Consider the following 115,343-nt stretch of genomic DNA (forward strand, 5'->3'; position numbering starts at 1 on the left):
CTGGTGGTAGCCAACGGCGGCATTCGCACCGAAGCCGAAAGCCGCGTGGAGATGAACCTCAACGCCATGGAACCGAGCCTGGTGCTGATGCACCGTGACGGCACGCTGATCAGCAAGGAAACCCTCGGCCAGCAGATGAACAGCGTGCGCCATATGGGCATCGCCAGCGATGGCACCCTTCTCACCGGCCAGCAGTTCATGGGACCGTCCCAGGAGCGCTCCGAGTTGCTGGCGATCAAGCGCCCGGGCCAGCCGTTCGTGGCGTTCCCGGTGGCCGATGAGCAGTTGCAGGCCATGGGGCATTACACCGCCAGCGTCGCCGTGCACAGCGAGTTGCGCCTGGTGGCGTTGACCGCACCCCGTGGTAACCGCTTCTTTATCTGGGACATGGACACCGCCGAGCTGCGCCTGGATGGACCGTTGCCCGATTGCGCAGGCGTCGGCGCAGTGGCGGACGGGTTTGTCGTCACTTCGGGCCAGGGCCGTTGCCGCTACTACGATTGCCGCCAGAAACAGCTGGTCGCCAAACCGTTGGAATTACCGGCGGGGCTCTGGGATAACCACCTGCATCTGATCTGACCTGCGTAGATACCGTCTATCCAACACCGCCCCCCGTAGCAGCTGTCGAGCCTTGGCGAGGCTGCGTCGGCCGCGACTCGAGCCTGAATCGGCAGCGCGCCTGACGCAGCCTCGCTTGCGCTCGGCAGCTGCTACGGATTTGCGCGGTGTTGGATAAGACGGTATCTACGGATTTGCGATAAGACGGTATCTACGGGGGTGAGGCTCTTGTAGCAGCCGCGTTGCGAGTAAGGTTGGAAGGTAAAAAAAAGGGCCTCGCATCGCAAGGCCCTTCTTCGGGGGTTTGAATCGTTTCAACTCTGCGGCCTCATCCCTTGGGACATCCCAAACATGAACAACAGCAACTCATGATCAGGCTTGACCGCCGCACTCGCCTTGGCGACGCGGGGCAACAGGCATTGCCCGCCCCCTTGCACCGCACTGAGCACCTGTGTGCGAGGTTGCTCCCATGCGGCCAGGGCCAGGGCCGCAATGCCCATCGCCCCGACCAGGAACAAACCTCGTGCTATTTCTAGCTTCATTTGGTTAAACCCTTGATAGCGCTGCCAAACGCCGTCTGGTAAAAGTAGCTGAGTTTTTCCCAGTCGGTGCTGTTCCACGACGAATGGCGACGCAACTGCAACATGTCATGGGAGGCTGCCCGATAAGCGGTCAAGCGCTGGCGGCATTTCTCGAAGTCCAGCAGCGCCACTTCCACCTGGGCCGAGTCGCCCTCGCCCGTCACCCGCACGAAAATATGCTTGATGTACAGGCAACCGTGCTGCCAGCGGCCCTTGTGCATGCGGGCCAGGGTGGCAGCCAACTCCTTGAGCAAGCGCTCGTGCACCTGCTCGCCATACTCTTCGCGACCACCGGCGGCGTACCAGTTTTCAATTTCGTCGAAGCCGTCTAGGGCGGCGGTTACCAGCAGCGCCTTCCAGTGGTGCTCGGGGTCACGACGCGCCTCACAAAAGACCATTTCGGGCACGCGAACATCCAGCAGTCGCAGGCCCCTGAGGGCATCACGCTCGCGCAGCACCGTGGGGCGTCCGAACGGGTGCAGCCAACTGCGGTAGATATGGCCCGTTTGGCGCTTGCTGTAGAGCAAACGGCCATTGGCAGTCATTACACGCTGTACACCACTTTCACCGCCACGCCGGCGATTGGGCTCTTCGACCCATTCGCCTTGCTGACGCCAGAAATAATCGAAGCGTTCTTCGGGAGCTACGTGACTGCCTGCTACGCACTCAACTGCCATCCTGTTACCTCTTGCGCAATACATACACCCGCCACATGGCGTACAGCGGTATGAAGTCCAGGGATTCCTGAACACGGAATCCGGCTTGCTCGAACTCTGCTTCAACAGTAGCAGCCGGTAACACAAATCTGTTCTGGTAACCTTCCTGCTCACCTGTCTTGCGACGCTTTCCTTCCAGACGCTTGCGTTTCCAGGCTTTGAAATTGCCATCGACCCACAGCGAAATGATCACGCTGTCACGGGTAACCCGCTGAAACTCCCGCAGAATTGCCTGACGGTGCGCCGGATCACCAATGTGGTGGAGCAGGCGCATACAGAAAATGCTGTCGACTGAGTTATCCGGCAAATCGATATCGAAGGCAGATGTCTGCAAGGGTCGTACCCTTTTCACCACTTCTGCGGGCTGGGCGGCCATCGCGACCTTCAACATGGAGGCCGAATTGTCGGCGCCGATGATCACACGGTTGGGTTTTTCCGCCAGCAGCGGCCAGAAACGCCCGGCGCCACACGGCAGGTCCAGCACCAGGCCAGGCTCGCCGGCCATCGCCAACGCGCCACGGGCCAGTTGCTCGTCGCGTTTGTGGGACAACCGGCGAGCCAGATTGTCCTGATGCTTGAGCAAATATTCGTGGGCGTGCTGATCGTCGTACTTTTCGGAAAATTCGAGCTTGATCGGGGTAGGCATCAACGGATCTCCAGTTGCTGATGCCTACAACCTTAAGCAGCGTCCTGTGATCAACAGGTCAACCCCTTGTGAAAAACTTGTCCTGTCCAATCTCATATATTTCAAGACTTTACAGATACAAGCAATATCATGGGGCCATCTTCGCCGAATTACGGGGATCTCTGGCAGGATAACGGCAGCGGGAACGTTCAGGCGTTGACCTGACTCAACTGGACATGAAAGCGACAGCCATTGGGCTCCACGGTGCTGAGGGTAACGCTCCAGCCCTGGTTCTCGCAGATGCGCTGGACCAGTGACAAACCCAACCCCAGACCCTCGCCGCGCTTCTCACTGCCGCGGACGAACGGCTCGAACATCGCTTCGCGCTTGTCTTCGGGAATGCCGACGCCGCTGTCTTCCACCACAAACCCGGTCGGCTCCAGGGTCAGCCGGATGAAGCCGCTTTCGGTGTAATGCAGGGCATTGCGCAACAGGTTGCCCATCACGGCATGCAGGAAGGTCGCGTTGTAGCGCGTATCCAGCGGGTCGCCCGGCTGGTAGATCAACTCCAGGCCCTTGTGTTCGATGGGCTCGCGCCAGATGCCGAGCAGATCATCAGCGACCTGGGACAGATTGGCCCTAGGCGACATGCTCCCGTCATCATGCTGAGCCCGGGCCAGCATCAGGAAGGTTTGCACCAGTTCGCGCATTTCTTCGCAGGCCCGGGCGATTCGCTCGACCTGGTTACGCCCACGCTGATCGATAGCCGGGTTTTCCAGCAACAGTTCGCAGGAACTGGCCAGCACCATCAAAGGCGTGCGCAGTTCGTGGCTGACATCGCTGGTGAACAACTGCTCGCGGGACAACGCCTGGCGCAGGCGCCCCAGCGTGGCGTCGAAGGCCACCGCCAGCTCACCCACTTCGTCGGCCGCGTAGTCCGGTGCCAGGGGCGGCGCCAGGCCCAGCAACTGGTCGCGGTGCCGCACCTGGCGGGCCAGGCGCACCACCGGCGCCATCACTTTACGGGCCAGCACCCAGCCGAGGAATACCGCCAGCGCCAGGCTGAGCACGAAGCCCACCAGCACCACGGCAAACAGCACGCGCTCGCGCTCTTCGAAATCGCTTTGATCCTGCAGCAGCACATAGCGCCGACCGTCGACCACTTCTACCATGGCGTGGTACGACAACGCCTCACGAAACACCTCATGAAACCCTGGTTCCAGATGCCGCAGGTCCTTGGGCAATTCAAAATCCCCGGGGCCACCGCTGAAGTAAAACAGCTGGTCGGGCTCGGGCCGGTGCCGCCAGTCCTCGACGGTGTCCATCAGCAGCAGGCGCTGCAGGTCACCGCCCAAGCCTGCCGAGATCAACTTCTCTTCCACCAGGTGCACGGTGGCGACGATGCCCATGGCGAAGGCCCCCGCCACCAACGCACTCATCAAGGCAAAGGCGATGATGATCCGCTGGGCAAGGCTTTGCTTAAACTCCATCACGGCCCTCGGCCAAGCGGTAACCCACACCATGCACGGTTTGCAGCAACGGCTTGGCGAACGGCTTATCGATCACCTGGCGCAACTGGTGGACATGGCTGCGCAGGCTGTCGCTGTCCGGGCAGTCATCGCCCCACAGCGCCTCTTCCAGCACTTCCCGACGCAATACGTGGGGACTTTTCTGCATCAAGACCGCGAGCAGCTTCAGGCCGACCGGGTTGAGCTTGAGCAGGCGCCCTTCGCGGGTCACTTCCAGGGTATCGAGGTCGTAATTCAGATCAGCCACTTGCAGGGCGCGGCGACCGCCACCTTGGGCACGGCGCAGCACCGCTTCGATGCGCGCAGCCAGTTCCGACAGGGCAAACGGTTTGAGCAAATAGTCATCGGCGCCGGACTTGAAGCCCTGCAGCCGGTCATCCAACTGGTCGCGAGCGGTGAGCATGATCACCGGCGTGTCACGGCGCGCGTCCTCACGCAGGCGTTTGCACAAGGTGTAGCCATCGATGCCAGGCAGCATGATGTCGAGCACGATCAAGTCGTAATGCTCGGTCGCGGCCAGGTGCAGGCCCGACAAACCGTCCTGCGCACAGTCCACGGTGTAGCCTTTTAGCCCCAGGTAGTCGGCCAGGTTGGCCAGAATATCGCGGTTGTCTTCAACCAGTAGAATTCGCATGGGCAGTGTCTCCGTACGCGGTAACGGCCGTGTTGGCTCGCGCAGCTTAAGGCCAAGTGTGGCTCAGGGATAGAGCGGAAAGGCGTGCCAATATAGGTTTTCAACCGATTCAGCCTACCAACGAGTTTTTCACTATAGCTTCACAAACTGACTACAGTGTCAGGCAGAAGATCGCCCCCCATTGATATAAGGAACATGGACATGGGGTTGCTCAAGACGGCGCCAATGCGCTATTTGCTGTTGGTAACCGGTGCCTGGCTGGTTATTTTCCTGCTCACTCGTGGCGTGCTGCTCATCACCCATTTGGATGAAGTCGGCGGCAACCTGTTGCCGGTGTTTGGCGTGGGCCTGCTGTACGACCTGGGTTTCCTGGCGTATGCGGCACTGCCGCTGGGTCTGTATTTGCTGCTGTGCCCGCCCGTGCTGTGGCGCCGTCGCGGTCACCGCTGGTTCCTGCAGGCCGTGCTCACCGTCAGCCTGTTCGCCATGCTGTTTACCTCGGTGGCCGAGTGGCTGTTCTGGGATGAATTCGGCGTGCGCTTCAACTTCATTGCCGTCGATTACCTGGTGTACTCCGACGAGGTGTTGAACAACCTGCTCGAGTCCTACCCGATCGGCAAACTGCTGAGCCTGCTCGCCATGCTGGCGATTGTCTTGAGCCTGGCCTTGCGCAAGCCGTTCAATGCGGCGATGAGCGCCCCACTGCCGCCGATGCGCGGTCGCCTGGTGAATGCCCTGGCCCTGTTGGTGATTGCTGGCCTCAGCCTGCAGCTGATCAGCCAGGACAGCCCGCGAGCCCTGGGTGGCAACGCCTACAAGAACGAACTGGCCAGCAATGGTCCGTATCAGTTTTTTGCCGCATTCCGTAACAACGAACTGGATTACCCACAGTTCTACAAAACCCTGCCGACTGAGGTTATCGCCACGCAACTGCGTGCAGAGCTGAGCGAACCCAACGCCCGCTTTATCGGCCAGGACCCGCTGGATATCCGCCGCGCCATCACCAATCCGGGCACGCCGCGCAAACCCAATGTCGTGCTGGTGACCATCGAAAGTTTCAGCGCCAAGTACATGGGCAGCAACGGCGACGAGCGCAACCTCACGCCTAACCTGGATGCGCTGCGTAAACAGAGCCTGTATTTCAATAATTTCTATGCCACCGGCACTCGCACCGACCGTGGCCTGGAGGCGATCACCCTGGCGATTCCACCCACGCCCGGGCGCTCGATCGTCAAGCGCATCGGTCGTGAAAGCGGCTTCGCCAGCCTGGGGCAACAGCTCACGGCCGTCGGTTACGACAGCGTGTTTGTGTACGGCGGGCGCGGGTACTTCGATAACATGAACGCGTTTTTCAGCGGCAACGGTTATCGCGTCGTGGACCAGAGCAGCGTGCCCGAGTCAGAAATCTCGTTCAAGAACGCCTGGGGCATGGCTGACGAGGACCTGTATAACCAAACCCTGAAACTGGCCGACATCGACTACGCCAAGCAGCAGCCCTTTTTGCTGCAACTGATGACCACTTCCAACCACCGCCCCTACACCTACCCGGATGGGCGTATCGACATCAAATCCGGGAATGGCCGCGACGGCGCGGTGAAATACACCGACCACGCCATCGGCCAATTCCTGGAAGCCGCCCGCCAAAAACCCTGGTTCGATAACACGATCTTCATCTTCGTCGCCGACCACACCGCCGGCAGCGCAGGCAAGGAAGACCTGCCCATCACCAACTACCAGATTCCGCTGTTCATCTATGCGCCCAAGCTGATCGACGCACGGGAAAGCGCACAACTGGCCAGCCAGATCGACCTGGCGCCCACGCTGCTGGGCCTGCTCAACCTGAGCTACGAATCCACCTTCTTTGGTCGCAACCTACTGCAAGACAACCCACTGCCACCTCGGGTGGTGCTCGGCAACTACCAGCACCTTGGCCTGTTCGACGGCAAGGACCTGGCCATTCTCAGCCCACGCCTGGGCCTGCGCCGCCACGACCAGGCCCTGGGTAAGAGCCAGGAGTTGCGGGTCGGCAGCGATGACCCGTTGATCCAGCGGGCGATCACCTACTACCAGGCCGCCAGCTATGACTTCAAACAACAGTTACTGAGCTGGAGAGCGCCCAAGGAAGAGGCCCCGGCACTGAGCACGCGCTAACCAAAACGCCCCGTACAGGTCAGTACGGGACGTTTTTCACCAGGGTCCACCATGGGAACCACCCCCGCCGTCCCCGTCTCCAAACCTCTCAACCTATGGCTCTGCCTGGGCATCCCCGGCGGCGCTGCGCTCCTGTTGCTGCTGCTGGAGCTGACCTCGCTGGACATGAACCTCGCCAAGCTGTTCTACAACGGCGCGGAGGGCGGCTTCATCGGGCGTTACAGTTTCTTCCTCGAAGACATCCTGCATGATCGTGCCAAACAGTTGGTCATCCTGTTCTCGGTCCTGGCGATCCTGGGATTTGCCGGCACGTTTATTCTCCGACGGCTCAAACCCTATCGTCGTGAACTGGGCTGCCTGGTGCTGTCACTCGGGCTGGCGACCGCGTTTGTCGCTCCGCTGAAAACCATCACCGGCGTCCAGTGCCCGTGGAGCGTCCAGGAATTCGGCGGTCAGGAAACCTACAGCAAACTGCTGAGCCCTCGCCCGCCCACCGATAAACCCGGGCGCTGCTGGCCAGGCGGTCATGCCGCCACCGGGTTCGCCTTGTTCGCCCTGTTTTTTGCACTGCGTGACCGGCAGCCGCGCCTGGCGCGCTACGCATTCATCTTCGCCGTCGGCTTGGGCAGCGTTTTTTCCGTCAGCCGTATGATGCAAGGCGCGCACTTCTTTTCCCATAACGTGTGGACGGCAATTTTCTGCTGGCTGATCTGCCTGGGGCTGTATTGCCTGTTGCTGTACCGGCCATCCAAGCGCGCGGCGCCCACCTGAGCCCAAGCCGCCGCCCACAAAAAAGCCCCGCCTGCATCACTGCAGGCGGGGCTTTTTCAGTACAGGGGTAAGGCTGGCTTACATCATGCCGCCCATGCCACCCATGCCGCCCATGTCTGGCATACCGCCGCCAGCCGAGCCTTCAGCCTTTGGCTTGTCAGCGATTGCAGCTTCGGTGGTCAGGATCAGACCACCGATGGAGGCTGCGGCCTGCAGCGCGGAACGAGTCACCTTGGTAGGGTCCAGGATGCCCATTTCGATCATGTCGCCATAGACGCCAGTCGCAGCGTTGTAACCGTAGTTACCTTTGCCGTTCTTGACTTCGTTGACCACAACACTTGGCTCGTCGCCGGAGTTGGCAGCGATCTGACGCAGCGGTGCTTCAACCGCACGACGCAGCACAGCGATACCGACGTTCTGGTCAGCGTTGTCGCCGGCCAGGTTGGTCAGGGCTTCCAGGGCACGGATCAGCGCGACGCCACCGCCAGGTACCACGCCTTCTTCGACGGCTGCGCGGGTTGCGTGCAGGGCGTCTTCAACGCGGGCTTTCTTCTCTTTCATTTCAACTTCGGAACCCGCGCCAACCTTGATCACTGCAACGCCGCCGGACAGCTTGGCCAGGCGCTCTTGCAGTTTTTCACGGTCGTAGTCCGAAGACGTCTCGGCAACCTGGGCACGGATCTGAGTGATGCGCGATTGGATGTCGCCGTCAACGCCAGCACCGTCAACGATGATGGTGTTTTCCTTGGAGATAGTCACGCGCTTGGCGCTACCCAGGTTTTCCAGGGTGGCGCTTTCCAGGCTCAGGCCGATCTCTTCGGAGATAACGGTACCGCCGGTCAGGACGGCAATGTCCTGCAGCATGGCCTTGCGACGGTCGCCGAAGCCTGGAGCCTTGACGGCTGCGACTTTAACGATGCCACGCATGTTGTTCACAACCAGGGTCGCCAGGGCTTCGCCTTCAACGTCTTCGGAAACGATCAGCAGTGGGCGGCCGGCTTTGGCAACGGCTTCCAGCACTGGCAGCATTTCGCGGATGTTGGAAATCTTCTTGTCGACCAGCAGGATCAGCGGGCTGTCCAGCTCGGCAACCATGGTTTCCGGCTTGTTGACGAAGTACGGGGACAGGTAGCCACGGTCGAACTGCATGCCTTCGACAACCGACAGTTCGTTTTCCAGGCCAGTGCCTTCTTCAACGGTGATCACGCCTTCTTTACCGACTTTTTCCATGGCTTCGGCAATGATGTCGCCGATGGAGCTGTCGGAGTTGGCGGAGATGGTGCCTACCTGGGCGATAGCCTTGGTGTCGGCGCAAGGCTTGGACAGGTTTTTCAGCTCAGCGACGATGGCGATGGTGGCCTTGTCGATGCCGCGCTTGAGGTCCATCGGGTTCATGCCGGCAGCAACGGCCTTGTAGCCTTCGTTGACGATCGCCTGAGCCAGAACGGTGGCGGTGGTAGTACCGTCGCCTGCGTCATCGTTGGCACGGGAGGCAACGTCTTTGACCAGCTGCGCGCCCATGTTTTCGAAACGGTCTTCCAGTTCGATTTCTTTGGCGACGGAAACGCCGTCCTTGGTGATGGTCGGAGCGCCGAAGCTCTTCTCGATGATCACGTTACGGCCTTTCGGGCCCAGGGTCGCTTTTACTGCGTCAGCCAGGATGTTGACACCGGTGAGCATTTTCTTACGGGCGGAATCGCCGAATTTAACTTCTTTAGCAGCCATGATCGATATTCCTTAAATACTTTGTAGTAACGGGAAAATGAGCGGGGAAATCAGTCTTCCAGAACGGCGAGAATCTCGTTCTCAGCCATAACCAGCAGGTCTTCGCCGTCGACTTTCACAGTGTTGCTGCCGGAGTAAGGGCCAAATACAACCTTGTCACCGACTTTAACGGCCAGCGCACGTACGTCACCGTTTTCCAGAGTCTTGCCTGGGCCTGCAGCGACGATCACACCGTGGTTGGCTTTTTCAGCAGCCGAACCTGGCAGAACGATACCGCCAGCGGTTTTCTTTTCTTCTTCGCTGCGACGGATTACGACGCGGTCGTGCAGAGGACGAAGCTTGCTCATTGTCGATCTCTCCTAATTGTGTTTTTCATCGGCCGGTATCGATACCGGCGGGTTGTATTCCGGCAGTGCCGGTCGCGGTTCGCTGGGCGAAACACGGAAGTCTGTCCGGTGTCGCCACCAGAAACCTTGCGGTGACCGTTACATAAGGGCGCATAAGCTTATTACAAGGGGCCGGCGATGATTTTTTTTGCGTCTGCCAGCCTATAAAAGGAACACGGCACCCGAAGGTGCCGTGCCAGTGAAGCGGTTATTTGCTGTCGCGGTGTTCGAACTCGCCTTCGATCACGTCGCCTTCTCGCCCCAACGGTTGGCGCGGAGCCGGGCCGCCACGGGGTTGCAGGTCGTCGGCGAACGCACGTTGGCGAATAGCGGCCTCTTCGGCGCGCTGGCGCATCTTGCCCGCCAGCAATTTGCGGGTGAACGGCAGCAGCATCACCAGGCCCACTACGTCGCTGATAAAGCCCGGCAGGATCAACAGGCCGCCCGCCAACGCCATCATCAGGCCTTCGAGCATGGTCTGGGCCGGCAGTTCGCCGCGGTTCAGGCTCTCACGGGCACGCAGCGCCGTGGCCAGGCCGGCGACGCGCAGCACCAGGACGCCGAGCATCGAGCCGAGAATGATCAGCAACAGGGCCGGGAAAAACCCGATCGCACCGCTGACTTGAACGAATACGAACAGCTCCAACACCGGGAACAGCAGAAAGAGCAATAAAAAAGGGCGCATCAAAAGGTTCCTCAACGCAAGAATGCCTTGCCAGTCCACCTTAGATGACGTCGCCGTTTCGTGAATTCAAGCTTCAGCGGCGGCTTTTTTCGGCCAGACCTCAGCGTGGGCCAATGAAACAAGGGCTTCGCGTACTTGTGTCGGCGTGTTGCAAGACGCCGCAAACGGCAGCCAGTGCAGGGCCTGGCCGATACGCAGGTGCAGGCCTTCGCTGTCGATGCCGGCCAATTGCGCAGGCTCGAACGTCGGCAAGCCGGCCAACTCGACGTAGTGGGCAATGGCCTTGGTGTGGTCGCTGTTCATGTGCTCGATCATGCTGCGCTCGGCCTTGCCCGCGAAGGGATTGGCCAGGGTCAATTGGTCGACCCAGTGAATCGCGCCAAACCCGCCGATATAACGGTGACGCACCGGCTTGAGCACCCAGAAATCGAAATCGTGGGCCTGGTGGTAGTTGGCCGAATCGGGGAAGTAGCGGTAATAGCGCTCGGCCGCTGCTTCGATGGCGACCGGGTCCTCGAGTTTCTCGGCTTCGGCCAGGTAGGTCAGGCGCCCCACGGCCTGCACATCATCCGCTTCACGCTCGCCGACCAGCAGCGAACACTTGGGATCTTTTTGCAGGTTATGGGTGTGCTGGGCGATACGGCTGATCAGAATCAGCGGGCGGCCCTGCTCGTCGAGGCAATACGGCACGACCGAGCCGAACGGAAAGCCGGGCATGGCCTTGGACAGTGTGGAGAGAGCCCCACGGTATTCCTTGAGCAACAGCTCTCGGGCGTTCTTGGCAACCTGCGTGCTCAACGTATGACTCCTCGGGTATTCGGCCGCCCATAGCGTATGGGAATGGATCTCAACACAAGGTAATCAATCTACGCGCCGGTTGCCAGCGGCTCGATTACCAGGCGACGCCGAAGCCTGCGGTATAGCGGGTCTTGCTCAGGCTGCTTTCCGAATCGCCGCTGATCACGTCGCGCTCGGCCTTGAGGTTGAGCGACGCCCACTCGGTGACTTTATAGCGCAGGCCCATTTCCGCATCCAGGGAGTACTCGGCCGGGCCGTCGATAGGCTTGCCCACCTCGCCATTGGTGAAGAACTCAACGGTCTTGCCCACCAGGTAGCGGTTGTAGTTCCACTTCATGGCCAAGGAATAGAAGTTGTCCTTGCCGCCATCGGCGTACTCGTAATCGGTGCGGTTGACCAGCGAGCCGAGGGAGAACGCCCCCAGTTCGTCGTCCCAGAACTGGTAGCCCGGGCCGGTACCGACGGTACGTTGACGCGCCAGGTCTTCAACCTTGTCGCGCTTGTAGGTCAGCCGCCCCTGCCAGAACCAGTGCTCGGTGATGAAGCGGTCCAGGTCATACTCCAGCGCCCAGTTGTCGGTGGTGGTGACGTCGTCCTGGAACTCGCGGTTGTACTCGCCCTGCCCGGTATGGCGCCATTGGCCATGGCGCGCGGTGGTCTTGAAGTCGATGTCGTAGTCATTGGTGTCTTTTTCGGCGCGCTTGTAGTCCAGCGCCATGTCGACATTGCCCTTCCACACCAGGTCTTCGATCACCGGCTTGGGCTTGATGATCTGCTGGATACTTGCCAGCTCGACGGTCTTGGGCGCCTCGCCATTGGCCAGCACCACCTTGCCATCGTCCGCCGCCTGCAGGGACTTGGCCTTCTCGCCGGTGTAGGCGTCCTGCTTGACCAGCAACTCCTGGTCGCTCTCCAGGGTTTTCACCTGCTTCCAGTCCACCGGAATGGCGCCGGCGTAGTCGGTCTGGATCAGCAGCTTGCCACCGTCGAAGACCTTGATCTTGCCGGTCAGGCGATCACCGTTTTTTAACCAGACGGTATCGGCCAGCAGGGGCGTGGAGGCACTGAAGACAGCGAGGCACAGCAGGGTTCTGGACAACATAAGCGGATGGGGAGCTCAAGGTTGGCGAAAAGGGGCGATTATCGTGTTAGATAGCTAGGACTGACTCAAGGATTTGTGTTGAGTTCAATTCTCAACAGCATACTTACAGACGTTTCTTACAAAAGACCGAAGATCCCAACGGATATGCCCACAGTCAATCAGCCTGCCGATGCCCCACAAACCCCCGCCGAAATGCGCCGCACCGCGCTGTACCTGACCCTGGCGCAAGTCCCCGCCGGTTGCGTGGTGAGCTACGGCGAACTGGCGCAACTGGCCGGGCTGGGACGCGCCGCGCGCTGGGTGGGTCGTACCTTGAGCCAACTTCCCGAGGGCACCACATTGCCCTGGCATCGCGTGCTGGGTGCCGGTGGTCGGATAAGTCTGCCGGTGGGCAGCGCCTCAGGCGACGAGCAACGGGCGCGCTTGCGTGATGAGGGCGTCACGGTGCGCAACAATCGCGTGGATATTCAGCGCCATGGCTGGCGCCCGGTAGAGCACAGCGGTTAGAGTGCGCGCTTTGTTTCCGTGAATCTGAGGCAGACTCCAGCCCATGCCCCGTAAAACCTGGCGCGCCGCGCTCGCCGCCTATGCCAGCCCCTCGACGTTAGTGCTGTTGTTGCTCGGCTTTGCCGCCGGCTTGCCTTACATGTTGGTGTTCTCGACGCTTTCGGTGTGGCTGCGTGAGGCCGGTGTGGCCCGCGAGACCATCGGCTATGCGAGCCTGATCGGTTTGGCGTACGCCTTCAAATGGGTCTGGTCGCCGCTGCTCGACCAATGGCGTCTGCCACTGCTCGGTAAACTCGGACGTCGTCGCTCCTGGCTGGTGCTTGCACAGTCGCTGGTGATCCTCGGATTGATCGGCATGGGCTTCTGCGACCCGCAGAAACACCTGTCCTGGCTGATCGCCATTGCCGTCGTGGTGGCCTTCGCTTCCGCCACCCAGGACATCGCGGTCGACGCCTATCGCCTGGAAATCGCCGACGACAGCCGCCAGGCCGCCCTGGCCGCCAGCTATATGTCCGGCTACCGCATCGCCGCCCTGCTGGCCACGGCCGGTGCGTTGTTCTTTGCCGAAGGCTTCGGCTCCACCGGCTTCAACTATAAGCACTCGGCCTGGACCGGCACCTATGTGCTGTTCGGCGTGCTGATGATCCCGGCGCTGCTGACCACGCTGTTCATGCGCGAACCGAATGTACCGCTGCGCACCCAGTTGCAGGCCGGGCGCTACAGCTTCGTGCATCAGTTGGTGTCGGTGTTCGTGCTGATCGTGTTGCTGGTGTCCGTACCGGCGATGTTCACCCAGCTGTTCAACACCGACTTCGCCAGCGTGCTGTTCCAGGGCGTCAGCCTGTGGGACTTGCTGATGGACGACCGCGCGTTCCTGCGCGCCATTCTCTATATCATTCTCACCACACTGTGCCTGTCGGCCACGGGCCGACGGGGCCTGGCGCCGGTGCTCACGCCGGTCAACGACTTTATCCTGCGCTACCGCTGGCAGGCATTGCTGCTGCTGGGGCTGATCGCCACCTATCGCATGTCCGACACAGTGATGGGCGTGATGGCCAACGTGTTCTACATCGACCAGGGCTTTACCAAGGATCAGATCGCCGGGGTCAGCAAGATCTTCGGCCTGATCATGACCCTGCTCGGCGCCGGCATGGGCGGCCTGCTGATCGTGCGCTTCGGCATCCTGCCGATCCTGTTTATCGGCGGCGTGACGTCGGCGGGGACCAACCTGCTGTTCGTGATGCTCGCCGACATGGGCCCCGACCTGCAGATGCTGATCTTCACCATCTCCCTGGATAACTTCAGCTCGGGCCTGGCCACGTCGGCATTCGTGGCCTACCTGTCGAGCCTGACCAACCTCAAGTTTTCCGCCACCCAATATGCGCTGCTCAGCTCGATCATGCTGTTGTTGCCTCGCCTGATCGGCGGGTATTCGGGGGTGATGGTGGAGAAGTTCGGGTACCACAACTTCTTCCTGATCACCTGCATGCTGGGCGTGCCGACATTGCTGCTGATTGCGTTGCACTGGTATCAGGAGAATCGGCGGATGCGGTTGAATCCGCCGGTAGAGGACTGATTCTGGGGGCCCTTTAAAAGCCAGACCGCGGCGCCCCCATCGCGAGCAAGCTCTGCGCCTACAGACAGCCCTGCATTCTGATGCCTGTACGGCGGCAGTTTGCGCCCGTACAATCCCAAGTCATTTCAAGTCCAAGCAACCGACAACGGCCTACCATGCGTACCAGTCAATATTTGCTCGCCACACAGAAAGAAACGCCTTCCGATGCGGTCGTGATCAGCCACCAGCTGATGCTGCGCGCCGGCATGATCCGCAAACTGGCCTCGGGCCTGTACACCTGGCTGCCCATGGGCTTGAAGGTGATGCGCAAGGTCGAAGCCATCGTTCGCGAAGAAATGAACGCCGCCGGCTCTCTCGAAGTGTTGATGCCGAGCACCCAACCGGCCGAGCTGTGGCAGGAATCCGGGCGCTGGGAAGAGTACGGCCCTGAGTTGCTGCGCTTCAAGGACCGTCATGGCCGCGACTTCTGCGCCGGCCCGACCCATGAAGAAGTGATCACCGATCTGATGCGCAACGAGTTGAGCAGCTATAAACAGCTGCCTCTGAACCTGTATCAGATCCAGACCAAATTCCGCGATGAAATCCGCCCACGCTTCGGTTTGATGCGCGGCCGCGAATTCATCATGAAGGACGCCTATTCGTTCCACGCCGACCAGGCATCGCTGCAGGCCACCTACGACCGCATGCACCTGGCCTACTGCAATGTGTTCACGCGCCTGGGCCTGAAGTTCCGGGCGGTTGAAGCGGACAATGGCTCCATCGGCGGTGCCGGCTCCCACGAATTCCACGTGCTGGCCGAGTCCGGCGAAGACGATATCGCGTTCAGCAACGGTTCCGACTACGCGGCGAACATCGAGAAAGCCGAAGCCGTGCCACGGGAAACCTCCCGTCCAGCCCCGGCTGAAGAACTGCGCCTGGTGGATACGCCAGAGACCAAGACCATCGCGGCCCTGGTGGAGAAATTCAATCTGCCGATTGAAAAGACCATCAAGACCCTGATCGTGCACGCCGAAGAAGAAGGCAAGCTGATCGCCCTGGTGATCCGTGGCGACCACGAACTCAACGAAATCAAGGCCGCCCAGCAACCTGGCGTGGCCAGCCCGCTGGTCATGGCCAGCGATGCCGAACTGCGCGACGCCATCGGCGCCGGTGCCGGTTCCCTCGGCCCGCTGAACCTGCCGCTGCCGATCATCATCGACCGCTCGGTCGAGTTGATGAGCGACTTCGGTATCGGCGCGAACATCGACGACAAGCACTACTTCGGCGTGAACTGGGAGCGTGACCTGCCGGTGCCGACCGTGGCCGACCTGCGCAACGTGGTGGCCGGCGACCCAAGCCCGGACGGCAAGGGCACCCTGGAAATCAAGCGCGGCATCGAAGTCGGGCACATCTTCCAGCTGGGCAACAAGTACAGCAAGGCGATGAAGTGCGAAGTGCTGGGCGAGAACGGCAAGCCGATTACCCTCGACATGGGCTGCTACGGCATTGGCGTTTCCCGCGTGGTTGCCGCTGCCATCGAGCAGAACAACGACGAGAAAGGCATTATCTGGAGTGACGCCCTCGCGCCTTTCCAGGTGGCCCTGGTACCACTGCGTTACGAAACCGAGCAAGTACGCGAAGCCACTGACAAACTGTATGCCGAACTGACGGCCGCTGGTTTTGAAGTGCTGCTGGATGACCGCGACAAGAAAACCAGCCCAGGCATCAAGTTCGCCGACATGGAGCTGATTGGCATCCCGCACCGGATCGTGGTCAGTGACCGCGGCCTGGCCGATGGCAATCTGGAATACAAGAGCCGGACCGAAGCCGAAGCCCAACCCTTGCCGGTGGCTGACGTGCTGTCTTTCCTCCAGGCGCGTATTCGTCGCTGAAAACCAGATCAAGAGACGTCATGTTCAAGCGAAACACCAGAGCCCTGGGGGGCGCCGCCTTGTGCGGCGCCCTGCTGGTCAGCGGCTGCGCCAATCAGATGTCGCAACGCAGTGAGCACGAGGAGCGGGTCGAGCGTAAGTTGCTCGACCACAGCCTGCAGATCGATGTAGGCGAACCCAAAGTGCTGGAACTGCCGCAACGCCGGGTTCGCATTCACGAGCAAAAGACCTTTGAGGTCACCGAATTCGAAGTTACCCGTCGTTACGATCGCTACACGCCTTACCAGCCCTGGCGCAAACTCTATGAGATGCCCCTGGGTGCAGTGGCTTTGGTCGCGGGTGCGGGCGCCAACGTGGCGAACATCTTCGCCCTCGGTAACCTGCCGACCAGCATGACCCACGACTGGCTGACCTACGGCGTGGACGGTCTCAACCCGTTCATGAACGTGCAATCCCATGGGCGCGCGCAACAGAACCTGGCGGGTATCGATGAAGTCCAGCGCGACAAACGCGTGGAGTATTCGAGCCTGCCCTGGAGCGAGCGCCCGGTCCAGGTCACCGCCGGCAAACAGACCCATGAGCTGACCACCGACCGCAACGGCGTGCTGCGCCTGAACCTGTTGGACAGCCCGTTTGCCGAGCAGGACCTGAACCGCGTCACGACCTTGAAGATCAGCGTGGAAGATGGCCAGGACGACGTGCACTCGGACTCGACCCTGGCGATCAGCAGCACCCTGCGCGGCAAGTTGCTGGAAGCCCACGGCCTGATCTACGACGACCTGGAAGACGATGAAGTCAGCCAGTGGGTGCACCGGGTCAAGCGCCTGTCGGAGCTGGGCCTGGAGGAAGAAGCCAGCGAACTGGAACAAAGCCTGATCGAACTGACCCGCAATGATCCCGAGTTGCAGCAGGAATTCCTGCAGGCGTTGACCAAGGATGCGGGGCGGTTGGTGGCGGATCCCGGAGCACGCTGAGGCTTCGAAAACGCTGCAGATCCAAATGTGGGGGCTTGCTTCCTCCCACATTTTTTCCCGGCTTCTACCAGGAGAACTCTAACTGTTCGTTCCCGCCACTCAGGTCCAGCAACCGCACCCCAATCCCCAACAACCGCACCGGTTTCCCACCGCGATTGAACGCCTGGGTCATCAACTGTTGATAACTCTCCAGATCCCGCGCCGCGCCCGCCTGCTCCAACGTTGTCTGGGTAAAGTCATGAAACTTCACCTTAACGAACGGCTTGCCCGCCTTGTAGCTGCTGTCGATACGCGCCATGCGCCCTGCCAGGGTCTCCATCAGTTCGGGCAGTTTCGCCAGGCAGCTTGAGAGATCCGGCAGGTCCACATCGTAGGTATTTTCCACACTGATGGACTGCCGCCGGCTGTCGTTCTGCACCACACGTTCATCTATCCCACGGGCCAGGCTCCACAAGCGCTCGCCAAAGCTGCCGAACTCACGTACCAGCGCCAGCTTGTTCCATTCGCGCAATTGCAGGCAGTCTTCGATGCCCAGGCGCGCCAGCTTGTCTGCCGTCACCTTGCCCACGCCGTGCAACTTGCTTACCCGCAGTTGGGAGACAAAGTCCTCGACCTGATCCGGGGTGATGACAAACAGGCCGTTGGGCTTTTTCCAATCGCTGGCGATCTTGGCCAAGAACTTGTTCGGCGCCACGCCGGCGGACACGGTGATGTGCAATTGGTTGGAGACCCGGCGCCGAATGTCCTGGGCGATGCGCGTGGCGCTGCCGCCAAAGTGCGGGCTATCGGAGACATCCAGGTAGGCCTCGTCCAGCGACAGGGGCTCGATCAAGTCGGTGTAGTCGCGAAAGATCGTCTGGATTTCCTTCGACGCCTCCTTATAGGCATCCATGCGCGGCTTGACGATGGTCAGGTCCGGGCAGAGCTTCAGGGCATGTCGCGACGACATGGCGGAACGCACCCCATACGCCCGCGCTTCGTAGTTGCATGTAGCGATCACGCCCCTTCGATCTGCCGACCCACCTACTGCCAGGGGCTTTTGCGCCAGGCTCGGGTCATCGCGCATCTCAATGGCGGCGTAGAAGCAATCACAGTCAACGTGGATGATTTTGCGCTGCGTCATAAGTAGAAAGGCGGGTTTAATCCAACGGGTGGCCAGTATCGCATCCACCCCTGTATATAGCACCAGTAGTTTGAATCTTCCGATTGAGTGGTAGGAAATTTCCTAGATGAATTTATTTTCTCAATCGAAATTAGCCTTCCAATAGAGCTGAAACCCTTGGCCCTACTGGCCCGCACGCCTCAAATGGCCCCGCATGGAGACCTAACCGATTGAACCACAAGCGCTTTTCTTCGATTCACAGGTTGACACACTCGTGATCCTCTGTAGAATGCCGACACACAGACGCGGGATGGAGCAGTCTGGTAGCTCGTCGGGCTCATAACCCGAAGGTCGTCGGTTCAAATCCGGCTCCCGCAACCAAACATCAAAAAAGGCTACTCGAAAGAGTGGCCTTTTTTGTTGTGGCTGTCCCGTCCTGGGCTGCGAAGCAGCCCCACACAAGATAGTGTGCACTTCACCACGGACTGCTCCGCAGCCCGGCGCGGGGCAAGCCCGCTCACTACAAAAAGCGTTTTCAATCGCGAACTTAGGTTACATGTCAGCTATTTCACACTTATTTGACCCATCGGCTCATTAACGGTTGACACCTCGCCATCTGGCTGTAGAATGCCGCCCACAGACGCGGGATGGAGCAGTCTGGTAGCTCGTCGGGCTCATAACCCGAAGGTCGTCGGTTCAAATCCGGCTCCCGCAACCAAACATCAAAAAAGGCTACTCGAAAGAGTGGCCTTTTTTGTATTCGATGAAAAAGTTCTTCTGAAACAATGGCATGGCATCTTTCATGAAACCGTACACGGTTTGTAGAGTCCATCTCATTGCACGCTATGCTTACGCCTCTACGACCAATGGCCGCAGTCGCCGCCCCCGGTGATCCGCGTTAATATTTGTAATTATTTTGTCCATAGGGATTGGTAACTTGGCTGGATACCTCCATCCTGTCGCGCACAATCCACGAGGTGATTGATGCGCGCCAACTCGTCTGAACCACAAGACACCGTCACAGCAGAACAACCTATCGCCCCCACCCGCTTGCGCTGGCTGGATCTGTTGAGCAAATACCGGCAACCCATCGGGCTGGCCGTTACCTTGTTGCTGTTCGCTATCGCCCTGATCGCCTGCCGACACCTGTTGCTGGAACTGGACCTCTACGCCCTCCACGATTCGATCCTGGAAGTCCCCAAACCCGCATTGCTCGGTGCGTTCGCCGCCGCCGTCGCCGGGTTTGTCATTCTGCTGGGCTATGAGTTTTCCGGCGCACGCTATGCCGGGGTGAACCTGCCGGCCAAGACCTTGGCCCTTGGCGGCTTTACTGCCTTTGCGATCGGCAATGCCATTGGCCTGTCGATGCTCTCGGGCGGCTCGGTACGCTACCGTTTATATGCACGCCATGGCATCGGGGCTTCGGAAGTCGCCCACATGACCGTGTTCGCCAGCCTGGCACTGGGCTGCGCCCTGCCCCCGCTGGCTGCATTGGCCACGCTGAGCAACTTGCCGGCAGCGTCGACCTACCTGCATTTGCCACAAACGGTGCTCGGCGGCGTTGCCGGCGCAGTGCTGTTGCTGTCGGCCATGTTGTGCATCGGCATCTATCGCCGCCGCCTGCCGGAACAACCCTACCCGGACAACCTGCTGGTAAAAGCCGGGCGTCGGACCCTGCGTCTGCCCGGTCGCCGCCTGACATTCCTGCAACTGATCATCACCGCACTGGACGTTGCCGCTGCCGCCACCGTCCTTTATATGCTGCTGCCGGAAGCACCGCCTTTCGGCCCGTTCCTGCTCGTGTACCTGCTGGCGCTGGCCGCTGGTGTGCTCAGCCATGTGCCAGGGGGCGTGGGCGTATTTGAAGCCATCCTGCTCGCCGCATTCGCCGACAAGCTCGGTGCCGCGCCATTGGCTGCCGCCCTGCTGCTGTACCGCATGATCTACGTGGTCCTGCCGCTGCTGATCGCCTGCGTATTCCTGCTGGTCAACGAAGCGCAGCGCCTGTTCCAGACTCAGCAAAGCCTGCGGGTAGCCTCGGGTTTGGCGGCGCCGGTGCTGGCCGTACTGGTTTTTTTGTCCGGCGTGGTCCTGCTGTTTTCCGGCGCCACGCCAGAAATCGACTCACGCCTGGAAAACATCGGCTTCCTGATCCCCCACCGCCTGATTGACGCCTCGCACTTCGGTGCCAGCCTGATCGGCGTGCTGTGCCTGTTGCTGGCCCAGGGCCTGCGTCGACGCCTGTCGGCTGCGTGGATGCTGACCATGGTGCTGCTGCTGGTGGGCGCCCTGCTCTCGCTGCTCAAGGGGTTCGATTGGGAAGAAGCCAGCCTGATGACCATGACGGCGATACTGCTGGCGATCTTCCGCCGCTCGTTCTATCGCGCCAGCCGCCTGACCGAGCTGCCTTTCTCACCGCTGTATCTGGTGGCCAGCGTCTGTGTGCTGGGGGCTTCTATCTGGCTGCTGCTGTTCGCGTATCAAGATGTACCGTACAGCCATCAACTGTGGTGGCAGTTCACCCTCGATGCCAATGCCCCGCGCGGCCTGCGCTCGCTGCTGGGCGCCGCCGTGCTGCTGGTCATCGTCTCGCTGACCTGGCTGCTGCGCACCGCACGCCCGGTGATCCACCTGCCGACACCCGAGGAGCTGGAACGCGCCAGCAAGATCCTGATGGCATCGTCGCAACCCGACGGCGGCCTGGCGCTGACCGGCGACAAGGCGCTGCTGTTCCACCCGAATGACGAAGCGTTCCTGATGTATGCCCGTCGCGGCCGCAGCCTGGTGGCCTTGTATGACCCGATCGGTCCGACCCAGCCCCGTGCCGAAATGATCTGGCAGTTCCGCGACCTGTGCGACATCCATCATGCGCGCCCGGTGTTCTATCAGGTACGCGCCGAGAACCTGCCCTATTACATGGACATCGGCCTCACCGCGATCAAGCTGGGCGAGGAAGCCCGCGTCGACCTGAAACGCTTTGACCTGGAAGCCAAGGGCAAAGAGATGAAGGACCTGCGCTACACCTGGAACCGTGGCACCCGGGACGGCCTGTCCCTGGAGATCTTTGAACCCGGCACGGCACCGATGGATGAATTAAAAGTCATCTCGGACGCCTGGCTTACCGGTAAGAATGTGCGGGAAAAAGGCTTTTCCCTCGGACGCTTCAGCGACGACTACCTCAAGCACTTTCGTATCGCGATCATTCGCTTCGAAGGCCGCCCGGTGGCCTTCGCCAACCTGCTCGAGACCTACAACCACGACCTGGCCAGTCTCGACCTGATGCGCGCCCACCCGGATGCGCCCAAGTTGACCATGGAATTCATGATGGTCGGCCTGATTCAACACTATAAGAGTCACGGCTACGCCCGCTTCAGCCTCGGCATGGTGCCATTGTCGGGCCTGCAACCGCGACGCGGCGCGCCGCTGACCCAGCGCCTGGGCTCGATGGTGTTCCGTCGCGGCGAGCAACTGTATAACTTCCAAGGCTTGCGCCGCTTCAAAGACAAGTTCCAGCCTGACTGGGAACCCCGTTACATGGCCGTGCCCGCAGGACTTGACCCGCTGGTGGCACTGGCCGATACCGCCGCCCTGATCGCGGGCGGCTTGACTGGATTGGTGAAACGCTGATGATTCGACGCTCCTGGCGGTATGTATTGGCCTTTGTAGTGCTGCTCGCCCTGGTCCTGGGTGGCGGCTTTTGGTTCTGGAACCGCCCTGCCCCGCAGCCGACCCTGGAGCAACTGCCCCAGGCCGACGGCTCGGTGATGACCCGCGTGACCCCGGCCGGCACCCCGAAAGCCCGCGTCGCGGTGGCGGTGATGGCTGACGAAACACTGACCGATAGCCAGTTGATTACCCTGAGCCAGGGCGGCAAGGCGCAGATCGTCCAGGTGATCCTGCCAAAGGATGACTGCAAGCTCCAGGAACAAGCGCTGCAAAGCGCCCTGGGCCAGCTCAAGGGCCCCGCGACCCTGGTCAGCGGCATCGGCCCTGGCGCCGCCCTCGCCTGGCGCTGGCTGGCCACTCAGAGCGACGACAAGGCCAACGCCATCTCCGTCGGCTTCGCGTTGGTGCAGGAAGGGTGCAAGGACCCACTGCCGAAAACCGCCGCACACGGTAATTGGCTGGTGGCCTGGAACGACAACCCTGACGATGAAAGCGCCAGTTTCGTACGTGACACCCCGCGCGCCACTACCAGTATCAGCGACTACGACATTCACTATCCGCAAGTGCTGAACAACGAACTGCGCAAGCAACTGGTGGGTTCGGACAACGGCGGCCTGGCGATTCCCGTGGTGGAAGTGCCGGCTGGCCAGGCCAAGGACACCGTGACGTTGTTCCTTTCCGGTGATGGCGGCTGGCGTGACCTCGACCGCGACGTGGCCGGCGAAATGGCCAAGATCGGCTACCCGGTGGTCGGCATCGACACCCTGCGCTACTACTGGCAGCACAAGACCCCGGAACAAAGCGCCAAGGACCTCACCGAGCTGATGCAGCACTACCGGCAGAAGTGGGGCACCAAGCGCTTTGTACTGACCGGTTACTCGTTCGGTGCCGACGTACTGCCGGCGATCTACAACCGCCTGCCGGAAAACGAACAACAGCGTGTGGACGTCATCATCCTGCTGGCCTTCGCCCGCACCGGCAGCTTTGAAATCGAAGTGGAAGGCTGGCTGGGCAACGCCGGCAAAGAAGCCGCGACCGGCCCGGAAATGGCCAAGCTGCCGGCTGACAAGGTGGTGTGCATCTACGGTGCCGAAGAAGTCGACGAGAGTGGCTGCACCGACAAGACCGCCGTGGGCGAGGCGGTGAAACTGCCGGGCGGGCATCACTTCGATGAGAACTATCCGGCACTGGCCAAGCGGTTGGTGGATATCATCGTCAAGCACCAGGCCAAGGACAAAGCCGAGTAATCTCAGGCTGTAGGCGATAAAAAATGTGGGAGGGGGCTTGCCCCCGATGACGGTGGGTCAGCTAGAGGTAAGCTGACTGAAACACCGCTATCGGGGCAAGCCCCCTCCCACAGTTGTTTGTGGTGTCAGTGAGATTTAACGCGGTTCGATATGCGCGATCATCAATTGCACGGTTTCATTGCCACGAAACTCGTTCACATCCAGCTTGTAGGCCAACTCCACCCAACGCACGGTCGGGTTCGGCCAGACTTCCCGGTCGACGCCGAAGGCAATGCCATCGAGCTTCACCGACCCGCATTCGCTCTTGAGCACCACTTTCAGGTGCCGCTCCCCTACTACCCGCTGCTCGACCAGTTGGAACACGCCATGGAACAACGGCTCGGGAAAGTGCTGCCCCCACGGCCCGGCGTGGCGCAATGCGCGCGCCAGTTCCAGGTGAAACTCTTCCACCGCCAGGGTGCCATCGGACAGCAGGCGCCCGGTGAGGTCTTCTTCGCGCAGCTGCCGACGCACTTCGGCGTCAAAGGCCTCGGCAAACAGTGGGAAGTTTTCCTCGGGCAAGGTCAACCCCGCCGCCATGGCGTGGCCGCCATATTTGCTGATCAGGTTGGGGTGCTGGCTCGCGACCACCGCCAGGGCATCGCGGATGTGGAAGCCTTGCACAGAGCGCCCTGAGCCCTTGAGCAGCCCATCGCCTGCATCGGCGAAGGCAATGGTGGGGCGGAAGTACCGCTCCTTCATGCGCGACGCAAGAATGCCGATCACACCTTGGTGCCAGTCCGGATCAAACAGGCACAAGCCGTAGGGCATTGAGTCCACCGGCAAGTCCTTGAGCTGAGCCAGGGCTTCGCGCTGCATGCCCTGCTCGATGGATTTGCGGTCCTGGTTCATGCCGTCCAGTTGTGCGGCCATTTCCCGTGCCGCGGCGAAATCCGTGGTGAGCAGGCATTCGATGCCCAGGCTCATATCGTCCAGGCGCCCGGCGGCGTTCAAGCGTGGCCCGAGGATAAAGCCGAGGTCGGTGGAGGTGATGCGCGCTGCATCCCGCTTGGCCACTTCGAGGATCGCCTTGATCCCCGGCCGTGCGCGACCGGCACGAATACGCTCCAGGCCCTGATGCACGAGGATGCGATTATTGGCGTCCAGGGGAACCACGTCGGCGACGCTGCCCAGGGCGACCAGGTCGAGCAGCTCGCCAATGTTGGGTTGAGGCTTGTTTTCATACCAGCCCAAACTGCGCAAACGCGCGCGCAGGGCCATCAGTACGTAGAAGATCACGCCCACGCCGGCCAGGGCCTTGCTCGGGAACTCACAGCCCGGCTGGTTCGGGTTGACGATGGCATCCGCCGCCGGCAGCTCATCACCAGGCAAGTGGTGATCGGTCACCAATACCTGCAACCCCGCCGCTTTCGCCGCCGCCACGCCTTCGACACTGGAGATGCCATTGTCCACGGTGATCAGCAACTGCGGCTCGCGCTGCAGGGCCACAGCGACGATTTCCGGGGTCAGCCCATAGCCGTATTCGAAGCGGTTGGGCACCAGGTAATCGACATGGGCCGCACCGAGCAAACGCAGGCCCAGGGTACCTACGGTGCTGGCGGTGGCACCATCGGCGTCGAAGTCACCGACGATGAGGATGCGCTGGCGCTGCTCCAATGCCGTCACCAGCAAGTCCACCGCCGCGTCGATGCCCTTGAGCTGCTGATAGGGAATCAACCGCGCCAGGCTCTTGTCCAGCTCGGCCTCGGACTGCACGCCACGAGCGGCGTAGAGACGGGTCAATAGCGGTGGCAATTCACCCAGGAAGGGCAAGACGGCGGGCAACGGGCGGGGATCGATACGCATGGGACGTTGGGGAGTTCTCTGTAGGGGGATTTTAGCTACAAGCTTCAAGCTTGTAGCTTGTAGCTTGAGGCTTGCAGCTTGAGGCTTGCAGCTCCAATTCAACCGCGTTCGCCGACCAGCCATTGCAGTTGCACTTCGTGCTGGCCACGGTCGTCGGTGACGAAAATCGTGCCTTCACTGATCATCACGTCCCACTTGATCACGCGGGGCATGTCCTTGGCCAGGACCTCCAGAATCTCCTGGGGCACTGCTGCGATGTGTACATTCTTCAGGTTGTTCGCCACCGGCACCACTTTGCCCTCCCAAACGCGCAAGCTGCCGTATGCCAGCAGGCTGGTGCGCTCGGTGCGGCGCGAGCACCAGGTCAGGCGGTCGGCATCCGGCTGGCCGACTTCGATCCAATGCAAAACCCGATCATCCAGGCTTTTTTCCCACAGGGCTGGCTCGTCTACATCTGACAGGCCACGACCGAACGCCAACTGTTCGTTGTAAAAAAGGGCGTAGGCCAGCAGACGCACGGTCATGCGTTCTTCAGTTTCCGAGGGGTGGCGAGCGATGGTCTGCTTGACGCTCTCGTACACCGAACGGTCGAGGTCGGTGAGGTTGAGTTCGAATTTGTAGGTCGTGGACGGCTGGGCCATGAACGGGCTTCTAGAGACAGGGAAAGGCGGCCAGTCTAACCGATGGCGAGGCCATTCAACGAATCCTGCGCTGCATCATCCTTATCCCTGGCCTGCTCGCCTATGTTAAAAGGCTTCACATCACCGTTCTGCGCAGACAAGGATCCCCATGTCGTTTAATGCCAAACCGCTTGCCGGCCTGAAAGTCATCGAACTCGGCACCCTGATCGCCGGGCCCTTCGCCTCACGCATTTGTGCTGAATTCGGTGCCGAGGTGGTCAAGGTCGAATCCCCGGACGGCGGCGACCCGTTGCGCAAATGGCGCAAGCTGTATGAAGGCACCTCGTTATGGTGGTTTGTGCAGGCGCGCAACAAAAAGTCCCTGACGTTGAACCTCAAGCACCCGGACGGGCTGGCGATTCTCAAGCAACTGCTGGCAGACGCCGACATCCTGATCGAAAACTTCCGTCCCGGCGTACTGGAGAAGCTTGGCCTGAGCTGGGAAACCCTGCATGGGCTGAATCCAAAACTGGTGATGGTGCGCCTCTCGGGTTTTGGCCAGACCGGGCCGATGAAAGACCAGCCCGGGTTTGGCGCAGTGGGCGAGTCCATGGGCGGGCTGCGCTATATCACCGGTTTCGAAGATCGCCCGCCGGTGCGCACCGGAATCTCCATTGGTGACTCCATCGCCGCGCTGTGGGCGGTCATCGGCGCCTTGATGGCGCTGCGTCATCGCGAGGTTAACGGCGGTGTGGGCCAGGTGGTCGATGTGGCGCTGTATGAAGCCATCTTCGCCATGATGGAAAGCATGATCCCCGAGTTCGACGTATTCGGGTTTATTCGCGAACGTACCGGCAACATCATGCCCGGCATCACGCCGTCGTCGATCCACACCAGCGCGGACGGCAAGCACGTACAGATCGGTGCCAACGGCGATGCCATCTTCAAACGCTTCATGAGTGCCATCGGCCGGGAAGACCTGGCGAACGATCCACAACTGGCCAGCAATGACGGGCGCGATAGCCGTCGCGATGAACTCTATGGCGTGATTGATCGCTGGGTGAACTCGCTGCCGCTGGAGCAGGTGGTGGAGCAACTCAACAAGGCTGAAGTGCCCGCCAGCCGTATCTACAGCGCCGAGGACATGCTGGGCGACCCGCAATTCCTCGCGCGCGAGATGTTCCTCAAGGCCCGGCTTCCCGGCGGCAAGGACTTCAAGATGCCGGGCATCGTGCCCAAGCTGTCGGACACACCGGGCAGTTGCGAATGGGTGGGGCCGCAACTGGGTGAACACAACGGCGTGGTGTTGGGCGAGCTGGGATACGACGCCGCTGCCATTGTCCGCCTGCGTGAGCAAGGTGCAATCTGATGCCCCACGGCTGCAAACACTGGCTCATTGCGCTGTACCTGGCCGCCATGCTGGCCGGCGGCTGGCCCGTACCGGCGAGCGCAGAGGGCACGTTGATCTGGTTATTGCGCGACTTGCCGCCGCTGACCATCTTCGAAGGGCCAGGCAAAGGCCAGGGTGCCCTGGACCAGTTGCTGCCGATACTGATCGGACACTTGCCGGAATATCGCCACCAGGTAATGCACGTCAATCGCGCGCGCGGCATGCAGATGCTGCGCGAACCCACGCTCACCTGCGATCCATCCTTGCTGTGGACGGCCGAGCGGGCCAGGTACATCGTATTTTCCAGGCAGGCGTTTGTGGTCGCCAGTAATGGCATCACGATCCGACGCAGCCAGCAGGGCGCCCTGGCGGCGTTTATCGTAGACGGCCAATTTGACCTGCAGGCCTTCTTCGACGCCCCTAAGGCAAGGGTAGGCGCGATCGCGGAACGCAGCTACGGCGCCGTTATCGATGAGCGACTGAAACAGGCCGACACACACAAACTGGCACTGCACTACGGCAACGATGCCCTTGGCAGCTTGCTGCAGATGCAGCGCCTGGGCCGGCTGGAGGCAGTGCTGGGCTATTGGCCGGAAATCCGCTACCACGCGATGCAACAGGGGATCGCAGCCGACGACCTCAGCTTCTACCCCATCAAGGGCACAGCGCCTTACCAGCGCACGCATATCGGCTGCTCGGATACACCTGAGGGGCGCGAAGCCATGGAACGGATCAACCAGGTTCTGCCCAGCCTCCCGCTGGCACAAGTACAACAGTCCTATGCCGCCTGGCTGGACCCTGTCATGCGTGAACATTACCTGCGAGACAACCCGAGCTTTTTCCAGGACTCGCCAGCGCCGTGACAAATCCCAGGCAAAAAGAAACCCCGAAGAGTGGGGAGACACTTCGGGGTTAAACGTGGCCTACAAAGACCAGTACAACAAGGCACAAACACCGGAGCACAATGTTTGCTCTTGCTGTTACGAAATCTGACCGGCCATGACGTGGGAAGTTTCCATCTATAAACAATTCTTCATGCAACGGCAGCGCTGCGGGTCTGGGCGGCGTTGCGCAAGGCCGCGATGACCGAGGGTTCCAGGCGTCCTTCAGCGATCTTGAGATCACGCAGCAGGCAATCCACCACATCCACCAATAGGCGCTTATCGAGCAATTGCGCCCGGTCGACTTCACGCTCGACCATGATCGCACCGGCGGGGTTCTTCACGGTTACCAGGCACTCTTCCTGCACACCTGCGGTGGTCAACGTCACCTGATAAGGGCTCAGTGCCTCTTCGAGCAATAGGCTGATACTTTCCATCTCGATCACCACTCAATAGTTCGCAAACATTCTTGTAAACGGGAGCTGCATCTATCCTAAGTGACTGGTTGTGACGTAGGAAAGTTCGCTTTTTCGTTTATGCGGGGTTGTCGGGGGATGACGTTTCCAGCATGCGCTTGCAACATGACAGGCAAAAAACGGCGGCACATAAATGCTTACGCAATGGGCTGCTGTTTTGGGCTTCCCCTGCCGCGCAGGCCATGGGTGAATCCTATACTCGATGAGCGCTGATCACAGTGCCACGTGGGTAAAGCGTATGCCAAAGGCCCTTATTGCGAAGGAGGAATGCGATGGTGGAAAACGATGAGCGACTGGCGACGATGGAGAAAATGCATGCCGATGTAAGGCGCATTTACGCAGAAATATCACGCATGCAGGCTGAGCAAGACAAGCTCAGATCGGAACCCCTGAAAATAAACTGTGAAACTTTCTGGTACCCCATGGGCGTAGCAATGGCCGTGGTCGCAACGATTGCTTCGATTACTGGAGTAGCGATTAAGTTGCTCTTGTAAACGGCACGCTGTCGGGCCTGCCAGAAACAAAAAACGCCGCTGACCCAAGGAAGGGAAAGCGGCGTTTTTGTCTTGGTGACCTGCCTTACAAAGGCTTGCCACGATTGCCATGCTGGCTGACAAACGCCTGCATCGCCTTCAAGTCATTCGGCAGCACCGTGCAACGCTCTTCACGCTCGAACAGGTCGGTCAGGTGCACCGGCAGTTCCAGCGCCTTGCCGACACCCGCCTTCTCCACCGCTTCCGGGAATTTCACTGGATGGGCGGTGCCGAGGATCACCATCGGGATATCCAGGCTACGACGGCATTCGCGGGCGGCCTTCACCCCAATGGCGGTGTGCGGGTCGAGCAGCTCGCCGGTCTGGGCGTAGACCTCGGCGATGGTTTCACAGGTCTGCGCGTCGTCCACGGCCAGGGAGTCGAACAGCTTGCGGGTTTCGGTCCAGCGCTCTTCATCAACGCTGAAACCGCCGCCGCTCTTGAAGGTGTCCATCAAGCCGGCGATGGCTGCGCCGTTGCGACCGTGCATGTCGAACAGCAGGCGTTCGAAGTTCGACGACACCATGATGTCCATGGACGGCGACAAGGTGGCGTGCAGGGTTTCCTTGACGTATTGGTTGCCGCTCATGAAGCGGTGCAGGATGTCGTTACGGTTGGTGGCGACGATCAACTGGTTGACCGGCAGGCCCATGTTACGGGCCAGGTAGCCGGCGAAGATGTCGCCGAAATTGCCGGTCGGCACCGAGAACGACACCGAGCGCGCCGGGCCACCCAACTGCAGCGAGGCGTGGAAGTAGTAGACGATCTGGGCCATGATCCGCGCCCAGTTGATCGAGTTCACCGCCACCAGGCGTGTGCCTTTGAGGAAGCCCTGGTCGGCGAAGCTGTTCTTGACCATTTCCTGGCAGTCGTCGAAGTTGCCTTCGATGGCGATGTTATGGATGTTCTCGCCGAAGATGGTGGTCATCTGGCGGCGCTGTACTTCCGAGACACGCTTGTGCGGGTGCAGGATGAAGATGTCGACGTTTTCGCAGTGCTTGCAGCCTTCGATCGCCGCCGAGCCGGTATCGCCGGAGGTGGCACCGATGATCACCACGCGCTCGCCACGCTTTTCCAGCACGTAATCCAACAGACGACCGAGCAGTTGCAGGGCGAAGTCCTTGAACGCCAGGGTCGGGCCGTGGAACAGCTCCAGCACCCACTCATTGCCGTTCAGTTGGCGCAACGGTGCGATGGCGTTGTGGGAAAACACGCCGTAGGTTTCTTCCAGGATTTTCTTGAAATCCGCATCCGGAATGCTGCCGGTGACGAATGGGCGCATTACCCGGAACGCCAGCTCGTGATACGGCAGGCCGGCCCAGGAGGCGATTTCTTCCTGGGTGAAGCGTGGCAGGTTTTCCGGCACGTACAGGCCGCCGTCAGTGGCGAGGCCCGCCAGCAGGACGTCTTCGAAATTCAGGGCCGGTGCCTGGCCGCGGGTGCTGATGTAACGCATGACTGGCTCCTCTAAAACATTCTCGAACAGAGGCCGCCGAACGCGCGGGGCCCCCTGGAACAATCGGTTAGTTCAGGTGTTCGACACGAATACGCACGACCGGGCCGACGACGCCTTGCAAGGCTTCCAGCGCGGTGATGGCATCGTTGATGTGCTGCTCGAGCACGCGGTGGGTCAGCAGGATCATCGGCACCTGGCCGTTTTGCTCCTCGACTTCCTTCTGCATGATCGACTCGATGTTGATGCCGCGCTCGGACAAGATGCTGGCAACCTGGGCCAATACGCCCGGATGATCCTTGGCCTGGATGCGCAGGTAGTAGGCGCTTTCGCACGCTTCGATCGGCAGGATCGGGTGGGCCGACAGCGAATCCGGCTGGAAGGCCAGGTGCGGCACGCGGTTTTCCGGGTCGCTGGTCATGGCGCGAACCACGTCCACCAAGTCGGCGATCACCGAGGAAGCGGTCGGCTCCATGCCGGCGCCGGCGCCGTAGAACAGGGTCGAACCGGCAGCGTCGCCATTGACCATCACGGCATTCATCACGCCATTGACGTTGGCGATCAGGCGATCGGCCGGGATCAGCGTCGGGTGCACACGCAACTCGATACCGGCCGGGGTGCTGCGCGCCACACCGAGGTGCTTGATGCGGTAGCCCAAGGCTTCGGCGTAGTTCACGTCGGCAGTGGTCAACTTGGTGATGCCTTCGGTGTAGGCCTTGTCGAACTGCAGCGGGATACCAAAGGCGATGGACGCCAGGATGGTCAGCTTGTGCGCCGCGTCGATGCCTTCTACGTCGAAGGTCGGGTCGGCTTCGGCGTAACCCAGGGCCTGGGCTTCGGCGAGCACGTCTTCGAAGGTACGGCCCTTCTCGCGCATTTCGGTGAGGATGAAGTTACCGGTGCCGTTGATGATGCCGGCCACCCAGTTGATACGGTTGGCGGACAGGCCTTCGCGGATCGCCTTGATCACCGGGATACCACCGGCCACGGCGGCTTCGAACGCCACGATCACGCCCTTCTCGCGGGCCTTGGCGAAGATCTCGTTGCCGTGCACGGCGATCAGCGCCTTGTTGGCCGTGACCACGTGCTTGCCATTCTCGATGGCCTTGAGCACCAGCTCACGGGCCACGGTGTAGCCGCCGACCAATTCGATGACGATATCGATTTCAGGGTTGGTGGCCACGGCGAAGACATCGTTGGTAATCGCAATACCGGTCGTTTCGAACTGAGGCTTTGGCGAACGCGTGGCAATTTGCGCCACTTCAATCCCACGGCCTGCGCGGCGGGAAATTTCTTCAGCATTACGCTGAAGTACGTTGAAGGTGCCGCCACCGACGGTCCCTAACCCACAGATGCCTACTTTGACCGGTTTCACTGAAGAACTCCCCATGAAACGGCCGACGCTAGGTCGGCCGTGGAAAACAGCCGCACGACTGCGGCTTGCAATTAACGACCCTTGGATTTGACCAAGGGCCTTGATCGTCGACGTGTCGACGATGCAGATTTATTTCGCACCCAGCGCCAGTTTGGCAACTTGTGGTGCCGGCTGGTAGCCCGGAATCACCTGGCCGTCAGCCAAAACGATGGCCGGCGTACCGTTCACGCCGATGGACTGGCCCAGGGCGAATTGCTTGGACACCGGGTTGGCGCACTTGGCGGCCTTGATTTCCTTGCCATCGACCATCTTGTCCATGGCCGCTTTCTTGTCGGCCGAGCACCAGACCGCCTGCAATTGCTCATCGCCCGGCGAACCCAGGCCCTGGCGCGGGAACGCTACGTAGCGGACTTCCACACCCAGCTTGTTCAGCGCAGGCACTTCGGCATGCAACTTGTGGCAGTACGGGCAGGTGGTGTCGGTGAACACGGTGATATGGGTCTTGGTCTCGCCGATAGCCGGGTAAACCACGGTTTCAGCCACCGGGATGCCGTTGATCAGCTTGGACACGCCCAGGCGCTCGGCTTTCTCGGTCAGGTTGACCGGCTTGCCGTCCTTGAGCTGGAACAGGTAGCCCTGGACGATGTACTGACCGTCTGCACTGGCGTACAGCACGCGGCTGCCCTTGAGCTTGACTTCATACAGGCCGGCCATGGGGCTGGCACTGATGCTTTCGATCGGGGTGTCGAGTTGCAGGTTGGCCAGGCTCTTGCGGATGGTCTGCTCGGCAGCGTCATCGGCGACGGCAAAGGTGGAAACCAACGCAATGGCTGCGGCGGCAATAATCTGGGTCAAGCGCATGGAAACTCCTGAAGGCAGATGCAGGGACGGGTGCAGGCGCGCCAATACGGAAACACGGGTGCGGGCGGTCCCCTTTGCTAACCGGCAAAGCCTACCACAGTTGGGCCGCAGGGCAGCCCGTGGAGGAATAAATTGGCGCTTTTCAGCCTCGCGGGTGGTGCTTGGCATGCATATCCTGCAAGCGCGCACGCGCCACATGGGTGTAGATCTGGGTGGTGGATAAGTCGCTGTGCCCGAGCAGCATTTGCACCACGCGCAAATCCGCACCGTGGTTGAGCAAATGGGTGGCGAATGCATGGCGCAAAGTGTGGGGCGACAGGCTCTTGCCGATCCCCGCGACCTTGGCCTGGTGTTTGATGCGATGCCAGAACGTCTGGCGGGTCATCTGTTCGCCGCGTTGGCTGGGAAACAGCACATCGCTGGGCCGCCCGCCAAGCAGCTCGCTACGGGCATCGCGCATGTAGCGCTCGACCCACATAATCGCTTCCTCCCCCATCGGCACCAGCCGCTCCTTGCTGCCCTTGCCCATTACCCGCAGCACCCCCTGGCGCAGATTGACTTGCTCCAGAGTCAGGCTGATCAGCTCCGTGACCCGCAGGCCACAGGCATACAACACTTCCAGCATGGCGCGGTCACGCTGGCCGATGGCTTCGCTGAGGTCGGGCGCAGCGAGCAAGGCATCGACGTCGGCTTCCGACAGGGATTTGGGCAAGGGCCTGCCCAGTTGCGGCATATCGATTTGCAGGGTCGGATCGAGGGTAATCAGTTTCTCCCTGAGCAAATAGCGATAAAAGCCACGCACACCGGAGAGAAATCGTGCAGTGGAACGGGGTTTGTAGTTCTGCTCCAGACGCCAGGCCAGGTGATCGAGGATCAGCTCGCGGCCGGCATTGATCAGTTCCAGGTGTTTCTCCTGCAGCCAGCCGTTGAACAGCGCCAGGTCGCTGCGGTAGGCCTGGCGGGTGTTATCTGACAGGCCTTTTTCCAGCCATAGGGCATCGAGGAAACGGTCGATCAGGGGGTGGTCGATGGCGGGCATAGGGACTCGAACAGAAAAATGGCGGAATCAGGTAGATCCTATCCCGGACCTCAAATCGCGGGCACAAAAAAGCAGCCCGTAGGCTGCTTTTTTCTGCATCGGGAAGCTGGACTTAAGCCAGTTTTTCCTTGATGCGAGCTGCTTTACCGGACAGGTCACGCAGGTAGTACAGCTTGGCTTTACGTACGTCACCGCGACGCTTGACGGCCATGCTGTCGATTTGCGGGCTGTAGGTCTGGAAAGTACGCTCTACGCCAACACCGTTGGAGATTTTACGAACAGTGAAAGCACTGTTCACACCACGGTTACGCTTGGCGATTACCACGCCTTCGAACGCTTGCAGACGCGAACGGTCGCCTTCCTTCACTTTCACCTGGACGACAATAGTGTCGCCCGGGGCAAAGGTAGGGATCTCTTTGGTCATCTGCTCTGCTTCGAGTGCAAGGATGATTTTGTTAGTCATGCTGTGCTCCTAAGGTAAGTCAATGGACCTACCATCGATACGTTGTTAACTATCGTCCCGCGCGAGGATGTATTCCTCGAGCAGCTTCTTCTCTTCTCCAGAAAGCGAGCGGCTTTCCAGAAGATCGGCGCGTCGTTCATAGGTCCGACCAAGGGACTGCTGTAAACGCCAACGCCGGATGTGTGCGTGATTGCCACTTAGCAATACGTCGGGAACACGCTGATCCGCATACACCTCCGGTCGGGTGTAGTGCGGGCAATCCAGCAAACCGTCCGTGAAGGAGTCTTCCTCCGCGGAGTCCGCATGCCCTAAAGCTCCAGGCAGCAGTCGTGTAACCGCATCTATCAGGACCATCGCCGGCAGCTCGCCGCCAGACAGGACATAGTCCCCAATCGACCACTCTTCATCGACATGAGCATCAATAAAACGCTCGTCAATGCCTTCATAGCGACCGGCAATCAGGATCAGTGCTTCCTCATTCGCCAGTTCGCGGACCCCAGCCTGTTTCAGCTGGCGGCCTTGAGGGGACAGGTAAATAACCTTCGCCTTCTCCCCGGCAGCAGCCTTGGCCTCAACCAATGCATCTTCCAAGGGCTTGATCTTCATCACCATGCCCGGGCCACCGCCAAATGGGCGATCGTCCACAGTGTGATGTCGATCCGTCGTGTAGTCTCGCGGGTTCCAACAGGTGAGCTGCAAAAGCCCCTGTTTCACCGCCCGACTGGTGATGCCGTACTCGCTGATGGCGGAGAACATCTCGGGAAACAAACTGATCACTTCAATGCGCAAATTAGCCACGCTTAGAAGTCCGCGTCCCATTCCACCTTCATCTCGCCTGCGGCCAGGTCGACAGCCAACACGCATTGCTCCGTATAGGGCAACAGGCGTTCGCGATCATCCAGGCTGCCAGCGCAAGGCTTGACCACCATTACATCATTGGCGCCGGTTTCCAGAAGATGATCGATTTTCCCGAACAATTGCCCGAGTTGATCAATGACCTTCAGACCTTCCAGCTGGTACCAGTAGTACTCGCCGTCGGTCAATTCAGGGAACAGGTTGCGCGGCACGCAGATCTCATAACCGGCCAGAAGACGAGCTTCTTCACGATCATCAAGACCCTTGAGCTTTGCGACCAGGAACTTATCGCTCCCGCGCCCACTGACCAGCTCGACCTGTTTCACACTACCTTCGCGCTTGAGCGTCCAGGTCTTGTACTGCAACAGGTTTTCAGTCGGATCAGTAAAGGAATACACCTTCACTTCGCCGCGAACGCCATGAACAGAATAAATCTTGCCGATAACGATCAAATCATCAGCAACAGTTGGCGTCGCGTTCATATTGCTCAGGCTGCGGCCTTAGCCGAGTCCTTCAACAACTTGGCAACACGCTCAGACGGTTGTGCACCAACGCTCAGCCAGTAGGCTACGCGCTCTTGGTTCACGGACAGGCGGACTTCTTGACCACGAGCGATCGGGTTGAAGAAACCTACTTGTTCCTTGTGAGAGCCGTCACGTGGGTTACGGCTGTCAGTTACGGTCAAGTGGTAAAACGGGCGCTTTTTGGAGCCGCCAAGGGCAAGACGGATTGTTAGCATGTGAACATCGTTCCTGTAGTCGGTGCTGCAAATCTAAATGCACAGCGGGCATAGGTGCCCGAAAGGCCGCATATTCTAAGGAATATCCGGACTTTTGCAAATGTCTTTTTCTGGCGCCTATCAGCGGGCCATTCAGATCTGCTAGAGAGCCGTCGGTTAAAACGGCAGGTCAGCCCCCGCCAACGGCGGGTTTGCTGGAGATCCCACATCCCTGTGGGTCGGAGCAGGAGTGAACTCCCGCTCGAATACTTTACATTTTCGGCATGCCGCCGCCGGGCAACATACCGCCCATGCCGCGCATCATCTTGGCCATTCCGCCCTTGGCGGAGAATTTCTTCATCATCTTCTGCATCTGCTTGTGCTGCTTGATCAAGCGACCGATGTCCTGCACCTGGGTGCCGGAACCCATGGCGATCCGACGCTTGCGCGAACCGCTGATCAGCTCAGGGTCGCGGCGCTCGGCCGGGGTCATGGAGTTGATGATGGCTTCCATCTGCTTGAACTGCTTCTCTGCCGCGCCCTGGGCATTGCCCATTTGCGCCAGGTTCACACCGCCGATGTTCGGCAGCTTGTCCATCAGGCCGCCAAGGCCGCCCATGCTCTTCATTTGTTGCAGTTGGTCGCGGAAGTCTTCGAGGTCGAAGCCCTTGCCCTTCTTCAACTTTTTAGCAAGCTTATCGGCTTTGTCCTTGTCGAGCGTCGCTTCAGCCTGTTCGATCAGGCTGAGCACGTCGCCCATGCCGAGGATACGCGAGGCGATACGCTCAGGGTGGAACGGTTCGAGCGCTTCGCTCTTCTCGCCCATACCGATGAACTTGATCGGCTTGCCGGTGATGGCACGCACCGACAGCGCGGCACCGCCACGGGCGTCGCCGTCGACCTTGGTGAGGATCACGCCGGTCAGCGGCAGCGCGTCGCCGAAGGCCTTGGCGGTATTGGCCGCATCCTGGCCGGTCATGGCGTCGACCACGAACAGCGTCTCGACCGGGTTGATCGCGGCATGCAGCGCCTTGATCTCGCCCATCATCTCTTCATCGATGTGCAGGCGACCGGCGGTATCGACGATGACCACGTCGATGAACTTGAGCCTTGCTTCTTTAATAGCGGCGTTGGCGATGTCGACCGGCTTCTGGCTCAGGTCGGACGGGAAGAAGGTCACGCCCACTTCGCCCGCGAGCATTTCCAGCTGCTTGATGGCCGCCGGACGGTACACGTCGGCCGATACCACCATCACGGACTTCTTCTTGCGCTCTTTAAGGAAGCGCGCCAGCTTGCCGGCGGTGGTGGTCTTGCCGGCACCTTGCAGGCCGGCCATCAACACGACGGCCGGTGGCACGGCACTGAGGTTCAAATCTTCGTTAGCCGCACCCATCAGGCTTTCGAGTTCGGCCTGGACGATCTTCACAAAGGCCTGGCCCGGCGTCAGGCTGCGGGACACTTCAGTGCCCACTGCGCGCTCTTTGACCGAGTTGACGAAGTCCTTCACCACTGGCAAGGCCACGTCGGCTTCCAGCAACGCCATGCGCACTTCGCGCAGGGTGTCTTTAATATTGTCCTCGGTCAGCTTGGCCTTGCCGGTTACATGGCGCAGCGTCTGCGAGAGACGGTCAGTCAAGTTTTCAAACATGCGCGATCCTTTCAGGCCCTAATCATCGAAATGCATTGGTAGACCGAGGTAATGGCAGCCCAGGCTGTGGTAAATCGCTATTAAACACAGCGCTCGGCGAGCCTGCGGCGTGGGCAGATCGCGGATTATAGCGAAGACTGCGTCCATGCACACCCGCTGTCTGGTCCGGGAGTCTTTCGTGGAACGCAGGTGTATGCCAAACTCAGCGCCTTTCGGGCTTGTCTATCAGGATTTATGGTCCCCTTGTCACCCAGTTTGCTACCCAGCCTCGCCGCCGCACTCCTTTATGCCGCTGCGACCCTCTATCAGGGCACTCGTCTTGCCCAAGGCACCAAGGCGGACAAACGCCTGCTGGTCGGCCTGGGCGTCCTCGCCCTGCTGGCCCACGCCGCGAGCCTGTTCACCCACCTGATGACCCCGGTTGGCCTGGGCCTGGACTTTTTCAGCGCCGCCAGCCTGATCGCTGCAGCAGTCATCGCGCTGACATTGCTGGCCTGCTACCGGATCCCCGTCGAGAACCTGCTGGTCCTGCTCTTTCCCCTGGGCGTGCTGACGGTGCTGCTGGCGCAGTTCGCCCCCACCGGCACCGTACAGGTGATTGACGAAGAGCCCGGCATCCTCGCGCATATCCTGTTGTCGATCCTGGCCTATGGCATGTTCACCATCGCGGTGTTCCAGGCCCTGCTCCTGCTGTTGCAGGACCACCAACTCAAGCACAAGCACCCTTCCGGCCTGATCAAGAACTTCCCACCGCTGCAAACCATGGAAAGCCTGCTGTTCGGTTTCCTGTGGGCCGGCTGGACCCTGCTTTCGCTGTCGCTGATCTCCGGCTGGCTGTTCGTCGAAAACCTGTTTGCCCAGCACCTGGTGCACAAGACCCTGCTGGCCTGCCTGGCCTGGATCGTGTTCAGCGTGCTGCTGTGGGGCCGCAACCGCCTCGGCTGGCGCGGGCATAAAGCGATCCGCTGGACCCTGGCCGGTTTCTGCCTGCTGATGCTGGCCTATTTCGGCAGCAAGCTGGTTCGCGAATACATCCTGCATATCTGACGGGCAGCAATCATGGACAACTTGCCCCTGGGGCCGATGCTCGCGGTAATCGCCTTGCTGGTGTTATGGGCCGGGCTGTTTACCGCCATCGAAGCCGCACAACAGCACCTGCTGGCCCTGCGCCCCGGCACTCGCCAGGGAGACAAAGCGGCCGCCCGCCTGAATTTCCCGCGTCACAGCCTGATCCTGTGCAACAGCCTGTGTCGCGCCGCCGTGGTGATTCTCTGCACCCTGCTGGCGATCTATGCTTGGGCACAGAACGGCCCTTGGCTCGGCTGGCTGATGTCCTGTGCACTCCTGCTGGTGCTGGCCGACTACCTGCCGCGCGCCCTGGCCACCCGTTATCCGCAAGCGATCCTGGGCTTTGGCAATACGCTGCTGGGCGTACCGCTGAAAATCCTCTATCCCCTGGCCTGGCTGCTCAACGGCATCAGCCTGCTGTTATTGCGCCCGTTTGCGCGCAAATCCGGGGTGGTTAAAAAGAGCGATGAACCGCTACCCGACCACGATGACGAACCCGAGCCTGATGCCGACGCCGACCGCACCCCCGGCATGCCTGGCATCCACGCGCTGGACAACATCACGGTCAATGACATCCTGGTGCCACGCAGTGAAGTGGACGGCATCAACCTCGACGACTCGATTGAAGACATCATCGAACAACTGCGCACCTCCCCGCGCACCCGCCTGCCGGTGTTCCACAGTGATATCAACCAGGTCCAGGCCGTGCTCAATACCCGCCAGGTCCAGCACCTGCTGCCCGATGCCAGCCTGACCAAGGACGCATTGCTCGCCGCCTGCCACGAACCCTACTTCGTCCCGGAAAGCACCCCACTGCAACTGCAACTGCTGAACTTCCACAAACAGCAGCGGCGCCTGGGCATGGTCGTGGATGAGTACGGCGAAGTGCTGGGCATCGTCACCCTGGAAGACATCCTCGAAGAAATCGTCGGTGAATTCGAAAGTGAGCAAAGCACCGACAACCCGCACATCGAAGCCCAGACCGACGGCCGCTACATCATTGATGGCGCCGCCTCGATCCGCGAACTGAACAAGAGCCTGGGCTGGCACCTGCCCAGCGACGGCCCAAAGACCCTCAACGGCCTGGTGACCGAAGCGCTGGAAACCATTCCGGATTGCGCGGTGTGCCTTAAGATCGGGCGCTATCGCCTGGAAATCCTCGAGACCGAAGACAACCGCGTAGCGAAAGTGCTGATCTGGCACACCAGCCGAGTGCCTGTCGCCGCGTAGCTCTCCTGACAAACCAAAATCCAATGTGGGAGGGGGCTTGCTCCCGATAGCGGTGTGCCATTCACTGCATTCGGGGACTGACCCACTGCCATCGGGAGCAAGCCCCCTCCCACATTTGGATTTGCAGCGTGTCAGCCCCTTGTTGGATCCACACACCCCTTCCTATAATCCCTGCGGCTTACCCAAGCCCCGCCCGACCGCGTGCTACCCGCACTCCGCGCGTCCAGGCTCCGCTGCATCGTGTCTGACCGGTGTTCGCTCCCATCCCGAGCCGCCCCGCGCACTACCCTGATCCAAGGGGGTTCGACCCAATAATAATCCGCGTCCAAACGCGCAACGACTGTCAGGGATAACTCAATGAGCACCACCTATAACGAGGCTGCGACCGCCGCCCCGACCAACTCGACTGCACGAGTCGCCACCGCGAGCATCGTCGGCACCGCCATCGAGTTCTACGACTTCTATATTTACGCCACCGCCGCAGCCCTGGTGATCGGCCCGGTGTTCTTCCCGCAGACCTCCGGCACTGCGCAGATGCTGGCGTCATTCCTGACCTTTGGCATCGCCTTTATCGCGCGTCCGCTGGGCTCGGCATTGTTTGGCCACTTTGGCGACCGTATCGGCCGAAAATCCACGCTGGTGGCCTCGTTGCTGCTAATGGGCGTGTGCACCACGCTGATCGGTTTGCTGCCCGGCTATGACAGCATCGGGGCCTGGGCGCCGATCCTGTTGTGCGTGCTGCGTTTCGGCCAGGGCCTTGGGTTGGGCGGGGAATGGGGCGGCGCCGCCTTGCTGGCCACCGAGAACGCGCCCAAAGGCAAACGCGCCTGGTTCGGCATGTTTCCGCAACTGGGCCCCTCCATCGGGTTCCTGGCCGCCAACGGCCTGTTCCTGATCCTGGCCATGAGCCTCAACGACGAGCAGTTCCGCAGTTGGGGCTGGCGTATTCCGTTCATCCTCAGCGCGGCGCTGGTGATGGTCGGCCTGTATGCACGCTTGAAACTGCACGAAACTCCGGTGTTCGCCAACGCCGTGGCCAAGGAAAAGCCGGTGAAAGTGCCGCTGGTGGAGTTATTCAGCCAGCATTGGCTGCCGGTGCTGCTGGGCGCCGCGTCGATGGTGGTGTGCTACGCGCTGTTTTACATCACCACTGCGTTTTCCCTGAGCTACGGCGTGTCGACCTTGGGCTACAGCCGCGAGACATTCCTTGGGCTGCTGTGCTTTGCCGTATTGTTCATGGGCCTTGCCACGCCTTTGGCCGCCTTGGCCAGTGATCGCTACGGACGCAGGCCGGTGCTGATCGTCGGCGCAATCCTGGCGATCCTGTCCGGCTTCACCATGGAGCCCCTGCTGACCCACGGTTCGACCTGGGCCGTGGCATTGTTCCTGGCGCTGGAGCTGTTCCTGATGGGCGTAACCTTCGCGCCGATGGGCGCCATGCTGCCGGAATTGTTCCCGACCCGCGTGCGTTATACCGGGGCTTCGGCGGCGTATAACCTGGGTGGGATCGTGGGCGCTTCGGCCGCACCGTTCTTCGCGACCAAGCTGGTGGCGATGGGTGGGCTGAGTTATGTCGGTGGGTATGTGTCGGCGGCAGCGTTGCTCAGCTTGATTGCTGTGCTGTGCCTGAAAGAGACGCGGGATAACGATTTGAACAAGGTCGTCTGATAAACAGCTATCGGGAGCAAGCCCCCTCCCACATTTTGACCGCATTTCTACTGGAACAATGCGATCAAAATGTGGAAGGGGGCTTGCTCCCGATGCTTTACAGCTCTACCACAACCGCCTGGGAAGCACGGGTCGCCTTGGCCCGAGCCGCTTCAATCGATTCATCCCGCGCCAACGCCACGCCCATGCGGCGCTGGCCATTCACTTCTGGCTTACCAAACAGACGCAACGCCGTGTCCGGCTCGCTCAGTGCAGCGCCGAGGTTGGCAAACGCGGTCTGGGTCGACTGCCCTTCCACCAGAATCACCGCCGACGCCGAAGGCCCGAACTGACGGATCAACGGGATTGGCAAGCCCAGGATGGCACGCGCATGCAGGGCAAACTGCGACAGGTCCTGGGAAATCAACGTCACCAAACCCGTGTCGTGCGGGCGTGGCGACACTTCGCTGAACCACACCTGATCACCCTTGATGAACAGTTCCACGCCAAACAGACCACGGCCACCCAAGGCTTCGGTCACGGCTTTGGCGACGCGCTCGGACTCTGCCAGCGCAACCGGGCTCATGGCCTGTGGCTGCCAGGATTCCTGATAGTCGCCTTTCTCCTGACGGTGGCCGACCGGCGCGCAGAAGGTGGTGCCGCCGATGTGGCGCACGGTCAGCAGGGTGATTTCGTAGTCGAAGTCGATAAAACCTTCGATGATCACTCGGCCCTTGCCTGCACGTCCGCCTTCCTGGGCGTAATCCCAGGCTTTGCGCACGTCGTCAGCGCTGCGCAGCAGGCTCTGGCCCTTGCCCGACGAACTCATCACCGGCTTGACCACGCAGGGGAAACCCAGGTCCTGGACGGCCTTGCTGTAGTCCTCGAAGGTGTCGGCGAAATGGTACGGCGAGGTCGGCAGGTCCAGTTCTTCGGCGGCCAGGCGACGGATGCCTTCACGGTTCATGGTCAGCGACGTGGCGCGCGCAGTCGGGATCACGGTGAAGCCTTCGGCTTCCAGCTCAACCAGCGTCGCGGTGGCGATGGCTTCGATTTCCGGCACGATGAAGTGCGGTTTTTCCGCTTCGATCACCGCACGCAGGGCGGCGCCGTCGAGCATGTTGATCACATGGCTGCGATGGGCAACCTGCATGGCCGGCGCATTGGCGTAGCGATCCACGGCAATCACTTCAACGCCCAGGCGTTGCAGTTCAATCACCACTTCCTTGCCCAGCTCACCGCAGCCACACAGCAAAACGCGGGTCGCGGTTGGCGACAATGGAGTTCCGATTCGGGTCATCTCAGGTCCTCAGGGGAGCGGATCATGGGGAGAAAGGCCGGCATTTTACATGAACTGTAAAAATTGGCCTCAGTTGGCGACGGCCCGCTTGCGGATGCGCCAGGCCATGATCAGCCACACCGCCGTGACCCCGGCGAACTTCGACGCCAAGGCGGTGCCCACCACGGCAGGGGTGAGCGCACCGATCAGGCCGAAGAAGATAAAGGTATCAAGGGGAATGCTGAGCGCCGAACTTATCCACAGGCGGTCGTGGAGCGGGCGCTTGGTGATGCTGAACACCAGCCAGTCAATGCATTCCGACACCGCGAATGCCGTGGCGCTGGCCAGGGCGATGGACGGGTCCGAAGTGATATACGACAACACCAGCGCCGCCAGCATGGCGATGATCGCCCCGTGGCCGAAGCGGGTTTGCACCATGTCGCGCAGAATAAACACCAGGCCGCCCCAGGCCGACCAGATGACGTCCAGGTGCGGGGCAGTGGAGAAGGCGAAGTTGATCAGCACGACGCTGCTGATGTAGGCGATCAGGAAGAGCATGGGGCGAGGGACCTGTGAACAAGGGGCACAGGGTACTTCACATTTTGAAATATGTCGTCTGGGAGGGCCTCATCGGGGGCTTGCCCCCGATGGCGATCCATCAGGCGCCGGATTTCCCAGAAACCATAAACACCAACCCACTCGCCACCGCCCGCTCATGGCACAACCCCAACACCACCCGGCGCTCGGCGTTGTCCATGCGGCTCCAACGCGTAATCTCATCCACGGTGCGCTGGCAGCCGGTGCAGATATCGTCATCGTCCAGCGCACAAATGCTCACGCACGGCGAGGCGACGGGGCGTTCAATCGGGTTCATTCTTCCTGCTCAACCAGGTCCCGCGCGTAACGCTGGGCGTTATGCACATAGTGCGCGGCGCTGGCTTCCAGCATCCGCTTCTGTGCGTCGGTCAACTCACGCACGACTTTGCCCGGCGAGCCCATCACCAGGGAGCCATCGGGGATTTCCTTGCCTTCGCCGATCAACGCGTTGGCGCCGATGATGCAGTGCTTGCCGATCTTGGCGCCGTTGAGGATCACCGCGTTGATACCGATCAGGCTGTAATCGTCGACCGTGCAGCCATGCAGCATGGCGTTATGGCCGATGGTCACGCCGGTGCCCAGGGTCAGCGGGTAGCCCATATCGGTGTGCATCACGCTGCCGTCCTGGACGTTGCTGTTCTTGCCGATCAGGATCAGCTCGTTGTCGCCACGCAGCACCGCGTTGAACCAGACGTTGGCGCCCTCCTCCAGCTTGACCTTGCCCACCAGCGTGGCATTCGGCGCCACCCAGCTGTGTGGATGGGTCTCGACGCGGGCATCGCCCAGGCGGTATTTCATGCTGTTCCCTCACGGCTGGCCGTTCAAACGACGGCTTAGGTATTGATGAAGCTCTTGGGCGGCTGGTGCAGGCTTATCTGGGCGTCGTCATAAAGCAGATTGATCAACTCGACGATCATGATTGCCGTCAGGCCCCAGATCTTGTATTCGCCGAAGCGATAACTGGGCACGTACCAACTGCGACCCTGGTAATCGATTCGGTGGGTATGTTCGCGTGGATCCTGTCGGAAAAAGTCCAGGGGAACGCTGAAGACGGCAGCGATTTCAGCATCGTTAGCCAGGTACTCGACGTAGTCGGGGATCACCCCCACATAGGGCGTGACCCGGATGCCGTGCAGGGAGATCAGCGGGCTCAGTGGGCCGATGACTTCCACCAGGCCGGGGGGCAGGCCGATTTCTTCTTCGGCTTCACGCAGGGCGGTGAAGATCAGGTCCGGGTCTTCGGGGTCGCGGCGCCCGCCGGGAAAGGCCACTTCGCCACCATGGGTCGACAGGCCGCTGGCGCGCAGGGTCAGGATCAGCTCAGGTTCGTCACTGCGGGTAATCGGCACCAGCACCGCGGCCTCGGGGAAACGCCCGTCGGTTTCCAGCGTGTGGGGGGTGTGATTGCTTACCCGGCGAAGTAGCTCGTCCAGCATGAGTCATCTCGGTCTGTTGGCTACCTTGCATCATGCACCAAAGCGTGCGGGTGCCCAACCCCAAAACCCGGCAGGTGTCGCTAAACGACAACTTGCAGGCCCCCGCCCGCCACGCCAAGATAGGCGCACTTTCCAGGAACCCCAGCATGAATTTCTGTAGCCAGTGCGGTAAACCGGTGACCCAACGCATTCCCGAAGGCGACGGGCGCCTGCGTTTTGTGTGTGATCACTGCTCCACCATCCACTATCAGAACCCCAATATCGTCGCCGGTACCGTGCCAGTGTGGGGCGATAAAGTGCTGCTGTGCCGTCGTGCCATCGAGCCGCGCCTGGGTTACTGGACCCTGCCCGCCGGTTTTATGGAAAACGGCGAGACCGTCGAACAGGCCGCCACGCGCGAAACCCTGGAGGAAGCCTGCGCCCGCGTGCGCAACCTGGCGATCTATACGCTGATCGACGTGCCGCATATCAGCCAGGTGCATATCTTCTACCGCGCCGAACTGGTCGACCTGGACTTCGCCGCCGGCCCCGAAAGCCTCGAAGTGCAGCTGTTCGACGAGGCGGACATCCCTTGGTCCGAGCTGGCTTTCCGCACGGTCGGGCGTACCCTAGAATACTTTTTCGCCGACCGCCGCCAGCAGTCCTTCCCGGTGCGCAGCGAAGCCGTGCCACCTCTTTCTTCAAAGCCCGCCCAATAACCATTCGGCAGCTCGTCGCCACAGGGATACCGTTTTAATGCGTTGGTTGCTTGCTCTGATCTGCCTGTCGTTCGCCACGCTTTCGCCGGCCTCTACCGTGGAAACCCTGGGCGGCAAGACGGTCGAAAAAGTCCTGGTGCTCAAGTCCGCCCACCAATTGCAGTTGATCAACGACGGCAAGCCCCTCAAGACCTATCGGATTTCCCTGGGCAAAAACCCCAAGGGCCACAAGCTGATCGAGGGCGACCGCCGCACCCCGGAAGGCCTGTACTGGATCGACTGGCGCAAGACCAGCGACCGCTACTACCTGTCCATGCACATCTCCTACCCGAATATCAGCGATGCCGCCCGCGCCCGCCGCGAAGGGGTGAAGCCCGGCAGCATGATCATGATCCACGGCACGCCCGACACCGAAGAGTACCCGGAGCAGTGGTTCCACACCCTGGACTGGACCGACGGCTGCATCGGCATGCGCAACGTCGACATGCGCGAAGTCTGGAACCTGGTCAAGGACGGCACGCTGATCGAGATCCGCCCGTAAATCTTCGACCGTTCGTAATTTAATTAAAAATATTTCCCTCCCCCTCCCACGCCTGCCGGTGAATACCAGTTCACCGCGCGGGCTGCGCACTTCTGCGCGCGATAAAGACCTCTCTAATACCACTTGATACCGGGCACCATTAAGGCGCCCTGAAACCGGTACTCGCACCGTTTTGGCAGCATTGACATGGTATTTAAGTGGTATTAGCTTCCGGCCAATACCGGGCGACAACACTCCAATAACCGCATCGGAAACCTCATAGATGAACCCCATCCTGACGCTGCGTCCCGACGACAAACAATCCACGCCGCTGTACCTGCAATTGGCCCGCAACCTGGAAGCGGCGATCCATGCCGGCCAGTGGAAATCCGAACAGGCCCTGCCCTCGGAGCGCGCCCTCAGCGAACAGCTGAGCATTTCGCGGGTGACCGCCCGTAAAGCGCTGGAAGTGTTGTTCGCCCAAGGCCTGATCCGCCGCAGCCAGGGTTCCGGCACCTTTATCACGCCACGCCTGGAGCAGCCGCTGTCACGCCTGTCGGGCTTCAGCGAAATGTTGCGCCTCAAAGGCTTCGTGCCCAGCTCCCAATGGCTGGAGCGCGACATCACGCCGCCGACCCACGAAGAGCTGATCCGCCTGTGCCTGTCGCCCACCGACAAAGTGGCGCGCCTCAAACGCCTGCGCAAAGCCGATGACACAGTGATGGCCATCGAGATGACCGCCATGCCCGCCTCGGTGCTGCCGCAGCCGCAAGCCATCGGCAATTCGTTGTACGAATACCTCGAAAGCATCGGCAAGCCCATCGTGCGCGCCCTGCAACACATCCAGGCGATCAATGCCTCGGACGAGTTCGCCAGACTGGTGGGCATCGCCCCCGGCACCGCCATGCTGTTGATGACTCGCGTGGGCTACACCGCCGACAACACGCCGATCGAAATCACCGACACCTACTGCCGCAACGACTACTACGACTTCGTCGCAGAACTGCGCCGCTACGACTTTGCCGCCGAGTTGCGGCCTTAGAGAACTGCCCATGTCCGAAGACAATATCCTCACGCCCCACGGCTGGATGCGCGGCCGCCTGGTGCACCAGCACGGCAAGGTCATCGCCATCGAGGGCGAACCTTGCGACCCGGCTGAAAACGACTTGCCCTACCTGCTGCCGGGTTTTATCGACCTGCACGTCCACGGCGGCGGCGGTAAAGACATCATGGAAGGCGCCGACGCTTTCGAGACCATCACCCGCACCCATGTGCGTTTTGGTACGACGTCGCTGTTGGCCACCACCATGACCGCGCCGGTGGATGAAATCTCCAGCGTGCTCGGCCAACTCGGGCGCTTCTGCGAGCAGCGTCCTACGGGCAGCGCCCGGGTACTCGGCGTGCACCTGGAAGGCCCCTACATCAACCCGGGAAAACTCGGCGCGCAGCCCAACTTCGCCCACACCGCCTTGATGGCGGAAGTGGAAACCTACCTGCGCCTGGCGCCGATCCGCGTGATCACCATCGCGCCGGAAATCGCCGGCCACGATGCGTTGATCCGCACCCTCAGCGAACGCGGCGTGCGCATGCAGATCGGCCACACCCTGGGCAGCTATGAAGAAGGCGTCGCCGCCCTCGCCGCCGGCGCCACCAGCTTTACCCATTTGTACAACGCCATGAGCCCGTTGCATCACCGTGAGCCGGGCATCGTCGGCGCCGCGCTGGCCCACGCCAAGTACGCAGAATTGATTCCGGACCTGCTGCATGTGCACCCCGGTGCCATGCGCGTAGCCCTGCGGGCGATCCCGTGCCTGTATTGCGTCACCGATTCCACCGCCGCCGCCGGCATGCCCGACGGCGAATACAAGCTGGGTAGCCACACCGTGACCAAATGCCTGGGCGGTGTACGCCTGGCCGACGGCACCCTGGCCGGCAGTACGCTGACCATGGACCAGGCGCTGCGCAACCTGGTGAAGATCGGCCTGCCGATCAGCGAAGCCTCACAACGCCTGTCGCAATTTCCGGCGGATTACCTGGGCCTGGAAGAACGCGGCCGCCTGCAACCGGGCAGCTTTGCCGACTGCGTACGCCTGGACCGCTCCCTGCACCTCACCGACGTCATGGTCGAAGGAGAAACCATTGTCTTCAAAAATGCTTGAAGAGGCCTTGGCCTCCTGTGACGCCGTCGCGGCACAACTGCAACGCCTGGACCCACTGCTGGAGGAAGTCGCCGGTCGCCTGCGCCGCCAGCCGCCGCAGGTGGCGATGACCATTGCGCGGGGCAGCTCGGACCACGCCGCCAGCTACTTCGCCTACCTGGCCATGCAGCATGTCGGCATCCCGGTGGCGTCGTTGCCGATGTCGGTGGTGACCTTGTTGCAAGCACCCATGAAAGTCAGCGGCCAGGTAGCGTTCGGTTTCTCCCAGTCGGGGCAAAGCCCGGACCTGGTCAACAGCTTGCGCCTGCTGCGCAAGCGTGGCGCCTTGAGCATCTCGCTGGTCAACGCCGAAGACTCGCCGCTGGAAGCCGCCTGCGAATTCCATGTACCCCTGTGCGCCGGGCCGGAACTCAGCGTGGCCGCGACCAAGAGCTTTATCGCCACCCTCAGCGCCAGCGCGCAGTTGATCGGCCACTGGAACCAGGAGCCCGACTTGCTGCAAGCCTGCCAGGCCCTGCCCGAAGGCCTGCGTGAAGCCGCCGGGCAGGACTGGACGCCCGCCATCGAGGCGCTGCGCGGCTGCCAGCAACTGATGGTGATCGGCCGTGGCGCCGGGTTTGCCATCGCCCAGGAAGCGGCGCTCAAGCTCAAGGAAACCTCGGCGATCCAGGCCGAAGCCTTCAGCAGCGCCGAGGTACGCCACGGGCCGATGGCCTTGATCGGCGCGGACTACCCGCTGCTGGTCTTCGCACCACGGGGTGCCGAGCAAGCCGGCCTGTTGAGCCTGGCCGCCGATATGCGCCAACGCGGTGCCCGCGTGCTGCTCGCAGCACCGGACGATATCGCCGAACGCGACTTGACCCTGAGCCGCGCCGAACACCCGAGCCTGGACCCGATCCTGGCGATCCAGAGTTTCTATGTCATGGCGGCCGGCCTGTCCGTCGCCCGAGGCATGGACCCGGACCAGCCGCGCCACCTGAGCAAAGTTACCCGCACTCACTGAGTCGCGCTTTCCTGATGAGTACCGTGCCCATGCCCAACAACAATAATGAACTGACCCTCAACGCCCCCCTCAGCGGGCCGTTACTGGCCCTGGGCAACGTGCCTGACGACGTGTTCGCCAGCGGCGCCCTGGGCGACGGCATGGCGATCGACCCGCTCAACGATTGCCTGCATGCGCCGTGCGATGGCGTGGTCATCCACGTCGCCCGCACCGGCCACGCCTTGACGATACGCGCCGACAACGGCGCCGAAGTGTTGCTGCACATCGGCATCGACACGGTCGAATTGAACGGCGAAGGGTTTGCCCTGCTGGTCAAGGAAGGCGCCCGGGTCAGCAATGGCCAGGCGCTGGTGCGCTTTGACCTGGACCGTATCGCCCGCCAGTGCAAAAGCCTGGTCAGCCTGATCATCCTCACCAATGGCGAACATTTTGAACTGCGCCCGCTGGCCGCGAAAACCGTCAAGCAGGGCGACCCCTTGGTGCAGGTTGTGCCGCGTGCGAACGCAGCGCAGCAAACGGCTGTGGATTACGCCGTCGCCGAAGCCAGCGCCAGCGTGCACGTGATGCACCGTGGCGGCCTGCACGCACGACCGGCGGCGTTGATTCGCAAGACCGCCCAGGGTTTCAGCAGCCAGGCGCAGGTGCACTTCGGCGCAAGGTCGGCCGCCTGCGACAGCCTGATCGGTCTGATGGGGCTGGGCATTGGCGAAGGCGACGAGGTGCGCGTGACCTGTCGCGGCAAGGACGCCGAAGCCGCGCTGCAGGCGCTGGTCGCGGCCTTGTCCGCCGCCGTCAAGGCTGAACCCCACGCACCGGTCGTCGCCATGCCGCGCCGGGCAACCACGGAAGTTGATGTGTTGCAGGGCGTGTGCGCGGCACCGGGACTGGTCTGCGGGCCGTTGTTTCGGCTGGCGGGTATCGAGTTGCCGTCGGACCCCGGCCATCACGTCACTGACGAACAACTGCAACGCCTGGACGCAGCCCTGGAGCAGGTGCGCGGTGAAATCCGCAGCACCCTGGACCAGGCTCGCCAACGCAAGGCCGTCGAAGAAGAAGAGATCTTCGCCGCCCACCTGGCCCTGCTCGAAGACCCCGCCCTGCTGGACGCCGCCACCGAAGCTATCGAACACGGCAGCGCCGCCACCCATGCCTGGCGTGATGCGATCCAGGCGCAGTGCGCGGTATTGCTGGCCCTGGGCAAGCCGCTGTTCGCCGAACGCGCCAACGACCTGCGCGACCTGCAACAACGGGTCCTGCGCGCACTGTTGGGTGAAGCCTGGCATTTCGAATTGCCTGCGGGAGCGATTGTCAGCGCCCATGAACTGACCCCTTCGGATTTGCTGCAACTGAGCGCGCAACAGGCTGCCGGGATCTGCATGGCCGAAGGTGGCGCCACGTCCCATGTCGCCATCCTGGCGCGGGGCAAAGGCTTGCCATGTGTCGTCGCGTTGGGCACTGAGGTGCTCGATGTGCCGCACGGCCAGCGCGTGGTGCTCGACGCCGGCAACGGCCGCCTGGAACTGGCCCCCAGCGAGGCGCGTCATGCCGAAGTCCACCGGATCCGCGACGCGCAGATACTGCGTCGCCGGCAGCAACAGGCCCAGGCCCAACAACCGGCGCAAACCCGCGATGGCGTGAACATCGAAGTGGCCGCCAATGTCGCCTCCAGCGCCGAGGCCCAGGTGGCCTTTGAAAATGGCGCTGACGGTGTCGGCCTGCTGCGCACCGAATTCCTCTTCGTCGACCGCCGCACGGCGCCGGATGAACAGGAGCAGCGCCAAGCCTATCAAGCTGTGATGGATGCTATGGGCGACAAGTCGGTGATCATCCGCACCATCGATGTGGGCGGCGACAAACAACTCGACTACCTGCCGCTGCCCGTCGAGGCCAACCCGGTCTTGGGCCTGCGCGGTATTCGCCTGGCGCAGGTACGCCCGCAGCTGCTGGATCAGCAACTGCGTGCGCTGCTGCAAGTGTGCCCCTTGGAGCGCTGCCGCATCCTGCTGCCGATGGTCAGCGAAGTCGACGAACTGCTGCACATTCGCCAACGCCTGGATCAATTGTGCGCCGAGCTGGAACTGACCCAGCGCCCGGAGCTGGGGGTGATGATCGAAGTGCCCGCCGCCGCGCTGATGGCCGAGCAGTTGGCCGAGCACGCGGACTTCTTATCCATCGGCACCAATGACCTGTCCCAGTACACCCTGGCGATGGACCGCGACCACGCCGGCCTGGCTGCGCGGGTCGATGCGCTGCATCCGGCATTGCTGCGGCTGATCGCCCAGACCTGCGCCGGCGCGGCCAGGCATGGCCGCTGGGTCGGTGTCTGCGGGGCCTTGGCCAGCGACCCGCTGGCCACGCCGGTGCTGGTCGGCCTGGGGGTCAGCGAGCTGTCGGTCAGCCCGCCGCAGATCGGCGAAATCAAGGACCGCGTCCGCCACCTGGACGCGGCGCAATGCCGGCAACTGAGCCTCGGCCTGCTCGACCTGAGCAGCGCCAGGGCGGTTCGCCAAGCCTGTCAACACCACTGGCCGCTGAGCTGACAACAACAAGAAAAAAGGAGACACGCCATGTACCAACACTTTATTGAAGGCCTGCAACGCCTGGGCCGTGCGCTGATGCTGCCGATCGCGATCTTGCCGATCGCCGGTCTCTTGCTGCGCCTGGGCGACACCGACTTGCTCAACATCGCGGTGATGCACGATGCCGGGCAGGCGATCTTCGCCAACCTGGCGCTGATCTTCGCCATCGGTATTGCCGTGGGTTTTGCCCGTGACAATAACGGCACCGCTGGCCTGGCCGGGGCAATTGGTTACCTGGTGATGATCTCCACGCTCAAGGTGATGGACACTACCATCAACATGGGCATGCTCGCCGGTATCGCCAGCGGCTTGATGGCCGGTGCGCTGTATAACCGCTTCAAGGACATCAAGCTGCCGGAGTACCTGGCGTTTTTCGGCGGGCGGCGGTTTGTGCCGATTGTCACCGGGTTTTCAGCGGTGGCGCTGGGGGTGATTTTTGGCTTGATCTGGCCGCCGATCCAGCACGGGATCAACAGCTTCGGCGTATTGCTGATGGAAAGCGGCAGCCTCGGCGCGTTCGTGTTTGGCGTGTTCAACCGCCTGCTGATCGTCACCGGCCTGCACCATATCCTCAACAACATGGCGTGGTTTGTGTTCGGCAGTTTCACCGACCCGCTGACCGGTGCGGTGGTCACTGGCGACCTGACCCGCTACTTCGCCGGCGACCCCAAGGGCGGCCAGTTCATGACGGGGATGTTCCCGGTGATGCTGTTCGGCCTGCCCGCTGCCTGCCTGGCGATGTACCGCAACGCCCTGCCGGAGCGGCGCAAAGTCATGGGCGGGATCTTCCTGTCGATGGCGCTGACCTCCTTCCTGACCGGCGTGACCGAACCCATCGAATTCGCGTTCATGTTCCTCGCGCCGTTCCTTTACCTGCTGCACGCGCTGCTCACAGGCCTGTCGATGGCCGTCACCAATTTGCTGAACATCCACCTGGGCTTTACCTTCTCCGGTGGGTTTATCGACATGGTGCTGGGCTGGGGCAAGTCCACCAATGGCTGGCTGATGGTGCCGGTGGGCCTGGCCTATGCCGTGATCTACTACAGCGTGTTCAGCTACTGCATCCGTCGCTTCAACCTCAAGACACCGGGCCGGGAAGATATCCAGGCCGCCCCGACCGAAGTCATGACCGACCACCAACGGGCCAGCGCCTACATCCGTGCGCTGGGCGGCGCTGACAACCTGCTGAGTGTCGGCGCGTGCACCACACGCCTGCGCCTGGACATGGTCGATCGCAACAAGGCCGTGGATGCAGAGCTCAAAGCCCTGGGCGCGATGGCCGTGGTGCGCCCCGGTAACGGCGGCAGCTTGCAGGTGGTGGTGGGCCCGCTGGCGGACAGCATTGCCGACGAGATTCGCTTGGCCATGCCCACGTCCGGCCAGCCATCGTCGCCCTCGGCCCCCGCTCAACCCGAGGCCGGCGCTGTCACCCCGCCACACGCCGAACAATGGCTGAATGCACTGGGCGGTGCGCGTAATGTGTTGCAGTTGGAGTGCGTGGCCATGAGCCGCATTCGCTTGAAGCTGGCTGATGACCAAGCGCTGTCCGAGCAGCAGCTCACAGCCCTGGGTTGCCAGGGAATCCGCCAGCTCGACGACGGCATCTGGCACTTGCTGGTGGGTGAATCGGCCCAGGGCTTGAGCAGCGCGCTCAAGGCCCTGGCCAACCGTGATCCGGTGCACACCAGCGCCTGACATCGCTACTTATCTACCGCCTTGCCAACGGTGCAGCGCTCCATGCTGAGGTTCCTATCATCAGCATGGAGAGCGCGCCTGTGAACACACCATCCCAGGTCTTTGAAGGCATCGAAAGCAACCTCAATCAGATCGGTCATCACCTGCTCAATGTCGAAGCACCGCTGTTGCCAGAACACAAACCCTCAGCCGAACAGGCCTATCTGGAAAAAACCAACGCAATCCTGGCGAGCTACCGGCAACAGTTCCTGCACAAGAGCCGAACGCTTTACCAATCGCTGAAACAGGCTGACCTGCCCCAACAACTGGTCACGCTCAAGGCCACACTCAACACCCATCTGGAACACCTCGACCGCTACGAGCAGATCGACGGAAAACCGCGTAAATCCTTCATGACCTTTGAAGCGGGTTTCACTGCACTTGCCAACGAAACCGCCCTGAGCGCCCAGGACCGTCTGCTGCACCCGCAACAACAGGCCATGCTGGAGCGTGTGCCGCTGGGCAGCACACTGCGGCCTGGTTTCTATGCGTTGACCCTGGACTATCAAGCACAAACCATCGAACTGGCCGGGGCCTTTGTCCTGACCGAACGCACCAGCCCGGTCGTCACCGACCTTTCCTCCATGCCGGCCGTGGGCGAAGTGATGCTGTTCACCCCCACGCGCGGGATTGAAACCTTTGGCTCCCTGCCTCAACTGAACGCGCATTTGCTGCGCGGCATGGACGACGCCGCGCAACGCCGCGACTTCATGCACCTGCTGCCGGTGCGCTACCACCACATCAGCCCCGGCGCGATCTGGCCGCTGGCACTGACGCCCATCAATGACCGGCCGCTGTTCGAACACACCTACAACGCCCTGATCGATAAGCGCAACGCAGACATTGACCATGCCCTGAGCCTGGTGAACAACCCCGAGCAGGCCGTGGACACGCTGATCAGCGCACTGGACCACGCCATCGTCGCGTCCCTGCCCGACCTGGCCGCACGCCTGGCATGGCGTGCCCAGCGCGTGCTGGAGCGCTACCTGCGCCAGAGCGCCCCGGACTGGTACCGGAGCGCCAGCGAAACCCGCCGGGCCGAATTGGCCAGGCACCTGGCAGACTACAACACCGCCCGCCAACACCTGCTTGAACTGCTGGGCCCGGTCACCACGCCTGCAACACTGGCCCGCTATCAACTGCTGGAGCGGCTGAGCGAAGACCTGGATATCCACGACCTGGAACCGGAACGCCTGGTGATCAATACCCGTCGCTACGTCTCCCCCATCGGCGAGTACGAACACGACCGCAACCTGATCGACCTGACCCTGCGCGGACTGCACGAAGGTGACGAGCAGACGGGCTCGGACTTCCTGAAAAAAACCACGCTCACCTATCAAGAGGCGCCACTGCCAGAGGCATACAAGGACCTCACCGTGACCTGGCTGGTACAGACGCTTAGCACCCTGCAACCGCGCCTCGACTTCGCCGCTGCGCAACAACAGATGCATGCAAAACCCGAAACCAGCCTCGCGATCGAACAGATGCTCGACCAAAGGATCAACGCGCTGGCCTATACCGCCGTGCTCGAGGGCCATCTCAGTGAAGACGACTTCCAATTGGTGCAGACCCTGCGCCAAGGCACCGACGCCCGCCTGAGCGCCGCAACTCTGTCTCTGCATGAGGCCCAGTTGCAGGATATGTGGGTGCTGCGCCAGAGCGACGGCAACGGCAAGGTCATACGCCTGCTGCTGTGTACCCCTGAGGCACCTGGGCGGCAGCAATTCCAGGCATTCGACGATGAGGTTGCCTGCCAGCAGCACATCCTTGGCTGGAGCCTGGACAACGGTTCGAAACAACCGCCCGGCACCCTCACCGATTACCTGATCACGCGGGTCGCCTTGCGCTTTCGTGCAGCGATGAAGCAGGTCTTGACTGGCCTGAGTTTCAAGCCTCATGCCGAGGAATACAAAGAGGTCCGCTTTGGCAACATCGGCAACCATGCTCATTGCCTCAAGGCCATGTCGGCCCATGTGCTGGCGACACGGGTCGACGACTATGCCTTCAGCACACCGGACTGGTACCGCTCCACCAGTAACGCCAACCGCCAGAAGCTTTTGAAACTGGCTGACGACGCCGAGGGTGCACTGCATGCCTACAACGTCTTTGCGCTGTCCGATGCGCACTTCCCCAGCTTCCCCGACTTTCTGCATGAGCAGGCAAAAAAGCGCCTGAACGAGCTGCTGGGACGTCACCAGAACGATGTCGACCCCGATACCGTCTGGGCCTTCTCGCCGCCGGCACTGCTCGGCGCCTGGACGCCGAAACCGCTGACCTACACCCAGCTGTACCGTGACGGCTACGCGGACGGCGTGGGTTTTCTCGACGAAAAGTTTTCGCGGGCGGCCCGCTTCAAAGGTCCCAACGGCATTGACCTGAGCCCGCTGACCGCAGAAAAGGTCGCCCGCTCGGTCACCGGTGTGTGGATCGGCCAGCGCTACATCAACGAGGTCAGGGCCCGCCTATTGAATGTCGGCAGCGCGGATTACGAGTTGCGGCGCAATGCAACCCTGAGCATCACCCAACGCCAGATGCAGAACGCTGCCTTGGAGTGCCGCCTGCAAGGGCATATCGCCGGGGTCGATTGGGAGTGGCTTGAACGCAGTATCGCCAGCATGGGCAGTACCGCCACCGACCAGCGCGGCACCTATGCCATCCATCGACTGCTGGTCGACGGGGAGTGGGTCATCGACACCTTCCTGTTCAGCCACAGCGGCTTCCCGACGTTGCTCTACACCCCCAACGCACCGGATGGCATCAGCTTTCGCGAGGCCCGGCAGTTCAATTACCTGCTGAAAAAAATTCCCGGCATGGTCGGCTATTTGACCCTGCGGGTAGGGGCCCAGTCGCAGACGCGGGTACGGACTTTCCTGGAAAACGCCAAGGCGCAGTTACCCGAGGACCTGAACAAGACCTCCGTCAGCCTTGCGCGCTACGACGCCACTCGCGTGCCCCTGCCGGACCTGCGCCAAGCGCTTTACAACATGAAGCTGCAGCGCAAGATCGACGATGTTGAAGGCACCACGGTCAATCGACTCAAGATGATCACCGGTATTCTGTGGACCTGCGTGGAGTGGGTCACTGCGATTGCCACCGCGCCCTTCCCCGTCCTCAGCCTGAGCCTGGGCATGCTGCTGGCGTTCAAGGACGGCATGCTGGCCTTGCACGCTTACCAGCAGGGCGATACCGGCGCCGCCCTGGAGCACTTGATCGGCTACATGCTCAACAGTGCCGGCGCCGCATTCACCGATCTGCGCCCGGCCCTAGTGTCCCTCAGGCAGCTTGCCCGACCCGCCGTGAGCCCGATCGCCAGGCGCACTGCCGTCCCCAGCGAAGCCTTGAAACTTGTCCAGCCTCTGCAACCCAAGCCCTTGGCCCTGGAAGACATGCAAGCGGTACTCTTCGATGGCCAAGCGCTGTGGGCGAAGAAAACCCCGGACCCCATCGGCCGCTACCTGCTCTACCGACTGGACCCGGCCAGTGGCAAACTGGTCTCCACCACACGCGTGGCAGCCCCGGATGCGCAAGGCGTCTGGAGCCGCACCGGGATCACCGGCGGCGCACCTAAATATGAAAAACTGCCCGACACACCGGAGCCGCTCAAGCCCTATGAAATACCGGTGAAGTACGCGAGCAAACTGGAACTGGCGATCAATCCGGATGTGCGGGCCAGCATCGTGCAGCGGACTGAATGGGAGTTCGGCTCGCGGGAGGGGGCGCTGGGGCACGTCGCCAGCGAGTTGCACTCCCTGCGCACCACTTATTTGCAACAGGCCGAACGCTTGACGAGTGACGCCGAAGCGTTCTTCAAACACCTTGATCCGTTGCCGGCCCGCGCCGACGTCCCGGCCATCGACGCCGACGCCTCATTTACGCAACTACTGGCCAGCGATGCCTTGGCCGCAAACCGGCACTTGGTCATCGGCGCGGCACCAGGCTCCATCGCCAGTAAAGAACTCCTGATAACGCAAATGGACAGCTTGCTGAGCAAAGGCTTCAAGTACCTGTACATCGAGCACCTGCCTGCCGATTTATTCCGCATAAAACTGCAGAAGCTCAACACCGGTAAATCCTGGCAGCACATCGAACGCCACCTGAAGACGATTGACCAGGCGTTTGGCTTCGCAGAAGACGCCGAGTATTCGTTTGTCGCCCTGGTGCGCCAGGCGCAAAAAAAGGGCTTGAAACTCAGAGCCCTCGACGCCTCGACCTCGTATCAACTGGAGGATGCCCTGCAAATGGGCGACACACCGGCGACGACGCCGCGGGATAACGCGGCCAGGAACTTCTATTCCCACAAGACCATCGAGACCGACGCCATCGACGAGCCCGACGCTCGCTGGATCGCGTTAGTGGATTCCTCGCGCCTGCGTACCTTCGATAAAACGCCGGGCCTGGCCGACTTGCACGACGCGGTGGCCTTGCGGGTGGACGATGTCGGCCCAGGCCAGCCGGTGGGCATCTGGATCGACGAGCCGGGCGCCATCGTCGGCGATCCACTGGCCCACGCTGACTACCGGCTGACCCTTCACACAGCCTATGCGGCGCCCGAGCCGGTAACGCCATCCGGTGCTGCGTCAGTCGCTGTCGCCAACCACTTCAGCGACTACGACATCGCGCCGCCGTTGCGCGCCAGCATCGCTCAACAGGCTACTACGCGATATGGGCTCAATACACGTTACTACTCGACGGCCCCCGATCATCGCGAAGCACTCCAGGCGTTCCAGAACACCAGGGAACGCCTGAGCACCGAGGCACAAACCTATATGGCCAGCCACGTGCCGCCCACCAGGCCCGACCCTTCGGTTCTGGGCTCGCCGAAAACCCCAGAGGCGCTGCTGGAAAGCATCCGTCACAGCGAGTTCACCGGACTGGTGATCGGTGAAGGGCACCGGGCGGAGTCCAGCAAACGGTTGTTGCGCGAGCACATGGGGCACCTCAAGGCGCAGGGGTTCAATACCCTGTACGTAGAACACCTGATGACCGATTTGCATCAGGCAGAGCTGGATGCCTTCCTGCGCACCCAACACCTGCCGGACACCCTCAAGCGCTACCTGAACTATCTGGACCAGGGGCAAATGCGCGGCTACAAAGGCCGCGATACGTACACGGAAGTCGTCCAGGCAGCCGGCAAGCACGGCTTGCGCGTCCGCGCCCTGGACTGCGCCGCCAGTTATCACCTCAAAGGGCTGGGTGGGGACATGTCTGTAACGCGCAATCAAATATTCAGCTACTTCGCCTCCAATGTGATCAAGGCCGACCAGGCGGCGCATGGGCCACACAAGTGGGTCGCGTTCATCGGCAGCACTCACACCAACAACAACCTGGGGGTGCCCGGACTGGCGGAACTGCAAGGTGCCGTCAGCCTGCATGTCAGGGACACGCCCCCCGCGTTGGCGCGAAACATTCGCCCCGGCACCTGGGAGACATTTTCCGAAGGCATAGACCTCGATGCCAGGGCCTTGCGTAGCGACTTAGTTCTGGAGGCCGGTGTGGAAGGCTTAACGGCACCAGCGCCGTTCGTTCCGGTCGACCGGTCTCGGCTGAAAAGACCCGGCCATTTCCTGATCGAACGCCCAACACCGGCGCAGAACAATGTGCTGCACCGTTCGCGCACCGGGGAAATTGTGTCGACGCCCATCAAGGTCAATGCTGACGGCCTGTATTACGTCGACCGCTGGGAACCGATGCAGGGCAAGCGCTTCAGCTACGAAAGCACCTTGATCAGTGCACTGCGGGTGGAAGTCGGGCTGACCCCCGCGCCCTGAGTCGTTGAAGGCCTGGCCCTGATTGCATGACAGCCAACAAAAAACCCGCTGGCCAAACTGGCCCAGCGGGTTTCTTGTTTTAACAGCCAGCCGATCAGAAATCTGCCAACTGCCACACTTCATACGCCGGTGTCTCGTAGGGGTGGCTGAGCTTCAAGGCCGCGACAACCGCCTTGACCCACTCATCGGCCACCACCAACTCGACCTTCCACTCTTCAACCACTTCAACCTGGCCAACCTGCCCGATAAACGGCTGGCTGCCGTCCAACGCGCGAAACTGGCCCTGGCCCAGCACTTGCCAGGCGCAGCGGTCGTAGTCGCCGATGCGTCCGCCGCCAGCAGCGAAGACGGCGGTTTTCACCGTCTCCACATGGCTGTCGGGCACGAAGAAGGCGAGCTTGTACACGGTCTTAGTTCACCCACACGCGGGCGTTGCGGAACATGCGCATCCAGGCACCGTCTTCGTTCCATTCTTCCGGGCGCCAGGAGTTCTGCACGGCGCGGAACACGCGCTCCGGGTGCGGCATCATGATGGTCACGCGACCGTCGCGGCTGGTGAGGCCGGTGATCCCGCGCGGCGAGCCGTTCGGGTTGGCCGGGTAGCTTTCGGTGACCTTGCCGTGGTTGTCGACGAAACGCATGGCCACGCAGCCGGACAGATCGGCCTCGAGCAACGCCTCTTCGCTTTCGAACTCGGCATGGCCTTCACCGTGGGCGATGGCGATTGGCATGCGCGAACCGGCCATGCCCTGCAGGAAGATCGAGTTGGATTCCTGCACCTGCACCATGGCGACGCGGGCTTCGAACTGCTCGGAACGGTTACGCACGAAGTGCGGCCAGAACTCGCTGCCCGGGATCAGCTCGTGGAGGTTGGACATCATCTGGCAACCGTTGCACACACCCAGGGTGAAGCTGTCGTTGCGCTCGAAGAAACCTTGGAACGCGTCGCGGGCACGGCTGTTGAACAGCGCCGACTTGGCCCAGCCTTCACCGGCACCCAGTACGTCGCCGTAGGAGAAACCACCGCAGGCCACCAGGCCCTTGAACTCATTGAGGTCAACGCGACCGGCGAGGATGTCGCTCATGTGCACGTCGATCGCATTGAAGCCGGCGCGGTCGAATGCAGCCGCCATTTCCACCTGGCCGTTGACGCCCTGCTCACGCAGCACGGCAACCTGTGGGCGGATGCCTTTCTTGATGTACGGCGCGGCGATGTCCTGGTTGACGTCGAAGCTGAGCTTGGTGCTCAGGCCCGGGTTGTCTTCTTCCAGGATCACGTCGAATTCCTGCTCGGCGCAGTCGGCGTTGTCACGCAGGCGTTGGATCTGGTAGCTGGTCTCGGCCCACTGGCGTTGCAGCAAGCGGCGCTGGCCGGCAAACACGGTGTCGCCGTTGAACGAGATGTTGATTTCACCGTTGTTGATCGGCTGGCCGATCACCGCCACGCAGTCGTCCAGGCCAGCTGCGCTGAATTGTGCGAGGACGTCCGGCGTGGCGTCCTGGCGCACCTGGATCACCGCGCCCAACTCTTCGTTGAAGAGGATGCCGTTGATTTCAGAGGCGTCCTCGGCAACGCTGTCGAGCACGATGTTCAGGCCGCAGTGACCGGCGAAGGCCATCTCGACCACGCTGGTCAGCAGACCACCGTCGGAACGGTCGTGGTAGGCCAGCAGGTGGCCGTCGGCATTGAGGCCCTGGATCACGGCGAAGAAGGCTTTCAGGTCTTCGGCGTCGTCCACGTCCGGCGCCTGTTTGCCGAGCTTGCCGTGGGTTTGCGCGAGGATCGAGGCGCCCATGCGGTTCTGGCCACGGCCCAGGTCGATCAGGATCAGGTCGGTGGTGCCCTTGTCCATGCGCAGTTGCGGGGTCAGGGTCTGGCGGATGTCGGTGACCGGCGCAAAGCCGGTGACGATCAGCGACAGCGGCGAGGTGACGCTCTTGTCCACGCCTTCATCGTTCCAACGGGTGGCCATGGACATGGAGTCCTTGCCCACCGGAATGGTGATGCCCAGCTCCGGGCACAGCTCCATGCCGACCGCTTTCACGGTGTCGTACAGACGCGCGTCTTCACCTGGGTGACCGGCAGCGGACATCCAGTTGGCCGACAATTTGATGTCGGACAGCTTGCCGATGCGCGACGCGGCGATGTTGGTGAGGGTTTCACCAATGGCCATGCGGCCCGACGCCGGGGCGTCCAGCAGGGCCAGCGGCGTACGCTCGCCCATGGCCATGGCTTCACCGGTGTAGACGTCGAAGCTGGTAGCGGTGACGGCAACGTCGGCCACCGGCACCTGCCATGGGCCGACCATCTGGTCACGGGCCACCAGGCCGGTGATGGTGCGGTCGCCGATGGTGATCAGGAAGCTTTTGCTCGCCACGGCCGGGTGGTGCAGCACACGTTCGATGCTGTCGGCCAGGTCCAGGGCGCTTGGGTCGAAATCATCGCCCAGCTCGGCTTCACGCACCGCCGAACGGTGCATGCGCGGGGCTTTGCCCAGCAGCACTTCGAGTGGCATGTCCACTGGGTTGTTGCCGAAGTGGCTGTCGGTCACCGTCAACTGCGGCTCGGCAGTGGCTTCGCCGACCACGGCAAACGGGCAACGCTCGCGTTCGCAGATGGCCTGGAAGCGCGCGAAGTCTTCAGGGCCGACCGCCAGTACGTAACGTTCCTGGGATTCGTTGCTCCAGATTTCGTGCGGGGCCATGCCCGGCTCGTCGTTTGGAATGTTGCGCAGTTCGAAACGGCCACCACGGTCACCATCGTTGACCAGTTCCGGGAAGGCGTTGGACAAACCACCGGCGCCGACGTCGTGGATGAAGCTGATCGGGTTCTTGTCACCCAACTGCCAGCAACGGTCGATGACTTCCTGGCAGCGACGTTCCATCTCTGGGTTTTCGCGCTGTACGGAAGCGAAGTCCAGGTCGGCCGAGCTGGTGCCGGTGGCCATGGAGGAAGCCGCGCCGCCGCCCAGGCCGATCAACATCGCCGGGCCGCCGAGCACGATCAGCTTGGAGCCGACCAGGATCTCGCCTTTCTTGACGTGTTCTTCACGGATGTTGCCCATGCCGCCGGCCAACATGATCGGCTTGTGGTAACCGCGCACTTCATCACCACGGGGGGTGGTGATGGACTGTTCGAAGGTACGGAAGTAGCCGGTCAGCGCCGGGCGCCCGAATTCGTTGTTGAACGCGGCGCCGCCCAGCGGGCCTTCGATCATGATGTCGAGTGCGGTGACGATGCGCTCAGGCTTGCCGTACGGCACTTCCCACGGCTGCTCGAAGCCTGGGATCTGCAGGTTGGACACGGTGAAACCGGTGAGGCCGGCCTTTGGCTTGGCGCCACGGCCGGTGGCACCTTCGTCGCGGATCTCGCCGCCGGAACCGGTGGCCGCGCCCGGGAACGGGGCAATCGCGGTCGGGTGGTTGTGGGTCTCGACCTTCATCAGGATGTGCACCGGCTCCTGCACCGCGCCGTACTGGCGGGTTTCAGGGTCCGGGAAGAAGCGGCCGGCAACCGAGCCGACGATGACCGAGGCGTTGTCCTTATAAGCCGACAGAACGCCTTCGCTGTGCATCACGTAGGTGTTCTTGATCATGCCGAACAGGCTTTTTTCCTGGCTTTCGCCGTCGATGTCCCAACTGGCGTTGAAGATCTTGTGACGGCAGTGCTCGGAGTTGGCCTGGGCGAACATCATCAGTTCGATGTCGTGGGGGTTGCGCTTGAGACCGGTGAAGGCGTTGACCAGGTAGTCGATCTCGTCTTCGGCCAGGGCCAGGCCCAGCTCGGTGTTGGCCTTCTCCAGCGCAGCGCGGCCACCGCCCAGCACGTCAATCGCGGTCAGCGGCTTGGGCTCGGCGTGGCTGAACAGGCCGGCAGCCTGTTCCAGCTGGCTGACGATGATCTGGGTCATGCGGTCGTGCAGGCTGCTGGCGATCAGCTCGGCCTCGGCGTCGCTGAACTGGCCGGCAACGTAGAAGGCAATACCGCGCTCCAGGCGCTGGATGCTCGCCAGGCCGCAGTTGCGGGCGATATCGCTGGCCTTGCTCGACCAGGGCGAGATGGTGCCGAACCGTGGCAGAACCAGGAACAAGCGGCCGGTCGGCTCTTGAACGGGAACGCTTGGGCCGTACTTCAGAAGGCGTGCGAGCACTTGCTGTTCGTCGGCGGTCAAGACGCCGGTAACGTCGGCGAAGTGAGCAAATTCAGCATACAGGCCTGTAACCGCTGGAACCTTCTGGCTCAGTTGTTCAAGGAGTTTGCTGTGGCGAAAGGCAGAAAGGGCAGGAGCGCCGCGCAGGATCAACATCTTCGGGACAGCCTCGGGAAGGGGTGTGCTTTGAGGCCGTGCATTCTAGCGTAAACCATCGCCAACGGCACCCGAAACGGCACCGCTGGCGGCTGCCGAACGTCAGTTGGCACGGTTTGCACGCTATCGGGGCGTTATCCAAGGCATTCCGCGCAGTTATTTTAACCGTCACAATCGGGCGCCAAGCCACGTTTCTGCGGGTTGCAGCACAGTTTTGGCGGCGCTAGCAGACAAGTCCGCCGCTGTCGAGATATGGCGCCGTGGGCCGTTTGCGTATACTGCGCAGATGTTCTCCCCAACTGCTTTGCGCCCGCGATGCGCCAGATGGCTCATCGTCACCGGACTCTTCCTGATGCTCAGCGCCTGTGTTGATAAACCCAGCACGCTCGAGCGAATCAAGGAGGATGGCGTATTGCGGGTGATTACCCGAAACAGCCCGGCGACTTACTTCCAGGACCGCAACGGTGAAACCGGTTTCGAATACGAACTGGTCAAGCGTTTTGCCGATGACCTGGGCGTGAAGCTGGAAATAGAGACCGCCGACAACCTCGATGACCTGTTCGGCCAGTTGGGCAAACCCAACGGCCCGGTGCTCGCCGCCGCCGGCCTGGTCAGCAGCGAGCAGCGCCAGCAACAGGTGCGTTTCTCCCATCCTTACCTGGAAGTCACCCCGCAGATCATCTACCGCAACGGCCAGTCACGCCCGACGAACGCGGCGGACCTGGTGGGCAAGAAGATCATGGTGCTCAAGGGCAGCACCCACGCCGAACAGCTGGCGGCGCTTAAAAAGCAGAACCCGGCCATCGAATACGAAGAATCCGATGCTGTCGAGGTGGTCGACCTGCTGCGCATGGTGGACGAGGGGCAAATCGACCTGACCCTGGTGGACTCCAACGAAGTGGCGATGAACCAAGTGTACTTCCCCAACGTACGGGTGGCGTTCGACCTCGGCAATGCCAGCAACCAGAGCTGGGCCGTGGCGGCCGGCGACGACAACAGCCTGCTCAACGAGATCAACAGCTACCTGGACAAGGTGGAAAAGAACGGCACCCTGCAACGCCTTAAAGACCGCTATTACGGGCACGTCGATGTACTCGGCTATGTCGGCGCCTACACCTTCGCCCAGCATTTGCAGCAGCGGCTGCCCAAATACGAGAAACACTTTCGCGCCTACGCCAAGGAAGAAAAAGTCGATTGGCGCCTGCTTGCGGCTATCGGTTATCAGGAATCGCTGTGGCAACCGGCGGTCACCTCAAAGACCGGCGTGCGCGGCCTGATGATGCTGACCCAGAACACCGCCCAGGCCATGGGCGTGTCCAACCGCCTGGATGCCAGGCAAAGCATCATGGGCGGCGCCAAGTACCTGGCCAAGATCAAGGACGAGCTGGACGACAAGATCGCCGAGCCCGACCGCACCTGGTTCGCCCTCGCTGCTTATAACGTCGGCACCGGCCATCTGGACGACGCGCGCATCCTGGCGAAGAAGGAAGGCCTGAACCCGAACAAGTGGCTGGATGTGAAGAAGATGCTGCCGCGCCTGTCGCAGAAGCAGTGGTACAGCAAGACCCGCTACGGCTACGCCCGAGGCGGCGAACCGGTGCACTTCGTGGCGAACATCCGGCGCTACTACGACATCCTGACCTGGGTGACCCAGCCCCAGCTGGAGGGTAACCAGGTGGTGGAAGGTAATCTGCATGTGCCGGGTGTGGACAAGACCAAACCGCCGGAAGACAACCCGAAGCTCTAGGTACCCGTGTGGGAGAGCGCTTTGTGGTAAGCGGGCCGGTGATCGGGCCTTTGTAGTGAAGGGGCTTTTGTGGTGAGCGGGCTTTTTGTGGTGAGCGGGCTTGCCCCGCGCTGGGTGGCGAAGCCGCCCCAAAACCAGGCGCTACGGTTTTCCTGAAAAATCGCGGCGGCCCTATTGGGGCCGCTTCGCAGCCCAGCGCGGGGCAAGCCCGCTCACCACAAAAAGCCTGCTCACCAGAGAGGCCCGCTCACCACACACGAACTGCAGCTCATTCAAATGGCTCAACGTTGATCGACGTCGTCTTATAAACCGGTGATCAGGTGCACAACACCGCCCGGCAACACCATCACCGCCGGCACACTCGCTGCTTTCAACGCCGCCTCATCCAATCGTCCCACATCCTGCAACTGCACCCTCACCCGCGTCAGCGCCACCCGCTGTTGCGACTTGAGGTTATCCGCACCCCCCAACGCACTCAGCACTTCGGGCGACAACAGATTCTGCGTCGGTGCCTCGACCGTCTCGGCGATCAAATCCGGGGTCAGGGCCTTCCAGAACGCCTGCTTCAATTTATCCAACATGCTCAGTTCTCCAGCACAACGGTGGCTGTTTGATAGTCGCGCAGGGCCTCGCGCACTTGGGCGGCTTTTTCCAGGCCCAGCACCTGGCGGGCGATGCTCTGGCAGTCGACCAGGTCCAACTCGCGCACGGTGGCCTTGATGGTCGGGATCAACGGCACGCTGACCGACAACTCATCGACCCCCAACCCGATCAACAACGGCACGGCCAGCGCTTCCGACGCCAACGCGCCGCAGACGCCCACCCATTTGCCGTGGGCATGAGCGGCCTTGACGGTGGTGGCAATCAGGCGCAATACCGCCGGGTGAAAGCTGTCGGCCTGGCTGGCCAGCCGTGGATGGTCACGGTCCATGGCCAGGGTGTATTGGGTCAGGTCGTTGGTGCCGATGGAGAAAAAATCCACATGGGGCGCAAACACGTCGGCCATCAAGGCGGCGGACGGCACTTCGATCATGATGCCCAGCTTCGGCAGCTCGACAAGCCCCAGCGCCAGCGCCTCTTCTTCAAGGATCTTGCGCGCCAGGTGCAGCTCCGACAACAGGCTGACCATCGGCAACATGATATGCAGGCGTGCCAGCCCGGCACTGGCGAGGATCGCGCGCAACTGTTCACGCAACAGCTCCGGGCGCTCCAGGCACAGGCGTATGCCGCGCAGGCCCAGGAACGGGTTGGTTTCAGTGTCCATCGGCACATACGCCAGGGGTTTATCGCCGCCGACGTCCAGGGTGCGCACCACCAGATTGCGCTCGGTACCCAGGGCTCGGGCGATGGCGCTGTAGGTGGCGGCCTGCTCATCCACGCTTGGGGCGCGATTGCGATCCAGGTACAAAAACTCCGAGCGCAGCAGGCCGACGCCTTCGCCCCCGAGGGCCAGGGCTTGCTCCACCTCCTGCAACGAAGCGACGTTGGCGGTCACCTCGACGTGATGGCCGTCGCGGGTAATCGCAGGCACTGACGCCTGCGCCACGTCACGCTGGCGTCGCAGCACGTGCTGCTTACGCGCAGCTTCCAGCTGTTCGATCTCGACCAGGTTGGGGTTCAGGTGCAACTCGCCTTTGTCGGCATCGAGCAGGACCTGTTTGCCATTGGCCAGCGCCAGCACTTCAAGCCCGACCCCGCATATGGCAGGCAGGCCCAGGGCCCGCGCCAGTATCGCGACATGGCTGGTCGCCCCGCCGCCGACGGTGACAAACCCCAGCACCTTTTGGGGATCGAGGCTGGCGGTTTGCGAAGGCGTCAGTTGCTCGGCGACCAGGATCGCGCGGTCGGGCAGGTCCCAGGCGCGGTCTTGAATTCCGAGGATCAGCTTCAGCACACGCTGGCCGACATCCGCGAGGTCCGCCGCACGTTCGGCCAACAGGGCATTGCCCAGGTTCTGGAACAGCTGGGCAGTGGCGACCGTGGCGCTGTTCCAGGCAAATGCGGCGCTCTTGCCTTCGGCCAGCAGGCCGTGGGCTTGTTCCAGCAGCGTCGGGTCTTCGAGCAATTCCTGATGGGCGCGGAAAATCTCCGCCTGGGCACTGCCTGCCGCCTGGGTTTGCAGGGCTTGCAGCGCTTCGGTTGCGGCCAGCAAGCCACGGTCCAAAGCGCCGCGCTCGAACGCCTCGCCAGCGCCCTGTTCAGTCACCTTCAGCTCGGGCTCAGCAATCTGGACCACCTGGCCAAACGCCGATCCCGGCGATGCGCAAACGCCTCGCAGCAGCGTCGCCGACGATACCGGCACGGGCGCTTCAAGCTGTGCAGCCGGCGCCGCAATGGCCTCGCCGCAGCCTTCAAGCAACAGCGCGACCAAAGCTTGGATCGCCGCCTCGGCATCGTCACCGGCCGCACTCACTTGCAAGGTATCGCCCTGCACGGTTTGCAGTGCCATGATCGCCACCAGCGACTTGGCGTTGGCACTCTGGGTTTGCTTGTGCAGGTAAATGCTCGCGTTAAAACCTTTCGCGGCTTGTGCAAACACGGCGGCCGGGCGCGCGTGTAAACCGTTGGCGTTGGGTAAGGTCAACGGCTTTGAGAAGCGTGCATCGCCCTCCTCCTCATCGGCCTCCTCTACCCGGTTGCCGGGCGCTACCTGCAACACCGGCTGGCCCCGTTCCACCAGGCCGCTTGCCAACGGCGTGAACGGCTCGCCGCTGACCACCAGCATCAAGGTCAGCAAACTGCGTGCGTGGAGTGCCACATAGTCGGCATCGAATTCGATCAAGGCTTGCCCGGCTTCTACCCGCTGGCCTTCCTCGACCAGGCGGGTGAAGCCCTTGCCGGCCAGGCTCACGGTGTCCAGGCCGATATGCATCAGCACCTGCACGCCGTTGTCGTCGGTGACGCTGACCGCATGCCCACTGTCCTGGATATTGCTGATCACCCCGGCCAGGGGGGCGCACAGGGTCTGCGAGGTGGGATCGATGCACAGGCCGTCGCCGATCATGCGGCTGGCGAACACCGGGTCAGGCACCTTGTCCAGTGCCAGCAGCACGCCGGACAAGGGCGCCAGCAGTTCCAGGGGTTGAGTTGCGGTCATGACGTCACCTGCTGTTTTGTTCTGTAAAGATCCTTGGGTGGATGCCTATCCCATGGATGACTTATTTCCACCAGTATTCAACCTGCACGCCAACGTTCGACCCATGCCGCGCGGTGCCATAGGCGCCGGTGTCGGACAACGCCGAGCCCGCCGCCAGTTCATTCGCTGCACGCTTGGCCGCTTCGTTCCAGGTCGCATAGGTGTAGTACAAACGCACTTCCGGCCGCGCCCAGAAATCCGGGCCGTTGGGCGACCAGGTCGGGGCAAAGGTAAATTTGCTCAGCTTGCGCGTGCCGCCGGTGGCATCGACCTGATCATGCCCAAGCTCGGTGACCAACTTGAATTGTTCGCTGATCGCATACGCAGGGCGCACGCCGATGGACATCCAGGTCTGGTCCTGGCTGCCGGGGCGAATATCCTTCTGGTACACCGCCTCGATCTGCCCACCAAAACGCGGGGTCACCTGCCAGTCGAAGAACTCCACGGCGCGATAACTTTTGCTGCTGTTATCCAGGAAGGTATTGCCGGTGTAGCCCAGGCCGGTGCCGGGGCCTTCGCCGTACTGCAAAGCGAATTTGTTCTTGCCGCCCAGGAAGTTTTTTTGCACATGCTGCGCGGTGAGCGCCCAGCCGCTGTGGGTGTCGCGCCCGCCGGCCTTTTCGATATGGCTCAAGCCCAGCTCCAGCTCGCCGCCGGGGTTGGTCTTGAAGCCCGCGACGTTGAAGTCGTGACGGGTGGCGTATTCCTTCTGGTACAGGTTGTCCTTGCGCGAAATGGCGTAGCTGTACTTGAGGTCGCCGATCAGCACGTCCTCGATTCCGCCGCCGGTGGCGCTCTGGTTCCAGTAGTAGAAGTCGGAAATATGGATGTCATTGCGTTTGTAGTAACGCCGACCGGCCCACAGCGAACCGCCATTGAGGGCAGGCAGGTTCGACCACTGCGCATACATCTGCGGCATGCGCGCCGAGCCGTTGTCTTCGCCCTGGAATTTAAGGGCGCGGTCGTATTGGTTGTACAGCGACGCCATGGCGTCGACGCTGAGCACCGAGCCATCGTCGAGGGTCAGCAGGTCCTGACGCAGTTCCAGTTCGGCGTACTGCTCGCATTCGTTGCCCAGTCGATATTTGGTTTGCGCCCCCGGCAACTGGAAACATTGCTGCTTGCCACTGCCTGTCGACGTCCCCGCGCCGCTGCGCAAGTAACCGGCAAATTCCAGGGCCTGCGCGCCGAATGGCAGGCTCAGGCAGGATGCAACGAGGCCCAGCTTTATTGTTGTTTTCATGAATGCTCCTTCTATTTTTATTGTTTTATTACTGTCCTTGCACGACACGATTCCCTGTAGGAGCGAGCTTGCTCGCGAAGAACGCCAACGATTACGCAGCGATACTGGTTTAACGCGGCGCTCTCAGGTTTTTCGCGAGCAAGCTCGCTCCTACAGGGGGCGTATCAATCAATCAGGTGCAGCACGAACGATTCGTAGGGACGCAAGACGACCGTGGCCGAGCGTCGCGGGCAGTCGGGGTAGTTGCTGATCAGCAGGCGTTGCTCGGTCGCGGCCTCGATCACGTCGCCAGGCAGCTGGACCTCACAGGGCTGGCCGTAGAAGTTGTTCAGCACCAGCAGGCGCTCGCCGTGGCCTTCGCGCAGGTACGCCCAGACCTGCAAATGGTCTTGCAGCAGTTGGCGGTAAACCCCCTCTTGAATCAGCGGTTCGTGACGGCGCAGGGCGATCAGTGCGCGGTAGTGATGCAGCACGGAGTCGGGATCGTCGCGCTGGTGTTCAACGTTGATCTGCGCGGCATTCGCCGGGAGGCTGATCCAGGGCTCGCCGCTACTGAAACCCGCATTCGGCTGCGCGCTCCACTGCATCGGCGTACGGCCGTTGTCGCGGGACTTCTGCATGATCGCCGCCATGCTCGCCGCTTCGGATTCACCGGCATCGCGCTTGAGGCGGAAGATGTTCAGGGTCTCCACATCGCGGTACTGATCGATGCTGTCGAAGCCCGGATTGGTCATGCCCAGTTCTTCGCCCTGGTACACGAACGGCGTGCCCTGGAGGAAGTGCAGCGCGGTGGCGAGCATCTTGGCCGAGACCACGCGATGCTCACCGTCGTCACCAAACCGCGAGACCACCCGGGGTTGATCGTGGTTACACCAGAACAGCGCGTTCCAGCCGCCACCGGCCTGCATGCCCAGTTGCCAGTCGGAGAGGATCTGCTTGAGTTGCAGGAAGTCGAAGTCAGCCTTCACCCACTTCTGCAGGTTCGGGTAATCGACTTTCAGGTGATGAAAGTTGAAGGTCATCGACAGCTCTTTCGACTCTGGCCGCGAGTAGCGAATGCAATGCTCAAGGCTGGTGGACGACATCTCGCCGACGTTGATCAGGTCATGGCCTTCAAAGACTTCGCGGTGCATCTCCTGCAGGTATTCATGCACGTTCGGGCCGTCGGTGTAGAAGCGGCGCCCGTCGCTGCTGTCTTCGGGGAAGTCGGCGGGCTTGGAGATCAGGTTGATCACATCCAGGCGGAAACCGCCCACGCCCTTGTCGCGCCAGAAGCGCATCAACTTGAACACCTCGGCACGCACCTGGGGGTTGTCCCAATTGAGGTCGGCCTGGGTGTGGTCGAACAGGTGCAGGAAGTACTGGCCGGTTTGCGCCTCGTATTCCCAGGCCGAACCGCCGAACTTGGACTCCCAGTTGTTCGGCTGGTCGCGCCAGATGTAGAAGTCGCGGTAGGGGTTGTCGAGGCTGCTGCGCGCCTGCTGGAACCACTCATGCTCGATGGAGGTGTGGTTGACCACAATGTCGAGCATCAGCTTGATGCCACGCTTGGCCGCTTCGCTGATCAGCAGGTCGCAGTCGGCCATGGTCCCGTAGCTGGGGTCGATGGCGTAGTAGTCGCTGATGTCGTAGCCGTTGTCCCGTTGCGGCGAGCGCAGGAACGGGGTGATCCACAGGCAATCCACGCCCAGCCATTTGAGGTAGTCGAGTTTGTCCACGATGCCCAGCAGGTCACCGGTGGCGTTACCCGCGTGGCTGTGGAAGCTCTTGGGGTAGATCTGGTAGATCACCGAGTGTTGCCAGTCTTGCATGGTGGGTTCCTTCAGTAGAGTTTTGTGCTGGCCTCTCGGGCCTCGATGGCGATTGATCAGGCGACGCGATAACCCGGCCGAACAATCTTCAGGCTCAACGCACAGGTCAGTACAAACGGCACGACCATCGCGATGACCATCCCGATCACAAACATCGCGATGGATTGCGGCACGATCGAGATAAACCCAGGTAAACCACCGACGCCGATGGCCGAGGCCTGCACCTTGTTCAGCGACAGGAAAATGCTGCCCAGCGCCGAGCCCACCAGGGCCGCGTAAAACGGAAACTTGAAGCGCAGGTTCACCCCGAACATCGCCGGTTCCGTGATGCCGAAGTACGCGGAAATCGCTGAGGTCGAGGCCATGCTTTTATCCCGCGCATTGCGGGTGGTGTAGAACACCGCGAGCGCGGCGCTGCCCTGGGCCAGGTTGGACATCACGATCATCGGCCAGATAAACGTGCCGCCCTGGGTGGAGATCAGTTGCAGGTCCACGGCGAGGAACATGTGGTGCATGCCGGTGATCACCAGCGGCGCGTACAGCAGCCCGAAAATCGCTCCGCCAACCATCGGCGCCAGGTCAAACAGGGTGACCACGCCTTCGGTGATCAGGATGCCGAGGTGACGGGTCACCGGGCCGATGATCGCCAACGCGAGCACGCCGGTGACGACGATGGTGGTGATTGGCACGACCAGCAATTGAATGGCGTTGGGCACGCGAGCGCGCAGCCATTTCTCGATGACGCTCATGACATACGCCGCCATCAGGATCGGCAGGATCTGCCCCTGGTAGCCGACTTTCTCGATCTTGAACCAACCGAAAATATCGAAGTACGGCAGGCTCTGGCCGTCGAGCCCGGCGACCGCCTTGCCGTAGTTCCAGGCATTGAGCAGATCGGGATGCACCAGCATCAGGCCGAGCACGATGCCGAGGATTTCACTGCCGCCAAAGCGCTTGGCCGCCGACCAACCCACCAACGCCGGCAGGAACACGAACGAGGTGTTGGCCATCAGGTTGATCAGGCTCCACAGGCCATCCAGGTTCGGATACGCCTCCAGCAGCGTCTGGCCCTCGATGAACATGCCCTTGGCGCCCATCAGGTTGTTCACGCCCATCAGCAGGCCGGCGATGATCAACGCGGGCAGGATCGGCATGAACACATCGGAGAACACCCGTACCAGGCGCTGCATGGCGTTGGTCTTGTCGGCGCCCTTCTTCTTCACATCGGCGATGGTGGCGGCGGCGAGGCCGGTCTGTTCGCGCAGGGCGGCGTAGACCTTTTCCACTTCGCCGGGGCCGATCACCACCTGGAACAAACCGCCGGTGAAGAACGAGCCCTTGACCAGATCGACCTGGTTCAACGCGCTGTTGTTGACCAGGCTCGGATCCTTGAGCGCCAGGCGCAGGCGGGTCACGCAGTGGGCAGCTTGCTCAAGGTTGTCGCTGCCCCCGAGGTGCTCGAGGATCTCGCGGGCAATGTTGGAATAGTCGTGGCTCATGCTTGGTTTCCACTTTGATTTTTTTTATTGGGGGCAGTCATTGGCAGCACGCCGAAGGCAAAAGTACTCGTACAGACGAGTTAAAGCAACAACTCGTCTGTACGAGTTTGATTTTGCTTATTCCCTGCAGGACACCGCTGCGCTGCAAGCCGCAGAAATCCATGGGTCTAATGGACAAACTCCCGCTCTGCCTCTAAGGTTCCTGCCTTGAACGCCAACGCGGCACAGAGCCCTATCCATGAGCAAATACAACCAGATCTATACCGATCTGCTTGCCAGCATCACCACCGAACGCCTGCAACGCGGCACGCGCCTGCCCTCCGAAACCGAATTGATGGACAGCTACCAGGCCAGCCGAGGCACCGTGCGTCGCGCCATCGAGCAACTGCAGGAACGTGGGTTTGCGCAAAAGATCCACGGCAAGGGCACCTTCGTGCTCTCGCCCAACCCGATTGAGTTCCAACTCGGCGGCATCGTCAGCTTTCACGAAACCCACGCCGACCTGGGCGATGACGTACGCACCGAAGTGGTCGAATTCACCCAGCTCCCCCTGGAAGGCCCATTGTTGCAACACATCGAGGCCGAACCCGGCAGCCTCATCACACGCATCAAACGGGTACGGCGCATCGGCGGCAAACGGGTGATCCTCGACATCAACCACTTCGTCGCCGACCTGATCCCAGGCCTGGACCAGGCGATCGCCGAACAGTCGATCTACGCCTTCATCGAGCAGACCTTGCAACTGCAGATCAGCTACGCCCAGCGCACCATCGAAGCCCTGCCCCGCAGCAAGGACGACCAGACGCACCTGGACCTCGAAGGGCAAAGCCATGTGATCGTGGTGAGCAACCAGACGTTTTTGCAGGACGGGAGACAGTTCGAGTACACCGAGTCGCGGCATACGTTGGATAAGTTTTACTTCTCCGATATCGCCAGGCGCTAACTATCTACCCATCGCCCGTCTAAACGGCTTGGCATGCTCGGCTCTTCCCCCTTAAGGAGAGCAGCATGCCGCTTGCCGACACCTCCCCCGCCGCTCAGCAACAACTCAGGGCCCTGGCGCCCATCGTGCTGGATGCGTGCCCGAACATGCAGAGGATGGCCATCGAGGCCGCCCGCGAGATTCTCGCAAAACACGGTCTGGCGACCCTGGATCCCGATCACGTGCACTGGCACCGCTTCACCGGCGGTGTCGGTGACCCGGCGACGTTTACGGGCTGGAGCCACAACGAAAAACCCCAGGCGTCGATGACGCTGACGCAGCTGGTCATTCACCGCTTCGAGGTACATGACCAGGACAATGCCGACCTGCTCGACGGTGATGGTGGCTTTTATCGCGAGGGTGCCGAGGCGCGGTTATTCGATCAGCATAACGAAGTGCGGCTGTCCGCCAGCGCGGTGCTCAAGGACTTCTGGGCGATCAATTTCAGCGATCGCTACACCACGCGCATGGATGCATTCTGGAGCGCTCACTTCGATGATTTTCGCACCCTGGCCAAGGTCAACTGCCTGGCCGAGGCCCTGCAAGCACGACAGGCCGGGGATCTCACCACGTCACAGTTGCAGACGGTGATTCGGGCCCTGGCCAGCAATCTGTGCTGGCCCCCAACCCTGTCCAACCTGCAGGCCAAGGCCACTTCAGCCGGCGGGCTGCGTGTGGCGGCGCTGGATATCGGTGGACATACCGCCACGGATATCCTGCGCATCGTCGACGGCGATGGGCGGCAAATCCTTTATGTACCGGGCGAGTCACAGGCCTTCCACTGTTTCGAGACCCCTGCCGACCTGCATTTCTGGCTGCTGAACCAGACCAGCCACCCGGATAACCGCGCCCGCTTCATGGCCCATTTCCCGCTGTCGGCGCAGATCCAGCAGGACGACACCGCTGCCGTGACGTGGAAACAGATGCTGCTCACCCCCGTGCTGATCTATCGCACCGCCCAGGCCCTGGCGGGTACCCTGCCGCCGGACTGGGTGGACAAGGGCCTGTCCCACCAACTCGACCAGTTGTTTGTCGACTGGGGCACCTGGGACCACCGCCTGATCAATCAAGCCGACCAGGCCATCGAGGACGATGCCTTTACCTGGCTGGCGCAATCGAGTCAGACGCGCATGCGCAATGACGCGGATTTTTCCCTGCGCAGCAATGGCGACCTGCGCAAGAAACTCTGGATCGGCTACCTGAACGCCTTTGGCAAAACCTTTGGCCCGATGGCCGTGGTCGGCTGGCCGGTGGCGTTGGTGGTCGTGGGGGCCAGTGCGGCAAATCTTGGCCTGAACATCGACCAGGCCATCAACGGCAAGACCCCGGCCGAACGCCACGCCGGGGAGCTGGGCGCGGTATTCAGTGCCATCGATACGCTATTTAACCTGGCACTGTTGAAAGCCGACGGGGTCATGCCCGATATCGCCGAAGCGGCCGACACCCTCGCAGTGGAGCCCATTGAGTTGACGCCGCCCACAGCGCCCGCCAGCGCACCGCCGGTGCCTGAGCCTGCGGTACCTGCCACCTACCAGGCCAACCTGATACTGGAAGGAGAACACCTGGATACCGCCCCCGGAAAATTCCAGCAGGTCTATAGCCTGCGGACCTCCGACGGCATGCCTCAGCAAGCCATCCTGATGAACGATCAAGCCTATTACGTGCGCTACGAAGCCGCCCCCAACGGTCGTGGGCATTGGGCGATTGTCGACCCGAACAACCCCCATGGCTTTTCCGGCGCGCTGCCGGTGCGCCTGAACGAACTCAACGAATGGGAACCTGTGCCCCACAGCAACGGCTTGAAAGGCGGCGGGGGAAACTCCAGCAAAAGCGCCCGGGGGCCGGCCCCCTCGCGGGTCCCGCCACCGCCACAAGCGATGACCACGCCACCCCACTCGCTGCGCAGGGTGACCAGCCCCTTCGATACCCCGCCATCCACCCGCCCGGAAGTGAAACGCTGGGCAATGGGCCTCACTGAAACCCATGTTCACAGCCGCTTCGGCCGTATTGACCGCTTCACCTACTACTTCGGCGAAACGCACCGCAAACTGCTGCAATCGGCGCAAGACTTCTACAAGGAACTGTCCTGGACCCGCCTGCCACCTCGTCCGGACATCCCCGCCTTTGAACCGACAACGGCCTTCGAAGAAGTCCTCGAACGCCTGCCCGAAGACCTACCGGGCTACGTCATCGGCGAAACCCTGGACCGTATCAGCAGCACCCGCCTGCTGATCAACAACATGCCGCTCTTCGCGCGCAAGGGCGTGAAAACCCTGTATATGCGGCGCCTGCTCAACGACTTCGCCCAGGATGATCTGAACCACTACTTCCAGACCGGCAAGATGCCGGAGGACCTGGAAAGCTACCTTGGCAAGCTGGGCACCGATCCATCCGGGCAGTTCAATGAACTGGAACTGGTCAAGACCGCCAGGGCCAATGGCATACGCGTGCAGGCTATCGATTGCGCAGCCCATTACAAATACCCCACCCCTATCGCCGATCTTTCAGAGCAGGTGATGAGCAATTACCTCGCCCACCTCCTTATCCAAGCCGACATAGCGCTGAACGGCGGCGGTAAATGGCTGGTACTGACCGGGGCCAGAAACATCAATACCTTTAATGGATTCGCCGGTCTCAGTGAACTGGAAGGAGGTATCGGGCTGCGTATAGAAGAGGTCTTTCCGGGGCAAGGTAACGAGGTGCGTATCGACCCCGGCATCGCCATTGATCGCGACAACGCCCCCAGTCATGAAAGCGTCGGCGACAGCTTCGACACCTTGAATGCCGACCTACGCGTACAAGTGGAAGCCCCGCCGGTGCACAGGACGCTGGAGCAACAGCAGCGACTGCTGTTTCGCAAGGGCATGTACCTGATCGACAAAAACCAGGGCAACTACACCCTGCGGCACCACAGCAGAGACAGGGGCATCGTTGCGACCCCCATCAATCGACTGGCCGACGGCAGCTTTTACATCGACCGCCCGGCCTGGGCAGGCGTGCATGACATACGGTTCCCCACGCTGGAACAGCTGTCCAGCGCCCTTACCAATATGGGCATGAGCCTGCAAAGTCGGCTTCCTGCCTGACAGGCAATAAAAAACCTGGCCGAGGCCAGGTTTTTTACTCACTCAACGCAGGCCATTCAGGCTCGCCTTGCTTATTCCCACTCGAACATAAACAACATTAAAAAACTCATATAAATCAAATGCTTATTTTGATGGCGTCAGTTGATACAACGAAAAACACCATTAACGAAAACCTGTTTTTGCACGGACTGCATTACTCATGGGTGTGGTCATCGGATACCTGGGCATTAGGATAGGGTGTCAGGTAGACACGTTGCGGTAGCGCCCTCTCCCAGAAGAGTAACGGATTTCTACTTTCTCAACCCCCTGCTCAGTAAGCATGCTCTGAACATCCTCGGGAGAATAAGAGCAATTAGGGCCGATGATGACCTCTTTGATTGCGCTGAGATTTTGATAAGACGTTAGGAGCTTGTGGAAGCGCGCTTCCTCCTTGTATGCATTCACTCTTATATCAATAGCGTACCCTTCATCCCGGCTAGGCTCAATTTCCACCACAGCCCTGATTTCACGTTCATCTTTGAAATATTGATCTTTATATAGAACCGCAAAGCGGCGCAGAACAAGTGCGGTTAGCTGATGTTTTATCGGGGATTCACTCTGCTCCATTCTATCAATGAAGCTTCTAACTTTTCCCACGAACTCATCTTTGCTGTAATGAACTTTGCACAGTTTCACGTGCGAAATTATCGGCTGGTAGCCGTTCGCCGTAAAACGGTTGAACAAATTAAATTGATCGATTTCGTTCTCATCAAAACCTATCGATAGCCCTTTGGAGTCATCTGCATACAATCCCCATTGACTGCCAGCGTCACCTTCCAAGGAAAAACATCCAATTAGAATCTGAAATTTTTCGTTTAGCTTATCCACTTGAATATTTAGGAAGTCTGGCTTCTCGGCGAGCCCCTTCTCCTGCAACAACTCAAGTATCAGATCGAACCCAGATTTATACTCAGTTAGGTCGTTTAACTTGGTTATATCAGTAAGCCAAACCTCTTTAGTCGAAATAATCCCCTTAAAAGCGGTCGCGTTGCAGTAGTGATAAATCATTAGAGATCCTTTCAAGATGTATCGGGTACGCCTAAGCGAGTAAGTTACTCAATGAGTATGCAGCGGTGTGTAACTCGGAGCAAGGGTCGCGAGAGGAATGGCAGTCACCTGCCTGCTCCGCATGTGCGAGGCTTAGTGCGCACCTGGTGCGACTTTTCAGAGGCTATAAACAGCGATTCTGCGTAGGGGATTGTCTTTTGATACACGGTCGTCCCCCTAGAAGGCGTAACGCCCAATTCATACATCTTGCTCAGCAGTGTCACCGACTTCATCGGCGCACCGTTCTCCGAGCGCAGCATCAGTTCACGTGGACCGTCCCGCAAGAACAGTATCTTTCCGCGCCCTGTCTAGAAAATGCTAGGGCCATGAGCCAATTATCAGACCTTCTGCTAATATCTGGCTTTCTGCCATCGCAGGTTACTCGGATAGCGGACGCAGCTTCACAAGGACGAATAAACATGAAGATGCTCGTATCTGACCCAGCAATTTTGGGTAATCTCTTGTATGCAAAAGGATTTCCGCTACGGCGGAGACGCTCGTCAGATAATCCTGCTACGGTTTCATTGCATAATCTAGCCGCCCTCGATTCCCAATCGCACCCATCTTTTTCAATTCTAAATAGGACCAAAATCGCCCGTCTGTCTCCTCCCCTTGGACGGGTGCACAGTTTGCGGCCCTCCAATACCCTAAGACAGCAGCCAAGAAATATCGAGAGGTGGTGCAGCCTAAATCTAGGCAAGCATGAAATTTCTGTTGCCATGTACGGATATTGCATACCAACAGCAAGGCGAGCACCGCGTTGCTGTTTGACAAGCCTAACTATTAAAAAACGCGAAGTACCGAAACATCCGAATTCTGATATTCAGATGTCACTCGCGCGCTCAAAAAACGCACACGCCAGTAAGCACTTTTCAAATCCACGCACACCAACCCCACTAGTCCGAGAAATAAAATGGAAGAAATAAGTGTAACAAAAGAAATTTCGGAACTAAAAAGCCAGCTATCGTACACTAAAAATATCGGCTTTTTTATGGGTGCTGGAACATCGTGCGCACTAGGCCTACCCAACATATCTCAATTAACCGAGCAGGTAGAACTATTACTAAAACCAGAAGCACTAGCGCATTTCAATATTATAAAGAATGATTTAAAGTCGAAAAACCCTGACGCAACAACGAGCATTGAAGACATACTCAATCAGTTCCGTAGAATCCGGGAAATCACAGGTGAACGTGCAGATAGCAACTTTCTCGACGTAGATGGATTAAGCGCGAAAAATATAGACATTGAAATATGCAAACACATTTACAACATAATAAATAACAAAGAATCAGCAGCTTCTTTAAAAACACCAAAAAAGTTCTTTGCTTGGTTCAACATGCAGAATAGAGATTATTCTAAAGAAATATTCACAACAAATTACGATTTAATTATAGAAAAGTCTTTGGAATCAATAAGAGCGCCGTACTTTGATGGATTCGTTGGCTCATACGAACCTTTTTTCTGGCAGGAGAGTGTAGAGCGACACATCAAAAAAAATGACCTTACACAAAACTGGATAAGACTCTGGAAGATACACGGCTCTCTTAGCTGGTTTTGGAAAGGCAACGTAAATACAAAGTCACATAAGGTAGTCAGGCTTGGAAGAGTAGAAAAAATTGGGGAGGAGAGAAATGAAATTGTCATATATCCATCTAAAGAAAAATATGATTCATCCCGTCGCCAGCCTTTCCTAGTATACTTTGATCGTCTTAAAGATTATTTACTGGGCGGAGAGCTACTTTTTATATTTAGCGGATACTCATTCCTCGATCAGCACATAAACGAAATTATATTCAACTGCTTACGACAAAACAACAGACTGAGTGTTGTAGTTTTTTTCTATAGCGATTTAGAAGTGGAGAGATTAGAGCCACTATCTGCAGGATATTTAAATCTAACCGTGTTCGGCCCGAAAAAAGCAATTGTAAACGGCGTTTTCGGCGTTTGGAAATTTGAACAATTTGAGCTGAACATGAAGGCTACTAACAACAGATTCTGGTGTGAAAAAACAAACTCACTTCTACTTGGTGATTTCAACTATCTTGTTGATTTTTTGGTTGCTAACTCTGGTCGCCAACACGAAATTGAGATCACCACAAATGAAGAGTGATTCTACTTATTTAGGGCAAGTAATCCGAGTAGACTCAAACGCAGTGGAGGTCGAGGTTTCTGCAGAAATCCCGTCTGCAGCACCGATAATTAATGGTCGACTTTATAAAATAGGCCAGATTGGTACTTTCGTCAAAATGCCCATGGGCAATATCACTATCTATGCAATCGTTTCCGCTGTAAGCGACCGTCCATTTGGCACTGATGATGACGGAGAGACAAGATCAAGCTCTAAGTTTTTGTCGATACAGTTAATTGGCGAAAAAATCGGTGATGGTGAGTTTGAAAAGGGTATAGGAACTTATCCAACTATAGGTGATGAGGTTCATCTTGTCATAGAAAAGGATCTCTTTGAAATTTATGGAGAACAAGACTCAGGATCTATAGAGCTTGGTAAGCATTCTTCGTCCGAGAACCTTAGCGTCCATGTAGACACTCACAATCTAATTCTTCGCCATTGCGGCATAATGGGATCTACCGGCAGCGGAAAATCGAATACGACAGTTACTCTCCTCAAATCGATATTAGGTAGCTACGCAGGTTCAAGAATAATACTTATTGACCCCCACGGCGAATATGCATCAGCTTTCCCGGAAGCAAAAATACTAAGAATTGGAGATGCGCAAGCCCCCCTATATATACCTTTTTGGTTGATGACATTCGAGGAGCTTGCTTTTTTCTTAGTCGGGGCAGATCAACGTGACGAACAAAGAATGGAGTATAGACAACTTCGAGACTTAGTCACTTTAATGAAGAAAAAGAATTTCAATTTAAAGTCGGGAATAGTAAACCAGGACTTAATTACCGCCGACTCCCCCATACCATTTAGCGCACGAGAACTCTGGTACGAGATGAATTGGCTACTGAATGCTTCGTTTTCGACATCCCCCAAGGATGATCAAACCAGAGCTAATGCCTGTGAAATTTCGGTAGGTGACCCCGAAAAATTAAGTCCCGCTATCTTTAGCCCTTATGCTATGGGTACCAGTGCGCCATTTAAGTCAAAACACACAGAGTATTTTTCATACGAGAAAAAAATACTATCTCGACTGAAAGACTCGCGCTATGACTTTCTCTTCAATCCAGGAGAATACAAAACAGCGGACTCTCCTAAAGACTTACACGATCTACTTGCCGAATGGATCGGAAACTCTCAGAAGCTAACCATATTAGATTTGAGCGGAGTGCCTTTCGAGGTTCTTGACATAACTGTAGGTCTAATAACTCGCTTTGTCTACGACAGTATGTTCTGGGGAAGAAAGGAAGCATATACTGGAAAACAACGACCTCTCCTACTTGCCTTTGAAGAAGCCCATACTTATCTTGGCAAAAATGATAGGAGCAGTTACTCAAAAACTGCGGTAGAGCGCGTATTCAAGGAGGGAAGGAAATTCGGAATAGGTGCTCTCGTAATATCTCAACGTCCGTCTGAAATATCAGAAACCATACTATCTCAAATTGGCACGCTAATAGCCTTGAGACTTACAAATTCAGCTGACAAGTCCATAATTAAATCATCAGCTCCAGACAACATGAATAGTTTAATTGATTTATTGCCATCTTTACGCATAGGAGAGGCAATAGTCACCGGAGAAGCGATAAAAATCCCTTCTCGCATCCGATTGAAACTTAACTATCCACGCCCTACAAGTGAAGACCCGAAGCTTGTCGAGTGCTGGAGTAAAGAGCATGTGCATGAAGAGGAAAATTACAAACTGGTCGTAACTAAAATACGCGAACAAAAAATATAAAAGGAATAAATATGGACCGCAAAAATATATCCTCCACTATGATAAGAAGTATTGGCTACGACGTGGATACGTCAACGCTAGAAATAGAATTTAACTCGGGAGCTGTCTGGCAATACTATGACTTTCCTGAGTCAGACTGGTATCAGTTCGATGGCTCTGCCTCGCAGGGCAAGTACTTCCATACATCAATAAAGGGGCATTTTAGAGAAGCCCAAGTAGGATAAATTCATTATAACGCATCTATGTATAGAGGATTAAGTAATTTTCTATGCATAGATTTTTCATAAATCTGAGACTTCGAAAATGATTGACACCATAAACGACTGGAATAAAAGATTAACCGTTGCTCAGACAGGGCATTACATCACATCCGAGAGATACATACTAATTAATAGATTCGTTGGTATCCCCCTCGTAATATCTTCAACTTTCGTAAGTGCATTTTTATTCTTCGATAGCACCGGGTTTTCAGATCGCCTTTCAATACTTATGAAGCTACTGAGCATTTTGGTTGCACTTCTTGCATCCCTACAAACACTAATGCGCCCCACAGAAAAAGCTGAAGCCCATAGATCGTGTGCTGCAAGATATGGAAATTTGAAGCGAAAGATAGAACAGTTCTCTGCAGCAGGCAGCGCAATAGATGATTGGAAAAACTTCTCTAAAGAAATAACAATTGAATGGGCAGGAATCTCGGAGAATGCTCCTACCACTCCCCAAAGAATCAGAAAAAAAGCCAATTCCATAATTAACAATAAGGTTTAGCAACCCAGTATTACGACTCCGAGAGGGCCCGGTTCACCAGGCCCTAAACTTCTTTAAAATGCAGGTGTACTCCAGGAACGATTCGTATATAACTGAACAAAAAAACAGCTTCGCAGGTCTCCCGTCTCGTGCCACTGCGGTCAATAATTCTACGCAGACCACTTAAGGCCTTATGAAACAAGGGCTTCAGAAGCAACATGATCGACTAATTATGAAAAATGCCATGCGCAGTGAAATCGTCAAAAAGTCTGATTCGCCTCTCTAATGGCAAAGGCTGCCGATAGCTGCCTCTCCAAAATGGCCAACTCATCCGCATTACAAGGCACTTCTCAATCCAGTCTGAGTTATAACCCGCTTCATGCAACAGCGTGCTCGCTGTCCGCCTCAAATCATGCGGTCCGAACTTGCTCAACGGCTTCCCCTCTTTCTGCGCGAGCCGATAGGTCAGCGTCAGCACCTGATTGATCGTCGCGGTGCTCATTGGCAAATCGGAATCGTACCGAGAGGGAAAGACGTAATCCGAACCACCGGCAAACGTCTTCAGAGCAATGAAAAAATCCAGCGCCTGCTGAGATAAGAACACCAAATGGGGATTGCGCCGCTTCATCCGCTCTTTCGGAATGGTCCACAGGGCTTCGCTGAAATTGATTTCGTTCCAGGTAGCGTTGGTCAATTCACTTTTGCGAACCATGGTCAGCAACAGCAGCTTAGCGGCGACTCTCACGGATGAGGCAGTGCCGATGCGGTCCAGGTACTGATACATCAACGCGATTTCTTCAGGCCCTAGAGCGCGATCGCGTGGCTCGAATTTAGCGATGCTTGCAGGACGCACCAGATCAGCCGGATTCTCAACCTTCTGCCCACGCTCTATCGCCCATCGGAACACCTGCATCACAATCTCGCGGGAGTGCACGGCCGTGGCTGGAGCTCCCCGCTCCACAATTGCATCTGTCAGGGTACGCAGATCCTCATGATTGATTTCCACCAGTTTCTGATTACCGAAGTGCGGCTTTAGCTCGCGCTCGTAAACCGATCGGCGCATGTCACGCGTCGAGTCAGCCATCTGATACCCACGCAGCCATTTCTCCGCCCACGCATCAAACGTCTCTGCCCCTTTGGTGCGTGCCTTGGCACGGGCTTTCTCTTTGGCAGGTGACTTACCTGCCGAAACCATCTTTTAGCCTCGCCCAAGCGCTCTCTGGCTTCCGCAAGTGTGATGCCACCCACGCCATAACGACCGAACGTGATGGTCTCCTGACGGCCATTGATTGAGTAGTTGTAACGAAAGGAGATGGAACCGGCAGCAGTGACGGCCACGTACAGCCCGTCACGGTCGTTCACCTTGTAGAGTTTTTCTTGCGGTTTGAGGTTACGCAGCTTGGTATCGGTCAGCATGGCAGTTACGGATTCCATTGAAAAAATACCATGCTCAGAAAAGCACTCATGCACCACGATAAAACCCAATGAAACCGGGCTGATGATGAGATTTGATACCATGCCCTGCCCTACTAGGGCGACATGGTATCGAGCACCGAACATGGCATTTGGCTCAGTCAATGCCCCGTACCATGCCATACAAACACGATGCTTGGCGATGCACAAAGCTGCCAGAATTTGCCAGACCCAAAAAGCCAAAAGCCCGCAATTACGCGGGCTCCAGGGCATTTCTTGCTAGTTGGTGCCGGACAATGCCGGACGTCCAATCATTCCCACTCAATCGTCGCCGGCGGCTTGCTCGACACGTCATAAGTAACGCGCGAAATACCTTCGATCTCATTGATGATACGGCCGCTGACGGTTTCCAGCAGTTCGTACGGCAGGTGTGCCCAACGGGCGGTCATGAAGTCGATGGTTTCCACGGCACGCAGGGCCACGACCCAGGCGTAACGACGGCCATCGCCTACAACGCCTACGGACTTAACCGGCTGGAACACCACGAACGCCTGGCTGACCTTGTGGTACCAGTCGGCCTTGCGCAGTTCTTCGATGAAGATGTGGTCGGCACGGCGCAGCAGGTCGGCGTATTCCTTTTTCACTTCACCGAGGATGCGCACGCCCAGGCCCGGGCCGGGGAATGGGTGGCGGTAGACCATGTCGTACGGCAGGCCGAGTTCCAGGCCCAGACGGCGGACTTCGTCCTTGAACAGTTCGCGCAGCGGTTCTACCAGCTTGAGGTTCATTTCCTCAGGCAGGCCACCCACGTTGTGGTGGGACTTGATCACGTGGGCCTTGCCGCTCTTGGCACCGGCCGACTCGATCACGTCGGGGTAGATGGTGCCCTGGGCGAGGTACTTGATGTTGTCCAGCTTGTTGGACTGGGCATCGAATACGTCGATGAAAGTGCGGCCGATGATCTTGCGCTTCTTCTCCGGGTCGGATTCGCCGGCCAGGTTGTTCAAGAACTGCTCTTCGGCGTTGGCGCGGATCACCTTGACGCCCATGTTCTCGGCGAACATGGCCATTACCTGCTCGCCTTCATGCAGGCGCAGCAGGCCGTTGTCGACGAACACGCAGGTCAGTTGGTCGCCGATGGCCTTGTGCAGCAGCGCAGCGACCACGGAGGAGTCAACGCCGCCGGACAGGCCGAGCAGCACGTTGTCGGTGCCGACCTGGGCGCGTACGTTGGCGATCGCGTCTTCAGCGATTTTCGACGGGGTCCACAGGGCTTCACACTCGCAGATGTCGAGAATGAAGCGCGACAGGATGCGCCCGCCTTGCTTGGTGTGGGTCACTTCCGGGTGGAACTGCACGCCGTAGTAACGACGCTCGTCGCTGAACATGCCAGCGATCGGGCAGCTCGGGGTGCTGGCCAGGATGTGGAAGTCTTCCGGCATCCTGGTGACCTTGTCACCGTGGCTCATCCATACGTCGAGGCCGAACAGGCCATCGGCGTCGATGTGGTCTTCGATGCCGTCCAGCAGGCGGCTCTTGCCGACCACGTCGACACGGGCATAACCGAATTCACGCAGCTCGGAACCTTCAACCTTGCCGCCCAGTTGCTCGGCCATGGTCTGCATGCCGTAGCAGATACCAAAGACAGGAACGCCCAGGTCGAACACGGCTTGCGGGCAACGCGGGCTGTTGGCTTCGTGCACGGACTCGGGGCCACCGGCGAGGATGACGCCTTTCGGTGCGAATTCGCGGATCGCTTCGTCATCCATGTCGAACGGATGCAGTTCGCAGTACACACCGATTTCACGCACGCGGCGGGCAATCAGTTGGGTGTACTGGGAACCGAAGTCGAGGATCAGGATGCGGTGGGCGTGAATGTCGAGGGCCATGAAGTCAGTCTCGTCTAATGAATCAGAAACAACTCGGGGCTGAAGAACAGCCCCGGTTACTTAACATTTTGCTGGAAGCCTCAACCTACGCGGTAGTTTGGCGCTTCCTTGGTGATCTGCACGTCGTGGACATGGGATTCAGCCATGCCTGCGCCGGTGATCCGTACGAACTCTGGCTTGGTGCGCATTTCTTCGATGTCGGCGCTGCCGGTGTAGCCCATCGAGGAACGCAGGCCGCCCATCAGTTGATGGATGATGGCGCTCAGGGTGCCCTTGTACGGCACACGGCCTTCGATGCCTTCCGGCACGAGCTTCTCGGCGCCTGCCGAGGAGTCCTGGAAGTAACGGTCGGAAGAGCCTTGCGCCTGGGACATGGCGCCCAGCGAACCCATGCCGCGGTAAGCCTTGTAGGAACGGCCCTGGAACAGTTCGATCTCGCCCGGCGCTTCTTCGGTACCGGCGAACATCGAGCCCATCATCACGCAGGAAGCACCGGCAACGATGGCCTTGGACAGGTCACCGGAGAAACGGATGCCGCCGTCGGCGATCAACGGTACGCCAGTGCCTTCAAGGGCCGCGGCGACGTTGGCGATGGCGCTGATTTGCGGCACGCCCACACCGGCAACGATACGCGTGGTGCAGATCGAGCCAGGGCCGATACCGACCTTGACCGCATCGGCACCGGCTTCGGCCAGGGCCTTGGCGGCCGCGCCGGTAGCAATGTTGCCGCCGATCACCTGCACGTCAGGGAAGTTCTGCTTGACCCAGCGAACGCGGTCGATCACGCCTTTGGAGTGACCGTGGGCAGTGTCGACCACTACCACGTCAACGCCGGCAGCGACCAGGGCCGCTACGCGGTCGCCAGTGTCTTTGCCGGTACCGACCGCAGCGCCGACGCGCAGACGACCTTGGTCATCCTTGCTGGCCAGCGGGTAAGCTTTGGCTTTTTCGATGTCGTTGACGGTCATCATCCCTTTGAGGGCGAATTTGTCGTCGACGATCAGCACGCGCTCGATGCGGTGCTTGTGCAGCAGTTCGCGCACGTCGTTCTTGTCGGCGCCTTCCTTGACAGTCACGAGGCGCTCTTTAGGCGTCATCACTTCGCGGACGGTGACTTCAAGACGGTTCTCGAAACGCACGTCACGGGAAGTGACGATGCCGACCAGGTCGCCATCGTGCAGTACCGGAACGCCGGAGATGTTGTGCAGGCGAGTCAGGTCGAACAGGTCACGCACGGTAGCGTCGGCTTCGATGGTGATCGGATCCTTCACCACACCGGCTTCGTAACGCTTGACCTTGCGCACTTCGGCAGCTTGCTGCTCGATGGTCATGTTCTTGTGAATGATGCCGATGCCGCCTTCCTGGGCCATGGCAATGGCCAGACGGGCTTCGGTGACGGTGTCCATGGCAGCGGAAACCAGGGGAATATTCAGCTCGATGCCACGGGTTAGGCGGGTCTTGAGACTGACTTCGTTAGGAAGCACCTCGGAATAACCGGGCACTAGGAGAATGTCGTCGAATGTCAGAGCTTCTTGGCTGATACGCAGCATCGCGGGGGCTCCCGAGCGGGAAAATGGAAGCGCGCCATTATACTCAGACACCCCCCAGGTCTCAATGTAAAACTCTGACATATTTGGGAATAGTGATAGAAGGACTACAGCTCGACTTTGACCCAACTGATCTTCTGGTCCAGCCAATCGGCGAATTCGTCGATAAAGCTCTGCTTGAACCCCGCCTCCGCCCAGTTGTTGAAGATGAACCCCAGGTTGGAAAACCCGCACGCCTGCAGGAACAGGAAGCCGTTGATGTCATCTTCATGCCCACACAGCGGGCAGGTGAAGTTGTCGGTGTGGCCGGGCATCCAGTCTTCCAGGCTTTCGAACAGCGCCTCGCCGACTTCCTTGAGGCATTCCGGGCAGCCGGCTTCTTCGAGAAAGCCCTTGGCCGGGGTATAGATGCAGCGCTTGTAGATGATCTCCAGGCCGTTGACCGGCTCGTTGAACGGCAACGCCTCGGGGTGCAGCACCACGGCGCGGGCGCCGTCGGCCAGGGCATAGGCCATGCGGTTGCCGGTGCGGCCACAGGTGGTCAGTTCTTCCTTGATGATGTTCTTGCGCACCAGCCACCGCACGATCGCCCGGGCGCGGGGTTCGTGGACGGGCAAGGTGGAGATTTTCGGGACAAGGATGCTTTGGGAATTCATGGGAGACCTGCGGCGTGGCTTCTGGCCTCATCGCGGACAAGCCCGCGATGAGGCCCGGGAGGACGGCAGCTTAATCCCTGAAGAAATCAGGTCAAGTGCTCAAGTACCGCCCAATCAACGCAATGCCACTGGCCAGCACCAACCACGTCACCAGCCGGACGAAGGCCTCACGGGACATGCGCATGGTCAGCCTGCGCCCACACCACAGCCCCAGGGCCATCGCCGGCAGCAGGCACAGCGCCAACATCAACAGCGGCCAGTCAGCATACACCCCGGCGATCAGGAACAGGCTCAGGCGCACCACCGTGCTGCAACTGATCAGCGCGCTTTGGGTGGCGCGCGCCGCGTCCTTGGGCAAGCGGCTGTTGAGGTAGATTGCATATAAAAAGCCACCACTGCCGAACAACGCACCGAACAACCCGCCTACGGTGCCCATGGGGATCGACCAGCCAGCGGCCAGCTGCGTTGGCCGGGTTTTCACCGCCAGGCTGTAGATCGCATAGGCGCTGATAAACAGCCCCATCAGCAGCAGCAACAGGTCCGAATGCAGGTTGAGCAGAAACACCACGCCCAGGGTGCAGCCAATCGCCATGCACGGCAGCAATCGCAGCAGCTCCGGCTTGTTCACGTCCCGGCGCGTTTGCAGCAGGCCGCCGAAGGCCGCGACGAAATCCAGCAGCACCAGCAGCGGGATGATCTTCGACAGCGGCATAAACACAATCAGGATCGGCCCCGCCACCAGCGCCGTGCCAAAACCGGCGATGCCGAACACGATATAGGCCACCACCACGCCCAGGCCGATCACCAGCCAATCCATACCACCAAACGACCACTGACTCATCAGCTCAACCGGGCTCATGGGTAATTCCTTATTGGAGATGACCATCACTTTAGCCATCGGTAAGGGATCCGACTAATATCTTCAAGGCCCTCCACCTATCTCGAAAAGGCATGACGTGTGATCTCCACCCGCCAACTGCGTTACTTCGTCGAAATCGCCGACAGCGGCAGCTTCAGTGCCGCCGCCGAACGTTTGTTCGTGGCGCAATCGGCCCTGAGCCGGCAGATCAAGGAGCTGGAAAACCAACTGCGAACCCCGCTGTTCGAACGCACCGCGCGCCAGCCGCGGCTGACTGCCGCCGGTGAAGCCTTCTATCCACGGGCGCGCAACCTGCTGGGCGAATTGCTCAAGGCCAGCCAGATGGCGACCCAAGTGGGCAACGGCGAATTGGGCACACTGCGCCTCAGCCATTCGAGCACCGTGCCGATGAGCGGGCCTTTACTGCAAGGCATCGGCACCTGGCTGGAGCGCTGCCCTGGGGTGTCGATGGATATCGGCAAACTGTCCTCCGAAGCGCAGCTGGAAGAAATCGCCGACGGTCGCCTGGAAGTCGGGGTGCTGCGTTTACCCGTGCTGCGCCAGCGCGAAGGTGTACGGGTCATGCCTTTATACAGCGAACCCCTGCTGCTGGCCGTGCCTGCGAGTCATGCGCTGGCACGCAGCCAGGCGCCCATCGAACTGGAGCAACTGAAAGACCAGGCGTTTATCTCGATCCCCCATCCCCAGCGTGGCGGCCTGAGTTATCTGTCGGCCGAACTGTGCATGCGTGCGGGATTTTTCCCCAAGGCCGCGCGAGTGATGTCACGCAAAACCACCCAGTTGCAGTTGATCCAGGCCGGTTTCGGTATAGCCTTGCTGCCAAAGTCCATGCAGGACATCGCCCCCGCCAACGTGCACTTTTTGCCCCTGGCCGACCCGGACTGCCTGAGCACCGTCGCCCTGGCCTGCCAGCAGTCACCGAGCGCGTTGGTGGAGCAGTTCTGTCAAACCCTGCACGAATGCCTATAAACTGCCGCCCATGATTAAAGATCCCTTTGCCCGCTTGGGCCTGGACCGCGAAGTCCTGACTGTCAGCCAGCTCAACGGCCGCGCGCGGGTGTTGCTGGAAGACGTGTTCACCAATATCTGGGTCGAAGGCGAGATCTCCAACCTCGCCCGCCCGGCCTCCGGCCATGTGTACTTCACCCTCAAGGACAGTGGCGCCCAGGTGCGTTGTGCGCTGTTTCGCAATAACGCCGCGCGGGTCCGCCAGGCGTTGAAGGATGGCCTGGCGGTGAAGATACGCGGCAAGGTCTCGCTGTTCGAGGGCCGTGGCGACTACCAGTTGATCCTCGATACCGTCGAACCCGCCGGGGATGGCGCGCTGCGCCTGGCCTTCGATGCCCTGAAGGAAAAACTCAGCGCCGAGGGCCTGTTCAGTGCCGAACGCAAGGTGCCGCTGCCCGCGCACCCGCGCCGCATCGGCATTATCAGTTCGCCCACCGGTGCGGTGATCCGCGACATCATCAGCGTGTTCCGTCGTCGCGCGCCCCAGGTGCAATTGACGTTGATCCCCACCGCCGTACAAGGCCGCGAAGCGATCCCGCAGATTGTGCGCGCGCTGAAGCTGGCGGATGCCCGTGGCTTTGACGCGCTGATCCTGGCCCGTGGCGGCGGTTCGCTGGAAGACCTCTGGTGCTTCAACGAAGAAGCCGTGGCGCGGGCAGTGGATGCTTGCGTGACGCCAATCGTCAGTGCCGTCGGCCATGAAACCGATGTGTCCATCAGCGATTTCGTTGCCGACGTACGCGCGCCCACACCTTCGGCGGCCGCTGAGTTGCTGGCCCCCGACGCCGGCAACCTGGTGCGCCAGGTCGAAAGCCTGCACCGCCGCTTGGTGATGCTGATGCGCAATCGCCTGACCCACGACCGCCTGCGCCTGGAAGGCATGGCCCGGCGCCTGCGGCACCCCGGCGAACGTCTGCGCCAGCAGGCCCAGCGCCTGGATGACCTGGATATGCGCCTGCGCCGCGCCTTCGAGCGCAGCCTCAATACCCGCCGCGAACGCCTGATCCGCCTGGAAACCCGTCTCGCCGGCCAGCATCCGGGGCGCCAGTTGGCCCTGCTGCGCCAGCGCCTGGACAGCCTTGCCGAACGCCTGCCCCGCGCCATGCGCGAAGGCCTCAAGGCGCGTCGCCTGCAACTGCAAAGCCAGGTGCAGACGTTGCACGTAGTCAGCCCGCTGGCAACCTTGGGCCGTGGCTACAGCATTTTGCTCGACGAGCGTGGCCAGGCCATCCGCAACGCCGCGCAGACCCACACCGGCCAGCGCCTCACCGCGCGCCTCGGTGAAGGCCAATTGCAGGTGCGAGTGGAAGATAACCACCTGACCCCCGTCACCCTTTCGTTATTGGATTGATTGATGCCACGTTTCTTTAGTGTGTTGTTGCTGCTATGCCTCGCCGTTAACGCTCATGCCGACAGCTATATCAGCCGTACCTTGAACAAGCCGGTGCCCGGCGGCGTTGCGGTGGTTGAACTCGGCCCTTCGGCTACCGCGCCGAAAGCCACGTACCAGGGCAAACCCGTGCTGGTGGTGAAGGAGCAGGACAACTGGCTGGCGATTGTCGGCATCCCGCTGACGGTCAAGCCGGGCAACGAGCGCATCAGCAGCGGCGGGCGCAGCCTGCCGTTTATCGTCGGCTACAAGAAATACCCGGAACAGCGCATCACCCTGAAGAACAAAAGCCAGGTCAACCCCAACCCGGCGCAGCTCAAGCGCATCGAGGGCGAGTTGGCCGTGCAGCTCAAGGCCTATCGCAGTTTCAGCCCGAACCTGCCGAGCAACCTGGTGCTGGACAAACCGGTGAACGGGCCGCTGTCGAGCAAGTTTGGCGTACGCCGTTTCTTCAACGATGAAGAGCGCAATCCTCATTCGGGCCTGGACTTTGCCGTGCCGGCCGGTACACCGATCAAGACGCCGGCGAACGGTAAGGTGATTCTGACCGGCAACTACTTCTTCAATGGCAATACCGTGTTTGTCGACCACGGCCAGGGCTTTATCAGCATGTTCTGCCATATGTCGAAGATCGATGTAAAAGTCGGCGATCAACTGGTGCGCGGTACGGTGGTGGGCAAGGTCGGCTCGACGGGCCGTGCGACCGGGCCGCATATGCATTGGAATATCAGCCTCAATGACGCACGGGTCGATCCTGCGATATTTATCGGCGCCTTCCAGCCCTGATACGCGGCAGCGCATTCAGCCCGGTCTGGACGTTCAAACCCCACGTATAGACCGGTCACTGACGACCGCCCTCTTTCAACAACCATGGCGCCGATCTCGACACAGTGCGTCGCCATTCCCGCCTATTTTCGAAGGAACCGTCATCGCTTGACTTGCCACCCACACATCGAATCCCAGGGAGGACAATTCGCTCACAAGGACACATAAAGCAAGTCTTGTGGAGTTTCCTTAATGCATATCTCTGACTTCAGGCCCGCGCAACCCCAAACCGTTATTCCACCTTCTCGCCCTGCATCATCTACGCCAACAGCCCAGAACGACAGCCCAGGCCCACAACCCGCCCCCGCCAAGTCTCGTTCGTCCATACGGGGACTCGCCAGCCTCTCCGCCCCTTACTCATCGGGCATAAACCCCGCCACTGCCATCCGCAGCCCTCTCTCGAATCACTTCAAGATCGGCGATCTGCAGCTACTGAATGAACAGTACTCCAGCCTCATGGACGAGATGGCCTCAGAGCAACGCCAGCGTCCTGATTTCAAAAACTTTTTGCAGACACGGCTGGCACAGGCGTTTCCTCAACTGAATCCCCTCGACCCGGACAAGGTTTCGTTCAATAGCTATACGTCAAACAACGGCGTAGAACAGTTGAAATCCTCCGAGCCGATAATGACTGCCTTGAGCCGTGCGATTCGGGAAATCTATGCCAACCCGAGCAAACAGCTATTCGAGACACCGGGGGTCAGGACCGAATTTGTGACCCGGCCAGCGCCCGATGAGGCAGTCAATGTCCTCCAGCCCACCGCCTCGCTGCACACCATCGCCAGGAGCATTGCCACCGAGTACGCTCAGACGCTTCGGGAATACTGGACCACGCCCCAGCTTTCAGCGAACTCGCCCTCGCCACAGGACCAACTGTTATGGGTCCACAAACAGCAACTGTCGACCTTGGCAGCCATCCGCAAGATGGACGGCACGCTGAGCCCGGCCAGTAAAGAGTTGATCGACAACGCGCTGCGCTACCCGTCTCTAGAGGAACGGGAAAGTAAACTGCCTGACGGATCAAGGCCCGGTGTGTACCCCATCACCATTGATGACGGCACAGTACAGGGTGCAGCCTTCGCCGGTGCGTTCATGATCACCAGCAAGGATGGCTCTTCAGCGTCCACCCCGACCTGGCCTGCCACCGGTCGGGAGATTAAGCTCAACGACCAGAATGGCCCCGTGGTGCTCTATACCCCCAGCGAAGGTTTCGAGGAATTCGCAACCCCGGCACTGTTACGCGAAGCATTGGCGCAACGGCTCGACAGCGGCGGGCCGGCCGCCGAGCTGTTGAGGCAAAGCCTGCCGCTTTCGCTGCAAAACCGCGCGTCGCCGCCTACGGGGGATGACTTGATGCTAGGCGTGGCCCCCCTGGCCGGGGATGTGCAGGCAGAGGGGATAAATTTGCTGCTCCAGCGCCAGGGCGCGGAAGTCGATGCGTTGATGGCCAGGACATTCACCCCGCAGCGGCCATCAAGCCCCACATCAACGCTGGGGCCGACGCTCATGACGGCCCTGGATGATGCCGCTGACTGGTCGGCACAAGTCGACGGCAGCAACGCCATGCTTGCGCGTAACGAGAAATTGGCCGAGAAAGGCCAGCCGGGCTGGTTGAAAAACCTCAGCCCCGCTCAAGAATTGCTCTACAGCCACTTGGAAGGGAAAGCGACAAAGAGCGCTGAACAACTCGCCCCCCTGCTGGAAAACATTCCGTCCTTATCCAGCTTTGCCACGTCGCAAATGAATGAGGCGCTGAAACAGGCTTACCCCCAGGCCAATGTGGACGCCGATCAACTGATGGTTAAAGTAGTCACCAAGACGCGTTTCCACCTCGGTCGCTCCGGCATTCCACAACCCCCCTCCACTACCATCACCTATCTGTCACTGTCCGACCTGGCCCTGAAAAACCCAAGCCACTGGGAAATGGGCGAAAGCCACAAGCACACCGAAACCACCATGACCCTGGCGCTGCAAGACACCAAGGGCTCACCGGTTCCAGATGATCAGAGGCGGCCGATCACCCTCGATACACAACAACTCAAGCACCTGGTCTACACCGCAGATGTGGGTGGCGAATACACCAAGCTGCTGGAGACGCGCATGGCGCCGGATGCCGCATCGGGGCCGGCTGCTGATTTACACAAGGCGTGGAAAGCCAGCAATGCCGACTTGATGGTGAAAGAAGCCTTCCTGGCACAACTCAACCCCGGTGGGTTCCAAGCCGATGCCAGCACCGACAAGACCTTGAAGCGGGGCGTACAGTGGATCAACGCGGTTCTGGATCATCCGGATCCGGCCCAGCGTGCGAAGGTGGATGGACAAACGATTGTTGCCAACACCCTGCTCCAGCTGGGCCTACCGGTTCGCGGCGTGATGGTCATCGGCAATCAAACCGACGCTTCTGTGGTGCTCTACAGCCCCGGAGCCCCCGACGGACTGGCGTTCAGGGAACTGCCCAACCTGGACGCATTGACGACGCTGCTGGAGAAGAAAGAATGGCAGGCCTATACCCAGAGCAGAAAATCGCCAACGGAAAAGGACGATTTTCAGCAATCCGTGGACGCTGCGCGCCGAGTCGTCACCAGTGGGGGCACCGACCTTCTTGCAGCCGCCGAGGTTCTTGACAAAGGAAGAAAAAGCCTCGCTGGTTCCATAACCCTAAAGCCGATGGAAACAGACATCCACGATGAATTGTTCACTCAACAGACGCGCTTGCTAATCGATAAAGCCGACTTCCAGTCAACCAGCAGCGCAGAAGTGAACGCCGAATCGACGCGTAACAAGATCATGTTTGGCGTGGAGGTGGGCAGCCTGTTTCTGGACTTCATACCAGTCATCGGCAAGGGCATTTCTACCGGGGTAAAGGTGGGCAGTCGGCTCGGCCGAGCGGCACTGAAAACCATCCAGGGCAATGCCCGGCACTTGCCAGGTGGACTGCTCACACGCGGCGGCCGTGTCAACCTTTTCGCCGACTTCACCGCGCTTGCATCAGGCCTGCCCCATGTGCCGAGCACGCCTTTGCGTCCGGTGTTTCGCGCGGCGGGAACGCCCGTCCCCGCCGCTCCCGTCGCAAGGTCGCTGCTCACCCAGGGAACGCCCCCGCCCGGCGCGCCTGTCCCGCCTGCCGTCCCTTCGACCAGCGCGGGCATCAGGGCGTCCCAGGCAATCCCCAGCCCCGTCGCGCAATCCGTTACGCCACCGCGAGACCTGAGCGCCTATTCCGTCCCTGAAGACACGCTTAGAGGCGTCAGACCAGACGCCAATGGCATTTATCAAGTGGGAGAAAACTGTTACATCCGCTATACCGACAGCACCGGAATCAACCGCCCCTACCAGATTTATTCTGTGTTCAACGCCAGGCATGGGCGGGTCAGTATTATCGATCCCAAAGTGCCGTCGGATGCCCCCAGCATCTACAAGAATGTGGCGTTCATGGAATCAACCGGGACAGGGGAATGGCGCCTGAGTGAGTTGCCCGGCGCCAAGAGGCACAGAGGACGAACTTCACCACCGGGCGACGAATATATGGATCGCGTGCTCAGTGGCCAAGCGGCCAGAGACTTCGACGGGAACGCGGCCACCACCGGGCAACTGAGGCGTTGGTTCAGGCGTGACGTGCAGGACTTCTTTGCCCGCATGAGTGCGGGGCAACTGCCGGCACGGCCTGCCATTCCAGCCATCCCTGACAATGCGACGTCGGCCCAGCTGATTAAATCGACCTTGGCGCCAGCCGATGTAAATGGCCTGGTCATAGGCGAACTTCACGACGAGCCAGGGGGCTACAAGTTCATCATTGAAAACATGGCGAACTTAAAAGCAAACGGAGTCACAACGATTTATCTCGAAAATGCCCCGTACTTCGAGGGCTCTCCAGTGTTCGGCGCCGGCGCCTATCAACCTCAGGATGCGAGATATGCCTATCCCCGCCCTTACGATTACTCAACCTATGCACCAAACAGTCCGACCCCGTATGACCTCATTCAGGAAGCCGACAAACACGGCATTAAGGTCATAGGGCTCGAGCATCCTTACCTCACAGCCCATAGCGATAACTTCGCGGCCAGGGCTGGTAACCAAGGCTACGTCCAAGAGCGCTTGTCAGACTTCAATTACTACGCGACAAAAATCATTGGGAAGACACCACCGGGGGAGAAATGGGTGGCGTTGGTTGGCAACGTGCACATGAATACGGCCGCCGGTGTTCCAGGGGTTGCCGAGTTGAACAAAGGGGTCGGAATCTCGATTATCGAGGCTCCCCAGGGCGCAAAAAGCTTGGCGATCCCCCCAGCCGCGAAAGACACTACCTCCCCAAGTTTCGCCGATTTACAACCGGATATTGAATTCAAGCAAAACGTTGATGATCTACGACTACCGTAGCAGGCAACCCAGGATGCCGTACCGGCGCTAACGTCGCCGTACGGCAACCGCCCATTGCGCACCCACGAAGATGAGCAAAATAAAAACCACAAAAAACCACAAAACAAACAATAAAAAACTACAAAAATGCGAAACCGTAGATTTTCTATCAATTTTTCTTGAGCGCTTGCCATCTCCTATCCCCCCCGGGTAGGGTTAAATCCATGAAAACCTCTCACACCCTCATCCAGCTTCGCCAGCACCGCAGCCTGTGCCTCGTCAGCGCACGACTGCCAGGCTGAATCGATCTGCCTCGTCTTTACGTTTTATCCCTAAAAACAGTTCTACGGCAGGCCGCCTTTTCTCGGCCCCTACAACAAAGGATTTCCCGATGAGCATGCTCAAAGACCCGTCTTCGAAGTACCGCGCGTTTCCGACCATCGATATCCCGGACCGCACCTGGCCTTCCAAAACCATCACCACCGCGCCGATCTGGTGCAGTTCCGACCTGCGTGATGGCAACCAGTCGCTGATCGAGCCGATGGACGCGGTGAAAAAGCTGCGCTTCTGGAAGACCCTGGTCGCGGTCGGCGTGAAGGAAATCGAGGCGTCGTTCCCTGCCGCATCGCAAACCGACTTCGACTTCGTGCGTACCCTGATCGAAGACAACCACATCCCCGAGGACACCACCATCCAGGTGCTGACCCAGGGCCGTGAAGACTTGATCGCACGCACCTTCGAATCCCTGCGCGGCGCCAAAAAGGCCATCGTGCACCTGTACAACGCCACATCGCCGTCGTTCCGCCGCATCGTGTTCAACCAGGACAAGGACGGCATCAAGGCCATCGCGGTCAACGCGGCCAAGCTGTTCGTCAAGTACGCCGCCCAGCAGCCGGAAACCCAGTGGACCTTCGAGTACTCGCCGGAGACTTTCAGCGCTACCGAACTGGAGTTCGCCAAGGAAGTCTGCGATGCCGTGATCGAGGTCTGGAACCCGACGCCTGAGCACAAGATGATCCTCAACCTGCCAGCCACCGTCGAGTGCGCGACGCCGAACATCTATGCCGACCAGATCGAGTGGTTCGGTCGCCATATCAACCGTCGCGACAGCGTGATCATCAGCCTGCACACCCACAACGACCGCGGCACCGGCGTAGCCGCCACCGAGCTGGGCCTGATGGCCGGCGCGGACCGTGTCGAGGGTTGCCTGTTCGGTAACGGCGAGCGTACCGGTAACGTCGACCTCGTCACCGTGGCCTTGAACATGTACACCCAGGGCCTCGACCCGCAGCTGGACTTCTCCGACATCGACGGCGTGCGTAAAGTCGTCGAGGAGTGCAACCAGATCCAGGTACACCCACGTCATCCGTACGTCGGCGATCTGGTGCACACCGCCTTCTCCGGTTCTCACCAGGACGCGATCCGCAAAGGCTTCTCCCAGCAGAAAGAGGATGCGCTGTGGGAAGTGCCGTACTTGCCGATCGATCCGGCCGATATCGGTCGCAGCTACGAGGCGGTGATTCGGGTGAACAGCCAGTCGGGCAAAGGCGGCATCGCCTACCTGCTGGAGCAGGAATACGACATCAGCTTGCCGCGCCGCATGCAGATCGAATTCAGCCAGGTGGTCCAGGCCGAAACCGACCGTGTGGGCCTGGAGATGACCGCACCGCAGATCTACGCGTTGCTGCAGCGTGAATACCTGCAAGCCAACACTCCGTACGCGCTGGTCAGCCATCGCCTGCAGGAAGAAAACGGCAACAGCTTTGTCGAAGTGGAAGTCTCGGGCAAGGGCCAGGGCGAAACCAACCTGCACTGGAAAGGCAAAGGCAACGGCGCACTGGAAGCCCTGGTAGCCGGCCTGCCGATTGGGGTGGAGATCATGGACTACAACGAACATGCCATCGGCGCGGGCACCAACGCCAAGGCCGCGGCCTATATCGAGCTGCGTGTGAACGGTGAACGCCCGGTGCATGGCGTGGGTATTGATGAAAACATCACCACGGCGAGCTTCAAGGCACTGTTCAGTGCGCTGAACCGCTCGTTGAGCCAGCAGGAAGCGAAAGCGGCGTAACCTTCGCCGTCATACAGAAGGCCCCTGGGTGAGAACCCAGGGGCCTTTTTTATTGAGTTTCAGATTTGGGTTGCCCCCGATAACGGCCTGTCAGACAAACTGAAAGCTATCGGCATCCAGGTTCGCCGGAAACCTGGTGCGGTACGCCGCCAGTTCAGCCGCGTCCAGGCACACCTGGAACACCCCGTCCGCCTCCCCCGCACTCAGCAGGCTCTCACCCTGGAAATCCAGCACCTGGCTATCACCGGTGTAGGCAAAGCCCTTGCCGTCGGTGCCCACTCGATTCACCGCCGCTACGTAGCACAGGTTCTCGATAGCCCGCGCCGGCAACAAGCGGTTCCAATGCTGGCGCCGCGCCCCCGGCCAATTGGCGGTGTACAGCAGCAAGTCAGTGTCCTGGGCATCCCGACTCCACACCGGGAAGCGCAGGTCGTAGCAAATCAGCGGCCGAACACGCCAGCCTTTTAATTCGAACTGCACCTGGCGCTCGCCGGGGGTGTAGTGATTGTGTTCACCGGCCATACGAAACAGATGACGCTTGTCGTAGTGCAACACCTCGCCATCCGGCCGCGCCCACAACAGGCGGTTGCGGTGGCTGCCATCAGCGGCCTGGATGATCACGCTGCCGGTGATCACGGCGTTGTACTTCGCAGCCTGGGCCTGGAGCCACTGATGGGTCGGGCCGTTTTCCGGCTCGGCGAGGGTTTGCGACGCCATGGAGAAACCGGTGGTGAACATTTCCGGCAGCACGATCAGGTCGGCACCGCGGGCCTGCTCCAGCAGCCCCTCGAAATGCTCGAGGTTGGCCTGGCGGTCGTGCCAGGCCAGGGTGGTCTGGACCAGGGCGATATTCAAGTCAGGCAATGCCGTCAGATCACGCATAGTTTTTCAGCCGCTTGTCGCAGCGTCTCCTCGCGCTTGGCAAAACACAGGCGCACCAGGCGCTGGCCTTGCGGTGGGCTCTGGTAGAACACCGAGACCGGGATGGTCGCCACGCCATGCTCGCGGGTCATCCACAGGGACATGGCGACGTCATCCAGGTCCGGGCGTATTTGTGAGTAATCGACCAACTGGAAGTAGGTACCGGCCACCCGGCTAAAGCTGAAACGCGACGGTGCCAGCAGGTCGCAGAACAGGTCGCGCTTGGCCTGGTAGAACCCCGGCAGTTCATCGACGTGCTCCGGGTGTTCGGCCATGAAATCGGCCAACGCGAACTGCAACGGGGTCACGCCACAGAAATTGACGTATTGATGCACCTTGCGCAGTTCGGCCGTCAGGGCCGGTGGCGCGACCACGTAGCCGGTTTTCCAGCCGGTGACGTGGTAGGTCTTGCCGAAGGAGCTGACCACGAACGCTCGCGGGTACAGCTCTTCATGGGCCAGCACGCTGACGTGGGGCACGCCGTCGAATACCAGGTGTTCGTAGACCTCGTCGCTGACCAGGTAGATATCGCGGTCGCGGATCAGTTCGGCCAACTGGTCCAGCTCGGCGCGGCTGATCAGCGCGCCGGTTGGGTTGTGCGGAGTATTGAGGATGATCATGCGCGTACGTGGCGACAGCGCGGCCTTGATCCTCTCGAAGTCCAATGCAAAGCCTTGCAGGCTCAGTTGCACATGCACGCAGCGGCCACCGGCCAGTTCGACTGAGGGCTCATAGCTGTCGTAGCAGGGGTCGAACACAATGACCTCATCGCCAGTGCGAATCACCGCCTGGATCGCGCAGAAGATCGCGGCGGTGGCGCCAGGGGTGATGGTCACTTCACTGTCGGCATTCACCGTGGCGCCATAGCTGCGGGCGATCTTGGCCGCCACTTGCTGGCGCAAGGCCGGCAGGCCGGTCATCGGTGAATATTGGTTGTGCCCGCTGGCGACATGTTTGCCCACGGCATCGAGCAAAGCCTGAGGCCCATTGAAGTCGGGAAACCCCTGGGACAGGTTGAGCGCGCCGGTTTCGGCAGCGAGTTGCGACATGGTAGTGAAAATAGTCGTGCCGACATTTGGCAGCTTGCTGGTGATCATGGGAGCCCCCTTCGGGTGAGCTGCAAGTTTTAAGCTGCAAGCTGCAAGCAGGTCAAGGGGCAAACCGCCAGGCACAAAAAAGGGCTCATTCAGAGCCCTTTTTTGTGCCTGGCGGTTTGAGCTACAAGCTGTAAGCTTCAAGCCGCAAGCAAACCCGCTTTAGCTTGCAGCTTGTAGCTTACAACTTGCAGCTGCTACTTTTTATCCCTGCGCTTCTTGTCAGCCTTCTTGTGGTGAGTCATCAAACGACGCTTCTTGTTCACCTGCCGGTCAGTCAATGTGTTCTTGTTGCCTTCGTACGGGTTCTCGCCACCCTTGAACTCGATACGGATCGGCGTACCGACCAGTTTCAGGACACGGCGGTAGGTGTTTTCCAGGTAACGCACGTAGGACTTGGGCACCTTCTCGATCTGGTTACCGTGGATCACGATAATCGGCGGGTTGGCACCACCCAAGTGGGCGTAACGCAGTTTGATCCGGCGGTTGTTGACCATCGGCGGTGCGTGCTCGCCAACGGCGTCTTCGAGGATCTGGGTCAGACGGTTGGTCGGCCAACGGGTAACGGCGGACTTGAACGAGTTCTGTACGGAAGCGTAGAGGTTACCCACACCCGTGCCGTGCAGGGCCGAGATAAAGTGGATATCGGCGAACTCGACGAAGAACAGGCGGCGCTGCAGCTCGATCTTGACGAAATCGCGCTCGCTCGGCGTCATGCCGTCCCACTTGTTGATCGCGATGACCAGGGCACGACCGGCTTCGAGGGCAAAACCCAGCAGGTTGAGGTCGTGGTCCACCACGCCTTCGCGGGCGTCCATCACGAAGATCACCACGTTGGCGTCTTTGATCGCCTGCAGGGTTTTCACCACGGAGAACTTTTCAACTTCCTCGTGGATCTTGCCGCGTTTGCGCACACCGGCGGTGTCGATCAGCGTGTACTTCTCGTCGTTACGCTCGAACGGGATGTAGATGCTGTCGCGGGTGGTGCCGGGCTGGTCGTAGACGATTACCCGGTCTTCACCGAGCATGCGGTTGACCAGGGTCGACTTGCCCACGTTCGGGCGACCGATGATCGCAATCTTGATACCGTCTTTTTCGCTTGGGCCAGGAATGCGCTTGGCTTCCTCGCCTTCGGCAACGATCTCTTCTTCGCCTTCTTCTTCCTCGGCGTCATCCTTAGGGAAGTCGCGCAGGGCGACTTCCAGCATCTGGGTGATGCCGCGACCGTGGGCACCGGCGACCGGGATCGCGTCGCCAAGCCCCATCGGGCTGAATTCGGCACGGGCCGCCTCAGGATCGATGTTGTCGATCTTGTTGGCGACCAGATAGGAACGCTTGTTGCGCTTGCGCAGGTGCTCGCCAATCATCTGGTCGGCAGCGGTGTAGCCCGCGCGGGCGTCCACCAGGAACAACACGACATCGGCTTCTTCAATGGCCAGCAGGGACTGCTCGGCCATCTTTTCGTCCATGCCATGCTCATCACCGGAGATACCACCGGTGTCGACAATAATGTAGGAGCGCCCTTGCCACTTTGCCTCACCGTATTGGCGATCACGGGTCAGACCGGACAAGTCGCCGACAATGGCGTCACGAGTCCTGGTCAGGCGGTTGAACAAGGTGGACTTGCCGACGTTAGGTCGGCCCACCAGGGCGATTACGGGAACCATGCGGCTCTCCACTTCGTTATTTCAGAAAATACAAAAGCCGCTGCAAGGCAGCGGCTGGTGCTCGACTGTAGGAGCGAGCTTGCTCGCGAAAAACGCAATGGCACCGCGTTTATTCAGACAGCACGCGTTATCGTTAACGATTTTCGCGAGCAAGCTCGCTCCTACAGGTGAAGCTGCTTGAGGGGTTACCCCCAAGCATAGTTCTTACTTGATGGTCAGGGCTTCCAGCTTGCCGCTGTTGCCAAACACATAAAGCATGTTGCCCACCACCAGCGGACGAGCACGCAGGCCGTCGCTGTCGATACGCTCACGACCTACAAAACGACCATCCACCTGGCTCAGCAGGTGCAGGTAGCCTTCGAAGTCGCCGACCGCTACATAGCTGGAGAACACTTCCGGAGCCGACAGTTGACGACGGGCCAGGGAGTCATTGCTCCACAGTGCAGTGGTGGAACGCTCGTCGACACTTTCAACGGTGCCGGACGCCAGGCTTACGTAGACGCTGCCAAACCCTTGGGCGACACCCGCATAACTGGAAGCATCGCGCTGCCAGTTGACACGGCCGCTCTGCAGGTCCAGCGCGGCAACGCGGCCTTGGTAAGTGGCGACGTAGAGGGTTTCGCCCGACAGCAGCAAGCCACCGTCGATGTCCACTACGCGATCCAGCTCGGAACGACCTTGGGGGATGGCCACACGGGTTTCCCAGGCAGGCACGCCGTTCCTGGTGTCCAGGGCGACTACTTTACCGGTCGACAGGCCTGCAACGGCCAGATTGTTGGTCACAACCGGACCACTGGTACCGCGCAAGGTCAGCACCGCCGGGGTGCTGTCGTACAACCAACGCTGTTCGCCGGTGCTGGCGTCCAGGCCGATCACACGGTCATCCTGGGTTTGCACCACGACGATATCGCCGTTGGTGGCAGGCGGTGCGAGGACTTCACTGGTCACGCGAGCGCGCCATTTCTCTTCACCGGTGCTGGAGTCCAGCGCCACGACTTCGCCCTTGAGCGTGCCGAGCATGACCATGCCGTAACCCACGCCTACGGCGCCGGACACCGGCAATTCAAGGTCTTTCTTCCACTTCACGTCGCCGTTCATGCGATCCATGGAGATCACCACGCCGGTTACGTCAGCGGCCACAATGTTGTCACCGTCGATTGCCGGCACCAGCATATTGTAGGTCTCGCCCTGGCCGTCACCGATGGAGCGGCTCCATTGCTTTTGCAGGACGACTTCTTCCTTGAAGCTGGTCAGCTCGGCCGGAGGCAGTTCTTTTTTACTGTTGCTGCTGCAACCCGCGGCCAGAACGGCCAGAGCCAGCAATGCTGCATGTTTCCAACGGATCACGTCATGCATCCCCTTTGGCCAGGTCGTCCAGCTTGATTTGTAAGCCACCGACTGCCGCTTCATCAGACAGCGCCGCCTTGGCTTTCTTGTACGCAGCATTGGCTTCGTCGGTACGACCCAATTGGACCAACAGGTCGCCCTTGAGCTCTTCGCGAGTGGCTACAAATGCCTTGTCCGCATCGCCGTCGAGCAGTTTGAGTGCTTCGTCAGCCTTGTTCTGTGCCGCCAATACCTGGGCCAGGCGCTGACGCGCGATTTCACCCAGGGTCGGGTTGGTCGGCTTGTCGGCGATGGCCTTGAGTTCTGCGGCGGCGTCATCCAGCTTGCCGGTATCGACCGCGACTTTCGCGACGAACAGGCTGCCGTATTGGGCGTAGGTGCTGCCGCCGAATTCGTTCTTCAGCTTGCCGGCCAGGTCTGCAACCTGCGCGGGGTCGGGCTTGCCGTCCGGGGTCAGTGTAGTTTCCAGCAATTGCTGATAAACGATCGAGGCGCCCTGGGACTGGTTGGCCTGATACTTTGTCCAGGCTTGCCAGCCGAACACCACCACTAAAGCCAGCAGACCGCCAGTAACCAGGGGCTTGCCGTTACGCTGCCACCAGTCCTTGAACTCGGCCAACTGCTCATCATCAGTACTCGACACCCCAATACTCCTTAATCGCTAAATTCGGCTGTTCGACAGCTTCAACCCTGCACGACGCAGGTGGCCAAGTGCGCAGCGAGCGCATCAAAGGCAATGTTCTGTTGCTCGCCCTGGCCACGCAGGGGTTTGAAACCTATCACTTGCTGGGCCAGCTCGTCATCGCCCAGGATCAGTGCGTACAGTGCACCGCTCTTGTCGGCCTTCTTGAACTGGCTCTTGAAGCTGCCTGCGCCGGCATTGACCTGAAGGCGCAGGTTTGGCAACTGGTCACGTACTTTTTCGCTCAGGGCCAGGGCGGCCAGTTCGGCGGCCTCGCCAAAGGCACACAGGTACACGTCCACCTGACGGGAGATTTCTTCCGGAACCTTCTCCAGGGTTTCCAGCAGCAGGATCAGCCGCTCGATCCCCATGGCGAAGCCCACGCCGGTGGTCGGCTTGCCGCCCATCTGCTCGACCAGCCCGTCGTAACGGCCACCCGCACACACGGTGCCCTGGGCGCCGAGCTTGTCGGTGACCCACTCGAACACGGTCTTGCTGTAGTAATCGAGGCCACGCACCAGCTTGGTATTGATCACGAACGGAATGCCGGCCGCGTCCAGACGAGCCTTGAGGCCTTCGAAGTGAATGCGGGATTCGTCGTCCAGGTAATCGGCCATTTTCGGCGCATTGACCAGCACGGCCTGGGTGTCGGCGTTCTTGGTATCGAGGACGCGCAACGGGTTGGTCTTCAGACGACGCTGGCTGTCTTCATCCAACTTGTCCAGGTGGGCGGACAGGTACTCGACCAGGGCCACTTTATAGCGGCCGCGGGATTCACTGGTGCCCAGGCTGTTGAGCTCAAGCTTGACCGCGTCGCGGATGCCCAGCAGGCCCCATAGGCGCCACGTCAGCACGATCAGCTCCGCGTCGATGTCCGGGCCGTCGATGTTGAATACTTCCAGGCCGATCTGATGAAACTGGCGATAACGGCCTTTCTGTGGACGTTCGTGACGGAACATCGGGCCGATGTACCACAGTTTCTGCGGCTGGCCAGCACCGGTGAGGCCATGCTCAAGCACGGCGCGCACGCACGCGGCAGTACCTTCCGGACGCAAGGTCAGGGAGTCGCCGTTACGGTCTTCAAAGGTGTACATCTCTTTTTCGACGATGTCGGTCACTTCACCGATGGAGCGTTTGAACAGCTCGGTGAACTCGACGATCGGCATGCGGATCTGCTTGTAACCGTAGTTATCCAGCAGGCGCGCGACAGTACCCTCGAGGTAGCGCCACAACGGCGTTTGCTCCGGCAGGATGTCGTTCATGCCACGAATGGCTTGCAGAGACTTGCTCACATCAAATCCTTAAATTCGTTCAATCAGCCGCGAGCGATCAGCGCTGCGTCAGCCGCGACCTTTTCGGCCGCTTTCTCGCGGATCAGCTTTTCCAGCTCATCCACCAGATTGTCATTCGTTAACTTCTGCGACGGCTTACCGTCGATGTAAATCAGGTTCGGTGTACCGCCGGTCAAGCCCACATGGGCTTCCTTGGCTTCACCCGGGCCGTTGACCACACAACCGATCACTGCAACATCCAGCGGCACCAGCAGGTCTTCGAGGCGCAACTCCAGGTCGTTCATGGTTTTCACCACGTCGAAGTTCTGCCGCGAGCAACTCGGGCAGGCAATGAAGTTGATGCCGCGTGAACGCAAACGCAGGGATTTGAGAATGTCGTAGCCGACTTTCACTTCCTCTACCGGGTCTGCCGCCAACGAGATGCGGATAGTATCGCCAATCCCTTCGGCGAGCAGCATACCGAGACCCACCGCAGATTTCACTGTGCCTGAGCGCAAACCGCCGGCTTCGGTGATGCCCAAGTGCAGCGGCTGCACGATTTCCTTGGCCAGCAGGCGGTAGGCTTCCACCGCCATGAACACGTCGGAGGCCTTTACGCTGACCTTGAAGTCCTGGAAGTTCAGGCGTTCGAGGTGTTCAACATGACGCAGTGCAGACTCGACCAGCGCTGCCGGGGTCGGCTCGCCGTACTTCTTTTGCAGGTCTTTTTCCAGGGAACCGGCGTTGACGCCGATGCGGATCGGGATCCCGCGATCACGGGCAGCGTCCACCACAGCGCGCACACGGTCTTCACGACCGATGTTGCCCGGGTTGATGCGCAGGCAATCGACACCCAACTCGGCCACGCGCAAGGCGATCTTGTAGTCGAAGTGAATGTCGGCAACCAGCGGCACCTTGACCAGCTGCTTGATGCGACCGAAAGCCTCGGCAGCGTCCATGTCCGGGACGGATACCCGAACGATGTCTACACCGGCCGCTTCCAGGCGATTGATCTGGGCAACGGTAGCGGCAACGTCATTGGTGTCGCTGTTGGTCATGCTCTGTACCGCGATGGGGGCGTCGCCACCCACCGGCACCGAGCCGACCCAGATCTTGCGCGATACGCGACGTTTGATTGGAGATTCGCCGTGCATGACTATTGTCCCAACTTCAGGCGAGCGGTCTCGCCAGTGGTGAACGGCGCTACGTCTACAGGCTGGCCGTTGTAGGCCACTTGCGCGCCACGGGCGAAGCCCAGACGCAGCGTCAAAGGAGGCTTGCCGCCCAGGTCGAGCGTATCGCCCTTACGCTTGAGACCACTGACCAGCACTTTGCCGTTGCCATCGGTGACTTGCGTCCAGCAGTCAGCGACGAAGGTAATTTGTACACGCCCGTCACCGGCGATCAACGCAGGGGTGGTGGGTGGTGAAATCGCCGGGGCTGCCGGAGCGGTTGGCGCCGTAGTCGCTGGCGCCGGGACCGGAGCAGCCGGTGTATGAGCCTGGGCAACCGGAGCCGCGGGGGTATGGGCTGGCGTGGCCGGTGTCACTGGGGCCGGTACGGCAGCGGTCGGGGCACTTTCCGGTTCGGACGGCTCAGCGGTGGCCGGGGTTTCGGGGGCAGCCTGGCCTTGGGCAACGGCCTGGTCTTCCGGCTCATCCAGCGGATGAATCTGGGTGGTGCCGTCGGCGCTCTCGACTTCGACGTGCTCCATGGCGTTGCTGGTCAGGTCTTTACTGCGCTGGGACGTCTGGTCTTGCCACCAGACGAAACCGCCGCCGATCACGGCGATCAGCAACAACAGGCTGACAATCCGCAGGATTGTGTGGGAAACCCGCACCGGCTCTTCGATGCGACCCAGGCCATGCACATTGCTGCCCTGGGAGTCGGTGCCGGTGAACTGGTCGAATTCCTGGACCAACACGGCCTGGTCGATGCCCAGCAACTTGGCGTAGGCGCGGATATAACCACGGGCGAAGGTATGCCCAGGCAGCTTGTCGAATGCGCCGGCCTCAAGGTTGCCCAGGGAGGTGGTGGTCAAATTGAGCTTGAGGGCCACTTCCGCCAGCGACCAACCATTGCTTTCGCGGGCCTGACGCAAGGTGTCGCCTGGGTTTACGCGATTAGCTGCTACAACTTCCGGGTGCGCCGCTTTCATCATTGCTCCGACAGGTATTGCTGATATTCCGGCGTACCGGGATAGAGTCGTTCGAGTTGCTGGCCAAAACGTGCGGCCGTGTCGTGTTCTTCATGAACCGTCGCCAGGCGCACGCCGAGCAATAGACTACGTGCATTTTGCCCGCTGAGCAGGCTAAAACGCTCGTAATAGTCACGTGCCGGCACATAATGCCTGTCTTCGTAGGACAACTCAGCCATTTCGAGCAGCGCTCGTGGCTGATGGCCATTCAAGTGCAGGGCTTTTTCCAGCTGCTGGCGTGCGCTGTCGCGCTGGCCGAGGCGCATCGAGGTCACCCCAAGGTTCTCGAACACCCGCGCGCGCTCAGGATAGAGGGTATCGGTACTGGCTTGCTGGAAATAAAGGGCGGCCTGGCCAAAACGCTTTTGCTTGAACAGGAAACTGCCGTAATTGTTCAGCAATTTCGGATCGGCAGGCCGTGCGGCCAGGGCTTTGTTGAAATACCGGTCAGCCAGTTCAGGCTCGGCCTGGGCCTGGAACACCAGGGCCAGCGCAGCGTTGGCGTCGGCATCGTCGCTGTCCAGTTCAAGGGCTTTTTTCAACGGCACCTTGGCCTGCTCGCTCATGCCTTGGCGCAGGTAACCCAACCCCAGTTGCACATAGGCAACCCGCGCCTCGTCACGGCCCTTGCCGGTTTGCAAAGGGCTGTCATGGCCCGATGAAACACAACCGGCGGCGAGGCCGGTAACAAGCAAAAGCAGCGCAAGGCGCAAGGGCATAGAGATCCTCTCTCAGATTCGATTCACAGCAATTTGCGGCAGATCGTCGGCGGCGTTCAATTCACGCACGGCGATATAGCGCTCGCTGCGGCGGGTGCGGTCCATCACCTGCCCGACCAATTGACCACAGGCGGCGTCGATGTCTTCACCACGGGTGGTGCGCACGGTGACGTTGTAGCCGGCCTGGTGCAGTTGATCCTGGAAACGGCGAATGGCGTTGTTGCTTGGCCGCTCGTAACCAGAATGTGGAAACGGGTTAAACGGAATCAGGTTGATCTTGCACGGGGTGTTCTTGAGCAGTTCAATCATCTCGACCGCGTGTTCGACCTTGTCGTTAACATCCTTGAGCATGGTGTACTCAATGGTCAGCACACGTTTTTCGCCCAAGGTCGCCATATAACGCTGGCAGGATTCGAGCAGCATCTTAAGCGGATACTTCTTGTTGATCGGCACCAATTGGTTACGCAATGCGTCATTGGGTGCGTGCAGCGACAACGCCAGGGAGACGTCGATGTGCTTGGCCAGCTCATCGATCATCGGGACCACGCCGGAGGTCGACAGGGTCACACGGCGCTTGGAGATGCCGTAGCCCAGGTCGTCCATCATCAGGTGCATGGCTGCGATGACGTTATCGAAGTTCAGCAGCGGCTCACCCATGCCCATCATCACCACGTTGGTGATGGCACGGTCGACGGTCGCCGGGACGCTGCCAAAGGATTTGTTGGCAATCCACACCTGGCCGATCACTTCGGCGGCAGTGAGGTTGCTATTGAAGCCTTGCTTGCCGGTGGAGCAGAAACTGCAGTCCAGGGCACAGCCTGCCTGGGACGAAACGCACAAGGTACCGCGCTTGCCCTGGGGAATGTACACGGTCTCGACGCAGCTGCCGGACGCTACGCGCACCACCCACTTACGGGTGCCGTCGCTGGAGATGTCCTCGCTGACCACTTCGGGGCCACGTACTTCAGCAATAGCCTTGAGCTTGTCGCGCAGGGCCTTGCTGACGTTCGTCATGGCGTCGAAATCGTCGACGCCAAAGTGGTGAATCCATTTCATTACCTGACCGGCACGGAAACGCTTCTCCCCGATTGAGTCGAAGAATTTTTCCATTTCCTGTTGAGTCAGACCCAGCAGGTTGGTTTTTACAGTCGATGTCGTCATGGATTCACCCTCACTCTTTAAGCCGATGCTTAGCGAGTGGTTACTTCGGTAGCTGCGAAGAAGTACGAGATTTCGCGAGCAGCAGCGGCTTCGGAGTCCGAACCGTGAACAGCGTTGGCGTCGATGGAGTCAGCGAAGTCAGCACGAATGGTGCCGGCAGCGGCTTCTTTAGGGTTGGTAGCGCCCATCAGCTCACGGTTCAGAGCGATGGCGTTTTCGCCTTCCAGAACCTGAACAACAACAGGACCGGAGATCATGAAGGCAACCAGGTCGCCGAAGAAGCCACGAGCGCTGTGCTCAGCGTAGAAGCCTTCAGCTTCAGCCTTGGACAGTTGCTTGAGTTTCGAAGCTACAACCTTCAGGCCGGCTTTTTCGAAACGAGTGGTGATCTCGCCGATGACGTTTTTTGCAACAGCGTCAGGCTTGATGATGGAGAAAGTACGTTGAACAGCCATGGTGTAACTCCAGAAACGGTAATTTACGAAAAATTAAACCCGCGAATTATACGCGGGTTCTTGGGTATTGCCTAACTGCGTAAGGGAGGCGTCAGTCCTGCTCTTCTTTCCAGGCAGTCTGGATAGCTTCCAGGACCTTTTCGCCACCGCGATCGCGCTCATCATCAAAGCCTGGCAAGGCCATGACCATGTCACGCAAAGCAACAAAATTCAGGGAATAGGGATCCGTATCCGGGTTGCCGTCGGCCAACAGGATAGCGATCTCTTGCACATCAACCCATTTAAGACTCATGACACTTCCTTGAATCAGTGCGGCGCTTCGGCCGCATGGTTGAGCGAATATTTCGGAATTTCGACGGTGATGTCTTCAGTCCCGACCTTTGCCTGACAGCTTAGGCGAGAAGTGGCTTCCAGGCCCCAGGCGCGATCAAGAAAATCCTCTTCCAGCTCATCGGCCTCTTCCAGGCTACTGAAGCCTTCGCGAATGATGCAGTGGCAGGTGGTGCAGGCGCACACACCACCACAGGCACTTTCGATCTCGATGTGGTTGTCATGGGCAACTTCGAGGATGGACTTGCCGGTCTCAGCCTCAACAACCATACCGTCCGGGCAATGCTCGGCGTGTGGCAGAAAAATGACCTGCGGCATTAATTATTCCTCGATTTCATTCAGGTTGCGCCCGGCCAGTGCGGCTTTTACCGTCTGATCCATGCGGCGGGCAGCAAAGGCGTCAGTGACCTGCGACAAGCGCTTGGTCTGCTGCTCGATGGCGTAACCATCGTTGCCTTTCATCAGTTCGGCCAGCTCCTGCATCTGCAGGTCGATGACCATGCGCTCTTCGGCATCCAGCAAACGCTCGCCGTCGGCATCCAGGGCGCCCTGCACCGCTTCAAGCAGGCGCTGGGCATCCACTTGTTGCTCGCGCAGTACACGCGCGACCTTGTCGTCACCGGCGTATTGGAACGAATCCTTGAGCATCTTGGCGATTTCACCGTCAGTCAGGCCGTAGGACGGCTTGACCTGGATGCTGGCCTCCACGCCGGACGCCAGCTCGCGCGCGGCGACGCTGAGCAGGCCGTCGGCGTCGACCTGGAAGGTCACGCGAATCTTCGCCGCACCCGCGACCATGGCCGGGATGCCGCGCAATTCAAAGCGCGCCAGGGAGCGGCAGTCACTGATCAGCTCGCGCTCGCCTTGCAGCACATGAATCATCATCGCCGTCTGACCATCTTTATAGGTCGTGAAGTCCTGGGCGCGAGCGACGGGGATGGTGGTGTTCCGTGGAATCACCTTCTCCATCAGCCCGCCCATGGTCTCCAGCCCCAGGGACAGCGGGATCACGTCAAGCAGCAGCAGTTCGCCGCCATCGCGCTTATTGCCGGCCAGGGTATCGGCCTGGATGGCGGCGCCGATGGCGACCACCTGGTCCGGGTCGATTTCCGTCAGCGGCTGGCGACCAAAGGCTTCGGCCACGGCTTCGCGAACCCTTGGCACACGGGTTGAACCGCCGACCATGACCACGGCACCGACGTCTTCCAACTCGATACCGGAGTCACGCACGGCACGACGGCAGGCTTTCAGGCTGCGGGCGATCATCGGTTCGATCAGCGAATCAAAGGCTTCGCGAGTCAGCTTGGCGCACCAACTGCCGTAGGAAACGTCAATAGAAGTAGCGTCAGTCAGCGCCTCCTTGGCGGCACAGGCCGTTTGCAGCAAGTTACGCTGCTCGCCCGGATCCAGGTCAGCGGACAAGCCGGCGCTGCTGATGATCCAACCCGCGATGGCGTGGTCGAAGTCATCGCCACCCAGCGCTGTATCGCCACCGGTAGCCAGTACTTCGAACACGCCGCCAGTCAGGCGCAGGATCGAAATATCAAAAGTGCCACCACCCAGGTCGTAAATAGCGACCAGGCCTTCGGCATGCTGGTCCAGGCCATAGGCCACGGCCGCAGCAGTCGGCTCGTTGAGCAGGCGCAACACGCTCAGGCCGGCGAGTTTCGCCGCGTCCTTTGTGGCCTGGCGCTGGGCATCATCGAAATACGCCGGGACGGTGATCACCGCACCGACCAGTTCGCCACCCAGCGTGGTTTCCGCGCGCTGGCGCAGCACCTTGAGGATATCCGCCGACACTTCCACCGGGCTTTTCGGGCCCTGGACCGTGTCGATGAACGGCATATGGGATTCACCACCGACAAAGCGGTACGGCAGCTGGTCGCCCAATTGCTTGACGTCGGACAGGCCACGACCCATCAAGCGCTTGACCGACAGCACGGTGTTCAAAGGATCGGTAGACGCCGCCAACTTGGCCGACTCACCGACTTCGGTGCGATCAGCGTGATAGCGCACGGCGGACGGCAGGATCACCTGGCCGTCAGCGTCGGGCAGCGGCTCGGACAGGCCGCTGCGCAAGGCAGCAACCAGGGAATTGGTGGTACCCAGGTCAATCCCCACCGCCAAGCGACGCTGGTGCGGTTGAGGGCTTTGGCCGGGTTCGGCGATTTGCAGTAGAGCCATGGTAATCAGGTCTTATCTGTCTATCAGGCGCGCATCACGGGCAGCACACTGGGTTAATCGTCGAGGCGCTCTTCCAGCTGGCGCACTTCGTAGGTGAGCTTGTCGAGGAACTGCATGCGCCGCATCAGGCGCTCGGCCTGTTCACGTTGCGCTGCATCGTCCCAACAGGCTGCGAAGCTTTCGTTGAGCTCATCCTGGGCAACTTTCAGACGACGCTTGAAGACCGCGACACCCGCCACATCGGCTTCGTCCTGCAGGTCTTCGAGCTCTTCACGCCACTGCATCTGCTGCATCAGGAAGTCCGGGTCGTGCACGGTCACTTCCAGGGGCAACTCGCCACCGTTCATCGCGAGCAGGTAACGCGCGCGCTTCGGTGGGCTTTTGAGCGTCTGATAGGCTTCGTTGAGGCTGGCCGATTGCTCCAGCGCCAAGCGCTGCTCACGCTCGGAAGCGTCAGCGAAGCGGTCCGGATGCACCCCACGCGCCAATTCTCGGTAGCGCGTGGCAAGCTGCTCGAGGTCCAGCCGAAAACTCGGCTGCAGCTCGAATAAAGCGAAATGACAAGGAGTACCCACGAATAGCCTCAGATGTTGAAGCTTTCGCCGCAGCCACATTCACCGCGTACGTTGGGGTTGTTGAACTTGAAGCCTTCGTTCAACCCTTCCTTGACGAAATCGAGTTCGGTGCCGTCCAGGTAAGTCAGGCTTTTAGGGTCGATGATCACTTTCTCGCCGTGACTTTCGAACACCTGGTCCTCATCAACCACCTCGTCGACGAACTCCAGCACATAGGCAAGGCCGGAGCAGCCCGTGGTGCGAACACCCAGACGAATCCCCTCACCTTTACCGCGCCCATCCAGGGAGCGTCGCACGTGCCGCGCAGCCGCTTCTGTCATGCTGATAGCCATCGTTGACTCCTTACTCGTCGCCAAATGCTTAGATCAAGCCTTTCTTCTGCTTGTAGTCGCGAACGGCCGCCTTGATGGCGTCTTCTGCGAGCACGGAGCAGTGGATTTTCACTGGAGGCAGGGCCAGTTCTTCGGCCAGCTGGGTATTGCTGATAGTCACAGCCTCATCCAGGGTCTTGCCTTTCATCCATTCGGTCGCCAGGGAGCTGGAGGCGATGGCCGAACCGCAACCGTAAGTCTTGAACTTGGCGTCTTCGATAACGCCAGCGTCGTTGACCTTGATCTGCAGGCGCATCACATCGCCGCACGCCGGAGCGCCGACCATGCCGGTGCCGACATCAGGGTCTTCCGCGTCCATCTTGCCGACGTTGCGCGGGTTTTCGTAGTGGTCGATGACCTTTTCGCTATAAGCCATGGTACTGAATCCTCACTCATCAGGGCCGCTCTGGAACCCTGTAGAAACGCCTGCGTTTTCCGCCACGTTCCTACAGAGCTTGGGTGGCGGCTTCTATAGTTAGTGTGCCGCCCACTCGATCTTGGAAATATCGACACCGTCTTTGTACATGTCCCACAGCGGCGACAGGACGCGCAGCTTGTTGACGGCTTCGCAAACCTTCTGCGCGGCGTAGTCGACTTGCTCTTCGGTGGTGAAGCGGCCGAACGTAAAGCGGATCGAGCTGTGTGCCAGTTCGTCGTTGCGGCCCAGGGCGCGCAGTACGTACGAAGGCTCAAGCGAAGCCGAGGTACAGGCCGAGCCGGACGAAACCGCCAGGTCCTTGAGCGCCATGATCAGCGACTCGCCTTCGACATAGTTGAAGCTCAAATTCAGGTTGTGCGGTACACGGGCAGTCATGCTGCCGTTGATGTACAGCTCTTCAAGGTTCTCGACCTGCTTGTAGAAGCGATCGCTCAGGGCCTTGATACGTACGTTTTCGGCAGCCATGTCTTCCTTGGCTACGCGGAAGGCTTCGCCCATGCCGACGATCTGGTGGGTCGCCAGGGTGCCCGAACGCATGCCGCGCTCGTGACCGCCGCCGTGCATGGTGGCTTCGATGCGCACGCGTGGCTTGCGGCTCACGTACAGTGCGCCGATGCCTTTGGGGCCATAGGTCTTGTGGGCCGAGAACGACATCAGGTCGACTTTCAGCTTGGACAGGTCGATATCGACCTTGCCGGTGGACTGAGCAGCGTCGACGTGCAGCAGGATGCCTTTGGAGCGAGTCAGCTCGCCGATGGCCGCGATGTCGTTGATGGTACCGATTTCGTTATTCACGTGGATCACGGAAACCAGGATGGTGTCTTCACGCAGCGCGGCTTCGATCATGGCCGGGGTGACGATACCGTCGGTGGTTGGCTCAAGGTAAGTGACCTCGAAACCTTCACGCTCCAGTTGGCGCATGGTGTCGAGGACAGCCTTGTGCTCAATCTTGGTGGTGATCAGGTGCTTGCCTTTGGTCGCGTAGAAATGCGCCGCGCCCTTGATAGCCAGGTTGTCGGACTCGGTGGCACCGGAGGTCCAGACGATTTCACGCGGATCTGCGCCAACCAGGTCGGCAACCTGGCGACGAGCGTTCTCGACCGCTTCCTCGGCTTTCCAGCCGAAAACGTGGGAACGGGAGGCCGGGTTGCCGAAGTTTCCGTCGACCAGCAGGCACTCGCTCATCTTCTGCGCGACACGCGGATCAACCGGGGTGGTCGCTGAGTAATCAAGGTAAATCGGCAATTTCATGGACTTTCTCCTAAATCAGGCTGGCTGGCGTGCCGTTAGCTCTTCGGCTGTCACTCGACGG

General features: G+C 60.1%; 94 protein-coding genes, 2 tRNA genes and 1 pseudogene (2 of these 97 cut by a window edge). 37 read left to right on the forward strand and 60 right to left on the reverse strand.

All coding sequences use genetic code 11. The features are described 5' to 3' along the window. Window positions 1–579, forward strand: the 3' portion of a protein-coding gene (locus tag F6S08_RS25600) for a DUF1513 domain-containing protein (RefSeq protein WP_315872532.1). 519 nt of this gene lie to the left of the window's left edge; only the last 579 of its 1,098 coding nucleotides appear in the window; the start codon falls outside the window, past its left edge; it ends in the stop codon at window positions 577–579. Between the two features lie 293 nt (window positions 580–872). On the opposite strand, the gene F6S08_RS25605 is transcribed toward F6S08_RS25600, so the two are convergent. The 5 genes from F6S08_RS25605 to colR all read right to left on the reverse strand — a co-directional run bounded on the left by F6S08_RS25605 (window position 873) and on the right by colR (window position 4,643). Then, window positions 873–1,100: a hypothetical protein gene (locus tag F6S08_RS25605; protein ID WP_027605486.1), complete on the reverse strand. Its 228-nt coding sequence runs from the start codon at window positions 1,098–1,100 to the stop codon at window positions 873–875. Further along, window positions 1,097–1,816: a lipopolysaccharide kinase InaA family protein gene (locus F6S08_RS25610; RefSeq protein ID WP_065925020.1), complete on the reverse strand. Its 720-nt coding sequence runs from the start codon at window positions 1,814–1,816 to the stop codon at window positions 1,097–1,099. Before F6S08_RS25610 ends, F6S08_RS25605 begins: the two co-directional genes overlap by 4 nt. 4 nt (window positions 1,817–1,820) lie before the next feature. Continuing rightward, window positions 1,821–2,501: a class I SAM-dependent methyltransferase gene (locus F6S08_RS25615; RefSeq protein WP_065925019.1), complete on the reverse strand. Its 681-nt coding sequence runs from the start codon at window positions 2,499–2,501 to the stop codon at window positions 1,821–1,823. A 188-nt stretch (window positions 2,502–2,689) separates the two neighbouring features. Then, window positions 2,690–3,970: a sensor histidine kinase gene (locus tag F6S08_RS25620; protein WP_065925018.1), complete on the reverse strand. Its 1,281-nt coding sequence runs from the start codon at window positions 3,968–3,970 to the stop codon at window positions 2,690–2,692. Beyond that, the gene (gene colR / locus F6S08_RS25625; protein WP_027605482.1) at window positions 3,960–4,643 is read right to left on the reverse strand and encodes a two-component system response regulator ColR; all 684 of its coding nucleotides are present in this window, start codon (window positions 4,641–4,643) and stop codon (window positions 3,960–3,962) included. Before colR ends, F6S08_RS25620 begins: the two co-directional genes overlap by 11 nt. Window positions 4,644–4,844: 201 nt before the next feature. Between colR and F6S08_RS25630 the strand changes: the two genes are divergently transcribed. Both F6S08_RS25630 and F6S08_RS25635 read left to right on the forward strand, forming a co-directional pair. Beyond that, window positions 4,845–6,794 (forward strand): LTA synthase family protein, encoded by a 1,950-nt coding sequence (locus F6S08_RS25630; RefSeq protein ID WP_315872507.1) that lies wholly within the window; start codon window positions 4,845–4,847, stop codon window positions 6,792–6,794. 51 nt (window positions 6,795–6,845) lie between these two features. Continuing rightward, window positions 6,846–7,565 carry a phosphatase PAP2 family protein gene (locus F6S08_RS25635; RefSeq protein ID WP_065925016.1) on the forward strand — a complete coding sequence of 240 codons (720 nt, stop codon included), beginning with the start codon at window positions 6,846–6,848 and terminating at the stop codon, window positions 7,563–7,565. A gap of 78 nt (window positions 7,566–7,643) precedes the next feature. Here the strand turns inward: F6S08_RS25635 and groL are convergent, their stop codons facing one another. The 5 genes from groL to F6S08_RS25660 form a co-directional block, all read right to left on the reverse strand. Continuing rightward, window positions 7,644–9,290, reverse strand: a complete 1,647-nt coding sequence (gene groL / locus F6S08_RS25640; protein ID WP_065925015.1) for a chaperonin GroEL — start codon at window positions 9,288–9,290, stop codon at window positions 7,644–7,646. Window positions 9,291–9,340: 50 nt separating this feature from the next. Beyond that, entirely contained in the window at window positions 9,341–9,637 is a 297-nt protein-coding gene (gene groES / locus F6S08_RS25645) for a co-chaperone GroES (protein WP_003175874.1), read from the reverse strand. A gap of 247 nt (window positions 9,638–9,884) precedes the next feature. Further along, complete coding sequence (locus F6S08_RS25650) at window positions 9,885–10,361, reverse strand: FxsA family protein (RefSeq protein ID WP_024077215.1); 477 nt, start codon at window positions 10,359–10,361, stop codon at window positions 9,885–9,887. A gap of 66 nt (window positions 10,362–10,427) precedes the next feature. Continuing rightward, a complete protein-coding gene (locus F6S08_RS25655) occupies window positions 10,428–11,159 on the reverse strand; it encodes a HugZ family protein (RefSeq protein ID WP_315872508.1) in 732 nt (243 codons plus the stop codon). Window positions 11,160–11,253: 94 nt separating this feature from the next. Beyond that, complete coding sequence (locus F6S08_RS25660) at window positions 11,254–12,261, reverse strand: DUF481 domain-containing protein (RefSeq protein WP_027605476.1); 1,008 nt, start codon at window positions 12,259–12,261, stop codon at window positions 11,254–11,256. Between the two features lie 144 nt (window positions 12,262–12,405). On the opposite strand from F6S08_RS25660, the gene F6S08_RS25665 reads away from it, so the two are divergent. The 4 genes from F6S08_RS25665 (at window position 12,406) to F6S08_RS25680 (ending at window position 17,189) form a co-directional block, all read left to right on the forward strand. Then, window positions 12,406–12,768, forward strand: coding sequence for an MGMT family protein (locus F6S08_RS25665; RefSeq protein ID WP_043293512.1), 363 nt, complete (start codon window positions 12,406–12,408; stop codon window positions 12,766–12,768). Window positions 12,769–12,811: 43 nt separating this feature from the next. Then, window positions 12,812–14,344 carry an AmpG family muropeptide MFS transporter gene (locus F6S08_RS25670; RefSeq protein WP_315872509.1) on the forward strand — a complete coding sequence of 511 codons (1,533 nt, stop codon included), beginning with the start codon at window positions 12,812–12,814 and terminating at the stop codon, window positions 14,342–14,344. A 155-nt stretch (window positions 14,345–14,499) separates the two neighbouring features. After that, on the forward strand, window positions 14,500–16,215 hold the full coding sequence (locus tag F6S08_RS25675) for a proline--tRNA ligase (protein ID WP_137212816.1): 1,716 nt from the start codon (window positions 14,500–14,502) through the stop codon (window positions 16,213–16,215). A gap of 20 nt (window positions 16,216–16,235) precedes the next feature. After that, window positions 16,236–17,189, forward strand: coding sequence for a hypothetical protein (locus tag F6S08_RS25680; RefSeq protein WP_065925011.1), 954 nt, complete (start codon window positions 16,236–16,238; stop codon window positions 17,187–17,189). Between the two features lie 64 nt (window positions 17,190–17,253). Here the strand turns inward: F6S08_RS25680 and dinB are convergent, their stop codons facing one another. Further along, the gene (gene dinB / locus F6S08_RS25685; RefSeq protein WP_027605471.1) at window positions 17,254–18,312 is read right to left on the reverse strand and encodes a DNA polymerase IV; all 1,059 of its coding nucleotides are present in this window, start codon (window positions 18,310–18,312) and stop codon (window positions 17,254–17,256) included. Window positions 18,313–18,595: 283 nt separating this feature from the next. Between dinB and F6S08_RS25690 the strand changes: the two genes are divergently transcribed. The 4 genes from F6S08_RS25690 to F6S08_RS25705 all read left to right on the forward strand — a co-directional run bounded on the left by F6S08_RS25690 (window position 18,596) and on the right by F6S08_RS25705 (window position 23,204). Then, window positions 18,596–18,672 (forward strand) — tRNA-Met (locus F6S08_RS25690). Between the two features lie 260 nt (window positions 18,673–18,932). Further along, window positions 18,933–19,009: transfer RNA gene (locus F6S08_RS25695), tRNA-Met, on the forward strand. A gap of 266 nt (window positions 19,010–19,275) precedes the next feature. Further along, a complete protein-coding gene (mprF, locus tag F6S08_RS25700; protein WP_065925010.1) occupies window positions 19,276–21,918 on the forward strand; it encodes a bifunctional lysylphosphatidylglycerol flippase/synthetase MprF in 2,643 nt (880 codons plus the stop codon). Then, window positions 21,918–23,204, forward strand: a complete 1,287-nt coding sequence (locus tag F6S08_RS25705) for a virulence factor family protein (protein ID WP_065947905.1) — start codon at window positions 21,918–21,920, stop codon at window positions 23,202–23,204. The genes mprF and F6S08_RS25705 overlap by 1 nt, the downstream gene beginning before the upstream one ends. 135 nt (window positions 23,205–23,339) lie before the next feature. On the opposite strand, the gene recJ is transcribed toward F6S08_RS25705, so the two are convergent. Both recJ and F6S08_RS25715 read right to left on the reverse strand, forming a co-directional pair. After that, window positions 23,340–25,049 carry a single-stranded-DNA-specific exonuclease RecJ gene (gene recJ / locus F6S08_RS25710; RefSeq protein ID WP_065924825.1) on the reverse strand — a complete coding sequence of 570 codons (1,710 nt, stop codon included), beginning with the start codon at window positions 25,047–25,049 and terminating at the stop codon, window positions 23,340–23,342. 98 nt (window positions 25,050–25,147) lie between these two features. Next, window positions 25,148–25,690, reverse strand: a complete 543-nt coding sequence (locus F6S08_RS25715; RefSeq protein ID WP_032890801.1) for a YaeQ family protein — start codon at window positions 25,688–25,690, stop codon at window positions 25,148–25,150. A gap of 148 nt (window positions 25,691–25,838) precedes the next feature. Here F6S08_RS25715 and F6S08_RS25720 point away from each other — a divergent pair, with 148 nt between their 5' ends. Continuing rightward, complete coding sequence (locus F6S08_RS25720; protein WP_027605466.1) at window positions 25,839–27,038, forward strand: CaiB/BaiF CoA transferase family protein; 1,200 nt, start codon at window positions 25,839–25,841, stop codon at window positions 27,036–27,038. Further along, window positions 27,038–27,922 (forward strand): TIGR02285 family protein, encoded by an 885-nt coding sequence (locus F6S08_RS25725; RefSeq protein ID WP_137212814.1) that lies wholly within the window; start codon window positions 27,038–27,040, stop codon window positions 27,920–27,922. The genes F6S08_RS25720 and F6S08_RS25725 overlap by 1 nt, the downstream gene beginning before the upstream one ends. Window positions 27,923–28,092: 170 nt before the next feature. Here F6S08_RS25725 and F6S08_RS25730 read toward each other — a convergent pair whose 3' ends face one another. Then, window positions 28,093–28,377 (reverse strand): DUF3509 domain-containing protein, encoded by a 285-nt coding sequence (locus tag F6S08_RS25730; protein WP_065924827.1) that lies wholly within the window; start codon window positions 28,375–28,377, stop codon window positions 28,093–28,095. A 311-nt stretch (window positions 28,378–28,688) separates the two neighbouring features. Between F6S08_RS25730 and F6S08_RS25735 the strand changes: the two genes are divergently transcribed. After that, a complete protein-coding gene (locus F6S08_RS25735) occupies window positions 28,689–28,910 on the forward strand; it encodes a hypothetical protein (RefSeq protein ID WP_315872510.1) in 222 nt (73 codons plus the stop codon). Between the two features lie 85 nt (window positions 28,911–28,995). On the opposite strand, the gene thrC is transcribed toward F6S08_RS25735, so the two are convergent. The 9 genes from thrC to ffh form a co-directional block, all read right to left on the reverse strand. After that, window positions 28,996–30,405: a threonine synthase gene (thrC, locus tag F6S08_RS25740; RefSeq protein WP_315872511.1), complete on the reverse strand. Its 1,410-nt coding sequence runs from the start codon at window positions 30,403–30,405 to the stop codon at window positions 28,996–28,998. A 67-nt stretch (window positions 30,406–30,472) separates the two neighbouring features. After that, window positions 30,473–31,777, reverse strand: a complete 1,305-nt coding sequence (locus tag F6S08_RS25745) for a homoserine dehydrogenase (RefSeq protein ID WP_032890791.1) — start codon at window positions 31,775–31,777, stop codon at window positions 30,473–30,475. 129 nt (window positions 31,778–31,906) lie between these two features. Then, complete coding sequence (locus tag F6S08_RS25750) at window positions 31,907–32,638, reverse strand: thioredoxin fold domain-containing protein (RefSeq protein WP_027605460.1); 732 nt, start codon at window positions 32,636–32,638, stop codon at window positions 31,907–31,909. Between the two features lie 142 nt (window positions 32,639–32,780). Next, a complete protein-coding gene (gene xerD, locus F6S08_RS25755; RefSeq protein ID WP_074847566.1) occupies window positions 32,781–33,677 on the reverse strand; it encodes a site-specific tyrosine recombinase XerD in 897 nt (298 codons plus the stop codon). A 112-nt stretch (window positions 33,678–33,789) separates the two neighbouring features. Next, window positions 33,790–34,140: a 50S ribosomal protein L19 gene (gene rplS / locus F6S08_RS25760; RefSeq protein WP_003175895.1), complete on the reverse strand. Its 351-nt coding sequence runs from the start codon at window positions 34,138–34,140 to the stop codon at window positions 33,790–33,792. A gap of 45 nt (window positions 34,141–34,185) precedes the next feature. Further along, on the reverse strand, window positions 34,186–34,959 hold the full coding sequence (gene trmD, locus F6S08_RS25765) for a tRNA (guanosine(37)-N1)-methyltransferase TrmD (RefSeq protein ID WP_315872512.1): 774 nt from the start codon (window positions 34,957–34,959) through the stop codon (window positions 34,186–34,188). Continuing rightward, a complete protein-coding gene (rimM, locus tag F6S08_RS25770; RefSeq protein WP_027605457.1) occupies window positions 34,941–35,477 on the reverse strand; it encodes a ribosome maturation factor RimM in 537 nt (178 codons plus the stop codon). Before rimM ends, trmD begins: the two co-directional genes overlap by 19 nt. A gap of 5 nt (window positions 35,478–35,482) precedes the next feature. Then, complete coding sequence (gene rpsP / locus F6S08_RS25775) at window positions 35,483–35,734, reverse strand: 30S ribosomal protein S16 (protein ID WP_003238923.1); 252 nt, start codon at window positions 35,732–35,734, stop codon at window positions 35,483–35,485. Between the two features lie 250 nt (window positions 35,735–35,984). After that, window positions 35,985–37,361 (reverse strand): signal recognition particle protein, encoded by a 1,377-nt coding sequence (gene ffh, locus F6S08_RS25780; protein WP_065924831.1) that lies wholly within the window; start codon window positions 37,359–37,361, stop codon window positions 35,985–35,987. 234 nt (window positions 37,362–37,595) lie between these two features. On the opposite strand from ffh, the gene F6S08_RS25785 reads away from it, so the two are divergent. From F6S08_RS25785 to F6S08_RS25795, 3 genes are all read left to right on the forward strand, one after another. Then, window positions 37,596–38,408 (forward strand): inner membrane protein YpjD, encoded by an 813-nt coding sequence (locus F6S08_RS25785; RefSeq protein WP_065924832.1) that lies wholly within the window; start codon window positions 37,596–37,598, stop codon window positions 38,406–38,408. Window positions 38,409–38,420: 12 nt separating this feature from the next. Beyond that, window positions 38,421–39,659 carry a transporter associated domain-containing protein gene (locus tag F6S08_RS25790; protein WP_065924833.1) on the forward strand — a complete coding sequence of 413 codons (1,239 nt, stop codon included), beginning with the start codon at window positions 38,421–38,423 and terminating at the stop codon, window positions 39,657–39,659. A 357-nt stretch (window positions 39,660–40,016) separates the two neighbouring features. Beyond that, window positions 40,017–41,327 (forward strand): MFS transporter, encoded by a 1,311-nt coding sequence (locus tag F6S08_RS25795; protein WP_065924834.1) that lies wholly within the window; start codon window positions 40,017–40,019, stop codon window positions 41,325–41,327. A 97-nt stretch (window positions 41,328–41,424) separates the two neighbouring features. Here F6S08_RS25795 and purT read toward each other — a convergent pair whose 3' ends face one another. From purT to F6S08_RS25820, 5 genes are all read right to left on the reverse strand, one after another. Continuing rightward, window positions 41,425–42,606 carry a formate-dependent phosphoribosylglycinamide formyltransferase gene (gene purT, locus F6S08_RS25800; RefSeq protein WP_065924835.1) on the reverse strand — a complete coding sequence of 394 codons (1,182 nt, stop codon included), beginning with the start codon at window positions 42,604–42,606 and terminating at the stop codon, window positions 41,425–41,427. A 69-nt stretch (window positions 42,607–42,675) separates the two neighbouring features. Beyond that, a complete protein-coding gene (locus F6S08_RS25805) occupies window positions 42,676–43,143 on the reverse strand; it encodes a VUT family protein (protein WP_065924836.1) in 468 nt (155 codons plus the stop codon). A gap of 100 nt (window positions 43,144–43,243) precedes the next feature. After that, window positions 43,244–43,459: a DUF1289 domain-containing protein gene (locus tag F6S08_RS25810; RefSeq protein ID WP_065924837.1), complete on the reverse strand. Its 216-nt coding sequence runs from the start codon at window positions 43,457–43,459 to the stop codon at window positions 43,244–43,246. Continuing rightward, window positions 43,456–43,980, reverse strand: coding sequence for a gamma carbonic anhydrase family protein (locus F6S08_RS25815; RefSeq protein ID WP_065924838.1), 525 nt, complete (start codon window positions 43,978–43,980; stop codon window positions 43,456–43,458). Before F6S08_RS25815 ends, F6S08_RS25810 begins: the two co-directional genes overlap by 4 nt. 35 nt (window positions 43,981–44,015) lie before the next feature. Next, on the reverse strand, window positions 44,016–44,618 hold the full coding sequence (locus F6S08_RS25820; RefSeq protein WP_015885706.1) for a CoA pyrophosphatase: 603 nt from the start codon (window positions 44,616–44,618) through the stop codon (window positions 44,016–44,018). Between the two features lie 146 nt (window positions 44,619–44,764). Between F6S08_RS25820 and F6S08_RS25825 the strand changes: the two genes are divergently transcribed. From F6S08_RS25825 to F6S08_RS25860, 8 genes are all read left to right on the forward strand, one after another. Further along, entirely contained in the window at window positions 44,765–45,316 is a 552-nt protein-coding gene (locus F6S08_RS25825) for an NUDIX hydrolase (protein ID WP_065924840.1), read from the forward strand. A gap of 37 nt (window positions 45,317–45,353) precedes the next feature. Further along, the gene (locus tag F6S08_RS25830; RefSeq protein WP_027605448.1) at window positions 45,354–45,857 is read left to right on the forward strand and encodes a murein L,D-transpeptidase family protein; all 504 of its coding nucleotides are present in this window, start codon (window positions 45,354–45,356) and stop codon (window positions 45,855–45,857) included. 262 nt (window positions 45,858–46,119) lie between these two features. Then, entirely contained in the window at window positions 46,120–46,878 is a 759-nt protein-coding gene (locus F6S08_RS25835; protein WP_065947911.1) for a GntR family transcriptional regulator, read from the forward strand. 10 nt (window positions 46,879–46,888) lie between these two features. Continuing rightward, window positions 46,889–47,995 carry an N-acetylglucosamine-6-phosphate deacetylase gene (gene nagA / locus F6S08_RS25840; protein ID WP_315872513.1) on the forward strand — a complete coding sequence of 369 codons (1,107 nt, stop codon included), beginning with the start codon at window positions 46,889–46,891 and terminating at the stop codon, window positions 47,993–47,995. Continuing rightward, on the forward strand, window positions 47,976–48,998 hold the full coding sequence (locus F6S08_RS25845; protein ID WP_315872514.1) for an SIS domain-containing protein: 1,023 nt from the start codon (window positions 47,976–47,978) through the stop codon (window positions 48,996–48,998). The genes nagA and F6S08_RS25845 overlap by 20 nt, the downstream gene beginning before the upstream one ends. A gap of 29 nt (window positions 48,999–49,027) precedes the next feature. Next, complete coding sequence (ptsP, locus tag F6S08_RS25850; protein WP_315872515.1) at window positions 49,028–51,538, forward strand: phosphoenolpyruvate--protein phosphotransferase; 2,511 nt, start codon at window positions 49,028–49,030, stop codon at window positions 51,536–51,538. A 27-nt stretch (window positions 51,539–51,565) separates the two neighbouring features. Further along, window positions 51,566–53,272: an N-acetylglucosamine-specific PTS transporter subunit IIBC gene (nagE, locus tag F6S08_RS25855; RefSeq protein ID WP_065924845.1), complete on the forward strand. Its 1,707-nt coding sequence runs from the start codon at window positions 51,566–51,568 to the stop codon at window positions 53,270–53,272. Window positions 53,273–53,352: 80 nt separating this feature from the next. Next, window positions 53,353–59,079, forward strand: a complete 5,727-nt coding sequence (locus F6S08_RS25860; protein ID WP_315872516.1) for a membrane-targeted effector domain-containing toxin — start codon at window positions 53,353–53,355, stop codon at window positions 59,077–59,079. A gap of 94 nt (window positions 59,080–59,173) precedes the next feature. Here F6S08_RS25860 and F6S08_RS25865 read toward each other — a convergent pair whose 3' ends face one another. Further along, a complete protein-coding gene (locus tag F6S08_RS25865) occupies window positions 59,174–59,485 on the reverse strand; it encodes an NGG1p interacting factor NIF3 (RefSeq protein WP_065924847.1) in 312 nt (103 codons plus the stop codon). Between the two features lie 4 nt (window positions 59,486–59,489). Beyond that, a complete protein-coding gene (gene purL / locus F6S08_RS25870; RefSeq protein ID WP_065924848.1) occupies window positions 59,490–63,386 on the reverse strand; it encodes a phosphoribosylformylglycinamidine synthase in 3,897 nt (1,298 codons plus the stop codon). Window positions 63,387–63,672: 286 nt separating this feature from the next. Between purL and mltF the strand changes: the two genes are divergently transcribed. Then, window positions 63,673–65,133, forward strand: a complete 1,461-nt coding sequence (gene mltF / locus F6S08_RS25875; RefSeq protein ID WP_137212806.1) for a membrane-bound lytic murein transglycosylase MltF — start codon at window positions 63,673–63,675, stop codon at window positions 65,131–65,133. A 302-nt stretch (window positions 65,134–65,435) separates the two neighbouring features. Here mltF and F6S08_RS25880 read toward each other — a convergent pair whose 3' ends face one another. The 5 genes from F6S08_RS25880 to treP all read right to left on the reverse strand — a co-directional run bounded on the left by F6S08_RS25880 (window position 65,436) and on the right by treP (window position 72,822). After that, complete coding sequence (locus F6S08_RS25880) at window positions 65,436–65,714, reverse strand: PTS transporter subunit EIIB (protein ID WP_065947917.1); 279 nt, start codon at window positions 65,712–65,714, stop codon at window positions 65,436–65,438. Window positions 65,715–65,716: 2 nt separating this feature from the next. Then, complete coding sequence (gene ptsP, locus F6S08_RS25885) at window positions 65,717–68,230, reverse strand: phosphoenolpyruvate--protein phosphotransferase (RefSeq protein ID WP_315872517.1); 2,514 nt, start codon at window positions 68,228–68,230, stop codon at window positions 65,717–65,719. Window positions 68,231–68,291: 61 nt separating this feature from the next. Further along, a complete protein-coding gene (locus F6S08_RS25890) occupies window positions 68,292–69,512 on the reverse strand; it encodes a maltoporin (RefSeq protein ID WP_065947919.1) in 1,221 nt (406 codons plus the stop codon). Between the two features lie 164 nt (window positions 69,513–69,676). Further along, window positions 69,677–71,323 carry an alpha,alpha-phosphotrehalase gene (gene treC / locus F6S08_RS25895; protein WP_315872518.1) on the reverse strand — a complete coding sequence of 549 codons (1,647 nt, stop codon included), beginning with the start codon at window positions 71,321–71,323 and terminating at the stop codon, window positions 69,677–69,679. Window positions 71,324–71,379: 56 nt separating this feature from the next. Beyond that, the gene (treP, locus tag F6S08_RS25900) at window positions 71,380–72,822 is read right to left on the reverse strand and encodes a PTS system trehalose-specific EIIBC component (RefSeq protein ID WP_315872519.1); all 1,443 of its coding nucleotides are present in this window, start codon (window positions 72,820–72,822) and stop codon (window positions 71,380–71,382) included. A gap of 238 nt (window positions 72,823–73,060) precedes the next feature. Between treP and treR the strand changes: the two genes are divergently transcribed. Continuing rightward, window positions 73,061–73,765: a trehalose operon repressor gene (gene treR / locus F6S08_RS25905; RefSeq protein WP_027605432.1), complete on the forward strand. Its 705-nt coding sequence runs from the start codon at window positions 73,061–73,063 to the stop codon at window positions 73,763–73,765. Between the two features lie 65 nt (window positions 73,766–73,830). Beyond that, complete coding sequence (locus F6S08_RS25910; RefSeq protein WP_315872520.1) at window positions 73,831–76,890, forward strand: membrane-targeted effector domain-containing toxin; 3,060 nt, start codon at window positions 73,831–73,833, stop codon at window positions 76,888–76,890. 240 nt (window positions 76,891–77,130) lie between these two features. Here the strand turns inward: F6S08_RS25910 and F6S08_RS25915 are convergent, their stop codons facing one another. Further along, window positions 77,131–77,937, reverse strand: coding sequence for a DUF2971 domain-containing protein (locus F6S08_RS25915; RefSeq protein WP_315872521.1), 807 nt, complete (start codon window positions 77,935–77,937; stop codon window positions 77,131–77,133). Window positions 77,938–78,889: 952 nt separating this feature from the next. Between F6S08_RS25915 and F6S08_RS25920 the strand changes: the two genes are divergently transcribed. The 4 genes from F6S08_RS25920 (at window position 78,890) to F6S08_RS25930 (ending at window position 82,604) form a co-directional block, all read left to right on the forward strand. Next, a complete protein-coding gene (locus F6S08_RS25920; RefSeq protein WP_315872522.1) occupies window positions 78,890–80,089 on the forward strand; it encodes an SIR2 family protein in 1,200 nt (399 codons plus the stop codon). Beyond that, window positions 80,079–81,839 (forward strand): ATP-binding protein, encoded by a 1,761-nt coding sequence (locus tag F6S08_RS25925; RefSeq protein ID WP_315872523.1) that lies wholly within the window; start codon window positions 80,079–80,081, stop codon window positions 81,837–81,839. The genes F6S08_RS25920 and F6S08_RS25925 overlap by 11 nt, the downstream gene beginning before the upstream one ends. A 38-nt stretch (window positions 81,840–81,877) precedes the next feature. Further along, on the forward strand, window positions 81,878–82,063 hold the full coding sequence (locus tag F6S08_RS31610; RefSeq protein WP_409999779.1) for a KTSC domain-containing protein: 186 nt from the start codon (window positions 81,878–81,880) through the stop codon (window positions 82,061–82,063). Between the two features lie 79 nt (window positions 82,064–82,142). Continuing rightward, window positions 82,143–82,604: an SLATT domain-containing protein gene (locus F6S08_RS25930; RefSeq protein ID WP_315872524.1), complete on the forward strand. Its 462-nt coding sequence runs from the start codon at window positions 82,143–82,145 to the stop codon at window positions 82,602–82,604. 319 nt (window positions 82,605–82,923) lie between these two features. Here F6S08_RS25930 and F6S08_RS25935 read toward each other — a convergent pair. From F6S08_RS25935 to F6S08_RS25955, 5 genes and pseudogenes are all read right to left on the reverse strand, one after another. Next, window positions 82,924–83,999, reverse strand: a pseudogene (locus tag F6S08_RS25935) (tyrosine-type recombinase/integrase); the annotation flags it as partial. Window positions 84,000–84,307: 308 nt separating this feature from the next. Beyond that, complete coding sequence (gene guaA / locus F6S08_RS25940) at window positions 84,308–85,885, reverse strand: glutamine-hydrolyzing GMP synthase (protein WP_027605430.1); 1,578 nt, start codon at window positions 85,883–85,885, stop codon at window positions 84,308–84,310. A gap of 80 nt (window positions 85,886–85,965) precedes the next feature. Then, window positions 85,966–87,435: an IMP dehydrogenase gene (gene guaB / locus F6S08_RS25945; protein WP_003209646.1), complete on the reverse strand. Its 1,470-nt coding sequence runs from the start codon at window positions 87,433–87,435 to the stop codon at window positions 85,966–85,968. A 104-nt stretch (window positions 87,436–87,539) separates the two neighbouring features. Next, complete coding sequence (locus tag F6S08_RS25950; RefSeq protein ID WP_065924854.1) at window positions 87,540–88,088, reverse strand: sugar ABC transporter ATPase; 549 nt, start codon at window positions 88,086–88,088, stop codon at window positions 87,540–87,542. 91 nt (window positions 88,089–88,179) lie between these two features. After that, window positions 88,180–88,947 (reverse strand): sulfite exporter TauE/SafE family protein, encoded by a 768-nt coding sequence (locus F6S08_RS25955; protein ID WP_065947923.1) that lies wholly within the window; start codon window positions 88,945–88,947, stop codon window positions 88,180–88,182. 99 nt (window positions 88,948–89,046) lie between these two features. Between F6S08_RS25955 and F6S08_RS25960 the strand changes: the two genes are divergently transcribed. From F6S08_RS25960 to leuA, 5 genes are all read left to right on the forward strand, one after another. Continuing rightward, entirely contained in the window at window positions 89,047–89,937 is an 891-nt protein-coding gene (locus F6S08_RS25960) for a LysR family transcriptional regulator (protein ID WP_065924856.1), read from the forward strand. A gap of 10 nt (window positions 89,938–89,947) precedes the next feature. Beyond that, window positions 89,948–91,327, forward strand: coding sequence for an exodeoxyribonuclease VII large subunit (xseA, locus tag F6S08_RS25965; RefSeq protein WP_315872525.1), 1,380 nt, complete (start codon window positions 89,948–89,950; stop codon window positions 91,325–91,327). Between the two features lie 3 nt (window positions 91,328–91,330). Beyond that, window positions 91,331–92,152, forward strand: coding sequence for a M23 family metallopeptidase (locus tag F6S08_RS25970; RefSeq protein ID WP_074847583.1), 822 nt, complete (start codon window positions 91,331–91,333; stop codon window positions 92,150–92,152). A gap of 231 nt (window positions 92,153–92,383) precedes the next feature. Further along, window positions 92,384–96,568: a membrane-targeted effector domain-containing toxin gene (locus F6S08_RS25975; RefSeq protein WP_315872526.1), complete on the forward strand. Its 4,185-nt coding sequence runs from the start codon at window positions 92,384–92,386 to the stop codon at window positions 96,566–96,568. Window positions 96,569–96,938: 370 nt separating this feature from the next. Beyond that, window positions 96,939–98,618, forward strand: a complete 1,680-nt coding sequence (leuA, locus tag F6S08_RS25980) for a 2-isopropylmalate synthase (protein ID WP_027605424.1) — start codon at window positions 96,939–96,941, stop codon at window positions 98,616–98,618. 90 nt (window positions 98,619–98,708) lie between these two features. Here the strand turns inward: leuA and F6S08_RS25985 are convergent, their stop codons facing one another. The 19 genes from F6S08_RS25985 to iscR all read right to left on the reverse strand — a co-directional run. Continuing rightward, on the reverse strand, window positions 98,709–99,500 hold the full coding sequence (locus tag F6S08_RS25985; RefSeq protein ID WP_315872527.1) for an amidohydrolase: 792 nt from the start codon (window positions 99,498–99,500) through the stop codon (window positions 98,709–98,711). After that, entirely contained in the window at window positions 99,488–100,636 is a 1,149-nt protein-coding gene (locus F6S08_RS25990; protein ID WP_065924862.1) for a pyridoxal phosphate-dependent aminotransferase, read from the reverse strand. Before F6S08_RS25990 ends, F6S08_RS25985 begins: the two co-directional genes overlap by 13 nt. Before the next feature lie 194 nt (window positions 100,637–100,830). Beyond that, on the reverse strand, window positions 100,831–102,300 hold the full coding sequence (gene der / locus F6S08_RS25995) for a ribosome biogenesis GTPase Der (RefSeq protein WP_065924863.1): 1,470 nt from the start codon (window positions 102,298–102,300) through the stop codon (window positions 100,831–100,833). 204 nt (window positions 102,301–102,504) lie between these two features. Beyond that, the gene (bamB, locus tag F6S08_RS26000; protein WP_065924864.1) at window positions 102,505–103,656 is read right to left on the reverse strand and encodes an outer membrane protein assembly factor BamB; all 1,152 of its coding nucleotides are present in this window, start codon (window positions 103,654–103,656) and stop codon (window positions 102,505–102,507) included. Continuing rightward, on the reverse strand, window positions 103,649–104,290 hold the full coding sequence (locus tag F6S08_RS26005; RefSeq protein ID WP_027605420.1) for a YfgM family protein: 642 nt from the start codon (window positions 104,288–104,290) through the stop codon (window positions 103,649–103,651). The genes bamB and F6S08_RS26005 overlap by 8 nt, the downstream gene beginning before the upstream one ends. Window positions 104,291–104,331: 41 nt before the next feature. Continuing rightward, entirely contained in the window at window positions 104,332–105,621 is a 1,290-nt protein-coding gene (hisS, locus tag F6S08_RS26010; RefSeq protein WP_065924865.1) for a histidine--tRNA ligase, read from the reverse strand. A 23-nt stretch (window positions 105,622–105,644) separates the two neighbouring features. Continuing rightward, entirely contained in the window at window positions 105,645–106,754 is a 1,110-nt protein-coding gene (ispG, locus tag F6S08_RS26015) for a flavodoxin-dependent (E)-4-hydroxy-3-methylbut-2-enyl-diphosphate synthase (RefSeq protein WP_003175952.1), read from the reverse strand. Between the two features lie 2 nt (window positions 106,755–106,756). Further along, window positions 106,757–107,758, reverse strand: a complete 1,002-nt coding sequence (locus F6S08_RS26020; protein WP_065924866.1) for a helix-turn-helix domain-containing protein — start codon at window positions 107,756–107,758, stop codon at window positions 106,757–106,759. Continuing rightward, window positions 107,758–108,516, reverse strand: a complete 759-nt coding sequence (gene pilW / locus F6S08_RS26025; protein ID WP_065947926.1) for a type IV pilus biogenesis/stability protein PilW — start codon at window positions 108,514–108,516, stop codon at window positions 107,758–107,760. The genes F6S08_RS26020 and pilW overlap by 1 nt, the downstream gene beginning before the upstream one ends. A 12-nt stretch (window positions 108,517–108,528) precedes the next feature. Beyond that, window positions 108,529–109,677, reverse strand: coding sequence for a 23S rRNA (adenine(2503)-C(2))-methyltransferase RlmN (gene rlmN, locus F6S08_RS26030; protein ID WP_027605416.1), 1,149 nt, complete (start codon window positions 109,675–109,677; stop codon window positions 108,529–108,531). Window positions 109,678–109,706: 29 nt separating this feature from the next. After that, a complete protein-coding gene (ndk, locus tag F6S08_RS26035) occupies window positions 109,707–110,132 on the reverse strand; it encodes a nucleoside-diphosphate kinase (protein WP_017846179.1) in 426 nt (141 codons plus the stop codon). A 91-nt stretch (window positions 110,133–110,223) separates the two neighbouring features. Continuing rightward, window positions 110,224–110,424: a Fe-S cluster assembly protein IscX gene (iscX, locus tag F6S08_RS26040; RefSeq protein WP_065924868.1), complete on the reverse strand. Its 201-nt coding sequence runs from the start codon at window positions 110,422–110,424 to the stop codon at window positions 110,224–110,226. Window positions 110,425–110,438: 14 nt separating this feature from the next. Next, window positions 110,439–110,780 (reverse strand): ISC system 2Fe-2S type ferredoxin, encoded by a 342-nt coding sequence (fdx, locus tag F6S08_RS26045; protein ID WP_065924869.1) that lies wholly within the window; start codon window positions 110,778–110,780, stop codon window positions 110,439–110,441. Between the two features lie 3 nt (window positions 110,781–110,783). Continuing rightward, a complete protein-coding gene (hscA, locus tag F6S08_RS26050; RefSeq protein WP_065924870.1) occupies window positions 110,784–112,646 on the reverse strand; it encodes a Fe-S protein assembly chaperone HscA in 1,863 nt (620 codons plus the stop codon). 53 nt (window positions 112,647–112,699) lie between these two features. Then, entirely contained in the window at window positions 112,700–113,221 is a 522-nt protein-coding gene (hscB, locus tag F6S08_RS26055) for a co-chaperone HscB (RefSeq protein WP_027605413.1), read from the reverse strand. Window positions 113,222–113,229: 8 nt separating this feature from the next. Beyond that, a complete protein-coding gene (gene iscA / locus F6S08_RS26060; protein ID WP_024077295.1) occupies window positions 113,230–113,553 on the reverse strand; it encodes an iron-sulfur cluster assembly protein IscA in 324 nt (107 codons plus the stop codon). A 28-nt stretch (window positions 113,554–113,581) separates the two neighbouring features. Next, a complete protein-coding gene (iscU, locus tag F6S08_RS26065) occupies window positions 113,582–113,968 on the reverse strand; it encodes a Fe-S cluster assembly scaffold IscU (protein WP_028617851.1) in 387 nt (128 codons plus the stop codon). Window positions 113,969–114,067: 99 nt separating this feature from the next. After that, window positions 114,068–115,282 carry an IscS subfamily cysteine desulfurase gene (locus F6S08_RS26070; protein ID WP_017530022.1) on the reverse strand — a complete coding sequence of 405 codons (1,215 nt, stop codon included), beginning with the start codon at window positions 115,280–115,282 and terminating at the stop codon, window positions 114,068–114,070. A gap of 50 nt (window positions 115,283–115,332) precedes the next feature. Then, on the reverse strand, window positions 115,333–115,343 hold the final stretch of the coding sequence (gene iscR / locus F6S08_RS26075; RefSeq protein ID WP_003194020.1) for a Fe-S cluster assembly transcriptional regulator IscR. The gene runs 481 nt beyond the window's last position; only the last 11 of its 492 coding nucleotides appear in the window; its start codon lies off the right edge, out of view — the gene reads right to left on this strand; its stop codon occupies window positions 115,333–115,335.

Source organism: Pseudomonas sp. JV449 (genome assembly GCF_032424295.1).
Taxonomy (GTDB): domain Bacteria; phylum Pseudomonadota; class Gammaproteobacteria; order Pseudomonadales; family Pseudomonadaceae; genus Aquipseudomonas; species Aquipseudomonas marginalis.

Excerpts from the sequence above, each read along its gene's own strand:
- F6S08_RS25920 (WP_315872522.1), top strand. The coding sequence starts at position 78,890 with ATGGAAGAAATAAGTGTAACAAAAGAAATTTCGGAACTAAAAAGCCAG.
- F6S08_RS25970 (WP_074847583.1), top strand. The coding sequence starts at position 91,331 with ATGCCACGTTTCTTTAGTGTGTTGTTGCTGCTATGCCTCGCCGTTAAC.
- F6S08_RS25950 (WP_065924854.1), bottom strand. The coding sequence starts at position 88,088 with ATGAATTCCCAAAGCATCCTTGTCCCGAAAATCTCCACCTTGCCCGTC.
- dinB (WP_027605471.1), bottom strand. The coding sequence starts at position 18,312 with ATGACGCAGCGCAAAATCATCCACGTTGACTGTGATTGCTTCTACGCC.
- groL (WP_065925015.1), bottom strand. The coding sequence starts at position 9,290 with ATGGCTGCTAAAGAAGTTAAATTCGGCGATTCCGCCCGTAAGAAAATG.
- treP (WP_315872519.1), bottom strand. The coding sequence starts at position 72,822 with ATGAGCCACGACTATTCCAACATTGCCCGCGAGATCCTCGAGCACCTC.
- F6S08_RS25815 (WP_065924838.1), bottom strand. The coding sequence starts at position 43,980 with ATGAAATACCGCCTGGGCGATGCCCGCGTCGAGACCCATCCACACAGC.
- treR (WP_027605432.1), top strand. The coding sequence starts at position 73,061 with ATGAGCAAATACAACCAGATCTATACCGATCTGCTTGCCAGCATCACC.
- treC (WP_315872518.1), bottom strand. The coding sequence starts at position 71,323 with ATGCAAGACTGGCAACACTCGGTGATCTACCAGATCTACCCCAAGAGC.
- F6S08_RS25720 (WP_027605466.1), top strand. The coding sequence starts at position 25,839 with ATGTCGTTTAATGCCAAACCGCTTGCCGGCCTGAAAGTCATCGAACTC.
- F6S08_RS25680 (WP_065925011.1), top strand. The coding sequence starts at position 16,236 with ATGTTCAAGCGAAACACCAGAGCCCTGGGGGGCGCCGCCTTGTGCGGC.
- F6S08_RS26020 (WP_065924866.1), bottom strand. The coding sequence starts at position 107,758 with ATGAAAGCGGCGCACCCGGAAGTTGTAGCAGCTAATCGCGTAAACCCA.
- F6S08_RS25825 (WP_065924840.1), top strand. The coding sequence starts at position 44,765 with ATGAATTTCTGTAGCCAGTGCGGTAAACCGGTGACCCAACGCATTCCC.
- trmD (WP_315872512.1), bottom strand. The coding sequence starts at position 34,959 with ATGGGACGCGGACTTCTAAGCGTGGCTAATTTGCGCATTGAAGTGATC.
- mprF (WP_065925010.1), top strand. The coding sequence starts at position 19,276 with ATGCGCGCCAACTCGTCTGAACCACAAGACACCGTCACAGCAGAACAA.
- F6S08_RS25610 (WP_065925020.1), bottom strand. The coding sequence starts at position 1,816 with ATGGCAGTTGAGTGCGTAGCAGGCAGTCACGTAGCTCCCGAAGAACGC.
- leuA (WP_027605424.1), top strand. The coding sequence starts at position 96,939 with ATGAGCATGCTCAAAGACCCGTCTTCGAAGTACCGCGCGTTTCCGACC.
- ffh (WP_065924831.1), bottom strand. The coding sequence starts at position 37,361 with ATGTTTGAAAACTTGACTGACCGTCTCTCGCAGACGCTGCGCCATGTA.
- guaA (WP_027605430.1), bottom strand. The coding sequence starts at position 85,885 with ATGGCCCTCGACATTCACGCCCACCGCATCCTGATCCTCGACTTCGGT.
- F6S08_RS25675 (WP_137212816.1), top strand. The coding sequence starts at position 14,500 with ATGCGTACCAGTCAATATTTGCTCGCCACACAGAAAGAAACGCCTTCC.
- F6S08_RS25835 (WP_065947911.1), top strand. The coding sequence starts at position 46,120 with ATGAACCCCATCCTGACGCTGCGTCCCGACGACAAACAATCCACGCCG.
- nagE (WP_065924845.1), top strand. The coding sequence starts at position 51,566 with ATGTACCAACACTTTATTGAAGGCCTGCAACGCCTGGGCCGTGCGCTG.
- F6S08_RS25670 (WP_315872509.1), top strand. The coding sequence starts at position 12,812 with ATGCCCCGTAAAACCTGGCGCGCCGCGCTCGCCGCCTATGCCAGCCCC.
- groES (WP_003175874.1), bottom strand. The coding sequence starts at position 9,637 with ATGAGCAAGCTTCGTCCTCTGCACGACCGCGTCGTAATCCGTCGCAGC.
- rlmN (WP_027605416.1), bottom strand. The coding sequence starts at position 109,677 with ATGACGACATCGACTGTAAAAACCAACCTGCTGGGTCTGACTCAACAG.
- iscA (WP_024077295.1), bottom strand. The coding sequence starts at position 113,553 with ATGGCTATCAGCATGACAGAAGCGGCTGCGCGGCACGTGCGACGCTCC.
- F6S08_RS25605 (WP_027605486.1), bottom strand. The coding sequence starts at position 1,100 with ATGAAGCTAGAAATAGCACGAGGTTTGTTCCTGGTCGGGGCGATGGGC.
- bamB (WP_065924864.1), bottom strand. The coding sequence starts at position 103,656 with ATGCATGACGTGATCCGTTGGAAACATGCAGCATTGCTGGCTCTGGCC.
- F6S08_RS25750 (WP_027605460.1), bottom strand. The coding sequence starts at position 32,638 with ATGCGCTTGACCCAGATTATTGCCGCCGCAGCCATTGCGTTGGTTTCC.
- F6S08_RS25820 (WP_015885706.1), bottom strand. The coding sequence starts at position 44,618 with ATGCTGGACGAGCTACTTCGCCGGGTAAGCAATCACACCCCCCACACG.
- F6S08_RS25925 (WP_315872523.1), top strand. The coding sequence starts at position 80,079 with ATGAAGAGTGATTCTACTTATTTAGGGCAAGTAATCCGAGTAGACTCA.
- fdx (WP_065924869.1), bottom strand. The coding sequence starts at position 110,780 with ATGCCGCAGGTCATTTTTCTGCCACACGCCGAGCATTGCCCGGACGGT.
- xerD (WP_074847566.1), bottom strand. The coding sequence starts at position 33,677 with ATGCCCGCCATCGACCACCCCCTGATCGACCGTTTCCTCGATGCCCTA.
- F6S08_RS25635 (WP_065925016.1), top strand. The coding sequence starts at position 6,846 with ATGGGAACCACCCCCGCCGTCCCCGTCTCCAAACCTCTCAACCTATGG.
- F6S08_RS25735 (WP_315872510.1), top strand. The coding sequence starts at position 28,689 with ATGGTGGAAAACGATGAGCGACTGGCGACGATGGAGAAAATGCATGCC.
- mltF (WP_137212806.1), top strand. The coding sequence starts at position 63,673 with ATGTTCTCCCCAACTGCTTTGCGCCCGCGATGCGCCAGATGGCTCATC.
- xseA (WP_315872525.1), top strand. The coding sequence starts at position 89,948 with ATGATTAAAGATCCCTTTGCCCGCTTGGGCCTGGACCGCGAAGTCCTG.
- F6S08_RS25630 (WP_315872507.1), top strand. The coding sequence starts at position 4,845 with ATGGGGTTGCTCAAGACGGCGCCAATGCGCTATTTGCTGTTGGTAACC.
- F6S08_RS26070 (WP_017530022.1), bottom strand. The coding sequence starts at position 115,282 with ATGAAATTGCCGATTTACCTTGATTACTCAGCGACCACCCCGGTTGAT.
- F6S08_RS31610 (WP_409999779.1), top strand. The coding sequence starts at position 81,878 with ATGATAAGAAGTATTGGCTACGACGTGGATACGTCAACGCTAGAAATA.
- F6S08_RS25915 (WP_315872521.1), bottom strand. The coding sequence starts at position 77,937 with ATGATTTATCACTACTGCAACGCGACCGCTTTTAAGGGGATTATTTCG.
- ptsP (WP_315872517.1), bottom strand. The coding sequence starts at position 68,230 with ATGACCGCAACTCAACCCCTGGAACTGCTGGCGCCCTTGTCCGGCGTG.
- rpsP (WP_003238923.1), bottom strand. The coding sequence starts at position 35,734 with ATGCTAACAATCCGTCTTGCCCTTGGCGGCTCCAAAAAGCGCCCGTTT.
- purL (WP_065924848.1), bottom strand. The coding sequence starts at position 63,386 with ATGTTGATCCTGCGCGGCGCTCCTGCCCTTTCTGCCTTTCGCCACAGC.
- colR (WP_027605482.1), bottom strand. The coding sequence starts at position 4,643 with ATGCGAATTCTACTGGTTGAAGACAACCGCGATATTCTGGCCAACCTG.
- F6S08_RS25930 (WP_315872524.1), top strand. The coding sequence starts at position 82,143 with ATGATTGACACCATAAACGACTGGAATAAAAGATTAACCGTTGCTCAG.
- F6S08_RS25795 (WP_065924834.1), top strand. The coding sequence starts at position 40,017 with ATGAGCACCACCTATAACGAGGCTGCGACCGCCGCCCCGACCAACTCG.
- F6S08_RS25990 (WP_065924862.1), bottom strand. The coding sequence starts at position 100,636 with ATGATCACCAGCAAGCTGCCAAATGTCGGCACGACTATTTTCACTACC.
- F6S08_RS25890 (WP_065947919.1), bottom strand. The coding sequence starts at position 69,512 with ATGAAAACAACAATAAAGCTGGGCCTCGTTGCATCCTGCCTGAGCCTG.
- recJ (WP_065924825.1), bottom strand. The coding sequence starts at position 25,049 with ATGCGTATCGATCCCCGCCCGTTGCCCGCCGTCTTGCCCTTCCTGGGT.
- F6S08_RS25975 (WP_315872526.1), top strand. The coding sequence starts at position 92,384 with ATGCATATCTCTGACTTCAGGCCCGCGCAACCCCAAACCGTTATTCCA.
- F6S08_RS25705 (WP_065947905.1), top strand. The coding sequence starts at position 21,918 with ATGATTCGACGCTCCTGGCGGTATGTATTGGCCTTTGTAGTGCTGCTC.
- F6S08_RS25715 (WP_032890801.1), bottom strand. The coding sequence starts at position 25,690 with ATGGCCCAGCCGTCCACGACCTACAAATTCGAACTCAACCTCACCGAC.
- iscU (WP_028617851.1), bottom strand. The coding sequence starts at position 113,968 with ATGGCTTATAGCGAAAAGGTCATCGACCACTACGAAAACCCGCGCAAC.
- F6S08_RS25955 (WP_065947923.1), bottom strand. The coding sequence starts at position 88,947 with ATGAGCCCGGTTGAGCTGATGAGTCAGTGGTCGTTTGGTGGTATGGAT.
- ispG (WP_003175952.1), bottom strand. The coding sequence starts at position 106,754 with ATGCACGGCGAATCTCCAATCAAACGTCGCGTATCGCGCAAGATCTGG.
- guaB (WP_003209646.1), bottom strand. The coding sequence starts at position 87,435 with ATGCTGCGTATCAGCCAAGAAGCTCTGACATTCGACGACATTCTCCTA.
- ndk (WP_017846179.1), bottom strand. The coding sequence starts at position 110,132 with ATGGCTGTTCAACGTACTTTCTCCATCATCAAGCCTGACGCTGTTGCA.
- F6S08_RS25620 (WP_065925018.1), bottom strand. The coding sequence starts at position 3,970 with ATGGAGTTTAAGCAAAGCCTTGCCCAGCGGATCATCATCGCCTTTGCC.
- F6S08_RS25910 (WP_315872520.1), top strand. The coding sequence starts at position 73,831 with ATGCCGCTTGCCGACACCTCCCCCGCCGCTCAGCAACAACTCAGGGCC.
- rplS (WP_003175895.1), bottom strand. The coding sequence starts at position 34,140 with ATGACTAACAAAATCATCCTTGCACTCGAAGCAGAGCAGATGACCAAA.
- F6S08_RS25730 (WP_065924827.1), bottom strand. The coding sequence starts at position 28,377 with ATGGAAAGTATCAGCCTATTGCTCGAAGAGGCACTGAGCCCTTATCAG.
- thrC (WP_315872511.1), bottom strand. The coding sequence starts at position 30,405 with ATGCGTTACATCAGCACCCGCGGCCAGGCACCGGCCCTGAATTTCGAA.
- F6S08_RS25805 (WP_065924836.1), bottom strand. The coding sequence starts at position 43,143 with ATGCTCTTCCTGATCGCCTACATCAGCAGCGTCGTGCTGATCAACTTC.
- rimM (WP_027605457.1), bottom strand. The coding sequence starts at position 35,477 with ATGAACGCGACGCCAACTGTTGCTGATGATTTGATCGTTATCGGCAAG.
- F6S08_RS25880 (WP_065947917.1), bottom strand. The coding sequence starts at position 65,714 with ATGTTGGATAAATTGAAGCAGGCGTTCTGGAAGGCCCTGACCCCGGAT.
- F6S08_RS25790 (WP_065924833.1), top strand. The coding sequence starts at position 38,421 with ATGGACAACTTGCCCCTGGGGCCGATGCTCGCGGTAATCGCCTTGCTG.
- iscX (WP_065924868.1), bottom strand. The coding sequence starts at position 110,424 with ATGAGTCTTAAATGGGTTGATGTGCAAGAGATCGCTATCCTGTTGGCC.
- F6S08_RS25615 (WP_065925019.1), bottom strand. The coding sequence starts at position 2,501 with ATGCCTACCCCGATCAAGCTCGAATTTTCCGAAAAGTACGACGATCAG.
- F6S08_RS25810 (WP_065924837.1), bottom strand. The coding sequence starts at position 43,459 with ATGAACCCGATTGAACGCCCCGTCGCCTCGCCGTGCGTGAGCATTTGT.
- F6S08_RS25660 (WP_027605476.1), bottom strand. The coding sequence starts at position 12,261 with ATGTTGTCCAGAACCCTGCTGTGCCTCGCTGTCTTCAGTGCCTCCACG.
- nagA (WP_315872513.1), top strand. The coding sequence starts at position 46,889 with ATGTCCGAAGACAATATCCTCACGCCCCACGGCTGGATGCGCGGCCGC.
- pilW (WP_065947926.1), bottom strand. The coding sequence starts at position 108,516 with ATGCCCTTGCGCCTTGCGCTGCTTTTGCTTGTTACCGGCCTCGCCGCC.
- F6S08_RS25830 (WP_027605448.1), top strand. The coding sequence starts at position 45,354 with ATGCGTTGGTTGCTTGCTCTGATCTGCCTGTCGTTCGCCACGCTTTCG.
- ptsP (WP_315872515.1), top strand. The coding sequence starts at position 49,028 with ATGCCCAACAACAATAATGAACTGACCCTCAACGCCCCCCTCAGCGGG.
- hscA (WP_065924870.1), bottom strand. The coding sequence starts at position 112,646 with ATGGCTCTACTGCAAATCGCCGAACCCGGCCAAAGCCCTCAACCGCAC.
- purT (WP_065924835.1), bottom strand. The coding sequence starts at position 42,606 with ATGACCCGAATCGGAACTCCATTGTCGCCAACCGCGACCCGCGTTTTG.
- der (WP_065924863.1), bottom strand. The coding sequence starts at position 102,300 with ATGGTTCCCGTAATCGCCCTGGTGGGCCGACCTAACGTCGGCAAGTCC.
- F6S08_RS25985 (WP_315872527.1), bottom strand. The coding sequence starts at position 99,500 with ATGCGTGATCTGACGGCATTGCCTGACTTGAATATCGCCCTGGTCCAG.
- F6S08_RS25785 (WP_065924832.1), top strand. The coding sequence starts at position 37,596 with ATGGTCCCCTTGTCACCCAGTTTGCTACCCAGCCTCGCCGCCGCACTC.
- F6S08_RS25665 (WP_043293512.1), top strand. The coding sequence starts at position 12,406 with ATGCCCACAGTCAATCAGCCTGCCGATGCCCCACAAACCCCCGCCGAA.
- F6S08_RS25650 (WP_024077215.1), bottom strand. The coding sequence starts at position 10,361 with ATGCGCCCTTTTTTATTGCTCTTTCTGCTGTTCCCGGTGTTGGAGCTG.
- F6S08_RS25725 (WP_137212814.1), top strand. The coding sequence starts at position 27,038 with ATGCCCCACGGCTGCAAACACTGGCTCATTGCGCTGTACCTGGCCGCC.